The sequence below is a fragment of the Streptomyces inusitatus genome, from assembly GCF_014651115.1.
GTDB lineage: Bacteria > Actinomycetota > Actinomycetes > Streptomycetales > Streptomycetaceae > Streptomyces > Streptomyces amakusaensis.
In genome coordinates this window covers 30994-144654 of record NZ_BMWG01000020.1, presented here as the reverse complement: position 1 = coordinate 144654, position 113661 = coordinate 30994, and the positions used below count along the sequence as shown (strand labels likewise).

The 113661-nt window shown below is 72.1% G+C and carries 100 protein-coding genes and 1 pseudogene (1 of these 101 only partly in view); 63 read left to right on the top strand and 38 right to left on the bottom strand.

Annotation, left to right across the window (positions count from 1 at the left end; translation table 11 throughout):
- The 3 genes from IE247_RS25645 to IE247_RS25635 all read right to left on the bottom strand — a co-directional run.
- A protein-coding gene (locus IE247_RS25645; protein WP_229869348.1) for a helix-turn-helix domain-containing protein crosses the window boundary here: on the bottom strand, positions 1-717 show its 5' portion. The gene continues 303 nt to the left of window position 1, outside the view; the window shows 717 of its 1020 coding nt (coding positions 1-717); it begins with the start codon at positions 715-717; the stop codon falls past the left edge of the window.
- Between the two features lies 1 nt (position 718).
- Complete coding sequence (locus tag IE247_RS25640; RefSeq protein WP_190125637.1) at positions 719-1801, bottom strand: helix-turn-helix domain-containing protein; 1083 nt, start codon at positions 1799-1801, stop codon at positions 719-721.
- Between the two features lie 120 nt (positions 1802-1921).
- Complete coding sequence (locus tag IE247_RS25635) at positions 1922-4378, bottom strand: helix-turn-helix transcriptional regulator (protein ID WP_229869347.1); 2457 nt, start codon at positions 4376-4378, stop codon at positions 1922-1924.
- 157 nt (positions 4379-4535) lie between these two features.
- Between IE247_RS25635 and IE247_RS25630 the strand changes: the two genes are divergently transcribed.
- The 5 genes from IE247_RS25630 to IE247_RS25610 all read left to right on the top strand — a co-directional run bounded on the left by IE247_RS25630 (position 4536) and on the right by IE247_RS25610 (position 11454).
- Complete coding sequence (locus IE247_RS25630) at positions 4536-7340, top strand: AAA family ATPase (protein WP_190125635.1); 2805 nt, start codon at positions 4536-4538, stop codon at positions 7338-7340.
- Positions 7341-7543: 203 nt separating this feature from the next.
- On the top strand, positions 7544-9448 hold the full coding sequence (locus IE247_RS25625; protein ID WP_190125661.1) for an amidohydrolase: 1905 nt from the start codon (positions 7544-7546) through the stop codon (positions 9446-9448).
- A 63-nt stretch (positions 9449-9511) separates the two neighbouring features.
- The gene (locus tag IE247_RS25620) at positions 9512-10174 is read left to right on the top strand and encodes a hydrolase (protein WP_190125634.1); all 663 of its coding nucleotides are present in this window, start codon (positions 9512-9514) and stop codon (positions 10172-10174) included.
- 40 nt (positions 10175-10214) lie between these two features.
- The gene (locus IE247_RS25615; RefSeq protein WP_190125633.1) at positions 10215-10742 is read left to right on the top strand and encodes a DoxX family protein; all 528 of its coding nucleotides are present in this window, start codon (positions 10215-10217) and stop codon (positions 10740-10742) included.
- Entirely contained in the window at positions 10723-11454 is a 732-nt protein-coding gene (locus IE247_RS25610; protein WP_190125632.1) for a DUF1275 family protein, read from the top strand. The genes IE247_RS25615 and IE247_RS25610 overlap by 20 nt, the downstream gene beginning before the upstream one ends.
- 75 nt (positions 11455-11529) lie before the next feature.
- On the opposite strand, the gene IE247_RS25605 is transcribed toward IE247_RS25610, so the two are convergent.
- Positions 11530-12195 carry a TetR/AcrR family transcriptional regulator gene (locus IE247_RS25605; protein WP_190125631.1) on the bottom strand — a complete coding sequence of 222 codons (666 nt, stop codon included), beginning with the start codon at positions 12193-12195 and terminating at the stop codon, positions 11530-11532.
- 61 nt (positions 12196-12256) lie between these two features.
- Positions 12257-13399: an XdhC family protein gene (locus IE247_RS25600; RefSeq protein WP_190125630.1), complete on the bottom strand. Its 1143-nt coding sequence runs from the start codon at positions 13397-13399 to the stop codon at positions 12257-12259.
- A 431-nt stretch (positions 13400-13830) separates the two neighbouring features.
- Here IE247_RS25600 and IE247_RS25595 point away from each other — a divergent pair, with 431 nt between their 5' ends.
- The 4 genes from IE247_RS25595 to IE247_RS25580 are packed head-to-tail and all read left to right on the top strand — an operon-like array spanning position 13831 to position 18409.
- A complete protein-coding gene (locus tag IE247_RS25595) occupies positions 13831-14481 on the top strand; it encodes a (2Fe-2S)-binding protein (RefSeq protein ID WP_190125629.1) in 651 nt (216 codons plus the stop codon).
- Positions 14481-15452 (top strand): FAD binding domain-containing protein, encoded by a 972-nt coding sequence (locus tag IE247_RS25590; RefSeq protein WP_190125628.1) that lies wholly within the window; start codon positions 14481-14483, stop codon positions 15450-15452. The genes IE247_RS25595 and IE247_RS25590 overlap by 1 nt, the downstream gene beginning before the upstream one ends.
- Before the next feature lies 1 nt (position 15453).
- On the top strand, positions 15454-17658 hold the full coding sequence (locus IE247_RS25585) for a xanthine dehydrogenase family protein molybdopterin-binding subunit (RefSeq protein WP_190125627.1): 2205 nt from the start codon (positions 15454-15456) through the stop codon (positions 17656-17658).
- Between the two features lie 52 nt (positions 17659-17710).
- A complete protein-coding gene (locus IE247_RS25580; protein WP_229869346.1) occupies positions 17711-18409 on the top strand; it encodes a TetR/AcrR family transcriptional regulator in 699 nt (232 codons plus the stop codon).
- Positions 18410-18464: 55 nt separating this feature from the next.
- Here IE247_RS25580 and IE247_RS34830 read toward each other — a convergent pair whose 3' ends face one another.
- Together IE247_RS34830 and IE247_RS25570 are read right to left on the bottom strand one after the other, a co-directional pair.
- Positions 18465-19646 carry a PucR family transcriptional regulator gene (locus IE247_RS34830; protein WP_308433260.1) on the bottom strand — a complete coding sequence of 394 codons (1182 nt, stop codon included), beginning with the start codon at positions 19644-19646 and terminating at the stop codon, positions 18465-18467.
- Between the two features lie 107 nt (positions 19647-19753).
- Positions 19754-21148, bottom strand: a complete 1395-nt coding sequence (locus tag IE247_RS25570; protein ID WP_190125625.1) for a protoporphyrinogen/coproporphyrinogen oxidase — start codon at positions 21146-21148, stop codon at positions 19754-19756.
- A gap of 356 nt (positions 21149-21504) precedes the next feature.
- Between IE247_RS25570 and IE247_RS25565 the strand changes: the two genes are divergently transcribed.
- The 4 genes from IE247_RS25565 (at position 21505) to IE247_RS25550 (ending at position 26375) form a co-directional block, all read left to right on the top strand.
- A complete protein-coding gene (locus tag IE247_RS25565) occupies positions 21505-22377 on the top strand; it encodes a class I SAM-dependent methyltransferase (RefSeq protein ID WP_190125624.1) in 873 nt (290 codons plus the stop codon).
- Positions 22355-23353 carry a (-)-delta-cadinene synthase gene (locus tag IE247_RS25560; RefSeq protein ID WP_308433259.1) on the top strand — a complete coding sequence of 333 codons (999 nt, stop codon included), beginning with the start codon at positions 22355-22357 and terminating at the stop codon, positions 23351-23353. The genes IE247_RS25565 and IE247_RS25560 overlap by 23 nt, the downstream gene beginning before the upstream one ends.
- 1 nt (position 23354) lies before the next feature.
- Positions 23355-24695, top strand: coding sequence for a cytochrome P450 (locus IE247_RS25555; RefSeq protein ID WP_190125623.1), 1341 nt, complete (start codon positions 23355-23357; stop codon positions 24693-24695).
- Positions 24696-25061: 366 nt separating this feature from the next.
- A complete protein-coding gene (locus IE247_RS25550; protein WP_190125622.1) occupies positions 25062-26375 on the top strand; it encodes a tetratricopeptide repeat protein in 1314 nt (437 codons plus the stop codon).
- A gap of 7 nt (positions 26376-26382) precedes the next feature.
- Here the strand turns inward: IE247_RS25550 and IE247_RS34545 are convergent, their stop codons facing one another.
- On the bottom strand, positions 26383-28485 hold the full coding sequence (locus IE247_RS34545; RefSeq protein WP_229869345.1) for a PP2C family protein-serine/threonine phosphatase: 2103 nt from the start codon (positions 28483-28485) through the stop codon (positions 26383-26385).
- A 346-nt stretch (positions 28486-28831) separates the two neighbouring features.
- Between IE247_RS34545 and IE247_RS34910 the strand changes: the two genes are divergently transcribed.
- Positions 28832-29101 (top strand): M23 family metallopeptidase, encoded by a 270-nt coding sequence (locus IE247_RS34910; protein ID WP_308433258.1) that lies wholly within the window; start codon positions 28832-28834, stop codon positions 29099-29101.
- Between the two features lie 124 nt (positions 29102-29225).
- On the opposite strand, the gene prpB is transcribed toward IE247_RS34910, so the two are convergent.
- From prpB to IE247_RS25525, 3 genes are read right to left on the bottom strand one after another with little or no spacing between them, the layout of a single operon-like run.
- Positions 29226-30128 (bottom strand): methylisocitrate lyase, encoded by a 903-nt coding sequence (gene prpB / locus IE247_RS25535; RefSeq protein ID WP_190125620.1) that lies wholly within the window; start codon positions 30126-30128, stop codon positions 29226-29228.
- Positions 30129-30138: 10 nt separating this feature from the next.
- Positions 30139-31656 carry an MmgE/PrpD family protein gene (locus IE247_RS25530; RefSeq protein ID WP_190125619.1) on the bottom strand — a complete coding sequence of 506 codons (1518 nt, stop codon included), beginning with the start codon at positions 31654-31656 and terminating at the stop codon, positions 30139-30141.
- Positions 31653-32372 (bottom strand): GntR family transcriptional regulator, encoded by a 720-nt coding sequence (locus IE247_RS25525; RefSeq protein ID WP_190125618.1) that lies wholly within the window; start codon positions 32370-32372, stop codon positions 31653-31655. Before IE247_RS25525 ends, IE247_RS25530 begins: the two co-directional genes overlap by 4 nt.
- A gap of 136 nt (positions 32373-32508) precedes the next feature.
- On the opposite strand from IE247_RS25525, the gene IE247_RS25520 reads away from it, so the two are divergent.
- The 4 genes from IE247_RS25520 (at position 32509) to IE247_RS25505 (ending at position 36818) form a co-directional block, all read left to right on the top strand.
- Positions 32509-33507: a Bug family tripartite tricarboxylate transporter substrate binding protein gene (locus IE247_RS25520; protein WP_190125617.1), complete on the top strand. Its 999-nt coding sequence runs from the start codon at positions 32509-32511 to the stop codon at positions 33505-33507.
- Between the two features lie 67 nt (positions 33508-33574).
- Entirely contained in the window at positions 33575-34111 is a 537-nt protein-coding gene (locus IE247_RS25515) for a tripartite tricarboxylate transporter TctB family protein (RefSeq protein WP_190125616.1), read from the top strand.
- Positions 34111-35661 (top strand): tripartite tricarboxylate transporter permease, encoded by a 1551-nt coding sequence (locus IE247_RS25510; RefSeq protein ID WP_190125615.1) that lies wholly within the window; start codon positions 34111-34113, stop codon positions 35659-35661. Before IE247_RS25515 ends, IE247_RS25510 begins: the two co-directional genes overlap by 1 nt.
- Positions 35658-36818: an MFS transporter gene (locus tag IE247_RS25505; RefSeq protein ID WP_190125614.1), complete on the top strand. Its 1161-nt coding sequence runs from the start codon at positions 35658-35660 to the stop codon at positions 36816-36818. Before IE247_RS25510 ends, IE247_RS25505 begins: the two co-directional genes overlap by 4 nt.
- Before the next feature lie 75 nt (positions 36819-36893).
- Here IE247_RS25505 and IE247_RS25500 read toward each other — a convergent pair whose 3' ends face one another.
- Entirely contained in the window at positions 36894-37394 is a 501-nt protein-coding gene (locus IE247_RS25500; RefSeq protein ID WP_190125613.1) for a carboxymuconolactone decarboxylase family protein, read from the bottom strand.
- A 95-nt stretch (positions 37395-37489) separates the two neighbouring features.
- Between IE247_RS25500 and IE247_RS25495 the strand changes: the two genes are divergently transcribed.
- On the top strand, positions 37490-38425 hold the full coding sequence (locus IE247_RS25495) for a pirin family protein (RefSeq protein WP_190125612.1): 936 nt from the start codon (positions 37490-37492) through the stop codon (positions 38423-38425).
- Positions 38426-38450: 25 nt separating this feature from the next.
- Complete coding sequence (locus tag IE247_RS25490; RefSeq protein ID WP_190125611.1) at positions 38451-38795, top strand: GNAT family N-acetyltransferase; 345 nt, start codon at positions 38451-38453, stop codon at positions 38793-38795.
- A 52-nt stretch (positions 38796-38847) separates the two neighbouring features.
- On the opposite strand, the gene IE247_RS25485 is transcribed toward IE247_RS25490, so the two are convergent.
- Together IE247_RS25485 and IE247_RS25480 are read right to left on the bottom strand one after the other, a co-directional pair.
- Positions 38848-40179 (bottom strand): MFS transporter, encoded by a 1332-nt coding sequence (locus tag IE247_RS25485; protein ID WP_190125610.1) that lies wholly within the window; start codon positions 40177-40179, stop codon positions 38848-38850.
- Positions 40176-41444, bottom strand: a complete 1269-nt coding sequence (locus IE247_RS25480) for an aminotransferase class V-fold PLP-dependent enzyme (protein ID WP_190125609.1) — start codon at positions 41442-41444, stop codon at positions 40176-40178. The genes IE247_RS25485 and IE247_RS25480 overlap by 4 nt, the downstream gene beginning before the upstream one ends.
- On the opposite strand from IE247_RS25480, the gene IE247_RS25475 reads away from it, so the two are divergent.
- Together IE247_RS25475 and IE247_RS25470 are read left to right on the top strand one after the other, a co-directional pair.
- Complete coding sequence (locus IE247_RS25475) at positions 41443-42855, top strand: aminotransferase-like domain-containing protein (protein WP_190125608.1); 1413 nt, start codon at positions 41443-41445, stop codon at positions 42853-42855. The genes IE247_RS25480 and IE247_RS25475 overlap by 2 nt on opposite strands.
- A 71-nt stretch (positions 42856-42926) precedes the next feature.
- The gene (locus IE247_RS25470; RefSeq protein ID WP_190125607.1) at positions 42927-43832 is read left to right on the top strand and encodes a phosphotransferase family protein; all 906 of its coding nucleotides are present in this window, start codon (positions 42927-42929) and stop codon (positions 43830-43832) included.
- 32 nt (positions 43833-43864) lie between these two features.
- Here the strand turns inward: IE247_RS25470 and IE247_RS25465 are convergent, their stop codons facing one another.
- Positions 43865-44812, bottom strand: coding sequence for a helix-turn-helix transcriptional regulator (locus IE247_RS25465; protein ID WP_190125606.1), 948 nt, complete (start codon positions 44810-44812; stop codon positions 43865-43867).
- A 128-nt stretch (positions 44813-44940) separates the two neighbouring features.
- Here IE247_RS25465 and IE247_RS25460 point away from each other — a divergent pair, with 128 nt between their 5' ends.
- The gene (locus IE247_RS25460) at positions 44941-45885 is read left to right on the top strand and encodes an alpha/beta fold hydrolase (protein WP_190125605.1); all 945 of its coding nucleotides are present in this window, start codon (positions 44941-44943) and stop codon (positions 45883-45885) included.
- 237 nt (positions 45886-46122) lie between these two features.
- Here IE247_RS25460 and IE247_RS25455 read toward each other — a convergent pair whose 3' ends face one another.
- Positions 46123-46869: a phosphotransferase family protein gene (locus IE247_RS25455; protein ID WP_190125604.1), complete on the bottom strand. Its 747-nt coding sequence runs from the start codon at positions 46867-46869 to the stop codon at positions 46123-46125.
- Between the two features lie 82 nt (positions 46870-46951).
- Positions 46952-47395 carry a membrane protein insertion efficiency factor YidD gene (yidD, locus tag IE247_RS34535; RefSeq protein ID WP_229869344.1) on the bottom strand — a complete coding sequence of 148 codons (444 nt, stop codon included), beginning with the start codon at positions 47393-47395 and terminating at the stop codon, positions 46952-46954.
- 140 nt (positions 47396-47535) lie between these two features.
- Here yidD and IE247_RS25445 point away from each other — a divergent pair, with 140 nt between their 5' ends.
- The 3 genes from IE247_RS25445 to IE247_RS25435 all read left to right on the top strand — a co-directional run bounded on the left by IE247_RS25445 (position 47536) and on the right by IE247_RS25435 (position 49355).
- Entirely contained in the window at positions 47536-48000 is a 465-nt protein-coding gene (locus tag IE247_RS25445; protein WP_373305605.1) for a ribosomal maturation YjgA family protein, read from the top strand.
- A 20-nt stretch (positions 48001-48020) separates the two neighbouring features.
- Positions 48021-48554, top strand: coding sequence for an SMI1/KNR4 family protein (locus IE247_RS25440; RefSeq protein WP_190125603.1), 534 nt, complete (start codon positions 48021-48023; stop codon positions 48552-48554).
- A gap of 132 nt (positions 48555-48686) precedes the next feature.
- A complete protein-coding gene (locus tag IE247_RS25435) occupies positions 48687-49355 on the top strand; it encodes a lysophospholipid acyltransferase family protein (RefSeq protein WP_190125602.1) in 669 nt (222 codons plus the stop codon).
- 2 nt (positions 49356-49357) lie between these two features.
- Here the strand turns inward: IE247_RS25435 and IE247_RS25430 are convergent, their stop codons facing one another.
- Positions 49358-50581, bottom strand: a complete 1224-nt coding sequence (locus tag IE247_RS25430) for a cytochrome P450 (protein WP_190125601.1) — start codon at positions 50579-50581, stop codon at positions 49358-49360.
- A 189-nt stretch (positions 50582-50770) separates the two neighbouring features.
- On the opposite strand from IE247_RS25430, the gene IE247_RS25425 reads away from it, so the two are divergent.
- On the top strand, positions 50771-51628 hold the full coding sequence (locus tag IE247_RS25425) for an alpha/beta fold hydrolase (protein WP_190125600.1): 858 nt from the start codon (positions 50771-50773) through the stop codon (positions 51626-51628).
- Positions 51629-51689: 61 nt separating this feature from the next.
- On the opposite strand, the gene IE247_RS25420 is transcribed toward IE247_RS25425, so the two are convergent.
- The 4 genes from IE247_RS25420 to IE247_RS25405 all read right to left on the bottom strand — a co-directional run bounded on the left by IE247_RS25420 (position 51690) and on the right by IE247_RS25405 (position 55462).
- Positions 51690-52448: an iron ABC transporter ATP-binding protein gene (locus tag IE247_RS25420; protein WP_190125599.1), complete on the bottom strand. Its 759-nt coding sequence runs from the start codon at positions 52446-52448 to the stop codon at positions 51690-51692.
- Positions 52445-53449 (bottom strand): iron chelate uptake ABC transporter family permease subunit, encoded by a 1005-nt coding sequence (locus IE247_RS25415; RefSeq protein WP_190125598.1) that lies wholly within the window; start codon positions 53447-53449, stop codon positions 52445-52447. The genes IE247_RS25420 and IE247_RS25415 overlap by 4 nt, the downstream gene beginning before the upstream one ends.
- Positions 53442-54404: an ABC transporter permease gene (locus IE247_RS25410; RefSeq protein WP_190125597.1), complete on the bottom strand. Its 963-nt coding sequence runs from the start codon at positions 54402-54404 to the stop codon at positions 53442-53444. Before IE247_RS25410 ends, IE247_RS25415 begins: the two co-directional genes overlap by 8 nt.
- A 71-nt stretch (positions 54405-54475) precedes the next feature.
- Positions 54476-55462 carry a siderophore ABC transporter substrate-binding protein gene (locus IE247_RS25405; protein WP_190125596.1) on the bottom strand — a complete coding sequence of 329 codons (987 nt, stop codon included), beginning with the start codon at positions 55460-55462 and terminating at the stop codon, positions 54476-54478.
- Positions 55463-55889: 427 nt separating this feature from the next.
- Here IE247_RS25405 and IE247_RS25400 point away from each other — a divergent pair, with 427 nt between their 5' ends.
- Together IE247_RS25400 and IE247_RS25395 are read left to right on the top strand one after the other, a co-directional pair.
- Positions 55890-56336, top strand: a complete 447-nt coding sequence (locus IE247_RS25400; RefSeq protein WP_190125595.1) for a hypothetical protein — start codon at positions 55890-55892, stop codon at positions 56334-56336.
- 183 nt (positions 56337-56519) lie between these two features.
- Positions 56520-56780 (top strand): hypothetical protein, encoded by a 261-nt coding sequence (locus IE247_RS25395; RefSeq protein WP_190125594.1) that lies wholly within the window; start codon positions 56520-56522, stop codon positions 56778-56780.
- 27 nt (positions 56781-56807) lie between these two features.
- Here IE247_RS25395 and IE247_RS25390 read toward each other — a convergent pair whose 3' ends face one another.
- From IE247_RS25390 to benA, 5 genes are all read right to left on the bottom strand, one after another.
- A complete protein-coding gene (locus tag IE247_RS25390; protein WP_190125593.1) occupies positions 56808-59639 on the bottom strand; it encodes a helix-turn-helix transcriptional regulator in 2832 nt (943 codons plus the stop codon).
- A gap of 46 nt (positions 59640-59685) precedes the next feature.
- Positions 59686-60495 (bottom strand): 1,6-dihydroxycyclohexa-2,4-diene-1-carboxylate dehydrogenase, encoded by an 810-nt coding sequence (locus IE247_RS25385; protein ID WP_190125592.1) that lies wholly within the window; start codon positions 60493-60495, stop codon positions 59686-59688.
- Positions 60492-61517, bottom strand: coding sequence for a benzoate 1,2-dioxygenase electron transfer component BenC (benC, locus tag IE247_RS25380; RefSeq protein WP_190125591.1), 1026 nt, complete (start codon positions 61515-61517; stop codon positions 60492-60494). Before benC ends, IE247_RS25385 begins: the two co-directional genes overlap by 4 nt.
- A gap of 22 nt (positions 61518-61539) precedes the next feature.
- Entirely contained in the window at positions 61540-62070 is a 531-nt protein-coding gene (gene benB, locus IE247_RS25375; protein WP_190125590.1) for a benzoate 1,2-dioxygenase small subunit, read from the bottom strand.
- Positions 62071-62179: 109 nt separating this feature from the next.
- Positions 62180-63520, bottom strand: coding sequence for a benzoate 1,2-dioxygenase large subunit (benA, locus tag IE247_RS25370; RefSeq protein ID WP_190125589.1), 1341 nt, complete (start codon positions 63518-63520; stop codon positions 62180-62182).
- 219 nt (positions 63521-63739) lie between these two features.
- Between benA and IE247_RS25365 the strand changes: the two genes are divergently transcribed.
- From IE247_RS25365 to IE247_RS25305, 13 genes are all read left to right on the top strand, one after another.
- Positions 63740-64675 (top strand): LysR substrate-binding domain-containing protein, encoded by a 936-nt coding sequence (locus IE247_RS25365; RefSeq protein WP_190125588.1) that lies wholly within the window; start codon positions 63740-63742, stop codon positions 64673-64675.
- Complete coding sequence (locus IE247_RS25360; RefSeq protein WP_190125587.1) at positions 64656-65759, top strand: mandelate racemase/muconate lactonizing enzyme family protein; 1104 nt, start codon at positions 64656-64658, stop codon at positions 65757-65759. The genes IE247_RS25365 and IE247_RS25360 overlap by 20 nt, the downstream gene beginning before the upstream one ends.
- 87 nt (positions 65760-65846) lie before the next feature.
- Entirely contained in the window at positions 65847-66689 is an 843-nt protein-coding gene (gene catA / locus IE247_RS25355) for a catechol 1,2-dioxygenase (RefSeq protein WP_190125586.1), read from the top strand.
- A gap of 76 nt (positions 66690-66765) precedes the next feature.
- Entirely contained in the window at positions 66766-67050 is a 285-nt protein-coding gene (gene catC / locus IE247_RS25350) for a muconolactone Delta-isomerase (RefSeq protein ID WP_190125585.1), read from the top strand.
- A 5-nt stretch (positions 67051-67055) separates the two neighbouring features.
- Positions 67056-67811, top strand: a complete 756-nt coding sequence (locus IE247_RS25345) for a CoA transferase subunit A (protein ID WP_190125584.1) — start codon at positions 67056-67058, stop codon at positions 67809-67811.
- A complete protein-coding gene (locus IE247_RS25340; RefSeq protein ID WP_190125583.1) occupies positions 67811-68476 on the top strand; it encodes a CoA transferase subunit B in 666 nt (221 codons plus the stop codon). Before IE247_RS25345 ends, IE247_RS25340 begins: the two co-directional genes overlap by 1 nt.
- Positions 68473-69681 (top strand): thiolase family protein, encoded by a 1209-nt coding sequence (locus IE247_RS25335; protein WP_190125582.1) that lies wholly within the window; start codon positions 68473-68475, stop codon positions 69679-69681. The genes IE247_RS25340 and IE247_RS25335 overlap by 4 nt, the downstream gene beginning before the upstream one ends.
- Before the next feature lie 68 nt (positions 69682-69749).
- Entirely contained in the window at positions 69750-70550 is an 801-nt protein-coding gene (locus tag IE247_RS25330; protein ID WP_190125581.1) for an alpha/beta fold hydrolase, read from the top strand.
- Positions 70551-70622: 72 nt separating this feature from the next.
- Positions 70623-72290 carry a sigma-54-dependent Fis family transcriptional regulator gene (locus IE247_RS25325; protein ID WP_190125580.1) on the top strand — a complete coding sequence of 556 codons (1668 nt, stop codon included), beginning with the start codon at positions 70623-70625 and terminating at the stop codon, positions 72288-72290.
- Positions 72291-72456: 166 nt separating this feature from the next.
- A complete protein-coding gene (locus IE247_RS25320) occupies positions 72457-73332 on the top strand; it encodes an alpha/beta fold hydrolase (RefSeq protein WP_190125579.1) in 876 nt (291 codons plus the stop codon).
- On the top strand, positions 73332-74795 hold the full coding sequence (locus IE247_RS25315; protein WP_190125578.1) for an aldehyde dehydrogenase: 1464 nt from the start codon (positions 73332-73334) through the stop codon (positions 74793-74795). The genes IE247_RS25320 and IE247_RS25315 overlap by 1 nt, the downstream gene beginning before the upstream one ends.
- A gap of 118 nt (positions 74796-74913) precedes the next feature.
- Entirely contained in the window at positions 74914-75858 is a 945-nt protein-coding gene (locus IE247_RS25310) for an aldo/keto reductase (protein WP_190125577.1), read from the top strand.
- 17 nt (positions 75859-75875) lie between these two features.
- Entirely contained in the window at positions 75876-76205 is a 330-nt protein-coding gene (locus IE247_RS25305) for a hypothetical protein (protein WP_190125576.1), read from the top strand.
- A 4-nt stretch (positions 76206-76209) separates the two neighbouring features.
- On the opposite strand, the gene IE247_RS25300 is transcribed toward IE247_RS25305, so the two are convergent.
- The 5 genes from IE247_RS25300 to IE247_RS25280 form a co-directional block, all read right to left on the bottom strand.
- The gene (locus IE247_RS25300; protein ID WP_229869342.1) at positions 76210-76959 is read right to left on the bottom strand and encodes a rhomboid-like protein; all 750 of its coding nucleotides are present in this window, start codon (positions 76957-76959) and stop codon (positions 76210-76212) included.
- 197 nt (positions 76960-77156) lie between these two features.
- Complete coding sequence (locus IE247_RS25295) at positions 77157-78020, bottom strand: geranyl diphosphate 2-C-methyltransferase (RefSeq protein WP_190125575.1); 864 nt, start codon at positions 78018-78020, stop codon at positions 77157-77159.
- A 15-nt stretch (positions 78021-78035) separates the two neighbouring features.
- Positions 78036-79118, bottom strand: a complete 1083-nt coding sequence (locus IE247_RS25290) for an isoprenoid biosynthesis enzyme family protein (RefSeq protein ID WP_506005041.1) — start codon at positions 79116-79118, stop codon at positions 78036-78038.
- Between the two features lie 88 nt (positions 79119-79206).
- A complete protein-coding gene (locus tag IE247_RS25285) occupies positions 79207-80619 on the bottom strand; it encodes a family 2B encapsulin nanocompartment shell protein (RefSeq protein WP_190125574.1) in 1413 nt (470 codons plus the stop codon).
- A gap of 316 nt (positions 80620-80935) precedes the next feature.
- On the bottom strand, positions 80936-81526 hold the full coding sequence (locus IE247_RS25280) for a TetR/AcrR family transcriptional regulator (RefSeq protein WP_190125573.1): 591 nt from the start codon (positions 81524-81526) through the stop codon (positions 80936-80938).
- 307 nt (positions 81527-81833) lie between these two features.
- Between IE247_RS25280 and IE247_RS25275 the strand changes: the two genes are divergently transcribed.
- The 14 genes and pseudogenes from IE247_RS25275 to IE247_RS25210 all read left to right on the top strand — a co-directional run bounded on the left by IE247_RS25275 (position 81834) and on the right by IE247_RS25210 (position 99432).
- The gene (locus IE247_RS25275) at positions 81834-83024 is read left to right on the top strand and encodes an agmatine deiminase family protein (protein ID WP_190125572.1); all 1191 of its coding nucleotides are present in this window, start codon (positions 81834-81836) and stop codon (positions 83022-83024) included.
- Positions 83025-83085: 61 nt separating this feature from the next.
- A complete protein-coding gene (locus IE247_RS25270; RefSeq protein ID WP_190125571.1) occupies positions 83086-83541 on the top strand; it encodes a GNAT family N-acetyltransferase in 456 nt (151 codons plus the stop codon).
- A 170-nt stretch (positions 83542-83711) separates the two neighbouring features.
- Positions 83712-84453 (top strand): annotated as a pseudogene (locus IE247_RS25265) (Type 1 glutamine amidotransferase-like domain-containing protein).
- A 147-nt stretch (positions 84454-84600) separates the two neighbouring features.
- A complete protein-coding gene (locus tag IE247_RS25260; protein WP_190125570.1) occupies positions 84601-85782 on the top strand; it encodes a serine hydrolase domain-containing protein in 1182 nt (393 codons plus the stop codon).
- A gap of 102 nt (positions 85783-85884) precedes the next feature.
- Positions 85885-86313 (top strand): spore germination protein GerW family protein, encoded by a 429-nt coding sequence (locus IE247_RS25255; protein ID WP_190125569.1) that lies wholly within the window; start codon positions 85885-85887, stop codon positions 86311-86313.
- 96 nt (positions 86314-86409) lie between these two features.
- Positions 86410-87864, top strand: coding sequence for a hypothetical protein (locus tag IE247_RS25250; RefSeq protein WP_229869341.1), 1455 nt, complete (start codon positions 86410-86412; stop codon positions 87862-87864).
- Between the two features lie 137 nt (positions 87865-88001).
- A complete protein-coding gene (locus IE247_RS25245) occupies positions 88002-88745 on the top strand; it encodes a thiamine pyrophosphate-binding protein (protein ID WP_190125568.1) in 744 nt (247 codons plus the stop codon).
- Between the two features lie 50 nt (positions 88746-88795).
- Complete coding sequence (locus IE247_RS25240) at positions 88796-89695, top strand: transketolase family protein (protein WP_190125567.1); 900 nt, start codon at positions 88796-88798, stop codon at positions 89693-89695.
- Between the two features lie 353 nt (positions 89696-90048).
- Positions 90049-90249 (top strand): thiazolylpeptide-type bacteriocin, encoded by a 201-nt coding sequence (locus IE247_RS25235; protein ID WP_190125566.1) that lies wholly within the window; start codon positions 90049-90051, stop codon positions 90247-90249.
- A 108-nt stretch (positions 90250-90357) separates the two neighbouring features.
- On the top strand, positions 90358-93051 hold the full coding sequence (locus IE247_RS25230) for a lantibiotic dehydratase (protein WP_190125565.1): 2694 nt from the start codon (positions 90358-90360) through the stop codon (positions 93049-93051).
- Between the two features lie 49 nt (positions 93052-93100).
- A complete protein-coding gene (locus tag IE247_RS25225) occupies positions 93101-94990 on the top strand; it encodes a hypothetical protein (protein ID WP_190125564.1) in 1890 nt (629 codons plus the stop codon).
- Entirely contained in the window at positions 94987-96960 is a 1974-nt protein-coding gene (locus tag IE247_RS25220) for a TOMM precursor leader peptide-binding protein (RefSeq protein WP_190125563.1), read from the top strand. Before IE247_RS25225 ends, IE247_RS25220 begins: the two co-directional genes overlap by 4 nt.
- A 106-nt stretch (positions 96961-97066) precedes the next feature.
- Positions 97067-98809: a thiopeptide-type bacteriocin biosynthesis protein gene (locus IE247_RS25215; RefSeq protein WP_190125562.1), complete on the top strand. Its 1743-nt coding sequence runs from the start codon at positions 97067-97069 to the stop codon at positions 98807-98809.
- A 62-nt stretch (positions 98810-98871) separates the two neighbouring features.
- Positions 98872-99432: a GNAT family N-acetyltransferase gene (locus IE247_RS25210; protein ID WP_190125561.1), complete on the top strand. Its 561-nt coding sequence runs from the start codon at positions 98872-98874 to the stop codon at positions 99430-99432.
- Between the two features lie 18 nt (positions 99433-99450).
- Here the strand turns inward: IE247_RS25210 and IE247_RS25205 are convergent, their stop codons facing one another.
- Positions 99451-99975: a P-loop nucleotide/nucleoside kinase family protein gene (locus IE247_RS25205; RefSeq protein ID WP_190125560.1), complete on the bottom strand. Its 525-nt coding sequence runs from the start codon at positions 99973-99975 to the stop codon at positions 99451-99453.
- A 97-nt stretch (positions 99976-100072) separates the two neighbouring features.
- Between IE247_RS25205 and IE247_RS25200 the strand changes: the two genes are divergently transcribed.
- A complete protein-coding gene (locus tag IE247_RS25200; protein WP_190125559.1) occupies positions 100073-101647 on the top strand; it encodes a serine protease in 1575 nt (524 codons plus the stop codon).
- 46 nt (positions 101648-101693) lie between these two features.
- Here IE247_RS25200 and IE247_RS25195 read toward each other — a convergent pair whose 3' ends face one another.
- Both IE247_RS25195 and IE247_RS25190 read right to left on the bottom strand, forming a co-directional pair.
- Positions 101694-101999, bottom strand: coding sequence for a hypothetical protein (locus tag IE247_RS25195; RefSeq protein ID WP_190125558.1), 306 nt, complete (start codon positions 101997-101999; stop codon positions 101694-101696).
- A gap of 165 nt (positions 102000-102164) precedes the next feature.
- Positions 102165-103190 carry an endonuclease/exonuclease/phosphatase family protein gene (locus IE247_RS25190; protein WP_190125557.1) on the bottom strand — a complete coding sequence of 342 codons (1026 nt, stop codon included), beginning with the start codon at positions 103188-103190 and terminating at the stop codon, positions 102165-102167.
- A 197-nt stretch (positions 103191-103387) separates the two neighbouring features.
- Here IE247_RS25190 and IE247_RS25185 point away from each other — a divergent pair, with 197 nt between their 5' ends.
- A complete protein-coding gene (locus tag IE247_RS25185) occupies positions 103388-103819 on the top strand; it encodes a PPOX class F420-dependent oxidoreductase (RefSeq protein WP_190125556.1) in 432 nt (143 codons plus the stop codon).
- 67 nt (positions 103820-103886) lie between these two features.
- Here IE247_RS25185 and IE247_RS25180 read toward each other — a convergent pair whose 3' ends face one another.
- Complete coding sequence (locus IE247_RS25180; RefSeq protein WP_190125555.1) at positions 103887-105332, bottom strand: glyceraldehyde-3-phosphate dehydrogenase; 1446 nt, start codon at positions 105330-105332, stop codon at positions 103887-103889.
- 686 nt (positions 105333-106018) lie between these two features.
- Here IE247_RS25180 and IE247_RS25175 point away from each other — a divergent pair.
- Positions 106019-106222, top strand: coding sequence for a cold-shock protein (locus IE247_RS25175; protein WP_190125554.1), 204 nt, complete (start codon positions 106019-106021; stop codon positions 106220-106222).
- Positions 106223-106549: 327 nt separating this feature from the next.
- The gene (locus tag IE247_RS25170) at positions 106550-107065 is read left to right on the top strand and encodes a lytic polysaccharide monooxygenase auxiliary activity family 9 protein (protein WP_190125553.1); all 516 of its coding nucleotides are present in this window, start codon (positions 106550-106552) and stop codon (positions 107063-107065) included.
- Positions 107066-107246: 181 nt separating this feature from the next.
- Here the strand turns inward: IE247_RS25170 and IE247_RS25165 are convergent, their stop codons facing one another.
- Positions 107247-107825: a hypothetical protein gene (locus IE247_RS25165; protein ID WP_190125552.1), complete on the bottom strand. Its 579-nt coding sequence runs from the start codon at positions 107823-107825 to the stop codon at positions 107247-107249.
- 763 nt (positions 107826-108588) lie between these two features.
- Between IE247_RS25165 and IE247_RS25160 the strand changes: the two genes are divergently transcribed.
- Positions 108589-109692, top strand: coding sequence for a type III polyketide synthase (locus IE247_RS25160; protein WP_190125551.1), 1104 nt, complete (start codon positions 108589-108591; stop codon positions 109690-109692).
- A 58-nt stretch (positions 109693-109750) separates the two neighbouring features.
- Here the strand turns inward: IE247_RS25160 and IE247_RS25155 are convergent, their stop codons facing one another.
- Complete coding sequence (locus IE247_RS25155; protein WP_190125550.1) at positions 109751-110902, bottom strand: serine hydrolase domain-containing protein; 1152 nt, start codon at positions 110900-110902, stop codon at positions 109751-109753.
- Between the two features lie 255 nt (positions 110903-111157).
- On the opposite strand from IE247_RS25155, the gene IE247_RS25150 reads away from it, so the two are divergent.
- Positions 111158-112657, top strand: a complete 1500-nt coding sequence (locus IE247_RS25150) for a S41 family peptidase (RefSeq protein ID WP_190125549.1) — start codon at positions 111158-111160, stop codon at positions 112655-112657.
- A 221-nt stretch (positions 112658-112878) separates the two neighbouring features.
- Positions 112879-113529 carry a fasciclin domain-containing protein gene (locus tag IE247_RS25145; protein WP_190125548.1) on the top strand — a complete coding sequence of 217 codons (651 nt, stop codon included), beginning with the start codon at positions 112879-112881 and terminating at the stop codon, positions 113527-113529.
- Positions 113530-113661: the final 132 nt, after the last annotated feature.

The window sequence follows — 113661 nt, the reverse complement described above, 5'->3', positions numbered from 1 at the left end:
GCCGAGCCGGGCCCCCGCGGCGGTCTTGATCCGTTCGAGCAGGGAGACCTGGCCCCACCCGGCCCCCGGGCGGTCGGCCTCGGCCGCCAGGTGCGCCGCCAGCGCGGCGAGGAGACCCACGACGGTACGGGACAGCTCCTCGCTCCCGTACGGCGAATCGGCGTCGGCGGCCTCCCGCACGAGGCCGTGCACGAGCGGCAGCAGCAGTGCGGCCGACGCGCCGGACGTCTCCGTGACGGGGATCGCGGTGATGTCGCGGAGCGTCGCGTCGTCCACACGGAGCAGTTGTCGAGGCACCGTCAGGACGTGTGCCCGCTGGGGCTCCGGCAGTGCCAGGGCGAACGGCCGGGCCGCGTCGTGGAAGGCCAGGGCGCCCGGCGTCAGATGCGCGGTCCGGCCGTCCTGGACGAGGCGGACCGATCCCTCCAGCTGCGTTCGGGCGAAGACGTACGTCCGGCCGTCCGCCGCCACGCTGTCGGGTGTGCGTCGGACGCGGGCCGGTCCGGACATGTCGGCAGTGATCCGGAGTGTGCCCGTCCAGTGTGCGGTGAGTGAGCCGGACCACGCCTCAGGAGCCGCGCCGATGGCCGCTTCCACCGTGACGTAACACTGCGACAGGGCTCGCTGCCAGGCGGCGGCCCGCTCCTTGGGCGGCATCGTCCCGGTCGAGAAGGCCAGGTGCGGCGGCCCGGGCGGCGGGTGGGGATGTCCGGCCATGTCACCGGGGTCCCGGGAACGAGTACCGGACCCGTTCGCCCCGCAGCCATGCGGTGGGTGACATGCCGTACTCCCTTCGGAAGGCCCGCGTGAAGTGGGCCGCGCCGGTGAAGCCCCAGCGGCGCGCGACCGCCCCCAGGGTCGTGCGGGCGTCCGGGGTCGCTCCTGGGCCCAGGGCGGCGGCGGCCAGTTCGCGTCGGCACTCCTGGAGGCGGAGTTCGCGGATCCAGCGGCCCATCGAGGTGCCTTCCGCCTGGAACAGACGGTGCAGGTAACGGACCGAGATGCCGTGGGCCCGGGCGACGGTCCCGGGGGTGAGGTCGGGGGACGCGAGGTGCCAGCGGATGAACCGCCGCACGCGCAGCAGCAGGACCCGCTCGGCGCCGGGCGGTTCCTCCGCTCTCCCGCCCAGTCGCCAGGCCGCCACGGCGGACAGCAGGTCCACGGCGCTGTCGGCGAGTTGTCCGGCGATCGGCTGCCGGTATGTCTGCGGGGAGTTCGCGAGGCGGGCCAGAAAGGGCGAGAGGAGGGCGGCGGGTCCCCGCTCCGGTCGCAGGGGCCGGGCCGTGATCCGGTGGAGCTCGGCCTCGGACAGGCCCAGCCGGTCGCGGGACACGGCGAAGACATCCAGCCGGAAGCGGTAAGGGAAGTGGGTCCGGAACGGGCGGGCGGTCTCGAAGAACGCGACGTCGCCGGGGCGCATCTCCAGGGTGCGGCCGTCCTGTTCCGCATGGGCGCGGCCACTGGCGAGCACGGCGGCGAAGACCTCCCGGCCGTCGCCCCGGGCGATGCGCTCGGGCGACCGGTGGGCCGTGCCGGGGCCGCACTCGACCGTGGTGATCCGTAAGGCCCCGAGCCGGTCGACGCGCATCTCGGCGTCGCAGGTGCCGTCGTCCGTGACGAGGTCCATGCCCACGAGCTGCGCGAGGACGGTCTCGTGCCAGTGGTCGAGACTCTTGTGAAGGGGGACGGTCCGGGTCGACAGCACGCGTCCCTCCGGCGGTACGCGTCCCTCCGGCGGTACGGCGGCCGTGCCCCACCGATGGCCCTCGCTCCCGGGAGGCAGCCTGATTTCGCTCGACATGGCGTCAGCCTGCCGTCGTCCCCCGGGCCCACGCATCAGTCGGTCGACTGGTCCGCCGCCGGGCCGACGGCCGGCGGCCGGCGGGCCGCCCGGCGTTCGCGCGGTCGTTCCGCTCACGCGTCAGGTCCCGCTCAGCACGTCCCGCAGTTGGCGGCGGCTGCTGATGCCCAGCTTGGGATAGACCTGGTAGAGATGCGAGCCCACGGTGCGCGGCGACAGGAAGAGCCGCTCGCCGATCTCCCGGTTCGTGAGTCCGCCCGCGGCGAGGCGGGCGATCCGCTCCTGCTGGGGGGTCAGTTCGTCCAGCCGGGGCACCGGGGCGAGGACCCCGGCGGCCTCCGCCGCGCCCGCCGCCCGCAGTTCGCCCCGTGCCGTCCCGGCCAGACCCCGGGCGCCGAGGCGTACGGCGGCCTCCAGGGCGGCGGCGAGCTGGGTACGAGCCTCCAGGGGGCGTCGCCGCCGCCGCAGCCACACCGCGTAGTGGAGCCGGGTCCGGGCGCGCTCCAGCGGCCAGGTCTCCCCCGCCGTGCCGGCCAGAGCAAGGCGGAAGTGGGCTTCCGGGTCGCCCCGTTCCTCGACGAGCGCGGCCGCGTGGTGCGTCAGGAGGGACATCCGGGAGGTCGGCCGGTCCCCGAGTCCTTCGCGTACCCCGGCAAGCACCCGCGCCGCCGCCGCGCGGCGGCCGGCCCGCGCGGCGGACTCGGCCAGCTCGGCGATCGCCCGGGGGGCCACAGAGGCGTCGAGCGGCGCGCCGTCCTCTCCGTACAGGGCACGAAAATGCCGGTAAGCACCGTCGGAGTCCCCCAGGGACAGTGCGGACAGACCGCAGGCGCGCAGCATCCTGGCCCTGGTCGCCCGGTTCTCGTCCAGGCTGACGGAACGCCAGTGGGGCCCTGTGAACAGCACACGGGAGGCAGTCGGCCGCTGCGGCGGCCGCGGATCGTACGTGAGCGCGGCCGGGACCGGGTCTGGGTCCGGGTCGCCGCGCAGCGCTCGCAGGGTCACCGTGAGCGCCTCCAGGTCCATGTCGAGGCGGGGCAGCCGGTGCACGGCGGCGACGGAGCGGCCGTCCGCGGCGAGCGCCTCGGCCTCCGCCCAACGGCCCAGGGCGATCAGGGTGTCCACCTGGGCGGGGAGTTCCCACAGCGTCGGGCCGAGCGCTCCTCGCGCCCCGCGCGGGCCGCTCGCCCGCCGGTACAGTTCCGCGCACAGCTCCGACCGGTCGGTGTGGTACGCCACCGAGGCGGCGGTCAGCAACCGGGCGGCCTCCCGGGTGGCAGCGTGGCCGGACGACTCCGTACCGGTGCCGGAGAGCGCTCCCGAGGGTCCCGTCGGCGGGGCGCACAGGGCGACGAGGGCTCCGGACCCCGCGAGTTCGGGGTTCCGCTCTTCCGCCGGTCCGGTGACGGCGGTGTCCGCGCCGTCCGCCGTCGGACCGGCCGCCGCCGGGCGTCCCTTCCGCGGGCCGGCCTTCCGCGACATCCGGTCGGCGTGGGCGAGCAGCCGCGGCAGCGCTCGGCGGTGGTCGGCCAGACCCGATTGCCGTGAGACCGAAGCGGCCAGCGCGGCCAGCGCGAAGGAGGTGGCGGCCGTGCTCGGCGGCGACTGCCGAAAGGCGTCGAGCAGAAGACCGAACGCCTCGCGCTGGAAGGAGAGCAGGGAGAGCGCGCCCGCCATGGCGCAGGCGGCGACGCAGCGCTGCTCCGGGTCGTGGTTCACCCCGCTGAAGCGCTCGTACAGGTCGCGTACCCACTCCGGGTTCCCCAGACAGCTCGCGGCGGCCAGCGCGCCGGCGAGCCGGCGGGCCCGGTCCGGGTCGCGGACACTGAGCCGTGCCGCCTGCTCCAGGGCCCTCGCGGCAGCGAAGAGGTCACCGGTCAGGCGGTGTCCGGCCGCGGCGGCGTCGAGGGCTTCCGCCACTGTCTCGTCCGGCCCGATCGACGCCTCCGCCAGATGCCGGGCGCGGCTCGCCGGGCTCTGGTCCGATGCCGCCGCCAGGTCGCGATGAGCTCGCTGACGCGCCCCGGCCGACGGACCGTGGAACGCCGCCGCACGGATCAGCGGACGGCCGAACGCCAGGCGGCCGTCGGCGACGGTGATCAGGCCGCTCTCCTCCGCCGGATCCCACACCGAGAGGTCGTCGGAGTCCAGCGCGGCCATCACCGTGCGGAGTTCGTCGTCGGGCCAGGCCGCGGCGGCGTACAGCAGAGCTCGCCGGGTCGCCTCCGGCAGGGCCCCCAGATGCTCCCGGTACGCGCCTCGGACACGCGGCGTGGACCGGAGGGAGGGTCCCCTCCCGGACATGCTCCCGCTCACGAGGGCCGCGTCCGCCAGGACGGGGGGACACGTCCGGGAGAGCTCGACGATCGTCAGTGGATCGCCCTCCGCCTGCCGGAGCACGTCGAGCCGGGCACGTCCCGAAGGGCCGCCGCCCGGCTGGGCGTCGAGGAGCAGCGCGGCGACGCCGAGGGACACCGGCCCGGGCGGGAGCCCGGGCGGGCGGGCCGAGGACTCGGCCGCCGCCGGAACGTCGCGGGGCACGGCCGGTGCCGGACGAGGCTGCTCGAACGCTGACATCGCACTCCGGCTTCCAGGGGGTTCGGTGCCTCCGCGCTCCGGGGGGCTCTCCGCACTGACGAGCAGGCTGTCAGCCGGCCGTGGGCGCCCGCTTCTGTCACATGACCGGTCAAGGAGCCCGGCAGGGCTGACATCATGGGTTCCGGGAGGGGCGATCATGGAAACCGGTGCGCACACCGCTCACCAGGACGAGGAGTTGCGGGGCAGGGACCGCGAGCTGGAGGCGATCCGCCGGCTCCTCGCCGCCGCCGGGGCGGGGAGTGGAAAATCCGTCGTCACCGGTCCGAATGTTCTCGTCCTGACCGGAGACCCCGGGGTGGGAAAGACCGCCCTCGTGACGCGCTCCGGGGCCGAGGCCGGGGCACGCGGCTGGAGAGTGCTGCGGGCGCGGGGCTCGGAGCGCGAACACGATCTGGCCTTCGCCGGGGTCCACCAGCTGTTGCGCCCGGTCCTCACCGCTGTCGACGGCCTGCCCCCTCGACAGCGTGACGCCCTGCGGAGCGCGTTCGGCACGGCCGCCGACGACGGGCGGGAGCCGCCCGATCCGCTGATGATCAGGATGGGCGTGCTCACGATGCTCTCGGACGTGGCGGCCGTACGGCCCCTGTTCGTCACCGTGGACGACGCCCAGTGGCTGGATGTCGGCTCGCTCGATGTGCTCGCGTTCGTCGCCCGCCGCCTGGAGGGCGAACGGATCGCCCTGCTGATCACGGCGCGGGAGGAGGCGGTGCCGACTCGCTTCGACCGTGACTTCGCGCATCTGACGGTCGGCCCGCTGGACCGGGTCGCGGCCGGACTGCTGCTGGACGCTCAGCCGTACCGCCCGCGGGGCAGGGTCCGGACCCTCGTTCTGGAGCAGGCCGCCGGCAATCCGCTGGCCCTTGTCGAACTGGCCCGTGTCTCCGCCGCGTCCACGGCCGGCGGCGGCTTCGAATCCCTCGGCGTGCTGCCTCTCACCGAGCGGCTGGAGCGGCTCTTCGCCGCCGGTCTGCCCCTCCTTCCCGAGGCGACCCGGCGCGCACTGCTCCTGGCGGCGGCGGCCGGTACGGACACCCCGGTGGAGGCATGGCAGGCCACTCGGCTCGCGGACGACGACGCCCGGGTGTGGCTGCCCGCGGAAGAGGCCGGACTGGTACGGGTGGAGAGCGGCCGGGTCCGCGTCCGCCATCCTCTCGTCCGCTCCGCGGTCTACCAGAGCGCCTCGTTCACCGACCGGCGCACGGCCCATCTGGCCCTCGCGAAGGCCCACGCCGGTGAACCCGACCGGCGCGCCTGGCATCTGGCCGCGGCCGCGCCCGGGCCGGACGAGGATGTCGCGGCGGCCCTCGCGGAGAGCGCCGAACGCCATCGGCGCCGGGGAGGATACGGGGCCGCCGCCAAGGCCCTGGAACGGGCCGCCGACCTCACCCCCGACACCGGGCGACGCGCCGGGCGGCTGCTCTCCGCGGCCTCGTACGCCATGCTGGCCGGGCATCCCCAGTGGGTCGGCGAGATCACCGGCCGGGTCGGCCGTCTCACGGACGACGCCCGGACGCGCTCCGAGGCGGAGCTGCTCGGCGGCTGGTCACTGGCGGTCACCCTGCGGCACGACGACTCGCTCGGCCTGCTGCTGCGTGTGGCGGAGACGATGGCCGCGGTCGAGCCGGAGCTGGCGCTGAACGCCCTGAGCACCGGCGCGACCCCGGCGTACGGCTCCGGCGACCCGTTCCACCGCGCCGAGCTGCGCCGGATCGGCCGGCTGATACCGCCGCAACCGGATCACAGCGGGGGTCTGTGGTCGCGGCTGGTCGCGGATCCGTTCGCGGAGCGGGAGGCGGCCGTCGGGCGGCTGAACGGTCTGGTGGACGCCCTGCGGGAGGACTCCCTTCCCGATGCGGTCGTCCTCGGCCTCTGCGCCTGGATCCTGGACGAGACCGGGACCGCCGTTCGCCTCCTGGGCCGGGCCCGGGACCACCATCGCCGCGCCGCCACGGCCGGCACCAACTGCGGCGTCGCACAGAGCCTCGCCCTGGCCCTGTTCGAGAGCGGGGCGTGGACGGCGGCCGAGACCGCCGCCGCGGACGCCCTGTGCATGGCCAGGGAGGCCGGCGCGGACAACGTCGCCGTGGGCGCCCCGGTCCTCCAGGCCACCCTGCGGGCCGTTCGCGGCGACCACGCCGGGGCCCGGTCCCGCGCCGCCGACGCCGTGCGCGGCGTCGACCTGCGCGGCTCCCGCGGCCTCTATGTGCGGCACTGCCACGCCCTCGGCCTCGCGGCCGTCGCGTCAGGCGACCACCGGGCGGCGTACGAGCATCTGCGCAGGGTGTTCACCCGGGACTTCCGCCCCGCCCCCGTCCATCACCATGCTTCGTACTACTGCCTCGCGGACCTGGCCGCGGCCGCCGTCCGAGCCGGCCGCCAGGATGACGCCCGGGCCGTACTCGACGCCGCGAGGGCCTCCCTGGGCCGCCCCGGATCGGCCCGGCTCACCTCCGTCGTACACCGGGCCGCGGCGCTGCTGAGCGGCTCCGGTGAGGCGGAGCCGCACTTCCGCGCATCGCTCGCCGACCCGAAGGCGTCCCGGTGGCCCTTCGAGCACGCTCTCGCCCAGCTCGACTTCGGCGAGTGGCTGCGACGGCACCGCAGATCCGCCGAGGCCCGCCCCTTCCTCGCCACGGCTCTGGAGATCTTCGAACGGCTCGATGCCCGTCCGTGGACGGAGCGCGCGACCTCCGAACTCCGGGCGGCGGGCGTGTCCGTCGCCGATGCCGTCCCGCTCCCGGCCGCCGCCGAGCTGACCCCGCAGGAACTGCGCATCGCGCGGTTGGCGGCGGAGGGGCTGACCAACCGGGACATCGCCGTCCGGCTGTATCTGTCCCCGCGAACCGTCGGATTCCACCTGGGCAAGGTCTTCCCCAAGCTCGGTGTCACGGGCCGCGCCCAACTGCGCGACGTACTGGACCGGTTGCCCCGGCGGAGCTGAGGACGCCTGCCGGGCGGCGGGCACCGTGGGCGGTGAGGGCGGCGAGGGGCCGTGCGCTGCCGGGCCGGTGCCGGTGCGCTGTCGGGGAAGTCCGGTGCCGAGTACCGGCCTAGCGTGGCGGTGAAGCGGATCGAGGGCCCTTCGCCGAGGCCCTTGGTGCGCGCCGCATCCATGTCGCAGGAGGTTCGCGGAAGGTGTCCACGATGCCGGTCGGTGGTCTGGTGCCCCGGCCCACCAGCGAGAACGCGGCGGACCTCGTCGTCCGCAACGCGAAGATCCATACGGGGGACACGCGCCGCCCCGTCGCCCAGGCGGTCGCCGTCCGCGCCGGGCGCGTCCTCGCCGTCGGCGACGACCACGACATGGCCGATCACGTCGGCCCCGTGACCCGAGTCGTCGACGCGCTCGGCCGCCGCATGGTGCCAGGCCTCAACGACTCCCATCTCCACGTCATCCGCGGCGGCCTCAACTACGTCCTCGAACTGCGCTGGGACGGGGTGCGCGGTCTGCGCGAGGGCCTCGCCATGCTGCGGGAACAGGCCGCCCGGACACCCAAGGGGCAGTGGGTGCGCGTGGTGGGCGGCTGGTCGGCCGAGCAGTTCGCGGAAGGCCGGCTGCCGACCGTCGCCGAGCTGAACGCCGCCGCCCCGGACACCCCGGTGTTCGTGCTGCACCTGTACCAGTCGGCGGTGCTCAACCGGGCCGCGCTGAAGGCCGCCGGCATCGCCCGGGACACTCCCGATCCCCAGGGCGGTCAGATCGTGCGGGGCCGGGACGGCGAGCCGACCGGCATGCTCCTCGCGGCGCCCAGCGCCCTGATCCTCTACTCGACCCTGGCGAAGGCTCCGGCCCTCGAAGGCAAGGACAAGAAGACGTCGACCCGGCACTTCCTGCGCGAACTCAACCGCTTCGGGCTGACCTCGGCGATCGACGCGGCCGGCGGCTTCCAGAACTTCCCCGAGAACTACGCCGCGGTCGTGGACCTCGCCCGTGCCGGACAGCTGACGGTACGCATCGCCTACCACCTCTTCCCGCAGACGGCGGGCCAGGAGCTCGCCGACCTCACGCGCTGGATCGAGACCACCCGCCCGGGGGACGGCGACGAGTGGCTACGGCTCAACGGCGCGGGTGAGAATCTGACCTGGGCCGCGGCGGACTTCGAGAACTTCGCCCAGCCCCGCCCCGAACTCAGCCCCGGCTACGAGCGGGAGTTCGAGAAGGCCGTGCGTCTCCTCATGGAGAACGGCTGGGGATTCCGGCTGCACGCCACCTACGACGAGACCATCCGCCGCGATCTCGCCGTCTTCGAACGGCTGGCCACCGAGGGCCTGTTCCCCGCGGGCAACCGCTGGCTCTTCGACCACGCCGAGACCGTCACCGCGCGGAGCCTCGACCGCATCGCCGCCCTCGGCGGCGCCGTGTCCGTACAGAACAGGCTGTCGTTCCAGGGTGGGGCCTTCGTACGCCGTTACGGCGTCGGCGCCGCCGCCGACGCGCCTCCCGTCCGGGCCATGCTGGAGCGGGGCCTGACCGTCGGCGCGGGCACCGACGCCACCCGCGTCTCCACGTACAACCCCTGGGTCGCACTCCACTGGCTGGTGTCCGGCCGCACCGTCGGCGATCTTCTCCTCCGCCCGCCGTCCAACCTGGTCGACCGCGACACCGCGCTCGCGATGTTCACCACCGCGGGTGCGGAGCTCACCGGCGAACAAGGCCTGAAGGGCATTCTGCGCGCGGGATTCCTCGGCGACTTCGCCCTCCTCTCCGAGGACTATTTCACCGTGCCGGAGAACGAGATCCCGCACATCGAGTCCCTGCTCACCGTCGTCGGCGGGCGCATCGTGTACGCCACCGGCGAGTACGAGGGCCTCGACGAGGAACTGCCGCCCGTGAGCCCCGTCTGGAGCCCGGTCGCGCACTTCGGCGGATACCGGTCGGCCGAGCCGGCGCTTCACGGTGGCGTACGCCAGGCCGAGGCGATCGGCGAGGCCTGCGGCGAGTCCGGCGAACACCTGCGATGGCGGGTCAGCCGAGACCTCGCCCGCCGGCCCGGGGACGCGGGGGACGCCTATGGAGGCGGGGGCTTCGACGCCTGCGCCTCCTTCTGAAACCACCGCACCGAAGCCACACCGACGCCCGTCCGTGTCAACCGATGAAAGGCAGTCACTCCGATGGTCGACATCGCCCAGGTCACCGCAGCGCCCAGCCCTGACCTGCTCACCCCCGACAACTGCGCCGTCCTCTTCGTGGACCACCAGCCGCAGATGTTCTTCGGCACCGGCAGCGGCGACCGCACCGCCATCATCAACTCCACCGTGGGTCTGGCGAAGGCCGCCCGGGTCTTCAACGTGCCGGTCGTACTGAGCACCGTCGCCGCCGAGTCCTTCTCCGGGCCGATCCTGCCGCAGCTCGCCGCCGTCTTCCCCGGGCAGAGCATCGTCGACCGCACCTCGATGAACGCCTGGGAGGACACGGCCTTCGTCGAGGCCGTGAAGGCGACCGGCCGCGAGAAGCTCGTCATCGCCGGCCTGTGGACCGAGGTCTGCGTGGTCCTGCCCGCGCTGTCCGCCATCGCCCAGGGCTACGAGGTGTACGTGGTGACCGACGCGTCCGGCGGCGTCAGCCCGCAGGCGCACGAGCACGCCGTGCAGCGCATGCTCCTGGGCGGCGCGATCCCGGTGACCTGGATCCAGGTGCTCCTGGAGCTCCAGCGCGACTGGGCCCGCACCGGGACGTACGCCGCCACCTCCGAGGTGGTCAAGGAGCACGCCGGCGCCTACGGCCTCGGTGTCGTGTACGCGCAGGCCGTCATCGGCGCCCACGCGGCCGGCTGACAGCCCGAAGACGGACGGGGACGGAGCGGACGGGAATGTGATGGACACCGGGCTGTTGGTCCTCCGGCTGGTGGCGGGACTCCTCGTCGCCGGGCACGGAGTGCAGAAGGTCAGCTTCCGGCTGGGCGGCGAGGGCCTGGCCGGAGGAGTCGAGGAATTCCGGCGGGACGGGTTCCGCGGCGGCAGGCTCACCGCGCTCGCGGCGGGCGGCGGCCAGATCGGCGCCGGCCTGTTCCTGGCCGCGGGGCTGCTCACTCCCCCGGCGGCGGCGGTCGCCGCGGGAGTGATGACGGTGGCCGTCACCGTCAAGTGGCGCAACGGGCTGTGGGTGCGGCACGACGGGTACGAGTACCCCCTCTTCCTCGTCGTCGTGGCCGGGGTGCTCGCGCTCACCGGCCCCGGCCGCTGGTCGGCGGACCACGCGCTCGGGCTGACCCCCTGGCCCGGGTGGATCCCCGTCACCGCCCTCGTCGTCGGCCCCGTCAGCGGGCTGCTCACACGGGCGGTGCTGCACCGCGTCCCCTCAGCCGCGGAAGGAGCGGCCGGGAATGCGCGCACTGCTGGTTGACGCGGCTCGCACACTGGTCCCCCCGAAGGGGGACCGGCACGGCCCGCTGCCGCCGCTGCTGCTCGTCCTCACCGTCGTGACGGGACTGGTGGACGCGGTGAGCTATCTGGCGCTCGGGCACGTCTTCGTCGCCAATATGACGGGCAACGTGGTGTTCCTCGCCTTCGCCCTCGCGGGCGCGGACGGCCTGTCGGCCCTCGCCTCCGCCGTCTCCCTCGCGGCCTTCCTCGCCGGAGCGCTGGCCGGCGGCCGCTTCGGTGTCCGCTTCGCCGCGCACCGGGGCCGGCTGCTCGCCCGGGCCATGACCGTACAGACAGTGCTGTTCGCGGCGGCCCTGGGCACGACCGCCGCGGCCCACGACTCGGCGGGCGGCGGCGTCCGGTACGCCCTGATCGTGCTCCTCGGCCTCGCGATGGGGCTGCAGAACGCGGTAGCCCGGCGGCTCGGCGTCCCGGACCTGACGACGACCGTGCTCACCCTCACCCTGACCGGGCTCGCCGCCGACTCCGGCCCGGCCGGCGGGGCGGCGCCCAGCCCCGGCCGGCGGATCCTGTCCGTGCTGGCGATGTTCCTCGGCGCCCTGGCCGGAGCCGCCCTCTTGAAGGCCGGGCTCTCCCTCGTCCTGGGCGTGGCGCTGAGCCTGCTCGCCGGGGGCGTGCTGGTGCTGTGGCGGCTCTCGTCCCCGGGCGCGAACTGGGCGGCGGCCCCATAAAGATGAGTTCCCCGCCCGCGCGCCCTCCGCGGCAGACCTGCGGCACCCCGGCACCCCGGTGCCCGGGCCGCCCCGCTACGCCTCTCCTCGCGACGTCGCCGAGGCTCCGGTCAGCAGCAGGGTCACGAGCCGCGCGAGCCGGGGGACGAATTCGGAGGCCATGTGGGCGAGGAGCGGGTCTTCGGCATAGAGGCGGGCGAGGGTTTCCGGGGGGTTCGAGGTCTGCCACTGCTGGGCCGCCATCGCGGTCGTCGCCGCGATCATGTCGACCGCCTGCCCTCGGTCCATCCAGGGCAGGGCTGTGGTCAGGGCCCGGGCGACACGGTCGACGGCGTCGAGGGTCGTGACCTTGAAGTCGCGGACCTGCTGCCGGGTCACCCCGCGTTCGAGGTTGAGCTGTGCGTGTCCCAGCAGGTCGCAGAAGAGGGGGCGGTCCCCGAGCGTGGCGGCGAGGGCGGTCGCGACCGTGCGGGGGTCCTCGGGTCCCCGCAGCGCCTCGCCGACCGCGTCGGCCCAGTCCTGCCAGCCCTCCGCGGTCAGCAGAAGGAAGACGGCCTCCCGGGACGCGAAGTACCTCAGCACGGCCGACTTGTGGACGCCTGCCCCGGCGGCGATGTCGGTGAGGGTGACCGGCCGAACGCCGTCACGCCGCCCCAGCTCGGCGGCGGCCCGCAGGATGTCCTGCCGTCGCCGCTCCTTGTGCTCCGGGCTGCGGGCGCGCAGGAACGGCGGAGTGGTCATGCGGGCACTGTAACGCGGCGGGCCGTACCGGATGACGGAGCCGGTGAACTGACGCCCCGGGTCAGGAGGACCGGGTCGAGGCGGTCCGGCGGGGCTGCGGGTGGATGGGGGTGCGGGCCCCGGTGAGGGGGCGGCCGCCGCCGCCCCGCCCATGGGCGATGATCTCCGAAGCGATCGACACGGCCACCTCCTCCGGCGTGCGCGCGCCCAGATCCAGCCCGATGGGTGACCGCAGCCGTGCCAGTTCCCGCTCCGGGACGCCCGCCTCGCGCAACCGGCGGTTCCGCTCCTCGTGGGTCCGCCGCGACCCCATCGCCCCCACATAGGCGACCGGCAGCCGCAGGGCCAGCCGCAGCAGCGGCACGTCGAACTTCGCGTCATGGGTCAGCACGCACAGCACGGTCCGGCTGTCCACGTCCGTACGTTCCAGATAGCGGTGCGGCCACTCCACCACCACGTCGTCCGCCGCCGGGAACCGGGCTCTCGTCGCGAACACCGGCCGGGCGTCGCACACCGTCACGCGGTAGCCGAGGAACTTCCCCATCCGCACCAGCGCCGCCGCGAAGTCGATCGCGCCGAACACCACCATCCGGGGCGCGGGCACCGACGTCTCCACCAGCAGGGTCAGCGGCTCGCCGCACCGCGACCCGCCCGCACCCACCTCGGCCGTTCCCGTCCGCCCCGCGCCGAGGAACGCCAGCGCCTCCCCCACGACCGTGCGCTCCAGCTCCTCGTCCCCCGCGAAACCGCCCACCCTGGCCCCGTCCGACCACACCGTCATCACGCTGCCGATCAGTGGGGCGGGCCCGTCGACGACCCGGACAAGCGCGGCCGGCTCGCCCTCGGCCGCGGCCCGCAGCGCCGCCGCGAACGCCTCCCGGCCCGGGGTGTCGGCGCGGACCGGGGTGATCAGGATGTCGATCACGCCTCCGCAGGTCAGACCTACCGCGAACGCGTCCTCGTCGCTGTGTCCGAATCGCTCCAGAAGCGGTCGCCCCTCGTCCAGCGCCTGTCGGCACAGTTCGTAGACCGCACCCTCCACGCACCCGCCCGACACCGAACCGACGGCGGTCCCTTCGGTGTCCACGGCCAGGGCCGCGCCCGGCTGCCGGGGCGCGCTGCCGCCCACGGCCACCACCGTCGCCACGGCGAAGTCGCGGCCCCGGCCGACCCATCGGTGCAACTCGTCGGCGATGTCCAGCATCTCGGTCTCCTGACACGGACGGGAGGGCGAGCGAACAGACCGCCCATGAGGACGCGGGGCCGAGCGGCGGCCACGAGAGCATGCTAGCGAAACAGTGTTGCATTATCCGCGGAGGCCGATGGCCGCGCGACTCCGTGCGAACGCCGCCGCCCCCGGCTCCGAAAGGCCGTGCCCGAGCGCGTTCACCCGTTCGGGGGCCACGATCCGTACGAAGAGCCGCCGGCCGCCAGGAGGGCGGGACGAGCCGCCGACCCGGCCGGGACCGACATCCTTGGCCCCCGGCACAGACCGGGGACGTCAGCGCGCGCCCCGCGCACATGGAGCCCCTACGGGCGCGACCGTGACACTGAGTACGTCGGTGAGCGGGCGCGCCGCCCGGCGAACGTCGGCGCGGCCCGTCGCTCCCTGCCCCGGAGAGAGGCGGATCCACGATGTCCCCCGAGCCCGAACGCCCGCCCCGCCCCGCCCGGGTGTCGAGGCGAGGCTTCATCGGCCGTACCACCGCGGCGAGCCTCGGTGCCGGAGCGCTGCCGCGGCCGGACCAGGCGACCGCCGCTGCCGCTGCCGCGGCCGCGGCCGGGGCGCCCGGGCAGCCTCTCCCGGGGCCGCCCGGGACCGAGGTCACCCTGCGGGTGAACGGCGCCGAGCACCGGGTGGGCGTCGACAACCGCGCCACGCTCCTGGACACCCTGCGCGAGAGACTGCGGATCACCGGCCCCAAGAAGGGGTGCGACCGCGGTCAGTGCGGGGCCTGCACGGTGCACATCGACGGCAGGACCGCGCTGTCCTGTCTGACGCTCGCCGTCGCGGCCCACGAGCGCGAGGTCACCACGGTGGAAGGGCTCGCGGACGGCGACGTACCGCACCCGGTGCAGCGGGCGTTCATAAAGGCCGACGCCTTCCAGTGCGGCTTCTGCACCCCGGGCCAGATCATGTCCGCGGTGGCGCTCGTCGAGCACGGGCCGGTGGGGTCGGACGACGCCATCCGCGAGTTCATGTCGGGCAACCTCTGCCGCTGCGCGGCCTATCCCCACATCGTGCGAGCCGTCCGGCAGGCCGGCTCCACCGGGAGGAAGCGGTAATGCGCGGCTTCGAGTGGACCGAGCCCGACACCATCACCGGCGCTCTCGACGCGGCCGGTGGGCAGGCCGCCTTCCTCGCCGGCGGTACGACTCTGATCGACCTGATGAAACTCCAGGTCATGCGGCCCTCACGAGTGGTGGGCATCAACCGGCTGCCGCTGACCGGGATCCGCGTAGACGCCAAGGGCCTGCACATCGGCGCGCTGACCCGGATGAGTGACGTCGCCGAACACCCCGAGGTCGCACACGCCTACCCGGTCATCGCGCAGGCACTGCTCCTGAGCGCCTCACAGCAGCTCAGGAATATGGCGAGCATGGGCGGGAACCTCCTCCAGCGCACCCGCTGCACCTATTTCCGGGACATCGCCGAACCCTGCGACAAGCGGGACCCCGGCAGCGGATGCGCGGCCGTCGGGGGATTCAACCGCGCCCACGCCGTACTCGGCACCAGCCCCCACTGCTCGGCGACGCACGCCAGTGACGTGGCCGTCGCCCTGGTCGCCCTCGGCGCCACGGTGGATCTGCGCGATGCGAGCGGAACCCGGACCGTGGACCTCGACTCCTTCTACCGGCTGCCCGGCGGGACCCCGCACATCGAGAACGCGCTGCGCCCCGGCGAGCTGATCACCCGGATCAGCGTTCCGCGGCTGCCCTGGGCCCGGAACTCCGCCTATCTGAAGATCCGCGACCGGCAGTCGTACGAGTTCGCGCTCGCCTCCGCCGCCGTGGCACTCCAGGTGCGCGGCCGGCGCATCGAGGACGCCCGGGTGGCCGTCGGCGGCGTCGCCACCGTGCCCTGGCGGCTGCCCGGGGTGGAGGCCGCGCTGAGGGGCCGCCCCCCGGGGCTGCGGACCTTCGAACACGCGACCGCCGACGCGGCGGACGGCGCCCGCCCGCTGACCCACAACGCCTTCAAGATCCCCCTGCTGCGCCGGACCCTGGTCCGGGCCCTCATGAGCCTGGAGCCATGACATGGCCGAGCCCGTCGTCGGCCGCCCCCACAACCGGGTGGACGGCCCCCTCAAGGTGAGCGGCCGTGCCGCGTACGGCGCGGACCACTCGTACCCCCGTCTGGTCCACGGGTACGCGGTGACCAGCACCATCGCCCACGGCGTCATCCGGGCCATGGACACCTCCACCGCCGAGCGCTCGCCCGGGGTGATCGCCGTCTACACCCCGTTCAACGCCTTCACGATCCATCCGGTGGAGGGCCTCAGGGCGCCGCTCCAGGACACCGCGGTCGCCCATCACGGGCAGATCGTCGCGCTCGTGGTCGCCGAGAGCTTCGAGCAGGCGCGTGCCGCGGCGTTCACCGTCGAGGTCGACTACGACGAACGGCGGCCCGCCGTTTCGCTGGCCGAGGAGGAGGGCAACGCCCGCCCGATCCCGCCGGTCATGGGCATTCCCCCGGTGGTCACCCGGCTCGCCGACGGCGTACCGTCCATCACGGCGGCGCTGGCGGACAGCCATATCACCGTCTCCGCCGCCTACACCACCGCGCCCCAGGCCCACGCCGCGATGGAGCCCTACTCCGCCGTGGTCACCTGGGACGACGGCCGGTTCACCGTCCACAACGGAACCCAGGGCGTCGGGCTCCAGGTCCAGACCCTCGCCCAGGCCCTGGGCGTGACCACCGACGACATCCACGCCGTCAACCCCTTCGTCGGCGGATCCTTCGGCGGCAAATACCGCCCCAACGCCGAGGTGCAGCTCGCCGCCGCGGCGGCACGCGCCCTGCGCCGCCCGGTGAAGGTGGTCCTGACCAGGGAGCAGTCCTTCACCGGGACCGTGATCCGCTCCGGCACCCGGCAGCGGGTGTCCCTCGGCGCCGCGGCCGACGGGACCCTCACGGCGCTCTCGCACCGGGCGCTGGCGGGCGCGGTCGCGGACCGGGAATCCGCCGAACTGAGCGCCCAGCGCACCAGCCTCGCCTGGTACGCCGTCCCCAATCTGGAGGTCCGCCAGACCTCCGTACCGCTGAACACCCCGGACCCCACCATCATGCGGGCCCCCGGCGAGGCCAGCGGCTCCTTCGCCCTGGAGTCGGCGATGGACGAACTGGCCGTCGCGCTGCGCATGGATCCGGTACGGCTGAGGATCAAGAACAACGCGACCGTCCATCCGTACTCCGGACTCCCCTTCTCCGGTAAACATCTGGTCGAGTGCTACCGCCTCGGTGCCGAGCGCTTCGGCTGGCGCCGCCGCGGCACGCGCCCCCGCTCACGGCTCGACGGCGAGTGGTACACGGGTATGGGAATGGCGACCTCGGTGTACCCCGGCTTCCGCAACCCGGCCACGGTCAAGGTGGGACTGCGCGCGGACGGCACGGCCCTCGTCTCCTGCGACACCGCCGACCTGGGCACCGGGATGTGGACCGTCCTTCCCGTCGTCGCGGCGCACTCGCTCGGACTGCCCGTCCGCCGTGTCGAACCCCGTCTCGGCGACTCCGAACTCAGCCCGGCGGGCAGCGTCGGCGGATCCTGCGGCGTGGTCACGGTCGGGCCCGCCATCATGGCCGCCGCGCACAACGCCGTGGCCGCGCTGCTGTCGCTGGCCGTCGGCGAACCGAGCTCGCCCTTCCACGGCCTGGACCCCGCGGACCTGCGGTACGACAGCGGCAGGGTGAGCGGTCCGGGCCGGTCGATGGATTTCGACGATCTGCTGGAGGCCATGGGGCGCTCGGGAGTCGAGGCCCTCGGCACCGCGGCTCCCGGCGACGAGAGCGAGCGGTACGTCTTTGACTCGTTCGGCGCGCAGTTCGTGGAGGTACGGGTCAATCGGTGGACCGGCGAGATCCGGGTCTCCCGGGCGCTCGGAGTCATGGACGCCGGCCGTATCGTCAATCCCAAGACCGCACGCAGCCAGATCGTCGGCGGCATGATCTGGGGCATCTCGGCAGCCCTGCACGAAGGGCTGCATCTGGACGCCTCCGGTCACCTCGTCAACGCGGACCTCGCCAACTACCTCATCCCCGTCAACGCCGACGTGCCCGAGGTCGACGTCCACTTCCTCGACCACCCCGACACCCGGTTCAATCCCCTGGGCAGCCGGGGCATCGGCGAGCTGGGCATCGTCGGCACAGCGGCGGCCGTCGCCAACGCCGTCCACAACGCCACCGGCATCCGCCTCCGCGAGCTGCCCATGACCCTGGAACACGTCCTGGCCGGCCTCGACTGACGGGCCGGGACCGGAGGCCGGGAGGGAAGGCCGGGTCTCTATCATGGGTCCTGTGCCGGACAGACGAGCCACCTTCCAACGCGCCCGCCGCCCGGGCGAGATCGAGGCCCGTCAAACGGCGATCCTGAACACCGCTCGCGGCATGCTGCTCGACCGCCCCGTGGCCGACATCAGCCTGCGTGAGCTGGCCACCGAGGTCGGACTGGCCAAGTCGAACGTGCTGGGGTACTTCGAGAGCCGCGAGGCGATCTTCCTCGAACTGCTGAACACCGAGTGGCAGTCGTGGCTGGACGATCTCGACACACTGCTTCCGAAGCCCCTCCCGGGCGACGGACGTCCTCGTACGAAGGAGTCCGCGCTCGCCACGATCGTCGCCGACAGCCTGGTCGCCCGGCCGATGCTCTGCGAACTGCTGAGCGCCATGGCCGCCGTGCTGGAACGCAACATATCGCTGGAGTTCGCCCGCGAGTTCAAGCGGAAGGCGTCGGCGAACAACGACAGACTGGCGGCAGCGGTGGCCGCGCGGCTGCCCCATCTCCCACAGGCCACGCCCCACGAGTTCGCCGGCGCCGTCATCGTGCTCGTCGCCGGTATGTGGCCGTTCGCCAACCCGACGGACACCGTCGCGACCGTGAGCCGGGAGATGGGCTTCCCTCCGCCCAAGGAGAAATTCGCCGTCGGTCTGCGCGGAGGGCTCGCCGCACATCTGATCGGAATGGCCGTGCGGGACGCGGCGACCGAAGGCGACTGAAGGTGACCGAAGCGCCGTCACCGGCCGGCGGCCGGTCCGGTCCGGTCCGGTCCGGTCAGCGTGTGAGACGGGCGTGCAAGGCCATCAGCAGCTGGGCCGAGGCGCGGGGGTCGGACACGGAGAGTCCGGTCAGCTCCTCGATCCGGCGCAGGCGGTAACGGACCGTGTTGCGATGGCAGAAGAGCGCGCGAGCGGCCTCGGCAGTCGACCCGCCCGCCGTGAACCAGCCGTCCAAGGTGGACAGCAGGGTGTCGCGCTCAGTCTCCGGCAGGATCAGAACGCCGTGCAACAGCTCCTCGGCCACCTCGATCGCGGTGTCGGGCGCGCTGGCGACCAGGGTGGCGAGCGGATCCTCACCGTACAGCGCGACCCCGGGCGCCCCGGCGGACACCGTACCGAGGGCGATCAGGGCCTGGCGGCGGGCGGCGGACGCCTGGACGACGTCCCGGAAGCAGCGGCTCACCCCGATGCGCCACCCCGACGCCGGACGCAGGATCTCCCGCAGCCCCCGGACGTGCCGCACCGCCGCGACCTCGGCCAGACAGAGCGACACCGGCCGGTCGAACCGCCACAGCGACCGGACCTCCCGGGTGTCGCCGAGGAGGGTCCAGTCGGCCGGGAGCGCCTGGCCGTGCTCGACGACGGCGATCTGGAAACGTCCGTACCGGGGTAATCCCAGGCTCTGGGCCGCCGTCGCCTGCAAGCCCACGTCCGGCGGACCGAGCAGGACATCGAGCAGTTCGTCGCGCTTCTCCCGCGAGCCGCGGGCACTGGCGGTCAGCGAGTCGGCGTATCCGGCGCGCAGTTCGCCGGAGACCGCGCTCAGCGCGGACCACAGACGGGGCGCCTCCGCCAGGAGGACACCGGCGCCTTCGCCGTCCCCGGGCGGGATGCGGGCGGTGAGCTCCTCCCACGCGTACTGGCCGCCGATACGGACCGCGTCCAGCAGAGCGATCAGCGACACCCCCTGCTCGGCCCTGCGGCGTCCCAGGGCGCGCAAGGCGTCGAGGTCGAGTGGCACCTCGCCGGCCAGATGCAGCAGAAAGTTCCCCAGCCGGCCGGTCACGGCTTCCCGCCGGTCGTACGCGCTCACGGCCGACGCCCCCGACAGTTCGGTCTCTGCGGCGGTGACCCGCGCGGCCAGCTCGGCCGCCATGGCATCCAGATCGGCGAGAGCCGACCTCACCGCCGCGGCGACCACGCCTGACGGGGCTTCGGCGGACAGGTGGGGAACCATGCGATACCTCCGGCGTCCAACCGACCTTAACAGACCGGTGGTTCGATAACCGAAGTGATCTGCCAACCACGTTCCGGCACGCTGTCGCACGGAGGCGGACGCGCCGGTTACGGTGCCGGTGCCGGTGCCGGAGAGAGCGCGGCGATGACCCGCCGGGCGGCCTGCTCACCGGTCGCCAGGGAGGCGTTGGTGGTGCTGTACGCGAAGTAGTCCCCGGCGAGCTGGATCGGCGATCGCGGGTCGAGGCCGCCGGTGAAACGGGCGAGGTCGCGGTATCCACCCGCCGGGCGGGCGAGGACGGCTCTTTCCCAGCGCTGAACGGCGGCCATCTCCCGGTGCTCGGCGATATGGGCGGCGAGTTCGGGCAGTGCCTCCGTCACGGCGGCGAGGGAGTCCTCGATGACACCCGCATCGTCAAGGGTGAGGCGCTGGGCGCTCCAGTGGTGCCGGAACACGAGGGACACCAGCCCCCGGCCGGCGGGGGCCCGGCCCGGGCCGAGGTTGTGCTCGTAGAGCACAACGCACAGGTCGGGGTGGTCACGGCGGGGAACGGCGACGCCGAGGGCCGTCTCGCTGGGCGGCTCGCGCAGTCCGAAGGTGACGTGGACGTCGTTGGTGTAGCGCAGACCGGTGAGGTACGTACGCTGATCGTCGGTGAGCGAGGGGACGATGCCCGCCGCGATCGGCCCGGGGACCGCCACGACGCACGCGTGACCGTGCTCGGCGCGGCTCGTCCCGTCGCGCTCCCAGGTGACCCGCACACCGTCTCCGTCCGGCCTCACCTCCTTCACCCGGGCGTTCAGCTCGACACGCGTCCGCTCACGCATGAGGGGAAGACCGATGAGGAGGGAGGGCAGTTGGCCGACACCGCCGTCGAAGGTGAAGCTCGCCGCTCCGAAGGTCCCCCGCATGATGCTGAAGACCCCGACAGCGGCGATCTCGTCGGCGGGGGCGAGGAACTGGGTGCCGCACAGGGGCTCCACCAGATAGTCCAGCAGGGGCTGGTCGAGCCGGCGCAGAGCGTAGTCCCGCGCGCTCTCGGTGTCGATCCCGGCCGCGGTGGACATGTCGCTCCAGCTCAGCGACCGGCGCGCCGCGGCGAGATCCCGCAGGAGACGCAGCGCTTTCAGCTTGGATCGCCACCCCAGCAGCCCCGTGCGGAGCAGGTCCGAGTTCCGGACGAACGACAGCCGGTGGACCCTGCCGTCGCGGAGCACGCCCAGCTCGTTGGAGCAGGGGAGCATGTGTGAGGCGAGCCCGGCCTCTCGCAGCAGTTCGATCATGGAGTGGTAGTTGTGCGAGAGCCAACTCGCGCCCCGGTCGATCCTGTACAAGCCTCCCTCGCCGGCCTTCTCGTACGAGGACATGCGGCCGCCGACATGATCCCCCCGTTCGAGAATCGTCACGTCGTGCCCCGCCTGCCGCAGACGGAAAGCGGCGGCCATTCCCGCGATCCCGGAGCCGACGACAATCACATTTTTTCTGATGGTCCGCTCCGCCATGCGGCGCCCCCTCGGGAGGTCCCGGAATTCCTGACGCTCATTCACCGGCTCGCGCTGCAATGACCTTCCACCCGGCCCGGTTTGCTGTCAATCCCTCCCCTGTGGGGATTGTGCCGAGGCGGGCGCGAAGGAGGGTTCCGCGCCTCGACTCGGCGCGGGTTCCGCAACGGTGCGCCGCTCTCCCCGCGCTTCGCCTCTGCCGTATACGGGCATGTTGAAGCGAACACCCGCCGATGGCGGGAATCCTTTCCGTCGAATCACCTCCCCGTCCGACAGTGAATCGCATGTCGAACTGGTGAACTAAATCCATCACAGAACATCATCCGACATTTCCTCCGAGGGGAGCGAGGCGGCAGATGCGGAAGGAACCGCCGGTCGGCGAAAATCGGCTGGATTACGGAGAACCGGATTACGGGGAGGAGGTATTCGCCTTCGAGAACCCTGAACAGATCGACCGGCTCAAGGCTCTGGCCGCCGTGTGCGATCCCGCGACCGAGGCGGCTCTTTCACAGTGGGAGTTGCGGCCGGGGGCACGGTGCCTGGAGGTGGGAGCGGGGGCCGGGACGGTGGCGCTCTGGCTCGCCGGACAGTGCCCGGCGGCGGAGGTCACGGCCACGGACACCGACGTCCGGTTCCTGGCAGGGCTTCGGCGGTCCGCCGTGCGCGTACTCCGGCACGATGTGCGGACCGATGAGTTCCCGCCCGGAGAGTTCGACCTCGTCGTCGCCCGTAGCGTCCTGTGTCATCTGCGCGAGCGGGAAGCCGTGCTGGCCAAGATGGTGTCCTGGCTGGCGCCGGGAGGACGGATCTATGTCGAGGACCCCTCCTTCTTCCCCGCCGCGTCCTCCGCCGATCCCGTCGTACGGCGTCTCGGCGGCGCGATCAGTGCCACCCTCGCGGCGACCCTCGGAAGCGATGTGGAGGACTGGGCGCGCTCGTTCCCGGCACCGCTGCTCGGGCAGGGCCTCGTCGAGGTCGGGGTACGCGTCCACTGCTCCACCCTGACCTCCGGCAACGCCGCGGGAACCGCGTGGCGGCTCTCGGTGGCCGAGCTGATGCCGGTCATGGATCAGTGGGGGATTCTGCCGGAGGCCGAGACCTCCGCCGCCCTGGCGCATCTGGGACGGCCCGAGTTCGTCGATGTGGCGCACGCGATGATCGCGATGTGGGGTGTTCTGCCGTCGGACCACGGGAGAGGACGCGGACATGCTGTCGACCAGACCGATTGAGGGGTCGGCGATCTGGAGCGGCCCCGCCCCGCACAGCCCGCACGCCGCGGCCGCCGACGCCAGGACATTCGTCTGGGTGGACGCGGGCGGACTCTGCGACGACACGGCGGAGCAGGGGAATCTGACGCGGATCCGGCCCGGCCTGCTGGCCGCCTACTGCCACCCGGAGGCCGGCGAAGCCGATCTCACGCTCACGGCCAAGTGGATGGCATGGCTCTTCCTTCTCGACGACCGGATCGACGAGAGCGTTCTGGGGCGGGACGCCGATCTGCTGGAGGAGCACCTTCACGATCTCCAGGCCACCGCCCTGGGCACACCCACCGCCCCCACCGCCGCCGCCCGGCCGATGGCCCGGGCGCTGGAGGAGATCATCGCGGAAGCGTCGGCAGGGATGAGCGGGGCCTGGCGGCTCCGGTTCCGCCGGCATGTGAGCGACTATCTGTCCGCCGGTGTCTGGCAGGCCGCTCACCGGCAGGCCGCCCAGATCCCCGGCCCCGACGTCTTCCCCCACTGGCGGCGCGCGTTCGGAGCGATCATGCCCACGTTCGATCTGGTCGAGAGGGCTCACGGCGGCGCGTTGCCGTCGAGCGTCTACTACTCACGCCCCTACCAGGATCTTCTGATCGCGGCGGCGGACCTGGTGTGCTGGACCAACGACTTGATGACCGTGGACAAGGAAGCCGCGCACGGCGACCTCCACAACCTCGTCCTCGTCGTCGCGCACGACCGGCTCCAGGACCGGCCGACGGCGGCCGCCGAAGTGTCGGCCGCCTGCGAACGACGGCTTCACGCCTACACGGCCGGCTGTCGGGACCTCACCGCGCTCACCGCCGCGCTGCGTCTGCCCGATGCCGTCCGGCACCACGCCGACCACTGCGCCGCCGCCCTCCGCGTCTGGACCCGCGGCCATCTGGAGTGGGGCCTGCGGACACCGCGCTACCGCATCGGAACCGCCCGAGAAGAAGGAAGGGACTGACATGACGGTGCCCTCCGAACACGGGGAACGCCGGGCCCCCCGCGCCCCCGGGGGTCTTCCCCTGCTGGGCCATGCCATGAGCCTGGTCAAGGACCCTCTGACCTTCCTCGACCGGCAGCGCCGCCATGGGGACGTCGTCGAGTTCCGCATCGGCCGCCGGACCGCCTACCTGCTCAACCACCCGGACCTCGTCCACGCCCTGCTGACCGGGCCCGGCGGACGCTTCGACCGCGGCGACATCTTCACCAGGGCGCGCCCCCTGTTCGGGAGCGGGGTGGCCATCGCCGACGGCAAGCACCATCGCGACCGCAGGCGCGTGATCCAGCCCCTGCTGAACACCACGCGCCTGGCGGCCTATCTCGACTCGATGGCCGATCTCGCCGCCGCCAGGGCGGACGGCTGGAGCGACGGCCAGAACATCGACCTGAACGCCGAGATGGCCGATCTCAGCCTGAACGTCGTGGCCACCACCGTCTTCGGACAGCACCTCCCGGCCGGAGTCGGCGCGGTCGTCCACCACAACCTGCCCGTCGTCGTCGCCGGCCTGGCCCGCCGGGCCTACGGACCGGCGGCCGCGCTCCTCGACCGTCTGCCGAGTCCCGAACGCGGAAAGTACCGAACCGCCCTCAGCGCCATTCACCGCGTGGTGGACGAGCTCATCTCGGCCAACCCGGACAGCCCCGCCTTGGCCCGTCTGTCCGTCGGCACCGACGAACGACAGCTCCACGACGACGCGACCTCCCTCCTCATCGGCGGTTCCCACACCAGTGCGGCGGCGGCCGCGTGGCTGTTCATCCTCCTCAGTGGGCACCCGCACATCCGTCGAGAGCTCCAAGAGGAAGTCGACCGCGTTCTGGGCGGCCGTCCCGCCGCCCCCGCGGACCTTCCCGAACTCGTCCACACCCGTCGCGTCGTCCAGGAGACCCTGCGGCTCTACCCGCCCATCTGGCTGTTCCCCCGGCGCGCCGCCACCGACCTCCAGCTCGGCGGTCACACCGTCAAACAGGGAACCCAGGTCTTCTACAGCCCATACGCCATGCACCGCGACTCCCGATGGCACCCCCGGCCCGAGACCTTCGACCCCGGCCGGTGGAACCCGGACCGTCACCCCCAGCCGCCGCGCGGTGCCTACATCCCCTTCGCCGCGGGAGTCCACGGCTGCCCTGGCGGAGACTTCGCCCTGGCGGAACTCACCCTGCTCACCGCCACCGTCGCCACGCGATGGCAACTGGACCCGGTACCCGGCAGCGACCCCAGACCCGTCGCGGGCGCCACACTCGGCCCCTCGCCCGTCACCATGACCATCACCGCCCGCCCCCTTCCGCCGGACCGCGTCGGGTGAGCCGTGGAGGGGCCGGGCACTCGACCCATCCCTCATCCCCACCCGCACGAAAAGAACCGATTTACCCCGAATTAATTTCCCTCGAATTCGCACCCGCCGAATTCATTTACCATAAATTTGGAGCACCTCTTCCGGCGCGAATCCACATCCCGCCGAGCTAATATGAATCTGTCCTGTCCTCTGGGGCGGACATTCCTTGTCTCTCGCCGCCCCGTCAGCGAAAGGTGACGCCATGAAGGTGGTTCCGTACCGCACCCTGACGTCCGACCGCCCGTCCCGAGAAGCCCTGTAGCCGGACGCCGTCCGGGGAAGATCAGGGGCGCGGCCGGCCATCGACCGCGCCCCTCCGGCCGAGGAAAGAAAAAGATGCCGCGCATCGATGTGCCGTCGACCTTCATCGGCTGGCTGTACCGCCCTTATTTTGATTTCGGCGAATGGGGAGCGGACGGCAATTCCGCTGTCGAAGGGCTGGCGCTGGCGATCCGATCGCTGGTCGAGGAGAGCGACGCGTACCCCCGGGTCCACGGATTCTCCCCGTCATCGGTGCGCCGCGAGATCGTGCGGCACGCGATGCTCCCGGAATACCTCCTCGACGACCCCGCCGAACTCGCTCCGGACCTGCGCACCCCCGCTTGGCGAACCCTCTGCGAACAGCTCGCCCGCTACACCTCCCTCAACGGCCGAGCCCGGCTCCGGGTGCTGTGGGCGCTGCACCGGGCGGGGCTGCACACATCGATCCTCCGCCATGAGCGCGGACCCGCCCCCGACTCCGGCACCAGGCTGGACGACGACACCGCCGCACTCGCCTTCATGCGAGGTCAGGCGCTGTACGCCCAGGCCATCGACGGCGGCCCGGCAAGCGCCGCGGTGGCGGAGCTGCGCGAGGTGCGGGAGCGGGCCAGGCCCGGCTCCTGGGCCCATGTGGAGGCGACCTACCTGCTCTGCAGCATCTGCGTGAAGATGCTGGACGACGTACCGGGTTTCCACCGCCACCTGGAGCTGCACGCCCAGTCCGTCGACGCCTCCGGCTCGGTCGGCCACGAGCGGAACAAACTCCTGAGCCGCTATCACCGGATCGCCGCGCTGGCGCCCCAGCTGGCGGGCGATCACACGGCCATGTCCCGGGAGATGGACCGGGCCGAGCACTTCTGCGCTCTCATGCGGCGGGACGACCCCGCGACCCGAGCGGAATGGGGCCTGCTGCGCTATGCCCTGCTGGAGAGCAGGACCAAGGAGATGTTCGTCCTGGGAGACTTCGAGCGGGCCGAGCGATACGCGCAGAGCCTCACAGAACACATGCCGGCCGAGCCGCGCGCCCTTCTCACACTCGGCCAGGTCTACATCGAGCGGGAGAAAATCCCAGAAGCCGTGAAGGCCTACCGAAAAGCCACACTCCTGGGCCCTCAAGTCACCCACTTGGCCCAGTTCATGCTGGGTCAGTGCCTGGAACACCTCGGCGACATGGACGCGGCCCGCCTCGCCTATGCGCAGGCCGCCGCTTCCGACCCGCTGGGCGTTTCCACCTTGCAGTTGCTGGACCGCGACGAGGTCGCCGGGAAGAAGAGCCCACTGCGCCGCTGGGCCGACCGGCGCACCGCGTCTCTGCGCGAGGAGCGGGACGCCGTCGACGAGGCGCGCGGGTACCAGAAGTACGACGGGAAGATGGGGGCCGCCCGCTAGGGCCTGTCTATGGGCCGGGGGCAGGAGCCTCCTCGGCCGGGGCACCGCCGGGGACATCGCTTGTGGTGAGCCCCTCGAAGTGCGCGGCGAGCAGGGCGATGTCGTCGTCGCGGCTGCCCGGTCCGAGCATCTCCAGCGCATCGTCGCAGAGCGCTTCCAGCGGGGGCGGGAGGCCCGGACCGGTGCGCTGCGCGGTGGCGGCGAGCCGCCCTCGTAACTGTTCGATACCGGCCCATACGTCCTGTAGCCGGGACTCGACCAGTCCGTTCGTGTACAGCAGAAGGGTCGCGCCCGCGGGGGCTGCCAGCTCCACGGTCTGGAATTCGGGGCCGCCCACGCCGATGGGTGGCCCCGGCGGTATGTGGAGCACCTCGGCACGGCCGTCCGGGTGGAGCAGGATCGGCGGCGGATGTCCGGCGTTGGCGAGGACGACTCGGTGTGTGATGGGGTCGTAGACCGCGTACATGCAGGTCGCCATGTGGTCATGGCCGAGCCGCTGGGCCTGTTCGTCCAGGTGACGGAGTACTTCCTGCGGTGACAGATCGAGTCCGGCCAGGGTGAGCACGGTGGTTCTGAACTGGCCCATGATCGTGGCTGAGGCCATGGAGTGGCCCATGACATCACCGACGACCAGCGCGACCCTGCTGCCGGGCAGAGGGACGGCGTCGTACCAGTCGCTGCCGACCCTGGCCGTCTCGGAGGCCGGGAGATAACGGGAGGCGAGCCGCACACCGGCCGCCGGGGGCAGCCCTTCGGGCAGCATGATGCGCTGGAGTTCGTCGGCGATGTACGCCTCCCGCCCGTACAGAATCGCCTTGTCGATGCCGAGCGCTGTCTGCGCTGTCAGCTGGGCGGCGGCCAGCAGATCGCCGGGCTCGAAAGGGCGCCGGTCGGGCCTGCGCAGGAAGACGGCTGTGCCGATGATGCGATGGCGACCCCGAAGCGGTGCCAGAATCACTCGCCCCGTTTGAGGTGACTCAAAGTTCTCGCCGAGCAGTTCGTGAAGCGCCGCGCTCGCTTCGGCGGAGTCGCCGAAGACCGGCCGCACTCTTCTCAGCACCTCGGACAGCGCGCCGCTCGAACGCACTTCACTGACAGCCGTGCACCGGGTCAGATCGACGGCCGTCGTACCGCCGGATCGGGTTACGTCAAGGGTCGCGTACCGTTGGCGCAGTCGGAGCACGAACGGCGAGACCGGACGTTCGTCGCCCACGGGCAGCGGGTGGCGCAGATGGACCAGGATCGCGTCGGCGAAGGTCGGCACGGTCGCCCGGCAGAGCCCCTGCACGATCTCGTCCGGGTCGATACCCCGTGAGATGCGGCGGGTGGCCGCCCCCACGAACCGCATACGGTCGTCGTCGCGGCGCGGAACGAGGCTGGTCGCCGTGCGCTCGGCGTTGTGCGGAATTGTTTCGAACAACTCCTCGTCGAGGTCGGCCGGGCCACTACCGGGCACGTTGACAGGGAGTGGGCGCTCGGAAGGCACCGTGTCGGTGTCTCCCCGAGGTGCGTCGTCGGCACGGAGTTCACTCGCGATCTCCGCGACGGTTCGGTGTTCGCGGTCGAGGACCTCCCGTACCTTGCGGAGCGTCGCGTCCACATGGTCGAGTTCGCCGTCCTCGTCAGTGGGCCCGGTGGACTGCTGGGGCAGCGCGATGGCGCCCGTCGCGCCGGTCACCGTCGAGTTGTCCACACCGCGGTATTTGCGCAGCTCGGACTCCAGGGCCTGGATGCGCCGGGCGGCCAGATCCGCCACGGCCTGGGCCCGTTCTCGTTCGCTCTCCGCCCGGTTGAGCTGTACACGGAGATCGCCCTCCTGTGTGGTGGCGCGCATCAGCCGCATATGTATCGATTCGATGTCCACGCTCAGCACATCGGGGGCCGCCTGGAGGGACTCAAGGCGGCGGGACAGCCCGGCGACCTGAGCCTGGGTCTGCCCCAGAAGCGCGAACAGCACCGTCGCCACCTGAAGCGACTGGTTACGGGCCCGCTCGCTCGCCTCGTACGCCTGGCGCACCCGGTTGAGTTCTTCGAGAGCGCCGATGGCGCGCTCCTGCGCCTGCAACAGCTCCCGGGCGGGGACGGCGGGCTCGCCGTCCGGACCGGTCACCGTGGGGGATTCCCGGCGGCCTTCCACAGCGCCCTTGCCCGTTCCAGACGCCGGCTCGTGACCGCCTGGGACTCGTCACGGAAGCAGATGTCCGCGACGGCCTCGACGGTGTCCCATGTCAGGCCTACGCCGGCGAGGCGCTCACGCAGCTTCCGCTCGTCCGGCACATACTCATCGGCGAAGTGGTCCCGGGTGAGCAGCCCATGAAGTCCTCTGACATTCCAGAGTTGTCCCGGACAACCGGGCGTTGTCGGCTGAACAACATTCAACCGCTACCGGGAACCCCGCCGCGGCAGGATCCTTGAATGGTCCGACTTCGTTCTTGTGGAATCCCCACCGGAACTGGTTGGGCAGCCGTGAACACCCGAAATGGACCCGGCGCGCAGGGCTTTCAGAAAAGCCCCGCGGCGGGAGCAGGAGCGGCCATGACAACAACGGCCGCGACTACATCTACTGCCACCTCTCCAAGCTCGAAGTGAAGACCGGCACCAAGGTCAGGGCCGGCCAGCGCATCGGCCGCGTCGGCGCCACCGGCAACGTCACCGGCCCCCACCTCCACTTCGAGGACCGCCCCCGCGGCGGCCGCTACGGCCAGGACCGCAAACCCCGCTGGTAGCAGCCGCGGCGGACGCCAGAGAACAGGCCGGGTGGTCCCGCACGGGGGACAGGACCACCCGGCCCCACGCACCGCGACACCGCTCGGCCCGGTACGCCCCGCGAGGGCGGGCCGGGCGGGGCGGTCAGTCGGCCTCCAGACGGAAGTTGAAGACGGAGGAGTCGAAACCGCTGTAGCTCTCGTAGTCCAGGAGGTCGTACAGGTCGCGGCGGTGCTGCATCTCGTCGAGGCGGTCCGTCAGGGAGCCCTGGTCCAGCAGTGTGCTCAGGCCGCGGTCCGCGGCGCCCATGGCCATGCGGAGCAGGGACACGGGCCAGATCACGATGTTGACCCCGGCGTCGCTGAGCTGGTCGGCGGTGAAGAGGTCGCTCTTGCCGAACTCGGTCATGTTCGCGAGGAGTGGCACGTCGATCGCGGCGCGCACACGGGCGAATTCGTCCAGGGTGCGCAGTGCCTCGGGGAAGATGGCGTCCGCTCCGGCGTCCACCAGTCGCCCGGCCCGGTCGATCGTCGCTTCCAGTCCTTCGGAGGCGCGGATGTCGGTGCGGGCGACGATGAGGAAGTCGGGGTCGCGCCGGGCGTCGACGGCCGCCCGGATCCGTCGTACCGCCGTTTCGGCGTCGACGACCTGTTTGCCGTCGAGGTGGCCGCAGCGTTTGGGGTTCACCTGGTCTTCGATGTGCAGCCCGGCGAGGCCGGCGTCCTCGAATTCCTGGACGGTGCGGGCGACGTTCATCGGCTCGCCGAATCCCGTGTCGGCGTCGGCGAGCGTGGGGAGGTCGGTGACGCGGGTGATCTGGCGGGTGCGGCCGGCGACCTCGGTGAGTGTCGTCAGTCCGATGTCGGGGAGGCCGAGGTCGGCGCTGAGGACCGCTCCCGAGACATAGACGCCGTCGAAGCCGCGGCGCTCGATGAGCCGTGCCGAGAGCGGGTTGAAGGCGCCCGGCATGCGCAGCAGTTCGCCGGATTCCAGACGCCGGCGGAAGGCCCGGCGTTTGTCCGTGTCGGTTCGTGTGGTGTAGAGCACCTGCGGCTCCTCAGAAGATTCCGGGGCGGGCGGCGGGCGGCAGCTGTCCCGCGCGGGCGGCGAAGGTGAGGTCGCGGACCTCGTGCGCCGTGAGTTCCGGGAGCCGCAGCGCCAGGTCGAGGAATCGCCGCACCTCGGTCTCCCCCAGTACGGGCGTCGCGAGCGTGTGGAACTTCTCGACGTAGTTCTCGCGGGTGAAGGGGCGGGCGCCCGCGGGGTGCGCGTCCGCGACGGCGATCTCGTCCTCGACGGTCCGGCCGTCGAGGAGTGTCACGACGATACGGCCGCCGTACGACTGGCGGTCGCCGCCCGCGTGGTACCGGTCCGTCCACGCCGGGTCCTCGACGGTGGTGATCTTCTGCCACAGCGCGACGGTGTCGGGCCGGGACGCGCGCTCGGGGGCGTAGGAGTCGACGTGGTGCCAGCGGCCGTCCTGGAGTGCGACGGCGAGGATGTAGGGGAGCGAGTGGTCGAGGGTTTCGCGCGAGGCGTCGGGGTCGTACTTCTGGGGGTCGTTCGCGCCCGAGCCGATGACATGGTGCGTGTGGTGGGAGGTGTGGACCACGATGCTGGCGACCTTGGCCGGGTCCGCCGTGTCGGGGTGTTCGCGCAGGAGCTTGCGCGCCAGGTCGATCCACGCCTGTGCCTGGTACTCCGCGGAGTGCTCCTTGGTGTAGCTGAGGAGGATCGCCTCCTTGGGCTCGCCGGAGCCGGGGAGCGGCACCTCGTACCGGCCTTCCGGGCCGTCGAGCAGCCAGGCGATGACGCCGTCCTCGCCCTCGTAGATCGGGGCCGGGCTGGTCTCTCCGCGCATCGCCCGGTCCACGGCCTCGACCGCGAGCTTGCCTGCGAAGCCGGGCGCGTACGCCTTCCAGGACGAGATCTCGCCCTTGCGGGACTGGCGGGTCGTGGTCGTGGTGTGCAGTGCCTGGCCGATGGCCTGGTGGATCACCTCGGTGGACAGGCCGAGCAGGGTTCCGATGCCCGCCGCGGCCGAGGGACCGAGGTGGGCGATGTGGTCGATCTTGTGCTTGTGCAGGCTGATGGCGCGCACCAGGTCGATCTGGAGCTCGTAGCCTGTCGCGATGCCGCGTATGAGCGCGTGCCCGTCCTTGCCCGTGTGCTGGGCGACGGCGAGGACCGGCGGGATGTTGTCGCCGGGGTGCGAGTAGTCGGCGGCGAGGAAGGTGTCGTGGTAGTCGAGTTCGCGGACGGCGACCCCGTTGGCGTAGGCGGCCCACTCGGGGCTGGTTCGGGTGTCCGGTCCCAGTCCGAAGAGCGTCGAGCCCGCGCCGCCGCGGCTCGGCGCGTGCGACAGCGCCTGCGCGCGGGCCGACGACGGGGCGGCGCGGCCGACGGAGGCCGCGGCGACGGCCGCGTTGTCGATGAAGCGGTTGACGATCATCTCGACGGCGGAGTCGGTGACCTCGACCGGGTCCGTGGCCACCTGTGCCATCTTCCAGGCCAGCTGCTCCTCGCGGGGGAGGTTCTCCTCGCTGCGGTGGGACCGGACGGGGTGGTTCTTCATCGGGGCGTCTCCGTTGCTGTGGTGGTGCGTTGTCCTTCGGGCGCGTCTCTCTCGGCGGGGCGCCAGGAGTGGCGGAAGTGTTCGACGCTGTTGTGCAGATGCACGTGTGTGGCGTGGAGGGCGAGCGCGGCGTCGCGGCGGGAGATGGCCCGCGCGATGAGCGCGTGCTCCGAGGCGGAGGCTTCGAGCCTGCTCTGGGAGTGGCCGGCCATGCGGCGCACACGGGCGACGTGGACCCGCAGGTTCTCCATCGCGTCGACGAGGAAGGAGTTGTCCGTGGCCTTGTTGACGGCCTCGTCGAAGCGCCGGATGAGCGCGAAGTAGTCGCTCACCTGCTCGTCGGAGACCGCGGGGCCCCGTAAGAGATCGTGCCATCGCGTGAAGTGGTCCTCGAACTCCGCGAAGACGGCGGGCTCGCCCCGTACGGCGGCGAGTTGGGACGCCTGGGCCTCCAGGCAGGAACGCAGTTCGAAGAGGCTGCGCACATCGCGGTCGTCGACCTGTGTGACCACGACACCCCGCTTCCCCGACGGCTCGGCGAGGCCCTCCGCGACAAGCCGGCTCAGGGCCTCGCGCACCGGTGTGCGGGAGACCCCCAGACGGTCGGACTGCTCCACCTCCAAGAGGGGTGCGCCCGCCGGCAGGACACCGTCGAGGATCTCCGACCGCAGTTGCGCGTATGCACGTCCCGCGGCAGTGGGGGGAGTGGTCAGCATGGGCGCAGTGTATACACGAGCTGGATCGTTGGTCACGAGTGAGCCGCTAAATGTGCGTTGACCCTTGTGGGCTCCCCTCCGTCTGTATACATTCCGGTTCTCCAGACACCCCCGTCGGAGAGACAAGGAAGTCTCCATGAAGATCACCCGCATCACCGCCGCGGCGGCGGTCGCTGTCCTTGCCCTCAGCGCATGCGGCAGTGGCAGCGACACATCCTCGGGCACCGGGGCCAAGGCGAAGGCGCTCGAACGTCTGGAGATCATCGCGCCCGCGGCACCCGGCAGCGGCTGGGACCAGGCGGCCCGCGCGGTCCAGGACTCGCTGAGGTCCGCCAATCTGGCGAAGGCCGCGGAGGTCAAGAACGTCCCCGGCGCCTCCGGCACCGTCGCCCTCGCGCAGGTCGCTCCCCAGAAGGGCAAGGAGGGCCTCTGGGTCGCCTCCGGCCTGGCCATGATGAGCGGCGTCATCAGCAACGGGACCGACGTCACTCTCGACGACCTGACTCCTCTCGCCCGTCTCATGGGCGAGTACGAGGTCATCGTCACGCCCAAGGACTCGCCCTACAAGACGGTCGGCGACCTCTTCGCGGCGATCAAGAAGAACCCCAAGTCGGTCTCCATAGCCGGCGGTTCCGCCGGAAGCGCCGACCACATCTTCATCGGACTGCTCGCCAGGCACTACGGAGTGAAGCCCTCCGACGTCAACTACGTGCCCTACAGCGGTGGCGGCGAGGCGACCACGGCGATCCTCGGCGGCAAGGTCCAGGCGGGCGTCTCGGGTCTCAGCGAGTTCTCCGCCCAGGTCAAGGACGGCACGATGAACGGCCTCCTCGTGTCGTCGGCCAAGCCCGTCGAAGGGGCCGAGTTCGCCCAGACCGCCGCCGACGTCGACTCGTCCCTCGAATTCCAGAACTGGCGCTCGATGATGGCCCCGAGCGGTGTGAACGACGCGCTCAAGACCCAGTACACCGAGGCGCTCAAGAAGATGCACGACTCTCAGGGCTGGAAGGACACCCTGAAGAAGAACGCCTGGAACGACAACTTCCTCACCGGTGACGAGTTCACGGCATGGCTCAAGGTGGAGAACACCCGGGTCCAGGGAGTTCTCGACGAGCTCGGCCTCTCCAAGAAGTGAACTGAGAACAGTTGTGGGCGCCCGCCTCGCACGGGCGCCCGCCACCCCGGCATGAGAAAGGCCTCCCATGAGCACCTCCCCTACAACGCCGGAACACGCCCCGGCCCCGCCCCGCGACCAACGAGGTGTGTCGCTCGGCGAATGGGGCGTGACAGCCGGAATCCTCGCCATCGGGATCGTCACGCTGCTCGACGGCCTCGGGCAGGCGACCTCGACATCCGCCTCGGGCGTCGGAGCCGGCTTCATGCCCAAAGTGGTCGGAGTGCTGCTCATAGCGCTCTCCGTGGCACTCGGCATTCAAGTGGCGCGAGGCAAGCGCGGTGAGGCGGACGCGGCCGAGGGCGACGTCGACGTCCGCAGCACCAAGTGGGTCCCCCTCGCCGTCTGCACGGGCTCCGTGCTGATCTTCATCGCCGGTGTCGACACCCTCGGATACATCATCGTCTCCGCGCTGGCGTTCTGGCTCACCGCGTGGGCCCTCGGGGCTCGAAGCCATCTCAAATCGGCCGTCATCGCGATCGTCCTCTCCGTCGTGGTGTATCTCGTCTTCACCCACGCCCTGGGCATCTCCCTGGCCGCCGGTGTCCTGGAAGGGGTCCTCTGATGTCGGGCTGGGAAGGACTTCTCCACGGGCTCTCGGTCGCCGTCACCCCCGAGAATCTGCTCTTCGCGCTGATCGGCACCATCGTCGGGACGCTGATCGGCGTCCTGCCGGGCATCGGCCCCGCGCTGACCATCGCCCTGCTCCTGCCGATGACCTACGGGCTGGAGCCGGCCGCCGCGTTCATCATGTTCGCCGGCATCTACTACGGCGCCATGTACGGCGGATCGACCACGGCGATCCTGCTGAAGACCCCCGGCGAGTCCGGTTCGGTCATCACCGCGATCGACGGCAACAAGATGGCGCGCAAGGGCCGCGGTGCGGCGGCCCTGGCCACCGCCGCCATCGGGTCGTTCATCGCGGGCACCATCGCCACGCTCCTGCTGGCGTTCTTCGCGCCGTGGATGGTCGAGGTGGCGATCAAGCTGGGCGCCCAGGACTACTTCGCGCTCATGGTGGTCGCGTTCCTCACCGTCAGCGCGCTCGTCGGCAGCTCGCCCGTCCGCGGACTCGTCTCGATGGCGCTCGGTCTGACCGTCGGACTCGTCGGACTGGACTTCCAGAGCGGTCAGCAGCGCCTGACCTTCGGCCAGGTGTCCCTGCTCGACGGCATCGACACGGTCGTCCTCATCGTCGCGCTCTTCGCGATGGGCGAGGTGCTCTATGTGGCGGCGCACCAGACGACGAGCCGCTTCGACATCATGCCGGTGAGGAAGGGCAAGCGGTGGATGTCCCGCGAGGACTGGCGGCGCGCCTGGCGGCCGTGGCTGCGCGGCACGTCCATAGGCTTCCCGCTCGGGGTCATCCCCGCGGGAGGGTCCGAGATCCCGACCTTCCTCTCGTACACCCTTGAGCGCAAGCTGTCCAAGCGCCGGGAGGAGTTCGGACACGGCGCGATCGAGGGAGTGGCGGGACCGGAGGCGGCGAACAACGCCAACGCCGCGGGCACCCTCGTCCCCCTGCTGACCCTCGGCATCCCGACCTCCGCCACCGCGGCCGTCATCCTCGTCGCCTTCCAGCAGTACGGCATCCAGCCCGGCCCGCAGCTACTGGACACCCAGTCGGCGCTCGTCTGGGGCCTCATAGCCAGCCTCCTCATCGCCAATGTCATCCTGCTCGGCCTGAACCTGCCGCTCATCGGCCTCTGGGTGAAGATCCTCAAGATCCCCAAGCCCTATCTCTTCGCCGGCATCATGGTCTTCGCCCTTCTCGGCACCTACGCCGTGAACGGCAGCGCGTTCGATGTGGGAGTCCTGCTCTTCTTCGGCGTCGCCGGCTATCTGATGCGCCGGTTCGGCTTCCCCGTCTCACCGATGATCGTGGGCGCGATCCTCGGCCCCCTCGCGGAGGTCCAGCTCCGGCGGGCACTCGACATCGCGGGCGGCGACGTCACCACACTCGTGTCGACGCCGTTCACCATCGTCGTGTACCTCACGCTGGCCGCCGTACTGCTCGGAGGGTTCCTTATGCGCAGGTCGGCACGGAACGACACCCTCCCCGCAGCCGCCCACGACGACGAGGTTCCCGACGTCCGGGAGTCCTCGCACCGTTGAGAGCCCCCGCCGCCCTTCTCTGTCACTCCTTCCTTCTCCAGCTGGCCGCCTACATCGTCCGGCCGACATCGGCCTACCGCGCGATCGAGCTGGGCGTCGACCCGAGCCTGGTGGGTCTCATCGCGGCGAGCTTCGCTCTCATACCGCTCGTCGTGGCCGTGGCCATCGGACGCTGGAACGACCGCGGCCATGTCGGGCCCAGCCTGGCCATCGGCGGCGCGCTGATGGCCGGGGCGGGGCTGGGGATCCATCTGTGGTCCAAGGGTCTGACGAGCCTGCTGATATGGAACGCCGTCGTCGGCCTGGGGCATCTCCTGGCCGTCGTCGGCCAGCAGACGCTGGTGGCCCAGCTCGGGCGGGAGAGGCTGGACTCCGCCTTCGGCACGTACACCTTCGCCGCCTCCCTGGGCCAGGCGGCGGCCCCGCTGGTGCTCGCGGCCGTCGGGGGGAGCGCGGTGCTCCCCGACACCCGGCTCCTCTTCGCCATCTACACCGGCACCTGTGTGGTCCTGCTCGTGGTGACCCCTCTGCTGTCGCACGCGGGGAAAGAGGACCGGGGGCCCGGCGGCGATCAGTCCCTGCGATCCGCCCTACGGGTCCCCCGGGCGACCCGGCGCACCATGACGGGGGCGATGCTGCTCAGCATGCTCGTGCTCGCGGCGATCGACCTGATACAGGTCTATCTGCCCGCCCTCGGGGTGGAACGCGAGATCCCGTCGGCGACCATCGGCGTCCTGCTGGCCGTGCGCGCCGCCGCGACGATGGCCTCACGGCTGGGCCTCGCACGGCTGGCGGCCCGGGTCGGCCGGACCCGGCTCACCTACATCTCCACGATCGCCGCCGGCGCGGCGGTGGGCGCTCTCGCCGCCCCCGCGCCGGTCGTGGTCTCGGGGGCCCTCCTCGCCGTCGCCGGGTTCGCCCTCGGGATCGGTCAGCCGCTGTCGATGGCGATCGTGACCGCCGCCGCCCCGCCCGGCACCACATCGACCTGGCTCGCCCTGCGCCTCAGCGGCAACCGCGTCGGCCAGTCCCTGGTCCCCGCCGCGCTCAGTGCCTTCACGGCGGGCATCGGCACGGGCGGGATCTTCGTGATCACGGGGATCGGGCTCCTCGGCACGGCGGCCACGGCACGGATCCTCATCGCCGACGATCCCTGACCGGCCGAGGCGTCGGCCCCGCAAGGGTCCAAGGGCTCAAGGGCTCAGGCCTCAAGGGCTCAAGGGTCCAAGGGCTCAGCGGGCGGGGGTCTCCCGTACCGGGTGTTTGCTCAGGATCGAGACCCGGTTGAAGGCGTTGATCGTGATCGCCGCCCAGACCACGGCGGAGATCTCGTCGTCGTTCAGCACCTCCCGCGCCTCCGTGTACGCCCGCTCCTGGGCCAGGGCGTCGGCGGGGTGGGTGGTGGCCTCGGCCAGGGCGAGGGACGCGCGCTCGCGGGCGGTGAAGAGCCCGGTGTCGCGCCAGGCGGCGAGTACGCCGAGGCGACGAGCCGTCTCCCCGAGACGCAGCGCGGTCCGGGTGTGGACGTCGAGGCAGAAGGCGCAGCCGTTGAGCTGGGACACGCGGAGGTTGACCAGCTCGACCAGGATCCGGTCCAGGCCTGCCTCGGCGGCCGTCGCGCGGACGGCTTCGGCGGTCTTGACCAGCGCCTGGTACGCGGCGGGGCTCCGCTTGTCGATGTAGATCCGGCCGTTGGCCCGGTGGGTCTCCGCGGTCTGTGCCGTCTCGGTCACCTGTGCTCCTTCGTCTGTTGTCCCGGGTTGCCTTCGGGACTATGATCACCCATGATAGTTGAATTCACAACTACTTATGGGAGAAGGGGCCGGAGATGGATCACGCGGAGACCGGGGCCGAGGTCGAGGTCCTCACCGCCCGGGACGTCCCGCTGGGCGGACCGCGGGCGATGACCGTACGGCGCACCCTGCCGCAGCGGGCCCGGACGCTCATCGGGGCCTGGTGCTTCGCCGACCACTACGGTCCCGACCGGGTCGCCGACTCCGGCGGCATGGACGTCGCGCCCCACCCCCACACCGGGCTCCAGACCGTGAGCTGGCTCTTCGACGGGGAGATCGAGCACCGCGACAGCCTGGGCACGCACGCCTACGTACGACCCGGCGAGATCAATCTGATGACCGGGGGCCACGGCATCAGCCACACCGAGGTCTCCACCCCCGGCACCACCGTGCTCCACGGCGTCCAGCTCTGGGTGGCCCTCCCCGGCGAACACCGCCACGCGCCCCGCGAGTTCCAGCACCACGCGCCCCGGCCGATCCACGTCGACGGCGCGGAACTGCGGGTCTTCCTGGGCACCCTCGCCGGCGACACCTCCCCCGTGCGCACCTTCACCCCGCTCCTCGGCGCCGAGGTCCTGATCGACGCCGGTGCCACCGTCACCCTCGACGTCGACCCGGGCTTCGAACACGGACTCCTCGTCGACGAGGGCGACGTCCGCCTCGACGGAGCCCCCCTGCGCCCCGCGGAACTCGGCTACACCTCCCCCGGCCGCACCGCCCTGACCCTCACCAACGACTCCGACCGGCCGGCCAGGACGATCCTCCTGGGCGGCCCGCCCTTCGAGGAGCGGATCGTGATGTGGTGGAACTTCATCGGCCGCAGCCATCAGGACATCGTCGAGGCACGGGACGCGTGGGAGAGCGCCTCCGACCGCTTCGGCGCCGTCGACGGCTACCCCGGTGAACGACTGCCCGCCCCCGCCCTGCCCAACGCCGTCATCACCCCCCGCGAGAACCCCTCCCACCGCTGACCCCGCGCCAAAAAGGACCTTCGCCATGAGCGAGCAGAGCGCCACCGCCACCACCGTCCGCCGCGTCGACGCGCGCCATCGCTACGAGATCCTCGTCGACGACGAGCGCGCCGGGCTGACCGCCTACCGCGACCGCGACGGCCAGCGGGTCTTCTTCCACACCGAGATCGACGACGCCCATGCGGGCCGGGGACTCGCCTCGATCCTCGTCGAGCGGGCCCTGACCGACGTCCGCGCCTCCGGGATGCGGATCGTGCCCGTCTGCCCCTACGTGGCCAAATTCCTCACCCGGAACCACCAGTTCGCGGACATCACCGACCCCGTCACCCCCGAGGTCCTCACCTGGCTCGCCGCTCGGCGAGGGCGCTGAGTTCCCCCGTCCCCGCGCACTCCGCCGCCGCCGGGCGGCGTTCCGGTCGCCGTCAGGCCGTGCTCGGCTCCGCGGTGGCCGAGGGCATCGTGGTCAGTCGGGTGACGGGTGACCGGAAGAGCGTGATCACGACGACGGCCGAGGCGATCGCCGCGGCCGTCAGCGCGTTGTCGGCGCCGATCCCGCCGGAGAGGAGGCCGGCGGTGAGGCCGCCGAGGGCGCCGCCGCCGAAGAGCAGGGTGCGGAAGGACGCGTTCATCCGCCCCATCAGCCGCTGTGGGGTGGTGATCTGCCGCAGGCTCACGATGATGACGCCCGCGACGCCGAGTCCGAGGTAGGTGATGAGGAACGAGAGGACGAAGAGCGCCACCATCACCGGCCGGGGTCCGGCGGCCACGGCGATCAGGGCGGGGCCGAGCAGCAGCGCCGACTGGGACACGAGGTAGACGCGGCCGAGCGGGAAGCGCCGGATGACCCCGCGGGAGATCGCGGCTCCGGCCAGGCCGCCGAGAGAGGCCGCCGCGAAGATACCGCCGATGGTCGCCGGGCTGAGCCCGAGGTCGTTCGTCCCGTACAGCAGGAACATGGTCCAGACGGAGATCATCGAGAAGTTGCAGCAGAAGCCGATCAGCGCGAGGGACCGGAGGACGGGGTCGCGGAAGACCCAGCGCAGGCCGTCCCGCAGTTCGGTCGGCAGATGCCGCCGGTCCGCGGGCCGCTCGGAGGACTGCTCGGAGGAGCGCTCGGCCCGTGGCCCGGGTCGTGGCTCGCGGGTCCGGATGAGCAGCAGCGAGACGATCGACACCAGATAGGAGAGGGCGTCCACGATCAGCGCCACGGGTGCGGTCAGCGCCGCGACGAGCAGACCGGCGAGCCCGGGCCCGGCCACATCGGCCGCCGAGGAGCCCGCGCCGAGTTTCGCACCGGCCTCCACGTACTGCTTGGGGTCGCGCACCAGACTGGGCACATACGACATCCAGCTGACGTCGAAGAGCACGGACGCGGTGCCGACGGCGCAGGCGATCACCATCAGCGTCACCATGTCGAGCGCGCCCAGCCAGTGGAGAACCGGCACCAGCGCGAGGAGGACCATACGGATCGTGTTGGCGCCGAGCATCAGCCGCCGTCGGCGGGTCCGGTCCACCCAGACCCCGAAGAGCAGGGCGAGTCCGAGATAGGGCACGAGCTGGAGGAAGCGCAGCACACCCACCTGCTCGTCGGTCGCGTTGAAGGCGCTGATCGCGGTCAGCGGCAGGGCGAGATGGGTGACATGGGCGCCGAGCAGCGAGAGGGTCTCGCCGAGCCAGAGCTTGAGGAAGTCGCCGTTGCGCCAGAGGCTTCCACCGGCGGAAGCCTCTGGCGGGCGGGACGCGACGGCCGTCAACGCGGCCCCCGCCGCGCGTCCCGGGAGTGGCGCATGATGTCGGCGACAGCGGCGGCGACCTCGTCCACTTCCCACTCGGTGTTGTAGTAGTGGGGGGACAGCCGCAGGCACCAGTCGACGTTCTTGGCGGTGAAGTCGAACTGCGCGAACTCGCGGAAACTCAGGGCGGAGTTGATGGAGCGGGCGTCCATGGCGGCTTTGAACGGCTGCGGTTCCCAGCCCTCGACGGCGAAGGTCACCAGGGCGGCCAGCCGCGGCCCCCGGTCTAGGAGGCGCACACCGGGAATCGGTTCGAGCGCCTCGCGGAGCCGGGCCGCCAGCGCGGGGGTGCGGTGCGCGACGGCCTCCACGCCGATACCGCGGGCATAGCGGACCGCGGCGGCGCTGCCGAGCACGGTGGCGTAGGGGAACTCCCATTCCTCGAACCGGGCGGCGGAGTCCACGGCCTCGTAGCGGTCCGGCGCTGTCCAGCGGGCGCCGTGCATGTCGATGAAGAGCGGCTCGTACCCCGCGCGCAGGAAGGAGTCGGAGGCGTAGAGGAATCCGGAGGCCCGGGGGCCGCGCAGGAATTTCCGGCAGGTGGCGGTGAGCAGATCGCAGCCGATCTCCGCCACGTCGATCGGGTACTGGCCGACCGACTGGCAGGCGTCGACGAGATAGAGCAGGTCCAGTTCGCGGCAGTGGCGGCCGATCTCGGCGATGGGCGAGACCAGACCGGAATTGGTCGGGATGTGGGTGGCCGACACCAGCCGGGGGCGGAGGGATCTCATCAGCGCGGCCATCGCCTCCACGTCCACCCCGCCCTCCGGGGTGTCCGGGGCGTGCACGACGGTCACGCCGAACCTCTTGCGCAGGGACAGGAAGGCGATCTGGTTGGAGACGAAGTCGTCGCGGGTGGTCAGGATGGTGTCGCCGGGCTCGAACGGGATCGCGGAGAGGGCGTTGGCGTAGGCGTGCGTGGCGCTGCCCGCGAAGGCGATGTTGCGGGGGGCCGCGTTGATCAACGCGGCGACCTCGGTGTGGAATTCGCCGATGTCGGCGGCGCGGGCGGCCGACGCCTCGTAGCCGCCGATCCGCGCCTCCAGCCGCAGATGGTCGAGGACCGCGTCCAGCACGGGGGTCGCCATCAGCCCGCAGCCCGCGTTGTTGAAGTGGATGACATTCCGGCAGCCGGGAGTGTCGGCCCGCAGGGCCTCGATGTCCCAGTGGGATGTCCCGGGAAGCGGTTCCGAGGAAGGGTTAATAGCGCTACCATGATCTTTCATGTCTGACAGTAGCACTTCCCAAGAGTTGGCGGCCAGGATTCGTGAACTGCTCACCGGACTCGCTCCCGGTGACCGGCTGCCCAGCAGCCGGGAGCTGATCCAGCGTTACCGGGTCGGCCCCGCCACCGTCGCGCGCGCCATCGCCCTGCTCGCCGCGGAGGGCGCGGTGGTGACCCGGCCCGGCAGCGGCACCTACGCCGCACAGCGCGCCCGGCCCCGGACCCGGGTCGCCGACACCGCCTGGCAGACGGTCGCGCTGACCGACCGCACCGTCGACACCCGGCTGATCGCCGACGCCCCGCCGGCACCGGCGGGGACTATCACGATGGACGGCGGCTATGTGCACCGGTCCCTCCAGCCCGGCCGGGCGCTGAGTGCCGCACTGGCGCGCGCCGCCCGCCGCCCGGACGCCTGGGACCGCGCCCCCGCGAGCGGCCTGGCGGCGCTGCGCGCCGTGTTCGCCGGCATCGCGGGCGGCGGGGTGACACCCGAGGACGTCCTGATCACCGCGGGCGGCCAGAGCGCCCTGTCCATCGCCTTCCGCGCGATCGCCGGGCCGGGAGCCCCCGTACTGGTGGACTCGCCCGGCTATCCGGGCGCCCTCGCCGCCGCCCGCGCCGCCGGGCTCCGCCCGGTTCCCGTACCGGTCGACGAGGACGGCGTCCGGCCCGACCTGCTCGCCGACGCCTTCGCGATGACAGGGGCACGGCTGTTCTACTGCCAGCCCGCCTTCCAGAATCCGACCGGCGCCGTACTCGCACCGGAACGCCGCCGCCAGGTCCTCGATGTGGCGCGGGCGACGGGCGCCTTCGTCGTCGAGGACGACTTCGCGCGCCATCTGGGACACGGCGGTACGGTGCCGAGGCCCCTGGTGACCGATGACGGCGACGGCACCGTCGTCCACATCACCTCGCTCACCAAGCCGGCGGCTCCGAGCCTGCGGATCGGCGCCCTGATCGCCCGGGGCCCGGTGATGGAACGGCTGCGGGCGGTTCGCCAGGTCGACGACTTCTTCATCACCCGGCCCCTCCAGGAAGCCGCCCTGGAACTGCTCAGCTCCCCGTCCTGGGAACGGCACGTCCGGACCCTCGCCGAAGAACTGCGCGGACGCTGCGCCCTGCTGGCCGCCGCGATCGCCCACGAGGTCCCGGAGTGGAGTCCCGCCCGCCCGCCCGCGGGCGGCCTGCACCTCTGGTACCGCCTGCCGGCCGGCACGGACGACCTCGCGTTCACCGCCGCCGCCCGCCGGGTCGGTGTCGCCGTCAGCCCGGGCGCCCGCTACTTCGCCACCGAGCCGCCGGCCCCCCATCTCCGCCTTGGCTTCGCCGCCACGGGCGACCGCGCCGAGCTGACCGAGGCGGCACGGAGGCTGGGCGCCCTCGTACGGGGCGAGGCCCCGCCCGGGGACTGACCGCTCGCCGACGACCGCAGCGCCGCGAATAATCCGGGACCGTCCTCGCTCGTCCATGCCAGGATCCGAGGATGGAGACGACCGGTATCACGCGCGCGATCAGGGCTGCGACTTCGGTCGCCGCATCGCTCGGCCTGCCGGCCGACGACGCGATCGTCCTTCACGACTCGAACAGGCTGGCACTGCGGCTGACGCCGTGCGACACCCTCGCCCGGGTCGCCCCTTCGGGGCACGAGGCCGCACAGTACGAAGTCGAGCTCGCTCAACGGCTCGCCCGGGCCGGCTGTCCGACAGGTCTCCTGGAGCCTCGGGTGGACCCGCTCGTGTACGCGCGCGACGGCTTCACGGTGACGCTGTGGACCTACTACGAACCCGTGGCGCCTCACACCTCACCGGTCGACTACGCCAAGGCGCTGGAGCGGTTGCACGCCGGTATGCGCGAGGTCGATGTGCCGAGCCCGCGGTTCACGGATCGCGTCGCGGAGGCGGAAGCCGTCGTCGCCGACCCGGATCGCTCGCCGGAACTCGCCGACGCGGACCGCGCGTTCCTCGGCGGCAGACTGGGAAGCCTGCGACGGGCGATCGAGGACCGCGGCGCCGTGGAGCAGTTGCTCCACGGCGAGCCGCATCCGGGCAATGTGCTCAGCACGGGGAACGGCCCGTTGTTCATCGACCTTGAGACATGCTGCCGCGGACCCGTCGAGTTCGATCTCGCCCATGTCACCGAGGCGGTCGGAGAGCACTATTCGAACGTTGACCGAGAGCTGTTGGACGAGTGCCGAGAGCTCGTTCTCGCGATGGTCGCGGCCTGGCGCTGGGAACGCGGCGACCAGCTTCCGAACCGGAGGCGATTCCAGCAGGAGTTCCTGCGCTCGCTGCGTGCGGGCCCTCCTTGGCCGACGCTCGACACGGTCGCCGGGCGATGCGACCGGTCCTCGGGCACGCTCCATGAGCCGGGAGAGCACGATCGCCTCTGACGGCGAGCGCGCTTCGACACCGTGGGACGGTCTCAGCCGTACCGCTCGACGAGCGCCTTGCCGATCGAGGCCAGCTGGTCCCGCACCCCCGGAGGGCCGGTCACCTCAAGGTATTCGACCAGCCCGGCGAGCTCGCCTGCGAGCAGGTACTCGCTGTGGCCGCGGATCACGACCTCGACGCGGCCGTCGGCCGTGGGGCCTCCCACCTCAAGCCGATCGCCGAGCGCCATCCGGAGCAGGCCCACCCTGTGCGGCGGGCATACCGCCCGGAGCTGGAGGGGTGTTCGCTCGCGGTCGATCTCGTCGGCGATCTCGCGCCAGCTCTCGGCAAGGTCGAAGTCCTCGGGCCGGTGCACGGGATCGCCGGTCGGGTCGGCGGACGACACCCGGTCGATGCGGAAGGTCCGCCGCCCGGCCTCGGTGTTGGAGACGAGGTACCACGACGGGCCTTTGGCGACGATGCCCAGCGGATGGACGGTTCGCTCGGTTTCGGCGCCTTCGCGGTCGGCGTAGCCCAGCCGCACCTGGACGCCGCGGATCACCGCGTCCTGGAGTTCGTCGAGGAAGCGAGGCGGCCGGGGCTCGACCCGGCTCGTCCCCCACCTTCGCGGGTCGACGACCAACGACGACGCGGCCGCCTCGGCCTCCGTCCGGAAGGGCTCCGGCAGGGCATGAACGAGCTTGCGCAGGGCCGCTTTCACGGCCGGTGTCGCGGCCGAGGCCGGGCCCGCGACCAGGAACAGGGCGCGGGCCTCACTCGCGGTCAGCCCGGACAGGTCGGTGCGGGCCCCGCCCACGAGGCGCCAGCCGCCGCCTCGGCCCTGCATGGAGTACACGGGCACCCCGGCCGTGGCCAGGGCGTCGAGGTCGCGGCGGGCGGTGCGTTCGGAGACCTCCAGCTCTTGGGCGACCTCTGCCGCTGTCACCTGTTCGCGCCGTTGCAGCAGGAGGAGGACGGCCACCAGCCGGTCGGTTCTCATACCGATAAAACTCTCATATGAAACCGGTCATGGGGTGACCGGTTTGGGTCGCCAGGATGGCGACACGACCTCACCGGCGGGGCCCACCGCCGTATCGACCCCAGGTCGTTCGAAAGAGAGGAAACATCATGTTCGATCCAGCAGATTTCCCCGAGCCCACCCTTGTTTCAGTGAACGGTGTGGAACTTGAGGTCTTCGAAGCGGGCAGGCAGAACGCGGGGAACCCCATTGTGCTCTGCCACGGCTGGCCGGAGCACGCCTTTTCCTGGCGTCATCAGATGCCCGCCCTCGCCGCGGCGGGCTACCATGTCATCGTTCCGAACCAGCGGGGTTACGGGAATTCGTCCCGTCCGGCCGAAGTGACGGGCTACGACATTGAACACCTGTCGGGTGATCTCGTCGCACTTCTCGATCACTACGGATACGAGGATGCCGCCTTCATCGGCCACGACTGGGGTGCGATGGTCGTCTGGGGACTGGCCCTGCTGCATCCGAACCGTGTGAACAAAGTGATCAACCTGAGCCTGCCTTACCAGGAGCGCGGAGAGAAGCCCTGGGTCGAGTCCATGGAGGATGTGCTCGGCGGCGACTTCTATTTCGTCCACTTCAATCGGCAGCCGGGCGTCGCGGACGCCGTGTTCGAAGAGAATACCTTCCAGTTCCTCCGCAATATCTACCGGAAGAACGAGCCCCCCAGGGAGCCTCGGCCGGGTATGGCGCTGATCGATCTCGCCAGAGCGGAAACGCCACTCGGCGATCCCGTCATGAGCGACGGCGAACTGGCCGTTTTCGTCTCCGCCTTCGAGTCGGCAGGGTTCACCGGCAGCGTGAATTGGTACAGGAACCTCGACCGCAACTGGCACTTGCTGGCGGACGTGGATCCGATCGTCCAGCAGCCCACGCTCATGATCTACGGCGACCGGGACGCGGTCCAGAAGTCCGAGAGACTGGCGGAGTTCGTGCCCCAGGTGGAAGTGGTCGATCTGGATTGCGGTCATTGGATCCAGCAGGAGAAGCCGGAAGAGACCAACCGGGTGATTACCGAGTGGCTGGAACAGCGGGACGCCGACTAGGGAGTGTCTTCAAAGTAGCGTCGTCCTCCCGTAGGGAGGGTCTGGCGGGGTCTGGTGCGTGCGATCGCAAGGCGGAGGAGGGAGTCGACGCGGAGCGTCGGCGACCGACGACAACGCGGCGAGCGTGCGTGCCAGGGCACGACAGGCAGACGGGACTTTGAAGACACGACCTAGCGTCTTGTGATCCGGCTCGTGCCTCGCGGCACTCGGGGCTCGGGGTTCGGGGCTCGCGCGGCCTCACATGCGGGATCTCAGCACATCGATCTCACAGCCCGGCGCGGACGGGTCGAAGCCGTGCTCGATGAGCCAGCGGACCGCCAGCAGGCTTCGCAACGACCACCACGCGCGGATCACATCGAGGTCGACGTCGGTGCCATAGCCGGCGATGACGTCGCCGAGGTGCTCCTCGTGTCCGAGTGTGAAGGTCGCGAGGTCGTACAGGGCGTCGCCCCGGCCCGCCTCGGACCAGTCGATGATGCCGGTGACCTCGTCGCCGTCGACGAAGACGTGCGCGATCTGGAGGTCGCCGTGGGTGAACGCCGGGGTCCACGGCCGGAGCGCGGCCTCGGCGACCTGCCGGTTACGGGTGACCAGGTCGGCGGGGAGGACGCCGTTCGCCACGAGCGACTCGCACTCGTCGTCGAGTTCCGCCGCCAGCGCGCCGCTGCTCCGCCCGGCCCTGCCCGGCCGGGGCGGCAGCGGCGCGTCGTGCAGCTTCCGGATGGCCGCGCCCGCCGCGGCCCAGGCCTTCGGCGACCCGGTCGACGGCCCGCCGAGGCGCCCGAGCGTCGTCCCCGGGAGCGCGGCGATCGCGAGCACGGGCGGCTCGCGCCACAGGACTTCCGGGGTCGGGACCGGTGCGAGGGACATCGCCTCGACCTCGGCGTCGACGCGCGCCTGATCGGCGTCCACCTTCAGAAACACATCGCCGACGCGCAGGGTCGCCCGCTCGGAATGGGCGACGACGACTTTCACTTCATCCATGGGCGCAGTATCCCGGGGACGACCGCCGACGTCCCCGGGTTTATCGCGTGGGGAGTCGGGAACAGCGGGCACCGATGGGTCGTCAGCGACGGGCCGGAGGCACCGGGTCGCGGAAACCCCGGCGGCGGGCGGCGGCGGGCCGGCAGCGCAGAAGGCGCGCCAGGATCAGCCGGCCGCCGCGAAGGGCGCCGTGGCGGTGGAGCGCCTTCACCGCGTAGGTGGAGCAGCTCGGGGTGTAGGGGCAGCATGCGGGGCGGGTCGGGCTGACGGTGACGCGGTAGCGCCGGACGGACCGGTACATCGCGGCGGCCACCCGGCCCGCCGGAGGAGGTGCGGCAGGGTCGGTGCTGTGGCCGACGGCCGTGAGCGAGGGGCGGAGGACGAAGAGGAGCGAGGCTATCTGCCCCGATATCCCGCCGCCGCAGCAGCACGGATGGGTGAGGGTGTCGAGGGTGCCCACGCAGCAGCCCTCTTCCTCCTCGCCGTCCGCGTTCCTCTTGCGGTCACGCTTCCTGTTCAGCGCCATGTGGCCGCCCCTCCCCGTCACATTGGAACGATCATACGAAGAATCGTGGCCGGACCTGACCGCCGGTCGGACGGATCACCGTGTGGAGGGCGGAACTCGCCCGGGCCGGTGAGCGGCGTGGCATACGGCAGGATGGCCCCGTGCTCCTCATACCCGGAACCCCTGACCGCGCCGCCGCGAGCCCCTTACGGATCCGCCTCGTCGCGGCCGCGGCGGCGGTGGTGACCGTGGGGGCGGGGTTGGGGCTGCGGGCCGCGGCGGGCGGGGATGTCGCCAAGTACGGCGGGGACGCGCTGTACACGGTTCTGCTGCTCACGCTGGTCGTCGTGATCGCGCCGCGGACGAGGCCGTCGAGGGCGGCCGTGATCGCGCTGGCGACCAGTTGGGCGATCGAGTTTCTCCAGCTCAGCCCGGTGCCGGCGGAACTGGCGCGGCAGAGCCTCGTGGCCCGTCTCGTGCTCGGTTCCACCTTCAACGCGCCCGATCTGCCCTGGTACGCGGTCGGCGCGGCGGCGGGATGGCTCGTCCACACTTCGGTACTTCGGTGCGGCGTCGGCGGACGGTGTCCGGGAGGAAAGGGATCGTCGTTCTCCGCCAAGTTGTGACCAATGGCTAGCCTGTTGGCGTGATATTGAACGAAGACCGTCAGTTTCCCGCTCCGCTCGCCGCCGCCATGGCGATCAGGCTCGACCTCGTCGGTGAGGACGGCGTCGACTTTGACCCCTTCACGGCCTTCCTGTCCGCCGAGGAGACAACGGACTGGTTTCGGGCGTGGACCGGCAACAGAGAGGTGAGTGGCGACGAGTTCCGCGTATTCGGTAAGGACGGCACCGGCGGGTACGCCTCGTTCTGGCTGGCCCGGCCGGGACGGACGCTGGTCGAGCAGCCTGTCGTCTTTCTCGGCTCCGAGGGAGAGATCTCCGTCGTCGCGGGTGACCTGGGTGCGTTCCTGTGGCTGTTGGCCGACGGTTTCGGCCCGGGGGAAGCGGCTGCCTGGTGCGACGGGGACCCGGTGCAGCGCCCCCATCGTGAACTGACGGCCGTCGCGGAGCGATGCGCGCCGGACCGTCGGGCGTCGGCTGTGGCCGTGATGGAGCGGGCCGCCGGGGAGTTCCCCGGCTTCGAGGCGATGATCATGAGGCTCTGCCGTGACGAGTGACACGACCACCCGGGTCTCCGTACCCCGGGGCCGGGTACGGCGGGGCGGGGAAGATGAGTACGGCGACTCACGCCGCGGCAACGCCGGCGGCCGACGATGGAGATCATTCACCGTCGAGACCGGGAGCCCCTCATGCTCAGCCGCATCGCCGAGATCCTGGTGCCCGCCGTCGGCCGTCTGTCGGTGACCACCGACGCCGGAGCCGCGCTCGCACCGGGCAGCATCATCGCCGCGAACCACACCTCGCTCGCGGACCCGGCCGTCGTGCTCGCCGCGCTGCGCCGCCTCGGTGCCGAGCCGGTCGTCCTGGCGACCGCCGGGCTGTGGCGGGTGCCCTTCCTCGGTGGCGCGCTCGCCCGCGAGGGGCACATCCCGGTGTTCCGCGGGGACCGGCGAGCCGCGGCCGCGCTCGACAGGGCCGCGGCGGCCCTTGAACAGGGCCGGCTGGTCCTCATCTACGCCGAGGGCGGCCTGCCGCGCCGCGAGGACGCCGCCGAGGCCGCGCCCGGCGTCTTCCGCAGCGGCCTCGCGCGGCTCGCCGGGCGCACCGGCGCCCCCGTCGTCCCGGTGGGCCAGGCCGGGGCCCGCCGTGTCACCTCGGGAAGCACCGCCAAGCAGCTCGCGGGGCTGGCGACCGCGCCGCTGCGCCGCCCGGATCTGCATGTGCACGTGGGTGCGCCGCTGCTGCTGACCGGCGACAGCGAAGTACGCACGGCGCGGGCCCGGGCGGCGGTGACCTCCGCGTGGCGGACGGCGGCGGGCCGCTTGGGCGAGCCCGCCGCGCTCGCCGCGCGGGCCTGAGCTCACCAGACCAGGTGCAGCGCCTCGGGCGAGCGGTGGATGAAGGTCGGGCGCATCTCGGGCGGCGGCTTCTCGCCGTCGATCCGCAGGCCCGGCAGTCTGCGGATGAGCAGACCGAGCGTCAGCCGGAGCTGTTCGCGGGCGAGCCGGGAGCCGGGGCAGCCGTGGACGCCGTGGCCGAAGGCGAGATGCCGCCGGGAGAGCGGGCGGGTGATGTCGAAGACGTCGGGGCGGTCGTGGCGGAGGCCGTCCCGGTTGGCGGATCCGTAGGCCACCAGGACCGTCGCTCCGGCGGGCAGCGCGGTTCCGCCCAGGGTGAGCGGCCGGGTGACCGTACGCCGGAACGCCTGTATGGCGGTGTCGTACCGGGCGGCCTCCTCCACGGCGGCCGGGATCAGCGCGGGGTCGGCGAGGAGCAGTTCCCACTGCCGCCGGTCGGTGAGGAGATGGAGCAGGGTCGTGCCGATGAGGGCCGTGGTCGTCAGGTGTCCGGCGATCAGGAAGTTCTGGAGGCCCGCCACCAGTTCGTGGCACTGTTCCAGGGTGAGGGGGCCGTCGCCGGGCGCGAGGGCGGTGACCATCCGCGTACAGAGGTCGTCGCGCGGATTCTCGCGCCGGGCGCGGACATAGCCGTCGAGCAGATGTTGCAGGGCGACGACATCCTCGGCGGCGGCGAGCTGTTCCTCCTCCGCCAGCGGTCTGAACAGCAGTTCCTCGGCGCGGTATCCGCCGTGCGCCACGGCGGGGACATCGTGGGGGTCGAGGCCGACGAGCCGCCCGACGACCTGTGCCGGGAGCTGTCGGGCGTAGGCGCCCATGAACTCCGCGCGCCCGTCGGCCGCGAATCCGTCGACGAGGGCCTCGGCGCGTTCGGCGGCGTACGGTACGAGCCCGGCGACCTCGGCGGCGGAGAGTCCGCCGTTGAGCGGGGCGCGGTGACGCCGGTGGTCGGCGCCGTCGGTGGTGAGCACGGTGGGCCGGCCGCCGAGTCCCCGGGCCAGGACGCCGAGGGCGGAGGGCGCGGGCATCACATCGGGCAGCAGGGCGCGCTGGGAGGAGAAGTCCTGGTCGCGGCGGAGGACTTCCCGTACGTCCGCGTCCCGTGCGACCAGCCAGGCGTCGACGGCGGGGACGTACAGCAGGCCCGGTGTGCGGCGCGCCCTGGCGTAGAGGGGGTATGGATCGCGGTACAGCTCATCGAGCCCGGCATGGTCTGCGCTCCGCACGCGACGCCTCCGTGGGGTCGGGGTAGGGGTCTCCGATTACGTCCGGCCATGGTGCACCGGTCCTGGCCCGCCGTGCCAGAAAAGGCGCGCCGCGGTGTCCGGCCGGGTGCTTCACCGGGTATCACCGGCTCGGATGGCCCGTCGGCGGACGCTGGATTACATTGGAGCGAGCCGTCGCATGGGGGTGTGATGCCGCAGATCGTGCTGTCGTCCGGACCGATCGACTACCAGGACACCGGCGGTGACGGGCCGGTGCTGGTGTTCTGTCACGGTCTGCCGATGAATGAGAAGCAGTGGCGGAAAGTGGTGCCGCTGTTGAAGGGTTACCGCTGTGTCCTGCCCACACTGCCCCTCGGCGGACATCGCCTGCCGATGGCCCCGGACGCCGATCTGTCCCATCGTGGTGTCGCGCGGCTCCTGGGCGAGTTCATCGAACGGCTCGGCCTCGACGAGGTGACCGTCGTCCTCAACGACTGGGGCGGTGGCCAGTTCCTGGTGCTGGAGAGGGATACCCGGCGGGTCGCGCGCCTGGTGCTGGTGGCCTGCGAGGCGTTCGACAATTTTCCTCCCGGGCCCGCCAAGGCGGCGGCGATGGTGTGCGGGGTGCCCGGTGGCGTCTGGCTTCTGACGCGCCTGATGCGTATCCCCTCGTTCCGGAACAACCGCAAGGGGTACGGCGGGATGAGCCTGCGCGGGGTTCCGGACGAGATCATGGACGAGTGGTTCGCCCCCGCGACCCGGAGCAGGGCGATCCGCAGGGACTTCGCGAAGTTCGCCACCTCGGCGCCCAAGCGGGAGACCCTGCTGGCCTGGAGCGAGGGGCTGCGTGGGTTCGACCGCCCGGTCCTGGTCGTCTGGGCGACCGAGGACAGACTGATGCCGCGTGAGCACGGCCGCCGGCTGGCCGAGCTGTATCCGCGGGGCCGCTTGATCGAGATCGCCGACTCGTCGACCCTCGTCCCGGAGGACCAGCCCGAGCGGCTCGCCGAAGCGCTCGTCGACTTCCTGGAGCAGACCGGGGCGGAGCCGGGGCGGCACTCCGGGTGAACCGGCGGTACGCGGCCGCCGGGACCCTCGTACGCCGCGACGGATCAGGGAAGGAGCCGGCTCACCGGTAGTAGACGGCGGTCCGCTTCCCGTCGACTTCGTGGATCTGGACCGGGGTGTCGAACACCTCGCTGAGCACCTCGGCCCGCATCATCGCGTCGACGGTGTCGGAGGCCGCGATGCGGCCGTCCCGGAGGGCGATGATCCGGTCGGAGTAGGTGGCGGCGAAGTTGATGTCGTGGACGATCAGGACGACGGTCTTGCCGAGTTCGTCGGCGGCCCGGCGCAGCTGGCTCATCATCCGTACGGAGTGCTTCATGTCGAGGTTGTTGAGGGGCTCGTCGAGCAGGACGTAACGGGTGTCCTGGGCGAGCACCATCGCCACATAGGCGCGCTGCCGCTGGCCGCCGGAGAGCTGGTCGAGATAGCGGTGCTGGAGGTCGCCGAGGTGGAGGAAGTCGAGGGCGTCGTCGATGTGGGCGAGGTCCTGCTTGGTCAGCCGTCCCCGGCTGTGCGGGAAGCGTCCGAAGGAGACCAGTTCCCGTACCGTCACCCGGGCGGTGAAGTGGTTCTCCTGGCGGAGTATGGACAGCGTCCGCGCCACGTCCTGCGACTTGGCCCGGTGCACATCGAGGCCGTCGACGGTGACGGTGCCCGAGGTGGGCTCGGCGAGCCGGCCGATGATGGTCAGCAGGGTGGACTTCCCGGCGCCGTTGGGGCCGACGAGCGAGGTGACCCCGCCCGCCGGGATCCGCCCGGACACCGGGCCGAGCACGACGTCCTCGCCGTACGCCTTGCGGATGTCGGTGAACTCGATCACAGGGTGCCCTTCCGGAGGAGATGGGCGAGGAAGATCGCCCCGCCGAGGAACTCGATGACGACGGTGAGCATGCCGGAGGCGTAGAAGACGTGCTCCATGACGAACTGGCCGCCCGCCAGGGTGATCAGCCCGATGAGGAACGCCATCGGCAGTACGACGATGTGCCGGTGGGTGCCCGACATCTGGTAGGCGAGCATCGCGGTGACGAACCCGAAGAAGGTCATGGGGCCCGCGAGCGCGGTCGACATCGCGATCAGCAGGGAGATCAGCAGGAGCATCACCGTCAGCTCGCGCTTGTGGGCGACGCCGAGGTTCGTGGCGGCGTCGCGGCCGAGGAGCAGGGTGTCGAGCCGGTAGCGGCGCTGCCAGACGACGACGCCGACGATCAGGCACACCGCGCCCGCCAGGGGCAGATATCCCGGCTCGGCGCTGCTGAGCCGTCCGAACAGCCGTGCCGAGAGGACGTCGTACTCGGAGGGTGAGAGCAGCCGCTGGAGGAAGTCGGAGAGGCTGCGGAAGGCGAGCCCCAGGACCACTCCGACCAGGAGGAGCACATGGATGCTGCCCTTGCGGCCGGAGAACAGCCAGCCGAACAGCAGCATCGTGAAGCCGACCATCAGCAGTGTCTGGGTGATGAGCTTCGGCATCCCGTCGGTCACGGCGAGCACGCCGCCGCCGAAGACGGCCACCAGGAGGGTCTGCATCAGGATGTAGACGGAGTCGAACCCCATGATGGACGGGGTGAGGATCCGGTTGTGGGTGATGGTCTGGAAGACCACCGTGCCGACCGCCTGGGCGAAGGCGACCACGGTCATGGTGCCCAGCATGGTCAGCCGTCGCTCGAAGGCGAACTCGAAGGACCCCTCGATGAAGAGGAAGAGGAAGGCGAGCGCCGAGGCGGCGGCGAGCCCGCCCGCGATGGCGAGCCGCGCGGCGACGGGGAGTCCCTTGCGGATGGGAGCGGTCGCCGTCGCGGCGGCCGGAAGTCGCTTCTCAGACATGGGCCTTACCTCGCTGACGCAGGATCATCGCGACGAACACGACCGCTCCGACGGCCCCGAGTACCACCGTCGCCGGGATCTCCAGTGGGAAGACGACGAGCCGTCCGACGAGGTCGCAGGCGATCATCAGGGCCACGCTGCTGAGCACGACCCAGGGGAGATTCCTGCGGATGTCGTCGCCGCGTGCCATCGAGACCAGGTTCGGCACGATCAGTCCAAGGAAGGGGATGAATCCGACGACGACGGTGGTCACGCCCGTGGCCAGGGCGACCATGACGAGCCCGGTGAACATGATGCGGCGGTAGGGCAGCCCCAGGCTGGTGGCGGTGTCGCGGCCGAGCCCGGCGATGGTGAAGCGGTCGGCCGCCAGATACAGACCGACGACGATGGCTCCCACCACCCACAGCGGCTCGTAGTTTCCGCGCACCACCGAGCTGAAGCCGCCCGAGCGCCAGGTGGCGAGCATCTGGAGCAGATTCGTGGACGAGGCGATGTACAGCGTCACCGCGCTCACCAGGGCGCCGAGCATGATGCCCACGATCGGCACGATGACCTGTGATTTGAGCGCGATCCGGCCGAGGACGAAAAGGAAGAGGAGCGCGCCGACGAAGGCGAAGGCGCTGGCGGCGCCCATCTTCACCATGGGGGACGCGGCCGGCATGAGGAGGGTGAGCAGCAGTACGCCCAGGGCCGCCCACTCGCTGGTGCCCGTGGTGGTCGGCTCGACGAATCGATTCTGTACGAGCATCTGCATGATCACGCCGGAGACGGCCATCGCGGCGGCGGCGAGGACCAGGGCGAGCGTGCGCGGCACCCGGGAGATGAGGAACATGCGCCGGGCCTCGGGGTCCGTGACCAGGGCGCGCAGGTCGATGTCGTATCCGCCGATGAACAGCGAGGCGGTGACCAGGGCCAGCACACAGAGTGCGGCCAGCAGGAGCGGGAGTCGGCGCATATGGCTTCCGGGGCGGGTGAAGGTGTGCGGCCCCCCGGCCGAGCCGGGGGGCCGCATCAGCGTGGGAGTGTTCAGCCGGCCGCGTTGAACGCGGTCGCCACGGAGTCGAAGGCGTCCGTGTAGGCCTGGATGCCCTCGGTCAGGTAGAAGTCGCCCGACAGGTAGACGACCTGGTCCTTCTCGCGGAAGGTGGTCTTGTCCCACGCCTCCATGCCGTCCACGACCTTCTTCGCCGCGATGGCCTCGCCGGACTCGGCGCCCACGGCCGCGTCCCGGTCCAGCATGATCATCCAGTCGGGGTTGAGCTTGGCGATCGTCTCGGGGGCGAGCCCGGAGTTGTCGTGGACCGAGGTGCTCTCCTCGCCCTCGGAGCTGAGCACGTTCTTCAGGTTCAGCGGCTCGGCGAGACGGCCGATCCGGCTGGCGCCGTTGTCGACCTTGCCGGCGCTGGCGACCGCGAGGAACACGCTCTCGCCCTTGGTGGCGTCGGCGGCCGACTTCTCGGCCTTGTCCAGGGCGGCGACGATCTCCTTGGCCTTGGCCTCCTGGCCGAAGATCTTCCCGAGCTCCTGGGTCTGCGTCTTCAGCGCGTTGACGTATCCGCCCTTGGCCTCGTCGGACGGGGCGACGTCGACCGTCTTGGCGATCTTGGCCAGCTTGTCGTGGTGGTCGGCGAAGCGGTAGCCGCCGATGATGAGGTCAGGCTCACTCGCATTGAGCGCCTCGAACTTGGGCTCGCGGTGGGTGCCGATGTCCTTGATGGACGAGTCGCCCTTCCAGTCCTCGAAGCCCTGCGGGGGCAGCAGGCCCTTCGGAACGGCGACCGGCTTGATGCCGAAGGCCTTGAGCGTCGCGAACGAGGTGTTGTCCAGCGCGGCGACCTTGGCGGGCTTCAGGGGCACTTCGAGCTTGCCCTTGGCGGTCGTGACAGTGACCTCACCCTGGCTCTTTCCCGATTCCGACTCCTTGCCGGACTCGCCGCAGGCGCTCAGCACCATGCCCGCGCAGAGGGCGGCACCGGTGACGACGATGGACTTACGCAAACGGGCGGAACGCACGGCGGATGACTCCCAGGACCGACAGGCAGCCCCTCACCGCATGGTGAAGGGGCCGCGAAGAACTTGCGACTGAACTTAGCCTAACCTAACTCCAAATCGACCCTTCGCGGGGGTCTCCTTAGGTCGGCTTCCGCCCTGTTCACGGCTTTCCACGAGAGGGATCCGGCGGTGTGCCGGCCGGTCCGGAACGCACGGTTTCGGCGCGCCGTCGGTCATGGTGTCCGTCACCCGCTCTCCGCCGCGGCTGTTCTCCACAGCTCCTTCCAGTCTCCCGTGACCGGGCGGCCGGGCGACCGGACCGTCCAGCTCTCCGGCACGGCGGGGCGGCTTGCGGGAGGCCCTTCCACCCTGGAAGCTCTCCCCGGACCGGGCGTCGGAGACGGGCCCGGCCGCCCTCGCCCCCGTACTCGAAGGAGGTCCGGCCGCCATGGATTCGGAACGCGCCGGCCGTATCGTGTCAGCGCTCCGCGCGCGCGAGGTGATGGCCCACCTCGTGGAGGCGGGGGTCTACGAATTCGGTGTCCGTGTGGTTCTCGACGAGGGGATCGAGGCGCTCTGGGACGTCGACGGAGCGGCAGGGCTCGACGCGGAGATCGTCAGCGACGGTGTTCTCATCGGCTTCGTCCCCCATGTCCCCGGCTCCGAGAGCTTCACGGAACAGCAGCTGGTGGACGTCATCGCGACGACGGTCTACTCCGCCGAAGGGCTCCGGCCACCGGCGGACGGCACCGTCGGCGCGCCTGCCGGGGAAGCCGTCACCCCGGGCGCCGCCCCGGGCGCCGCCGCCCCTGACCGTCCGCGCGGGGAAGGAGGGCCGCCGCCCGTCGCCCGGTATCAGCGCCGTGCGCACTGGGTACGGCGCGGCAGGCGGTGATACGGGGCGACGGGCGGGGAACGCCTCTCCGTCCATCGGCCCGGTAAGCGGAAGCCCAACTCCCGGCCAAGGACCGCTCAATCCTTCGGCAACTCCCGCCGGGCTCGTAGGCGAGGGAGCGGCCCGGGTGGAGAGTGGTCCGGTGGGGACCGGAACCGTGGGGACCGTGGAGGGGAGTCGCCCATGAAGGGAACAGAGGGCCGGGGAATGAATCGCCTGACGGGGCTCGCCGTCGTCGCGGTGCTGTCCGGGGCCGCGTTGACCGCCACCGTCCAGGCCGGTCACATCGAGTCGACGGGCCGCCCGCCCGGCAGTACCGCGGGGTCGACGGCCGGACCGGCCCTGGAGCCGTGGCCGGGCGGGTGGGGCGGCCATCTCGCGCACGGGCGGGACGCCCAGGACAGTCGAGCGCCCGTCCTCCCCTCCTCCATCGGCCGAGGGTGAGGGAACGCGCCCCCGGCCGGGCCGCCGTCACCGCTCGGCCCCGGCCCCGGCCCCGGTCGCGGTCCCGGGCACCGTCCCGTGGAAGCTCGCGGCCAGTTCGCCCCGGGAGCGGATGCCGAGCTTGGCGTAGATCCTCGTCAGGTGGTACTGCACGGTCTTGACCGAGATGAACAGTTCCGAGGCCGTCCGCTGATTGCTGGCCCCGGCCGCGACCAGCCCGGCGACGGCCCGCTCCTGCGCGGTGAGCCGGTCGGCCCCGGCGGCGGCCCGGCCGCCGTTCAGACCGCCCGCGTTGAGTTCCCGGTCGCACCGCTCGACATAGGTGTGGGCCCCCAGCGCGCTGTAGGCGTCGCGGGCGTTCCGCAGGACGGTGTCGGCGTCCCGGCGCTTTCCGGCGCGGCGCAGGGTCTGTCCGTACGCGAAGTTCACCCGGGCCAGGTCGTACGGCAGCGGCAGCCGGTCCAGCCGGGCGAGGGCCGTCTCGAAGGTGTGCCGGGCGGCGTCGATGTCGCCGCGGGCGGCGGTGATCCGGCCTCGGACCAGGCCGAGTCTTGCCCGGGTGGAGCGATGGCCGCGCCGGGCGGCGAGTTCTTCGTGGGGGGTGAGGAAGGCGTCGGCCTCCTCGACGCGATGGGTCATCACCAGGGCGTTGGCGTAGACGTCCGGCCAGGGCCAGAAGCCGGGTTCGTCGACGCCCGCCCGGGACGGCAGCCGGACGACGGGCGCGAGGGCGTCGACGGCCCGGGCGTAGTCGCCGCGCGCTTCGGCGACCTGGGCGCGCGCCAGGGCGGCCGGGACCATCATGACCTCGTAGTGGTGTCCGCCCGCGGCGGCCCGGGCGAGATGGTCCTCGGCGCTCTCCCAGTCGCCCCGGAGCGCGTGGAGCTGGGCCCCGGTCCAGTGGACCAGGGGGCGGACGAGTTCGATTCTGACCTCGGTGAGACGGGCGGCGGCCCGCTCCACCGTTTCCAGCGCCTCCGGCCAGGCCCCCAGCGCGAACTGGGTGCGGGCCAGCCAGCCCTGGGCCCAGAGGGAGATCCGGGTGGAGCCCAGCCGGTACCCGGTGGGGACGGCCTCCTCGAACGCCCGGCGGGCGGCCTCGGGGGCGTCCAGGGCGAGATCCACCCAGCCCCGGCCCAGTTGGAACCGCTGGGACTGGGCCCCGCCGGAGACCTTGGCCGCGGCCGACTCGTACACGGACACGGCCTCCTCGGCCCGGCCCATGGCGGCGAGGCCCAGCCCCAGCACGGCCTCGGACTCGATCGCGGCGGGATCGGCGGGGTCCGCGAGCTCCAGGGCGCGGCGGGCCCAGGTGACCAGTCCCGGGGCGTCCCAGCGTCCGAGTGCGTGGAGCACCCGGCGCTGGCAGATCTTCGCCGTGAGGTCGGGCCGGGTCGCGGCGTCGCAGCGGGCCCAGGCGCGGGTGAGGAAGGTCTCCGCCTCGGCCGAGCGGCCCCGCATGATGGCCAGATAGCCGAGCACGACGTCGCGCGGGGCGGCGGTGGGGAAGCTCTCCAGTTCCGCGGCGAACGCCACGGCCTGGGGGATGTCCCCCGCGCCGATCATCGCGTCGACGGCGCGCAGCAGCCGGTCCTCGCGGACGGCCCGGACCGGGCTGAGCCGGCCCGCTCTGACCAGGGTGGCGGCGACGGTGGCCCACTCCCCCGCGCCTGCGCGCTCGGCGGCGTACCGGTCCAGCTCGTCGGCGAGCCCGGCGTCCGTGGTGGTGGCCGCCGCCCGGTGCGCCAGCCGCCGTCCCGGGTCGTCGGCGACCTCGGCGGCGCGGAGGTGGAGCAGACGGCGGCGGGTCAGGCCGAGGGTGGTGAGGACGGCGGCGCGGGTCAGCGGATGGGGGAAGGCCAGCAGGGCGCGACCGGGTTCGACGGTCGCGATCAGCAGCCCCGCCTCGGCCGCCTCGTCCGCCGCGGGCAGCGGGTCGGGGAGACCGGCGAGGCGGGCGGCTTCGTCGAGGGGCGCGTCGCCGTCGATGACCGAGCAGGCCTCGACCAGGGCGCGGGCGGCTTCGCCGCAGCTCGCGAGGGAGTGCCGGACCACCGACGTATAGCGGGAGGGAGCGGGCAGCGCGGGCCGCCAGTCCTGCCAGATGTCGCGGGGCAGCTCCTGGAGCAGCCGGGTGATGTGCCGGGGGTTGCCGCGGGTGTGTCGGCACAGATGCCGGGCGGCGGGGAGGGAGAGGTCGACTCCGTCCCGGTGGCGGGCGAGTTCCCTGACGTCCTCGGGGTCGAGCGGGCCGAGCCGTATCGTTTCGCCCTGTCGGCCGTCGAGGTGTTCCAGGGTCTCCACCGGCGGGTTCCGCCGCGGCCCCGGTCCTGTCGTGTCGTCCCGTGCCAGCAGGATCACGAGAAGCCGCTCCGTCGTCAGGGCGCGTACGGCGGACTCGATCGCCCGCAGGCTCTCGACGTCGGCCCAGTGGGCGTCGTCGACGACCACCACGAGCGGTTCACCGTGGGGCGGGGCCGTCCAGAGCCGGTGGAGCCGCCGGGCGGTGCCGAGGATCGTGCGGCCGTCGGATTCGCGGGGGTCACCGGGGTCTCCGGGGTCGCCGGGGTCTCGGGGGTCGCCGGGGCCGTCCGGCGGGGTGGTCCGCAGCAGCCGGCCTGCCACGCCGAGCGCGATTCCGGACTCCCAGGGCACCCCGGTCGCGCGCAGGACGCGCAGGGGGTGTGCGCGGTCGATGAGGACATGGTCGACGAGAGTGGTCTTCCCGCTGCCCGCGGGCCCTTCCACCAGCACTGTCGAGGGGTGGCCGGTGTGGGCGGCACTGAGCGCGCGGCTGAGGGCCATACGCTCACCCGCCCGTCCGATCAGGCTTCGCCGCTGGTCAGGAGGGGTGTCCATGCTCCGGCACGGTAGCACTGCCCGCCGGGGATGGGGCCGGGTCGGGTCAGCCGAGGTCGCCTCCCGCGACGGGCAGAACCGTGCCCGTGATGTAGGAGGCCTCGTCGGAGGCGAGGAAGACGATGGCCGCGGCCTGCTCCGCCAGCGAGCCGTACCGTTTCATCAGCGACGATTCGACGGTCTGCGCCACGATCTGCCGGTACCACTCCCGTTCCTGATCGTCCTCGGCCGCGGGCCCCCGGGCGACCCGCCGGGCGGGGGCGTCCGTGCCGCCGGGTGCGGTGGCCACGACCCGGATTCCGTACGGGGCGGCCTCCAGCGCCAGCGCCGCGGTGATGGCGTTGACCCCGCCCTTGGCCGCCGCGTAGGGGACCCGGTTGACGCCCCGGGTCGCGACGGAGGAGACGTTGACGATGGTGCCCGAGCGCTGGGCGATGAGGTGGGGAAGGACCGCCCGGCAGCTCCAGAGGGTGGGGAAGAGCGAGCGGTGGATCTCGGCCCGGATCTGGTCGGGGGTGTAGTGCTCGTAGGGTTTGGCCCAGATGGTGCCGCCCACATTGTTGACGAGGCAGTCGATCCGGCCGTGGTGGCGATGGGCTTCGCCGATGGCGGCCTCGGCCTCCTCGTACCGCTCCAGATCGGCGATGACGGCGTGGCCGCCCAGCTCCTCGGCGGCCTCCCGGACGGTCTCGGCCCGGTCGACCAGGACGACATCGGCGGACTCGGCGGCGAGACGGCGGGCGACGGCGAGGCCGATGCCCTGTGCCGCGCCGGTGACCACGGCCTTCTTCCCGGCGAACCGCCCCGGGTGCGCCCAGGGGGAAGCCGGCCCGCCCGGTTCCCGCGGCGGCCTCATCGAAGCGCCCCCGGCGTCGCCGTCGCGGTGAACTTCTCGTAGTGGAAGCTCGCCGGGGTGACGCCGAGCGCGGCGATGTGGCCCCGTACCGCCTCGACCATGGCGGGCGGCCCGCAGAGATAGACGTCGGCGTTCCCCCGGTGCAGGGTCGCGGAGTCGATCAGCCCGGTGACGTACCCCTTGTTCCGCGCGCCGCTGGACGGGTCGGCGACCGTGTGGTCGAAGGTGAATCCGGGGACGGTGGCGGCGTGGTCGGCGAGGGTGTCCAGATGGACCAGGTCCTGATCCGTTGTGACCCCGTAGAGGAGGTGGACGGGGTGGGCGGGCGGCTTGTGCGCGAGCTGTTCCAGCATGGAGAGCAGGGGGGCCAGCCCGGTGCCGCCGGCGAGGAGGAGCGCGGGCCGGGCCAGGTCGCGGAGGTAGAAGCTGCCCATCGGGCCGGTGAAGTCGATACGGTCCCCCGCCTTCGCCCGTTCGGTGAGATAGCCCGACATCAGGCCGCCCTCGGCGATGCGGACGAGGAAGGAGACCCGGCGCTGCCCGGGCCCGGAGCTGAAGGAGTACGAGCGGTGCCGGTCGGTGCCGGGAACGGTGACATTGACGTACTGGCCGGGCAGGAAGTCCAGTGCCGCGCGGTCGTCGACCTCCAGGGTGAAGCCGACGGTGGTGGCGGAGTGCCGTTCGACGGCGGTGAGGGTGGCGCGGTGGACGGCCGCGGCGGTCCGGGCCGAGGCGGAGGTCGCGGGGATGCTCAGTACGAGATCGCTCCGCGGGGTCATCTGGCAGGGCAGGCAGTGGCCGAGGGCCGCCTCGTCCTCGGTGAGGGCCTCGTCGATGTAGTCGCCGCCGTCGTACGTCCCTGATTCGCAGAGCGACTTGCAGGTGCCGCAGGCTCCGTCGCGGCAGTCGAGCGGGATGTTGATGCGTGCCCGGTAGGAGGCGTCGGCGACGGTCTCGTCCGCCCGGCAGTCGATGAACCGGGTGATGCCGTCCTCAAAGTTCAGGGCGACCTGGAATGCCATGGGTGCGCTCATTTCGGGCCGGTCAGACGTGGTAGACGTCGACCACGTGGTGGATGTAGTCGTTCTTGAGCACGACCTTCTTGCTGGTGATCAGCGGGTCGGCGGCGGTGAAGTCGATGCGGTAGAACGAGGTGCCGAAGTAGGTGTCGACGCTCTGGTAGCGGTAGTAGAGCGTGAACCAGTTGAAGCGGACCTCCACCAGACCGCCGTCCGCCGCGGTGATCTCGACATTGGTGATGTTGTGGCTGGTGCGCGGCTCCGGAAGGCTGGTCGCGCTGGAGCGGTCGGTGCGGATGCGGAAGACCCGGTCCTCCAGACCGCCCCGGTTCGCGTAGTAGATCAGCGAGATCTCGCTCTGCGGGTCCCGGGTCAGCTCGTCGTCGTCGGCCCAGGCGGGCATCCAGAACTCGGCGTCCGGGTGGTAGCACTCCAGCCACTTCTCGAACTCGCGGTCGTCGAGGTGGCGGGCCTCGCGGTAGAGGAATCGGCGGACCGTCTCCGGGGTGACGGTGTGGCCCGCGGCGGGGGTCGCGGTGATCGCGTCGGTGGTCATCGGGTGGCTCCCTCGGGGTGCTGTCCGAACTCGGGCGTTCGGCTCGTCGGGCGGTCGCTCGTCGGGGCTCCGGCCGGTCGAGTGTCCGGCTCGTCAGGCGTCAGGCTCGTCAGGCGTCGAGTGCGCGCCGGAGGGTCCGCTGCCAGTAGCCGTGCTGGATCGGGTAGAGGCCCTCGTCCTCGGTGCGCACTCCGCTGGCGATCGGGTTGATGCCCATCGCCCTGGCGTCCTCGTCGGGCCCGTCGATCTGGTGCACGGCGCCCCGGCTGAGGTCGTTCCAGGGGGAGGCCCCGGCCAGATAGGTCTTCTGGCAGGAGCGGAACTCCTCCAGATCGTCGGGGGTGGCCATGCCGGTGGCGTTGAAGAAGTCCTCGTACTGCCGGATCCGCCGGGCCCTGGCCTCGGGGCTCTCCCCCTTGGGGGCGATGCAGTAGATGGTGACCTCGGTGCGGTCGACCGAGAGGGGGCGGAAGTGCCTGATCTGGGAGCTGAACTGGTCCATCAGATAGACGTTCGGGTAGAGGCAGAGATTGCGGGAGACACCGATCATCCAGTCGGCCTTCGCCTCCCCGAACGTGGCGACGAGCTCCTCGCGCCGGTCGCTCAACGGCCGGTTGGCGGGGTCGAGCCAGGTGGTCCACAGCAGCAGATGCCCGTGCTCGAAGGAGTAGAAGCCGCCGCGCTGCTTGGACCAGCCGCCGGCGTCCATGGTCTTGGTGTCATTGGCCGACTCTCCCGAGGTGCGGCGCGCCTGGGTCGCGGCGTAGTTCCAGTGGGTGGCCGAGACGTGGTAGCCGTCCGCGCCGTTCTCCGTCTGGAGCTTCCAGTTGCCGTCGTAGGTGTACGTCGACGATCCGCGCAGCACCTCCAGCCCCTCCGGGGACTGGTCGACGATCATGTCGATGAGGACGGCGGCGTCACCCAGGTGTTCGGTCAGGGGCAGCACATCCGGGTTCAGGCTGCCGAAGAGGAAGCCCCGGTAGCTCTCGAACCGGGCGACCTTGGTGAGGTCGTGCGAGCCGTCGGTGTTGAACTGCTCGGGATAGCCCGCGCCGCGCGGGTCCTTGACCTTGAGGAGCTTGCCGGTGTTGTTGAAGGTCCAGCCGTGGAACGGGCAGGTGAAGGTGGTGCGGTTGTCGGTCTTGCGGCGGCAGAGCATCGCCCCGCGGTGGCTGCACGCGTTGACGAGGGCGTGCAGCTCACCCTGTTTGTCACGGGAGATGACGATGGGCTGCCGGCCGATGTGGGTGGTGAAGTAGTCCCCGGCGGACGGGATCTGGCTCTCGTGGGCGAGATAGATCCAGTTGCCCTCGAAGATGTGCTTCATCTCCAGTTCAAAGAGTTCCTCGTCGGTGAAGACGCTCCGGCGGACGCGGTAGACGCCCGTCCGCTCGTCTTCCACCAGGGCGTCTTCGAGGATGGTCCGCGCACTGCTCGCTGTATCGGCCACGGCTCTTGCCTCCGACTCGTTGCGGCTGCCTGTCGCAGCCGCTCGTTACGGCTGCTTTTCAGCACCATGTCATCGGGGTGAAGTCCCGGGCCCCAGGGATTTTCCCAGGGTTGACCCAGGGGGGTATTGATATCCCCCGCATATCAATACGCTGCGATCAAGTATTTGTTGCGTATGGGATCCGCTCCCTACGATGAGGCGCAATCGAGGGAGATTCCGATGGAACTCAGACACCTCCGGTATTTCGCCGCGGTCGCCGCCACCCGCCATTTCGGGCGGGCCGCGGAACAGCTGCACATGGCGCAGCCCCCGCTCTCCCAGGCGATACGCCGGCTGGAGACGGAACTCGGGGTGGAGCTGTTCGCCCGCACCACCCGGCAGGTCTCCCTGACCGGCGCGGGCGAGGTGTTCCACACCGATGTGCGGCGCATCCTCGAATCCGTGGAGGAGGCGGTGGCGCGGGCAGGGCGCTTCGCGGCGGGGGTGGAGGGGGTGATCCGGGTGGGTCTGACGGGATCCGCCGCGTACCGCCGGCTGCCGGCCCTGGCGCGGCTGGTCAAACGCGAACTGCCCGGGGTGGCGCTGGAGGTGCACACCGAGATGCTCACTCCCGCCCAGGAGTCGGGGCTGATCGGACGGCGTCTCGATGTGGGGGTGCTCCGGCCGCCGGTCCGGGAGGCGGGGCTCGCGCACCGGGCCCTCGCCGACGAACCGCTGATCCTCGCGGTGCCGGCGGAGCACTGGCTGGCCGACGCGCCGCGGGTGCGTATCGAGCGGCTGCGGCACGAGAACTTCATCATGTACGGGCCCGCCATGGGCTCGGTCGTCCATGACGCGGTCGTACGCGCCTGTCTGGCGGCCGGATTCACCCCGCGCCGCGCCCATGAGGTCTCCGAGACCTCCACCGCGCTCGCCCTAGTGGCGGCGGGCCTCGGCATCGCCGTACTGCCGGATTCGATCCGTTCGGCGCCCCGCGAGGGCGTGGTGCACAAGGAGCTGGAGGACGCGCCCTCGGTCGGCCTGGTGATGGCCTGGCGCGAGGACGACGCATCTCCCCTGCTGAAAAGACTGCTGGAGACATTGGAAAAGGACGGCATGTTCATTCCACCCGAATCGACCGGGAGCACGGAACTCCATGAAAATCACCGGAATTGAATCAATTCCTTTCTCCATTCCTTACCGAAAACCGCTGAGGTTCGCCAGCGGAGAGGTGCACACGGCCGAACACGTCCTTGTGCGGGTCCATACCGACGAGGGTCTGACCGGGACCGCCGAGGCGCCGCCGAGGCCCTACACCTATGGGGAGACCCAGGAGTCGATCGTCGCGGTGATCGACCGCGTCTTCGCTCCGAAGCTGCTGGGTCTGTCGCCGCTGGAGCGGGAGAGGGTCCATGAGCGGCTGGACCGGACCGTCGGCAATCCCACCGCGAAGGCGGCCGTGGACATGGCCCTGTGGGACATCCTGGGCCGGGCGGCCGGCCAGTCGGTGTCCGGGCTGCTCGGCGGATACACGGACCGGATGCGGGTCAGCCACATGGTGGGGTTCGCGCCCGCCGCGCGGATGGTCGCCGAGGCCGAGCGGATCCGTGACACGTACGGCATCACCACGTTCAAGGTGAAGGTCGGGCGGCTGCCCTACACCGACGATGTCGAGGCCTGCCGGGCGCTGCGGCAGGCGCTCGGCCCCGGGGTGGAGCTGTACATCGACGGCAACCGGGGCTGGAGCGCGGCCGAATCGTCCCGCGCGCTGCGGGAGATGGACGATCTGGGGCTGACGTTCGCCGAGGAGCTCTGCCCGGCCGACGATGTGCTGGGGCGGCGCTGGCTGGTCGCCCGGAGTCCCATCCCCTTCATCGCCGACGAGAGCGCCACCCGGGCCGCCGAGGTGACCCGGGAGCTGCTCGGCGGGTCCGCCACCGCGATCAGCGTCAAGACGGCCCGGACCGGCTTCACCGCCTCCCAGCGGGTGCTGCACCAGTGCGAGGGGCTGGGCGTCGAGATCGTGATGGGCAATCAGATCGACGGCCAGCTCGGCACGGCCTGCTCGGTCGCCTTCGGCGCGGCGCACCGCTCGTCCGCCCGGCGGGCCGGTGAACTCTCCAACTTCCTCGACATGACCGACGATCTGCTCGCCGAGCCGCTGCGGATCGAGAACGGCGCGCTGCGGGTGCCCGAGGGCCCGGGCCTCGGTGTCCGTGTCGATCCCGAGAAGCTCGCCCGCTACCGCCAGGACCGCTGAGCGACGCGGCCGACGCGGCCGACACGACCGACACGACCGCCGCGACCACACACACCGAACACCGAACGTCGAACAGAGGAGAAGCAGATGACCGAGACCGCCACCGCCGCCGCGTCCGGGGCCGCCGCCACCGAGCGGTTCCGCAGCAGGCAGCGGACCGGGAGCGGCGACGCGGGAACCGAGCGCGTCGACACGCTGGTGACCGAGGTGCTGGCCGCCGTGCACGACGTCATACGCCGTCACCGGGTCGGTTACGCGGAGTACGACGCGCTCAAGTCCTGGATGATCCAGGTCGGGCTGGACGGCGAGTGGCCGCTCTTCCTCGATGTGTGGCTGGAGCATGTTGTCGAGGAGGTGGCGAGCGAGCACCGGCTGGGCAGCAAGGGCACCATCGAGGGCCCGTACTACGTCCCCGGTTCGCCGCTCTTCACCGGGGAGGCCACCTTGCCCATGCGGGAGGGCGAGCCCGGCGTCCCGCTGCTCTTCCGGGGCCGGGTGACCGCCGTGGACGGCACCCCGCTGGCCGGTGCCAGGGTCGAGATGTGGCACGCGGACGCGGAGGGCTTCTACTCGCGATACGCCCCCGGGCTCCCCGAGTGGAATCTGCGCGGCACGGTCGCCACCGACGAGCGGGGCGGCTTCGCGGTCCGCACCGTGGAGCCGGCCCCGTACCAGATCCCCACCGACGGCTCCTGCGGCAGGCTGATCGCGGCGGCCGGCTGGCACGCGTGGCGGCCGGCCCATCTGCATCTGAAGGTCTCCGCCCCGGGCCATCAGCCGATCACCACCCAGCTGTACTTCCGGGGCACCAGCCATGTCGAGGACGACATCGCCTCCGCCGTGAAGCCGGAGCTGATCCTCTCCCCCGTCGCCGCGGCGAACGGCACCGGCCGTGAGGTCGCGTACGACTTCGTCCTCGACCCGGCCTGACCCTGACCCTGACCCTGGCCTTCGGCCTCACCCCCGACACGCCACCGCCCCCGATTCATCGGCGAAGGAAGCCACCATGCTGTTCGCAGTGACGATGGACGTCGCGATCCCCCACGACCTGGATCCCGGCGTCCGCGAGGATCTGATCGCCCGTGAGAAGAGCTACTGCCAAGAACTCCAGGAGGCCGGCGTCTGGCGGCACATCTGGCGGTGCGCGGGGCAGTACGCCAATCTCAGCGTCTTCGACGTCCCCGGCAACGACGAACTCCACCACCTCCTGTGGAATCTGCCGCTCTTCCCCTACATGACCGTCTCCGTCACTCCCCTGGCGGCCCATCCCTCAGCCCTGACGGCCCGGTGAGCGCCATGGACAAGGTATGGGAGTCGGCTGCGGACGCCGTGGCGGACCTCCGCGACGGGGCCTCGCTCGCCGTCGGCGGCTTCGGGCTGAGCGGTGTGCCGAACACCCTGATCGCGGCCGTCCTGGAGCAGGGATCCGACGGGCTCAGCGTGGTCTCCAACAACTGCGGGGCCATGGAATCGGGTCTGGCGGTACTGCTCTCCGCCGGGCGGATCTCCCGGGTCACCGGCTCCTACATCGGGGCCAACAAGGAGTTCGCCCGCCAGTATCTCGCCGGTGAGCTGGAGGTCGAGCTGATCCCCCAGGGCACCCTGGCGGAGCGGCTGCGCGCGGGCGGGTGCGGCATTCCCGCCTTCTACACCCCCGCCGGGGTCGGCACCCAGGTGGCGGACGGCGGACTGCCCTGGCGGTACGACGGCGACGGCGGGGTGGCCCTGGCCTCGCCGCCGAAGGAGATCCGGGAGTTCGACGGCGTCGGCCATGTCCTGGAGCACGGGATCCGCACCGACTTCGCCCTGGTGCGCGCGGCCCGCGGCGACCGTCACGGCAATCTGGTCTTCAACAAGTCCGCCCGCAACTTCAACCCCCTGGCCGCGATGGCGGGCCGGATCACCGTCGCCGAGGTCGAGGAGCTGGTCGAACCCGGCGTACTGGACCCGGACTCCGTGCATCTGCCCGGGATCTTCGTACAGCGCGTGGTGGCGCTCACGCCCGAACAGGCCGCCGACAAGAAGATCGAACAGAGGACGGTACGAGTCTGATGCCCTGGACACGGGATGAGATCGCCGCCCGCGCGGCGCGGGAGCTGCACGACGGGGAGTACGTCAATCTGGGCATCGGGCTGCCGACCCTGATTCCCGGGCAGTTGCCCGAGGGGGTCCGGGTCGTCCTGGAGTCGGAGAACGGCATCCTCGGCACCGGCCCCTACCCGTACCGGGAGCGGATCGACCCGGATCTGATCAACGCGGGCAAGGAGACCGTCACCGTCCTGCCGGGGGCCTCGTTCTTCGACTCGGCGCTCTCCTTCGGGATGATCCGGGGCGGCCACATCGACACCGCCGTCCTCGGCGCGATGCAGGTCTCCGCCCGGGGCGATCTGGCCAACTGGGCGGTCCCCGGCAAGCTGATCACCGGTATCGGCGGGGCGATGGATCTGGTGCACGGGGCCCGCAGGGTCGTGGTGACGATGACCCACACCGCGCGGGACGGCAGCCCGAAGATCGTCGAGGAGTGCTCCCTGCCGCTCACCGGACGGTCGTGCGTGAACCGGATCGTCACCGACCTCGGTGTGCTGGACGTCGGCGGCGACGGCCTGGTCCTGGTCGAACTGGCTCCCGGCGTCACCGCGGACGAGCTGCGCGCCAGGACCGCCGCCCCGGTGCGGATCACGGCGGCGGCGACGACGGCGACGGGCGGTGTCCGGTGAACGGGCGCGCGGTCTACATCGTCGACGCGGTGCGCACCCCGGTCGGCAAGTACGGCGGCGCGCTGGCCGGGGTGCGCCCCGACGATCTGGCGGCGCGGGCCGTACGGGCCCTGCTGGACCGCACGCCGGAGCTGAACCCGGCGCGCATCGGCGATGTCTTCCTGGGCAACGCCAACGGCGCGGGCGAGGAGAACCGCGATGTCGCCCGGATGGCGGCCCTGCTGGCCGGACTCCCCGTCACCGTGCCCGGCGTCACCGTCAACCGGCTCTGCGCCTCCGGTCTGGAGGCGGTCGTCCAGGCGGCGCGCGCCATCGCCGTCGGCGACGTCTCCATCGCCGTCGCAGGCGGGGTGGAGTCCATGAGCCGCGCCCCCTGGGTCCTCCCCAAACCGGAACGGGCCTTTCCGGTCGGGCATCAGGAGCTGTACTCGACCACTCTCGGCTGGCGCATGGTCAACCCGCGGATGGATCCGCAGTGGACGGTTCCGCTGGGGATGAGCGCCGAACTCATCGCCGGGAAGCACGGCATCACCCGGGAGCGGCAGGACGCCTTCGCCCTCGACAGCCACCGCAAGGCGGCCCGGGCCTGGCGCGAAGGGCTGTACGACGCCGAGGTCGTACCGGTCGAGATCGAGCCGCGCCGGGGGGAGTCCGCGCTCTTCGCCCGCGACGAGTGCGTACGAAAGGACGCGTCCCTGGAGGCGATGGCCCGGCTGAAGCCGTCCTTCCGCCCGGACGGCGGCACGGTCACCCCGGGGAACGCCTCGCCCCTGAACGACGGCGCGTCGGCGCTGCTGCTGACCGACGAGGCCGGGCTGCGCGCCGTCGGCCGGGAGCCGCTGGCGCGGGTGCGGGCAGGCGCGGTCACCGGCATCGAGCCGCAGTGGTTCGGGCTGGGGCCGGTGGAAGCCGTGCGCACGGCGCTGGCCAGGGCCGGGCGGACCTTCGCGGAGCTGACCACGCTGGAGCTGAACGAGGCGTTCGCGGCGCAGGCGCTGGGCTGCGCCGCCGAGTGGCCGGAGCTGGATCCGGCGGTCCTCAATCCGCGGGGAGGGGCCATCGCCATCGGTCACCCGCTGGGGGCGTCCGGGGCGCGGCTGGCGGGCGCGGTGGCGCACCAGCTGGCGGCGGCGGGGTCCGGGGTCGGGGTGGCGGCGCTCTGCGTCGGCGTGGGGCAGGGGCTGGCTCTCGTCCTGGAGCGCTGACGGCCGCAGCGCGCCGCCCCTGTACCCGGTCGCCGCTTCCCCCTCCTCTCCGAGAAAGGCAGTCCGTCATGTCCGTCTCCGCCCCTGTGCCGCATCACGACCTCACCGGCCCGCCGGACGCGCCGCTGCTGGTCCTCGGCCCCTCCCTGGGGACCTCGACGACCGTCTGGGAACCGCTGCTGCCCGCGCTGGCCAGGACCTTCCGGGTGGCGCGGTTCGATCTGCCGGGGCACGGCGGCTCCCCCGCCGCTCCCGGGGCCGTCTCGGTGGCCGATCTCGCGGCGCTGGTCCTCGCACTCGTCGACAGGCTCGGCCACCGCCGCTTCCACTACGCGGGCATCTCGCTGGGAGGAGCCGTCGGAACCCGGCTGGCGGCCCGTCACCCGCACCGCGTCGACTCCCTCGCCCTGGTCTGCACCTCGGCCTGGTTCGGCCCGGCGGGGCCCTGGCGGGAGCGGGCCGCGCTCGTCCGGGAGCAGGGCACCCGGCCGCTGCTGGCGACCGGCCCGGGCCGCTGGTTCGCCGATCCGGCGATCGCCTCGACGGCCTACGGGCGCGCCCTGCTCAGAGATCTCGCCACCGCCGACCCCTCTTCCTACGCGGCCTGCTGCGACGCCCTCGCCGACTGCGACCTGCGGCGGGATCTGGCCCGTATCACCGCCCCCACCCTGGTCGTCGGCGGCACCCTGGACATCGCCACCCCGCTGCCCCACGCCCGGGAGCTCGCGGCCGGCATCGCCGGGGCCACGCTGGCGACGATCCCCACCGGCCATCTCGGCGCGGAGGACCATCCGGCGCTGGAAGCCCTGCTCAGCGCCCATCTGGGACGGAATCGGCACCCTGCCTTCCGCTCCGTGCCGGGCTGCTGATTGAGTGCGGGGAGCACGCGCCGTCAGCGCGTACGTACGGGCTCAGCCAGCACCACCTTGCCGGAGGCCGCCGTGCATCCCAGCGACACCGCCGACACCGCACCGCGTCCGGAGATCGCCCTGTCCTGGCGGCGGTCCGAGCTGAGCGGGCTCACCCCCGCCGCCCCCGAGATACGGGTGGACCCCGACGCCGTCGACCGGCGCGGCCGGCTCGCCACCGCCGCCGGGCCCGTCCTCACGGAGCTGGCGGACCAGCTCGGCGACGCCTCGTTCTGCGTCGTGCTCGCCGACCGGGCCTCGCGCATCGTCGCCCCGACGGTCGGCCCCCGGGGGCTCCGCGACCGGCTCGAAGGGCTGGGGGTGGTGGCGGGCGGGGTGTTCCTGGAGGAGACGACCGGGACGAACTCGATCGCCACGGTGTACGAGGTGCGGCGCGGTCTCGCGGTGCACGGCGACGAGCACTATCTGGAGCCGTTCAAGCGCTTCAGCTGCTACGGGCATCCGATCATCCATCCGGTGACCCGCAGGCTGGAGGGCGTCCTCGACATCACCTGCCTCACCGGGGACGGCTCCCCCCTGCTCGGTCCGTTCCTGGCCCGGGCGGCGCACGACATCGAGGAACGGCTGCTGCGCACGACGCGCGCCGCCGAGCAGCGCCTGCTGGCCGCCTTCCAGGTCGCGGCGGCCGGCCGGACCCTGCCGCTGCTGGTGCTCGGCGAGGGGGTGGTGCTGGCCAATCCGGCGGCCGTGGAACTCCTCGATCCGCTGGATCACCTCCTGCTCCGGGAGCTGGCGGCCGGGCTTCGCTCGCGGGACGGTACGGGTCCGGCCCGGCGGGTGGAGCTGGTGTCGGGAAGGTCGGTGGAGGTACGGCCCCGGTCACTCGGCCCCGGAGCCGGCGGGGTCCTCTTCGAATTCACCGTCCCGGCCGAGACGCGGTCCACGCCCGCCCCCGCGCTCGCCCTCGCCCTCGCCCTCGCGCGACCGGGCGCGCGTTCGCGCTCCGACACCCCGGTGTACATCGGCGGGGCTCCGGGAACCGGCCGGACGACGAAGGCCCGTTCGCTGGCCGGGACGGACCCCCGGCCGCCGGTCGTACTGGACTCGTCGGAGGCGGCCGTGCGGGGCGAGGCCGCGTGGCTCCGCGATCTCGGCGCGGCGGCCGGGGCCCGGAGCCCGCTGCTGGTCGAGGAGGTGCAGCTGCTGCCCGAGGCGTGCGCCGTCCGGCTGCGGCATCTCCTCGAACGGCCGGACGCGCCCCGGATCGTCCTGACCGGCGCCCCGGCCGGCGATCTCGACGGCCCGGGCGCGGCGCTCGCCGCCGCGTGCGCCGGGCGGATCGAGCTGGCGCCCCTGCGGGACCGTACGGAGGAGCTGCCGGGGCTGGTGCGGGCCGTGCTCGACGAGCTGGGGGCCGACCCCGGGCCGCGTTTCACCCCGGCCGCACTGGCCGCGCTGGCGGGCCATCCCTGGCCGGGCAATCTCCGCGAACTGCGGGCCGTGGTCCGGGCCGTGCTGGAACGGCGTTCCGCGGGGGACGTGACACCCGGCGATCTCCCCGAGGGGTATCGGGTCAGCCCCCGGCTGCGCCGGATGACTCCGCTGGAACGGGCCGAGCACGACACCATCGCGGCGGCGCTGCGGGCCTGCGGCGGCAATAAGCTCCGCGCCGCGCGACGCCTCGGCATCAGCCGGACCACGCTCTACAACCGAATGCGTGCCCTGCACATCATCTTCTGAGCCTTCTGAGAAGTGTCCAGAAATTGAACAGTTCGCGGTCGGCGACCGACTCTAGCCTCCGAGGAGTCCCTTCGGCAAAGGAGCCGTACCGTGCGTCATACCGCCGTGCTGAGAACCTCCCCGGGCGGCACCCCGGGCTCCCCCTCGCCCCGGCCGGGCGGCTGAGGTGCGCGATCCACTCCTTCTGCGTATCGACGGAGTCGACCTCGCGTACGAGGAGCGGGGGCACGGGCCGCCGCTCCTGCTGATCCACGGCAGCGGCGCGCAGGCCGCCACCTGGGACGGGGTCGTGGACGGCCTCGTGGCCGCCGGACACCGGGTGATCGTCTACGACCGGCGTGGTTACGGCGCGTCCGCGCATCCGCCGGTCCGCGACCACCGGCGTCATGTGGCCGACGCGGCGGCCCTGCTGAAGCGGGTGGCCGAAGGCCCGGCGACGGTCGTCGGCTGGAGCGCGGGCGGCAACATCGCCCTCGGGCTGACCGCGGGCCACCCCGAACTGGTCCGGCGGCTGATCGTGGCGGAGCCTCCGTTCCACGGCACCCGGCTGGCGACGCCCTCGATGCTCCGCGCGCTCGCCCGCGTCACCCTGGCACGGCTGCGCGGACGCCGGGAGGAGGCGGCCGGAGCCTTCTTCCGCTGGGCCGCCGGGCCCGCCTTCGACACGGCTCCGCGCCGGGAGCGGGAGCGGTTGCTGTCCCATGCCCGCAATGTCCTGGCGGAGCTGGACCCGCATCCGTACGGAGTGATGTTCGAGCATCTGCCGCTGAGCCGGATCCGGGACATCCGCGTCCCCGTCACCTTTCTGCTCGGCGCGGAGAGCAATCCCTTCTTCCACAAGGTGCACCGGCGGCTGGTGCGCGCGGTGCCCGCGATCCGCTCCGAGGTGATCGACGGGGCGAGTCATCTGCTGCACATCGACGCGCCGGAGGCGTTCGTCGCCGCCGTCCGCAGAGCGACGACAGCCGACACCGACACTGACACCGACCCAGCCCCGACCCCGGGCACAGACCCCGCACAGAACGATCAGGGAGCCGTCTGATGGAGACCCGCCAGGAGACCCGTACCGCCTACGACACCTTCTACATCGGCGGATCATGGGTCGGTCCCAGCACCGACCGGGTGATCGTCCCGATCGACCCCAGCACGGAACAGCCGCTCGGCGGGGTGCCGGAGGGCGCCGAGGCCGATATCGACAGGGCGGTACTGGCCGCCCGGCGGGCCTTCGAGGACCCCGCAGGCTGGTCGGGCTGGGACCCCGCCCGACGGGCCGAGGTGATGGAGCGGTTCGCCGTGGAGATCGACGCCCGGGCCGATGGATTCGTGGAGCGGGTGAGCTCCCAGAACGGCATGCCGGTGGCGGTCGCCGCACAGCTGGAGACCGGCTACCCGAGCGCCGTGCTGCGCTACTACGCGGGGCTCGCCCGTACGTCGGCCTTCGAGGAGGTACGCCCCGGGCTGCTCGGCGGCTCGGTCGAGGTCCGCAGACTGCCGGTCGGGGTGGTGGCCGCCATCGTGCCGTGGAACTTCCCCCAGGCCCTCTCCATGTTCAAGATCGCGCCCGCCATGGCGGCCGGCTGCACCCTGGTCGTGAAGCCCTCGCCGGAGACCGTTCTGGACTCCTATCTGCTCGCCGAGGCGGCGGAGGCGGCCGGGGTACCGGCCGGAGTGATCAACATCGTCCCGGCCGGCCGAGAGGTGGGCGCCTACCTCGTCTCCCACCCCGGGGTCGACAAAGTCGCCTTCACCGGCTCCACCCCCGCCGGCCGGTCCATCGCCGAGGCCTGCGGACGGCTGCTGCGCCCGGTGACGCTCGAACTCGGCGGCAAGTCGGCCGCGATCGTGCTGGACGACATCGAACTGGATCTGGCCTCCATCGGCGAGGGCCTGTTCAGCAGCACCCTCCTCAACAACGGCCAGACATGCTTCCTCGGCACCCGGGTACTGGCTCCCCGCCATCGCTACGCCGAGGTCGTCGACGCCTTCACCGCACTCGCCGAGTCCCTGCCCGTGGGACCCGCCCTCGACCCCGCCACCCGGATCGGCCCGCTGGCCACCGCACGGCAGCGCGACCGTGTCGAGTCGTACATCGCCCGGGGGATCGCCTCGGACGCCAGACTCACCACCGGCGGCCGCCGTCCCCAGCACCAGGACCGCGGCTGGTTCGTCGAGCCGACCGTCTTCGCCGATGTCGACAACGGCTCCGCCATCGCCCAGGAGGAGATCTTCGGCCCGGTGCTGTCGCTGATCCCCTACGACGGCGTCGACGAGGCGGTCCGCATCGCCAACGACTCCGAATTCGGCCTCGGCGGCACCGTATGGACCTCCGACCCCGAGCGCGGCGCGGCGGTGGCACGCCGCGTAGCCACCGGATCCATCGGTGTGAACCGCTATGTCCCGGACCCGGCGGCCCCCTTCGGCGGGATCAAGTCGAGCGGCCTCGGCCGGGAGCTGGGGCCGGAGGGGCTGATGGCGTACCAGCAGTCGCAGACCGTCTACCGCTGAACCGACCGGGACCGGGGGCGGGGGCGGGGGCGGGGGCGGGGGCGGGCGGTCATTGCGAGCTGATGTCGTCACCGCGGTTTTCCAAGATCCGCTGCGCGGAACGGTGTTGAATAACCGCATGACATCGCTGCGCTCCCTCGCCTCCTCCGGTCTCCAAGTCTCCCCGCTCGCCCTCGGGGGCAATGTCTTCGGCTGGACCGCCGACCGGTCCGGCACCTTCGCCGTCCTCGACGCCTACACCGCCGGGGGCGGCAACTTCATCGACACGGCCGACTCCTACTCCGCCTGGGCGGAGGGCAATCGGGGCGGTGAGTCGGAGACCCTGATCGGCGAGTGGCTCACCGCGCGCGGCAACCGCTCCGACATCGTCGTCGCCACCAAGGTCGGCGCCCACCCCGAGTTCAAGGGGCTGTCCCCGGCCACCGTCAAGGCGGCGGCCGAGGCCTCCCTGAAGCGGCTGAACACCGATTACATCGACCTCTACTACACCCACTTCGACGACCCGTCCGTCCCCGTCGAGGAGATCGTGACCGCCCTCGACGAGCTGGTGCGCTCGGGCCGGGTCCGGGCCGTCGGGGCGTCCAACATCACCCCCGAGCGTCTTCAGGAGTCCATCGACTTCTCCGAACGTGAGGGCCTGGCCCGCTACTCCGTCCTCCAGCCCCACTACAACCTGGTCTCCCGCGACACCTACGAGGGCGCTCTCCAGGACACCGCCGCCCGCGCCGGCATCGCCGCCGTCCCCTACTTCGGGCTCGCCTCGGGGTTCCTCACCGGCAAGTACCGGCCCGGGACCACCGTCGACAGCGGCCGCTCCGGCACGGCCGCGGCACATCTGGAGACCGAGCGCGGCCGGCGGGTCCTCGCCGCTCTCGACACGGTGGCCGCGGACCTGGACACTGAGATCGCGACGGTCGCCCTGGGCTGGCTCGCCTCCCGCCCCACGGTCGCCGCCCCGCTCGCCAGCGCCCGCACCCCCGAACAGCTCTCCGCGCTCCTCGCCATCGACGGCCTGGAGCTGACCGAGGCCCATCTCTCCCTCCTGACCGAAGCCTCCGCCTGAAGAAGCGAGGACGTTCAGTGGTCGCGTTCCAAGCAGCTTTCCTCCTGCTCCTGGCCGCTCAGGCCGTGCTGGTCGTACGGAACAGCCGCGGCTGGAAGCTGGAGTCGGCGGTCACCGCGGGATTCGTCCTCGCCCTTCTTCTCGCGCCGCCCGACGGCGACTGGGAGCTGATGGAGACGGCGGTCAGGGTGTACGTGGCGGTGGGCGTCGCCCCGCTCGCGGAGAGGGCGCTGCTGAGGACCGGAGCGTCTCGGGAGACGCTGGAGGACGTCCGCGCCCCGCGCTTCTGGGCGGCGGCGGCAGCCTGTGCGCTGCTGGCCGCCCTGATCGCGCGCGTTCCGCTGTAGGCAGTCAGTCGCGTGCCGTGCCGTCGCCACCCCGCCGGCGGCGGCGGAAGCTCTCCCGTACCCGTCCGAGCGTTTCCCCCGGGTTCCAGGCGGGGCCCCGGTGGCGTACGAGCGGATAACAGGCCAGGCCGATGAGGACGGAGGTGAAGTGGCCGAGGTCCGTGAAGGTGCGGCCGACGATGAGCGGGGGGCCGTAGACGGCCAGGACCCCCACCAGATAGCCGTATCGCCAGGGTGCCGCGATGCGGTACGTGAGCACGGCGACCACACCCGCGAGCGCGTAGCTCACTCCGACGTCGAGGGTGTTGACGGCCGAGTGCGGCGCGAGGCCGTGGCGGATCGCCCACAGCAGGGCGCCCTCGCTGACGAGGGTGGCCAGCACATGGGCGGCGACGGCGACCGTGAGCCAGCGGAGGGTGCCGAGCCAGCGTTCGGCCTGCGCGTGGAAGACGGAGTACAGGACCGCGTAGGACAGCCAGCCGCCGCCGTCGATCCAGAAGGCGCTGGAGATCAGGACCCGTACCGGGTGGGTCGACAGCTCGTGGATATTGGTCGAGCGCTGCCGGAGGAAGGCGGTCTCGAACTCTTGCGACATATGGTGCATGAGGACGGTGGTGACGAGCAGGGCCGCCAGCCAGACATAGGCGCCCGGCGCACCGCGCACATAGCGCCGGGCGCGGGCGGTGTATCCGCGGACGGCCGCGGCCAGGGTGCCGGCCCGGCGGGTCAGGGCCGGGCGGGAGAAAAGGCGCATGGACAGATTTCCGCATGCTCCCGGCCCGGACGACGCGATTGAGACGGCATGTCAGACGGCATGTCATCCGAAGCTCTCCGCCCTCGGCACCCGGGCCCCGCCCTGGACACAAGGCCGCCCGGTGCCCCACGAGGGACACCGGGCACTGTTGCGGAGCCGCAGACGGTCCGAACTCGACCAAAAGAGAAACAGTCTGATCAGATACGGTCGGCCGCGATCAGAAGGTACTGGAAGGAGCCGTCCTTGTAGGAGTTGAGGAACGCTTCCTCGATCCCCGTGACCAGGGACGAGGTGGCCCGCAGCTCCCAGTAGGGCAGGGTCGCGGCCGTGAGGTCTATGACGGCCTGCGGTACGAGACGGTTGTCCGACATGGCCCGCAGATACTCACGGCGGGAGTGAATGTTGCATTCGAAGTGCGCGTTGATCTGCGAAACCCACTTCGAGGGCTGGCCGTAGACCGGGTTCCAGCAGCCCGTGATGGTGACGTACCGGCCGCCGGGGGCGAGGATGCGGGAGTGCTCGGCGAAGAGGTCGTGCAGGTCGACGTACATGCTCGACTCGTTGTTCCAGGAGGCGGCCGCCTGCCCGGTCGTGAAGGGCATGTCGAGCATGTTGTGGACATGGGCCTGGACGGACTTCTCGATGCCGAGTTCACGGGCGCGCCCGTTGGCGAAGTCGGCCTGTTTGGCGGAGAGGGTGACGCCCGCGACATCGCTGCCGAATCGCTGATGGGCCATCACCATGGAGCCGCCGCGACCGCAGCCGGCGTCGACGAGCAGCTCGTCGGGGCGCCTGGGGCCGAGGTGGTCGAGGAGGAGTTCGGCCTGCGCGGACTCCAGCCGGTGCAATTCGGCGACCAGCTTCTTCTCCCGGTCGGCGGCGTCGGGGGCCCCCAGGGCGGCGTGGTCGACGTCGCCGATGCCGTAGTGGTGGTGGTAGAGGCCGTCGACATCGCCGAGACGCAGATTGACGGGTCTGGCCTCATGGTCCCAGTAGCGGGCGATATCGCCCTGGTAGGGCGTGGCGGGGGCGGGGACGGTGGTGATGTCTTGCACGGACACGGGTGTTTCCTTCCCCTACCAGAAGTCTGGCAGGCTGTAGCGGTAGGTGTTGTTCTGGTGCCAGTGGTGATTGCCGTCGACCCAGACGGCCACCCCGCGCAGAAAGCGCGCCACGGCCGGGTGGGGACAGGCCGCGAGCAGGGCGGCGGCCTCGGCCTCGAAGCCGTGCATGAGCTCGTTGTGGATCTCGACCGCCTTCAGATACGCCTCGCGTTCGGTGCGCTCCTCGCGTTCGGCGATCACCACCGGCAGGTTGAGATGCCGGTCGGGACCGGCGAGTTCCTTGGTGTACGAGTACAGGTCGTTGACGATGGTGGTGGCGTTCGAGGCGAGCGCGATGACCCGCTGCATGGCGGGCTGGGCGTGGAGGTCGGCGGGGAGTTCGTACCCTCCGACGGTGTCGGTGATCGTGGGGCAGGGGCGGAAGTTGTTGTGCTGACGCATCGCCAGGTACTCCCACACCTCGGGGGTGTGCTCCGTCTGGTCCCAGGCGGCCTCGGCGAGATATCCCAGATGCAGCCGGGCGATGTCGTGCCGGAACCGGTCCCGCTGGGAGGCCGTGGCCGCCTGGAGGAAGTGGTCCATGGCGGAGCTGTAGGCCCGCCGGGGAGCGTCCGCCCGGAGCGACTCGGTCCACGGCTGCGCGTACTCCCGTACGGTGTGCAGCGGGTCGATGGCCGTGTGGGCCAGCAGCAGCCGCCCGCCGAGGCCGATGGGCGAGCCGCCGTGGTCCTCGCAGTAGTAGTCGTCGACCGCGTTCTCGGCGACCATCAGCCGGGCGGCGATCATGAGATGGTCGACGGTGGGGGCGTCGGGATGGCAGATGGCCATGTAGCGGCCCACACCGAACCCGTCGAACTGCTCCTCCCATTCGGGGGGATACAGCTCGATCTCGTCGATCGCCCAGGTCTTCGCCCTGCGATCGACCTCGGCCACCCGCTCGGGGTCGGGCTCCGCCACCGGGTGGTGGTAGAGGCCCGGGACCGGGCTGCCCGTCCGCGGGGACGCGGGGGCCTCCTCGCGTCGCGCCAGATGCAGGCTTGCCGTGCCCAGACCGCTCGGGCCGCGCAGAATCCGTCGCATGGCTTCGGTACTCATGACCGCACCACTGCTCCTTGGGTGAGGTGGTCCTACGGGCGCACCGGGCGGGCCCCGGAGGGCCGTGCCGGTGCCGCCGCGCTTCCGGTCAGCCGCTGGTACGGGCGATCTGTACGTTCTCCAGTACGCCGAGCGCGTCGGGGACCAGCACGGCCGCGGAGTAGTAGGTGGTGACCAGGTAGGAGATGAGGGCCTTGTCGTCGATGCCCATGAAGCGCACCGACACCCCCGGCTCGTACTCGTCCGGAAGGCCGGTCTGGTTGAGGCCGATCACTCCCTGGTTGTCCTCGCCGGTCCGCATCACCAGGATGGAGCTGGTGTTCTCCTTGGTGATCGGGATCTTGTTGCACGGCAGGATCGGGACGCCGCGCCAGGCGGGCACCTGCTGTCCGCCGACGTCGACATGGTCCGGGTAGAGACCGCGGGAGTTGAACTCACGGCCGATCGCCCCGATGGTCCTGGGGTGGGCGAAGAAGTACTTGGAGCCACGGCGGCGGGTGAGCAGCTCGTCGAGGTCGTCCGGGGTGGGCGGGCCCGAGTGGGTCTGGATCCGCTGGTTGAAGGCGGCGTTGTGCAGCAGGCCGAACTCACGGTTGTTGACCAGCTCGTACTCCTGGCGCTCCCGCAGTGCCTCGATGGTGAGCCGGAGCTGCTGCTCGGTCTGGTTCATCGGCTTGTTGTAGAGGTCGGCGACGCGGGTGTGGACCCGCAGCACCGTCTGCGCGAGGGAGAGTTCGTACTCCCTGGGCTTCAGTTCGTAGTCGACGAAGGCGCCGGGCAGCTCGGCCTCGCCGGTGTGTCCCGCCGACAGGGCGATCTCGGCCTCGCCCAGCCGGTTCTGGCGCTGCTCGGGGAGTGCGCTGAACTCCCGTACATGCGCCTGGAGACCGGGCGAACCGGCCGCCACGGCGGCGAAGTCGGCCCGGGAGAGGGTGAGCAGGGTGCCGGAGGTCTGTGCGACGGCCGTGTACTCCCAGGTCGCGTCGGGGTCCAGCAGCGCGCTCTGGCCGAACCGGTCGCCGTCGGCGAGTACGGCGGTCACGGTCTCGTTGTCGTACTGGCCGACGGAGATCTGGCTGATCCGGCCGTGCGCGATCAGATGGATCCGGTCGGCGGGGGTGCCGCGCTCCACCAGCGTCTCACCGGCGCGGAAGTCGTGCTGGGCACACCGGCCGGCGAGGGCGGTCAGCACATCGGGATCGTCGAAGCCGCGCAGCAGCGACAGTTCGCCGAGTTCCCCGGGGATCACCCGGACCTCCGCGCCCTCCTGCACGAAATCGATCCGGCCGTCGCCGACTGTGAAGGTCAGCCTGCGGTTGACCCGGTAGGTGCCGCCCGACACCTCCACCCACGGCAGCATTCTGAGCAGCCACCGTGAGGTGATCTCCTGCATCTGCGGGACGGACTTGGTCGTGGTGGCGAGGTTGCGGGCAGCGGCTGTGCTGAGGCTGCTCTGCGAGTGCTGCGGCTCTGGGCTGGTGTGGCTGGTGTCCACGGTCATGGGCAGAGCTCTCCTTCAAAAGGGCGGCGTTCGGCGCGAGGCGCGCGTCGGCCGGGTGAGGAAGGGGGAGGAGGAGGCACCTGGGAGATCCCTTGGGTTCCCCTGCAGGTACCCGAGAACCGTAGGCTCTGGCGCGCCCGTTCAGCCATTGGAACGCAGCGATCATCCCTCGATACGGTGAACTTGATCCACTTCTCGGGATTTACCTCTTGACCTGGTGGTATAGGGCTCTCAGCTGCTTATGCCGATGCTTCGGCCCACCGCCGTCGGCGCGGCAGGGGCCACGGTGACGGGCGGGGCCGGACGTATGGGACGGTCAGTTCTTCCGGGGTGTGGCGAGCCCGGCGAGTTCGGCGTCGATCGCGCCGCGCATCAGCTCCCGGGCGTGAGTGATCTCAACGCCACCGCTGAGCCAGCGCATGCTGAGCCCCTCCAGCAGGGCGGTGAGGCGTTCGGCGGCGGCCGCGAGCGAGGGGGCCGGAGCCGTCGGCCGGACCTGGCCCAGCAGGGCGGCGACCTCCTGGACCCACACCAGGGTGGATCTGGCGAGATCTTCGCGCAGCACTTCGTCGAAGACGGCGCTCGCGCGCAGCTCGCCCCAGGCCGAGCTGTTCTCCCGCACTTCCGCGGTGTCCTGGAGTTCGAGCAGGAGGGACTCCTCCAGCTCCTCCCGGGGAGCGAGCGGCGGGGCGTCCGGGTCGCGGTCGGCGGTGTAGCGCTCGGCCCGGCCGCTGATGAACTCAAGGGTCTGGCGCAGTACGCCGGTGCGGTCCTTGAAGTGGTAGTAGATCAGGGCGGTGGAGACACCGGCCTCCGCGGCGAGCTCCTCCACGCGCAGCCCTCGGACCCCGCGCCGGGCGATCACCCGGGCGGCCGCTTCGAGGATCTGAGTGCTGCGAGACGCCATGACCCGCACCTTACCGGGGCGTAGCGGGGCGGACGCATGCGGCCCGTCACAGGGCGTACGGGCCGGTGACGGGCGGCTCGGCCGGGCCTTCCATGGTTTGACTGAATTTTCAGTCAGTGTCAGAGTGGCGGCACATGGCCGCGCCGCTCCGCCCTCCGTACCGCCCATTCGCGGGGGTGAGCGCGCACCCTTGTCCCAGGCGCCCGGGCCGCCGCGGCTCACGCCGCGCTCCCGCGCCCGTTCCGGGCGGATGCGCTCGCTTCTGGGCGGATGCGCTCGTTCCGCCAGTTCCACGATCGGAGTCCCCGTGTCGAAACCCTCCCCCACCCGCCGGACCACCCTCCGCGCGCTCGCCGGGCTCGCCGGATTCGGCGCGGCGGCCTTCGGTACCGCGGCCTGCGGCTCGTCCTCGTCCTCGCCCTCGTCGGGCACCGCCGCGCGGTCCAGCGCCGCTGTCGACTCCCCCCGGCAGGTCTCGGCGGGACCGGCCCGCCGGCTCGGGGCCGAGTGGGAGAGCCACACCCGTACGTTCATGTCCTGGCCGGCCCTGTCCTCGGTCTGGGAGGAGGACCTGCCCTATGTGCGCGAGGACATCGCGCGGGTGGCCCGGGCCGTCGGCGAGTACGAGGCGGTCGTGATGATGGCCCGGCCCTCCCAGGTGAGCGCGGCCCGGCGGGCCTGCGGCTCCCAGGTCGAGGTCGTACCGCTGGCCGTCGACGATCTATGGGCGCGCGACACCGTCCCGGTGTTCGTCGAGGAGGCCGGCGAGGTGATCGGCGTCGACTTCAATTTCAACGGCTGGGGCGACAAGCAGGAGCACAGGAATGACGCCCTGGTCGGCCGAAAGGTGCTGGAGGAGTACCGGATCCCCCGGGAGCGGGCCCCGCTGGTGTCCGAGGGCGGCTCCTTTGAACCGGACGGGGAGGGCACCCTGCTGATCACCGAGAGTTCGATCGTCAATGTCAACCGCAACCCGGGGAAGAGCCGGGACGCCATCGAGGCGGAGCTGAAGCGGACCCTGGGCGTCGAGAAGGTGATCTGGCTGGCGGGCGTGCGCGGGGAGGACATCACCGACGCCCATGTGGACAGCCTGGTGCGCTTCACCGAGCCCGGTGTGGTCCTGCTGGACCGCGCCCACCCCGGCACCCCGCCGGACTCCTGGTCGCGCTCCGCCGACCAGGCGAAGTCCGTCCTGTCGAAGGCGACCGACGCCCGGGGCCGACGCTTCGAGGTCATCGACCTCCCCCAGCCCGACCTGCGGAGAATCACCGGCGAGGGGGACGACTTCCTGGCGAGCTACGCCAACTTCTACATCGCCAACGACGCCGTCTTCATGCCCCGGTTCGGCGACCGCAAGGCCGACAAGCGCGCCCGCTCCATCCTCCAGGAGCACTTCCCCGACCGGGACATCGTGTGGGTCGAGATCGACACGATCGCCTCGGGCGGCGGCGGCATCCACTGCGCGACCCACGACCAGCCCGGCAGGCCCGCCGCCTGAGCCGCCCGCCCCGCACACCGGTTCACCCGCCTGAAACATATTTTCGACAGAATCCCCCGACATGAAACTGAAACAGGTCGAATGGGCCCACCCGGACGCCGTCGCGCTGCGCGCGCGCCAGCGCGCCGAGATCGCCGAAAGATACGGCACCACGGACAGCGAGCCCGGGGTGGCGCCCTCGGCCGCGGACATGGTCGCGTTCTTCGTGGCGTACGAGGACGACGGCACCGCCGTCGGGTGCGGCGGGCTTCGCTATCTGGGCGAGGGGATCGGCGAGGTCAAGCGCATGTACGTCACCCCGCCCCGACGCGGCTCCGGCGCGGCCCTGCGGATTCTGCGCGGGCTGGAGCGCTGGGCCGCCGAACGGGACTGGGTCCGCCTCCGTCTGGAGACCGGCGACGCCCAGCCCGACGCCGTCCGCTTCTACACCCGCTCCGGTTACGAGCGGATCCCGAACTTCGGCGCCTACGCCGGCGTGGAGAGCTCCTGGTGCTTCGAGCGTCCCCTTCCGACCTGACCGGGGTTCCGCCGGTCCGGGGGTACGGGGGGGGTGCCGAGCAGGTCCTCGTGGTGAGGGCCCGGTGGAGGGCGTCACCGCCCGGCGGGCCGGACGAGCACGGCTCCGTGCGGGGAACGCACCGGTGGGCGGGGGATTCTCCGTGGGCGTGCGTCGATAGGATCGTGACCATGACAGCTGCGGAACCGACCATCGTCGCGACCTCCGGAGGGCACCGGGTCGGGGACCGTACCAGGGTGGTGTTCGACGCCCTGGTGCATCATGCGGTCGACCTCTCCGGAGTACATGGCCGACGCCCGCGCATCATGTATGTCGGTACCGCCATCGGGGATGCCGAGCACTTCACATCCCGTATGACCGAGGCCGCGCGGACGGCGGGGTTCGATCTGACGCCTCTTCACCTGTTTCCCATGCCCAACCTGGAGGATGTCGAGGGCTCGGTCCTCGACCACGATGTGGTCTGGGTCATGGGGGGGCTCGGTGGTCAATCTGCTGGCGGTGTGGAGGGCGCACGGCCTCGACCGCGTCATGCGCCGTGCCTGGCAGTCCGGCGTCGTGCTCAGCGGGGTCAGCGCGGGTTCCCTCTGCTGGTTCCGGGGAGGTGCCACCGACTCGTTCGGGCCCGAGCTGCGCCCGGTCACGAATGGGCTCGGGTTTCTGCCGTACGGCAACGGTGTGCACTACGACTCGGACCAGGGCCGGCGTCCGCTGATTCACCGGCTGGTGGCGGAAGGCACTCTGCCGACGGCTCACTGCACGGATGACGGAGTCGGTCTGGTCTACCGCGGAACGGAGTTGGTGGAGGCGGTGGCGGAAGTGCCGGGACGAGCGGCCTATTCGGTGAGACGCGACGGGAACAGAGCCGTGGAAGAGCGCATCGAGCCTCGCAGGCTGCCCGCTCCCAGGCTTTGAACCTCGCCGGGGAAAGGGGCGCGGGAGGGGCTCCGGCCCTGGCGGCCGGGTTCCGCTTCGGTCGGTCGAGTGAACCGGGGCCCGGTCGGGGGGCCGTCCCGGCGTATCGGCGGACAGCCATCGGAGGCTCGCGGTACAGCTGGCGGTATGTCGATTCTTGCCGCCGTCGCGACCGTCGCGCTGCTTGTCTCCGGGCTGCCGACCGAGGCCACGGTGCCGGTGCCGGTGCCGGTGGTGAGCGAACTGGACGGGACGCTCCGGGCCGTCCATGAGGCGGGCGCGTTCGGCGCCTACTCCGCCGTCCGTGACCGCGGCGGGCTCTGGAGGGGCGCGGTTGGTGTCGCCGATGTCCGGACCGGTCGGCCGACCCACCCCGGTATGCATCATCGTGTCGGCAGCGTCACCAAGACGTTCACCGCTGTCGCCGTGCTCCAGCTCGTCGGGGACGGCCGTATCGGCCTGGACGCGGCCGTCGCGGATCATCTTCCCGGCCTCGTGGCCGACGGCCTCGATCCGGCGGTCACCGTCCGCATGCTGCTCAATCACACCAGCGGCATCGCGGACTACTACCGGATCGTGTTCCCGGGCGACTCCCCGACCGCTCTCGACGAGAACCGGTTCCGCGGGTTCCGCCCCGGGGAACTGGCCGGGCTGGGTCTGGCGGCCCCCGCGACCGGCGCCCCCGGCGAGCGCTACCGCTACTCCAACACCAACTACATCCTCGCCGGGCTGCTGCTGGAGCGGGTGACGGGGAAGGACGCGGAGCGGCACATCACCGACCGGGTCATCCGCCCCGCCGGTCTGGAGAACACCTACTTCCCCCGCACACCGTTCATCGAGGGGCCGCACTCGCGGATGTACGACTCGCTGTTCGGCCTGATCGACCCGCCCCGCGACTACTCCGTGTACAACATGTCCTGGGCCTGGACCGCCGGTGCGCTGATCTCCACGACGGACGATCTGACACGCTTTCACGCCGCCCTCTTCGGCGGCGAGCTGCTGGCCCCCGCCGAACTCGCCGAGATGCTGACGGCCGTCCCCATCGGGGATGCGCCGCCGTATCTGCCGAGCAGCGGCCTCGGCGTCCAGACCAGAAAACTGAGCTGCGGCGCTTTCTGGGGGCACGACGGCGGCACCACCGGTGCCTACACCCTGGCGTACGCCAGTGCCGACGGCGAACGCCAGGCGTCCGTCGGCATCAACCGGCTGGGCTACCAGACCCTCGACGAGGAGGGCTGGATCGAGCCGCACCCCATCGACACCGCGCTCCTGCGCCATCTGGACCGTGCCCTGTGCGGCGGCGACGGGCCGAGAGGGCAGACAGGCTGAACCGCTCGTCCGTCGACGGCCGTTGCCGATACCGGCCGGAGGTGGGCAGGATGGCGGGCACGGCCGTGTCACCCGCCTGACACAGCACCTCAGGAGGAACCGATGACCGCACCGGACGACACGCCCCGGCCCACCCCGCCCGCGAGGACGACAGCCCCCCACACCTCGGCCGGCCAGCTGGATCGGCTGGCCGACGAGATCAGCGGCCGGGCCTCGGTGACCATCGTCTACGGCGAGCCCGTCACCACCGGGGGCGTCACCGTCATCCCCGTCGCCGAGATCGGCTTCGGTTTCGGCTACGGCGGCGGTTCCGGGCACACCGCCGGAGCGGCCAGGACCGGCGAAGGCGGCGGCGGGGGCGGCGGAGTCAGGGCCCGGCCCTGCGGATTCATCGAGATCAAGAACGGCACCGCTGCCTACCGTCCGATCCGGAGCCCCTGGCTGAAGGTCGTCGTACCGGTCGCCGCTCTCCTGGCCGGTGCCGCCGTACCGGGAATCGTGCGCCGTCTCACCGGGCGCCGCCCGGGGTGAGCGGCCCGTCCCGCTGCCGCCGGACATCTCGCGCGACCCGCGCACCCCTCTCACCCTACGATCGCCCGGTACGGCCGGACGGAGCAAGGGGCGGGAATGCGTGAGGACGTACGTGAGGACGTGCGCGAGGACAGCGGTGACGGGACAGCAGCGGCGGTACGGCGGCTCGCGCAAGGCGCGCCGCTGAAGAGCGCGCTGGTCGCCGACGGTCCGGAAGGCTGGCTCGCGCTGGACGCGGGGGTACGGGAGGCGGCCTGGCACCGGCGGGGGTCCCGGCGGGAGTGGGGACTCGCCCTCCCGCTCCCCGCCGATCCGGCCCGGCTCGGCGAGTCCCGGCTCGCGCTCGCCCTCTGCCACCCCGACGGGCGGATCCGCGAGGCGGCGGTGCGTGGGGCGCGGGAATACCCCGGTCTGCTGCCGCTGGTCGTGATCCGCTGCGCCGACTGGGCCGAACCGGTGCGCGAGTACGCCCGGGAGCTGCTGCGCGAGGCTCTGGACGCGGAGACCGCCGTCGCCCTCGCGCCGCTGGTTCTGCGTGTCGGCCTCCGGGACAAGGGCGGCTTCGGCGTCGATCTGCTCGGGGAGGTCCTGCGCCGGGCGCCACGCGAACGGCTCGCCGCCCTCTTCGCCGACCCCGACCGCACCGTACGGCGGTTCGCTTACCGGTCGGCCGTCGAGCGCCGGCTGCTGGGCCCCGTCGAACTGGCCGGGGCGGCCGCACGGGACGAGGACACCGTGGTGCAGGACCTGTGCGCCACGGCGGCGCTCGCGGCCCCGGGCGACGCGTACGAGTACGAGTACGAAGAGGTGCTCGCACCGCTGCTGACGGCGCGGAACCCGCGTGTCCGTTCGGCCGGTGTCACCGCGCTGCGGCGGGCGGGGCGGCCGGAGCGGGCGGAGTCCTTCCTCGACGACCGGTCCGCGCTGGTGCGCGCCTGCGCCCGGTATGTCGTACGGCAGGGCGGCGGGGATCCGGCCGTCTGGTACCGGGAGCGGTGCACGGACCCGGACGGACCCGGGCTGTCGCCGGGGGCGGTCATCGGGCTGGCCGAGTGCGGAGACCGCGCGGAGGCCGGGCCACTGTGGCCGCTGCTGACGCACCCGGTGGCCGGGGTCCGGGCGCGGGCGGTGGGCGGACTGCGGGCGCTGGGCCTCGTGGACAGGGAGCGGCTGTGGCCGCTGCTCGGCGATCCGGCTCCCGGTGTCGTGCGCGAGACGGCCCTCGCGCTGCTGCCGTCGGCACGGGAACTGCCCGTCGGCCGGCTGCTGGAGCACACCGGGTCCGAGCGGCCCCGGCACATTCGGATCGCGGCGTTCCGGCTGCTTGACGCGTACGGCGGGGTGGTGGCGCTGCGAGCGGCGGTCGGGCTGCTGGCGGACCCGGACGAGGAGCTGCGCGTCCGGGTCGAGCGGTCGGTGCGGCGCTGGCGGGCTCCGGCGGGCGGAGCGGGCGGGGACGCGGAGGTGGGCGAGCTGCTCGACCGGTGCCGGGGACTCCTCGGGGAGCAGGTGCTGCGGCGGCGCAAGTGGGAGGCCGGACTGGGGCGGTGAGTCCCGCTCGGGGCCGACCGTGTGAGCCTCTCGGCGCACTCACGGCTGAGCCCGCCCTGCGGCGATTTCCGGGCAGGTTCCGGGCAGCACCGGAATCACCTTGACCTCAAGCGCACTTGAGGTTGGATCGTGGGGTCATGACGCAGACGACAGCGAACACGCGCCGCGGCGGAGGCACCGACCGCGGCTTCGACGACCTCGGCCGGCTGATGTCCCTGATGACCGGGGCGGAGAAGCACGGGCCCGCCGCGACCTCCACCCTGGACGCGCTGTGGGTGCTCTACGACCGGGTGCTGAGGGTGACCCCCGAGACGGCGGACGACCCGGACCGCGATCGGTTCCTGCTCTCCAAGGGGCACGGGCCGATGGCGTACTACGCCGTGCTGGCCGCGAAGGGATTCTTCCCCGAGGAGCTGCTGACCGGCTTCGGCGGCTACGACTCCCCGCTCGGCCACCACCCGGACCGGGTGCTGGTGCCGGGGGCGGAGATCGGCAGCGGGTCGCTGGGGCACGGGCTGCCGCTCGCCGTGGGCACGGCCCTGGGGCTGCGTCTCCAGGGGCGCGCCGACTCCCGGGTGTGGGTGCTGGTCGGGGACGCGGAGCTGGACGAGGGCAGCAATCACGAGGCGATCGCCCACGCGGGCCCGGCCGGGCTGGAGGCGCTGCACGCCCTGGTCATCGACAACGACTCGGCCACCCACGGCTGGCCCGGCGGAATCGCCTCCCGGTTCGAGGCGGCGGGCTGGTCCGCGGTGACCGTGGACGGGCGGGACCACGAGGCGCTGCACGCGGCGTACACCATGGCGCACCCCGGACGTCCGCACGCCGTGGTCGCCCGGGTCGAGCCCAAGCCCGACGAGGGCGAGCCGAAAGTCTCCTGAGCGCCTCACCGACCGACTGACCGACTGACCGACCGAGGGGGAAACCCACCATGGACACCATGCGCGACCGCTTCATCTCCACCACCTCCCAGCTGCTCGACGAGGACCCCCGGCTGGCCGTCGTGCTCGCGGACATCAGCTCCGACGGCTTCAGGCCCGCCCAACAGGCCCATCCGGACCGGGTGATCAATGTGGGCATCCGGGAGCAGCTGCTGATCGGCGTGGGAGGCGGCCTGGCGCTCACCGGGGTGCGGCCCGTCGTCCACACCTTCGCCAGCTTCCTGGTCGAGCGGCCCTTCGAGCAGGTCAAACTCGATTTCGGCCATCAGGGCACCGGAGCGGTACTGGTCAGCGCGGGCGCCTCGTACGACTGGCCGGCCGGCGGCTTCACCCATATGGCACCGGGCGATGTCGCCCTGATGGACACCCTGGACGGCTGGACCATCCACGTCCCGGGCCATCCGGACGAGGCCGAGGCCCTGCTCCGCGAGGCGGTCAAGGGCGACGACCGGGTGTACGTCCGGCTGTCGCTCCAGCAGAACGACCGCGCCCTCCCGGTGACGGGCGAGGAGTTCCTCACCCTGCGCGAGGGCCGCTCGGGGGTCGTGATCGCGGTGGGCCCGATGCTGGGAGCCGTGGAGGAGGCGGTGGAGGGGCTGGACGTCACCCTGCTGTACGCGACGACCGTACGGCCCTTCGACAGCGCCGCCCTGCGCCGGGCGGCCGGGCACGCCTCGGCGGACGTGGTGATCGTCGAACCGTATCTGGCGGGCACGTCCACCGCCGCCGCGAACGACGCGCTGCGCGATGTCCCCCACCGGATCCTCGGACTGGGAGTGGGGCGCGCGGAGCTGCGCCGCTACGGGCAGATGACGGAACATCTGACGGCCCATCGGCTGGACCCGGCCTCCCTGCGCCAGGACATCACCGGCTTCCTCGGCGGCCGCTAGGACCACCTGTCTGACTTTCGGACGCCGGGGGCGTTTTCGCGCCGTCAAACCGTAAGAAACATCTCGTGCGCGGTTCCGCGCGGCGAAAAACATTCGCCTCCGAGGCGGCGCGGAGGCCGAGTTTGCTTCCGGAACCGGGGAGGGAACGGGGCTCTGTCGGAAATGCGCCCGCCGACCGTCCTCACCTCGTGACGGGCAAATGGACAGTGCGACGACCGGCCATGTCCGGAAGACGTCAGCACTATGTCAAGTCCCCTCCCTGCCATCGGAGTCGGGGCCCTGGAGCTGATCTACGCTGCGAAAGCGGCGCACAGAGCCCGCGCTGTTCACTCTCACTCATCCGGGAGAAACACATGGCGCTTCGAGACACGGCCAGCTCCTTCGACCTCAATGGATTGGATCTCGGCGACATCACCGTCACCGCGATGCGCGACACAGCAGGAACAGGTGAATCCACTTATTCCCTGTCGTCGTCCTCCTCCACGTCCTGTATGGGATGCAGCGGCTGCGGCGGTTGCAGCGTGCAGAACCCGATGACGGCCGAGACCTACTGACACAGGCACGGTGAGGGCTTCCGCGGCACCGGGTCCCCCCTCGGGCGCCGCGGGAGCCACGCACCACGTCGGATTCGCCCTCCTCACGCGCCGTCGACTGGATCGATAGTGAAGCCGCTCCTCCCGGAACGTCAGAAGCCCGCGGCCCGAGCCGGCACCGGGCACACCGCCCCTGCTCCCGCCCCCGCCCCCCGGCTCGCGCCCGGCGCTCTGATCCGTACGAATCTGCTGAGCCTGCCCGCCGAGCCCCGGCCCGCCGGGGCGTTCCGCGCGGCTCTCGCGGAACTGGCGGCGCTGGAGCGGGAGTCGACGGCGCTCGCTCCCGCTCTCGGCGAGGCGCTGTACGCGAGCCGTGCGGGCCATGGGGAGGAGTTCCACCGCGAGGTGGTGCTGCCGCTGCGCCGCGCGGTGCACAACGGGCGGGATCCGAGGCCCGCCGTCCTCGGCGGGCTGGGGGATCTGCCCGACCGGGTGCCCGGGCTGAGCCGCTGGCTCGCCGCGCGGAGGCGGCGGGACGAGCTGCTCACGGCCCTGGAGGCCGGGACCGCGCCCGCGCTGGCCGCCGGGCGGGAGGCGCTCGCCGCGCTGTGCCGGGAGCCCGCTTTCACCCGGGCCGTCTCGTTCACCAGCGCCGATCTGCTGCGTGCGGTGGTGCGCGCGGGACAGGGCGGCCCGGACGACCGCAGGGCCCGGAAGGAGGAGGCGGGCGTGTTGCGGCACGCGATGCGCGCCGCCGCCCGGACGACCCCGCTCTCCTGGTTCACCACCGTCGGCTGGGGCGAGCTGCCGCCCCCGGCCGGGGAACCGCGCCGGTCCTGGAGCGGCACGGAGCCGCCGCTCGCCTCGGCCGGATCCGTGGTCCGGGTGAACCGGACCCTGGTGGAGACCCTGACGGCGGCGCTGACGGCGGATCCGGTCCGCCGCGCCACCCTGCCCCACCGCATGTGCAGCAGCCTGCGGCTCTCGGAGGGCCGCGCCGCCTTCGCGCGCTCCCGCACCGCCTTCACCTCGGCGCGCTTCCTCTCCGTCGAGGACGACGAGGTCGCCCTCGCCGCCGGGGAGCCGCTGCGCCGCCTCGCCGCCCTGTGCGAGACCCCCGCCACCCCCGGCGCGCTGGCCGGGGCGCTCGCCGGAGACGGGGAGCACGACGCGGCGCTCTCCTTCCTCGGGCGGGTGTACGACGCGGGGCTGCTCGTCCCCGTGCCGCCCGTCGGCCCCCAGGACCCGGACCCGCTGTCGCGGCTGGCGCACTGGCTCCGGGAGACGACCGGTTCGCCGCGGGACCGGGAACTGGCCGCCCGTATCGAGGAGATCGCGGAGGCCACCCGCGCCTTCGGGGCGGCCGAACCCCACCGCCGTACCGCCCTCCTCACCGGTCTCCGGGAGCGCTGGGGAGCCCTGCTCGACGAGGTGGGCCGTCCGGTGGGCGGCCCGGCGGGCAAGGACGCGGCGGCCGGACTCACCGTGCTGAGCGAGGACGTCGTCCTCAAGGAGCCGGTCCGGCTGGACGGCTTCCTCGGCGGCGCGGACCACGAGGCGCTGGGCGAACTGTCCGCGCTGACCGAACTCTTCGACCTCGGCCCTGTCGTACGCCGCTGCGTCCGGGACGGCTTCGTCGCCCGCTACGGCCCCGGCGGCGTCTGCCCCCATGTCTGGGACTTCGGCGCGGACGCGTACGAGGCCTGGCAGCGGGCCACCCGGATCGTCGGCAGCGGATCCCCGGACGCGCCGCCCGAGAGCGGTGCCGGACAGCTCTCCGCGCTCCGCTCCGAACTGGTGCGCGCCGTGCACCGGGCCCATGCCGACGGCGGCGGCGACCCCGGCGAGGACGTCGTCCTGCCGGCCGCCCTGGTCGCGGACCTCGTCCGCCGGACACCGCCCTGGGCGACCCGCCGCCCGGTGTCGTACTCCCTCTTCCTCCAGCGCGGGCACGGCGGACTGCTCTGTGTGAATCAGGTGTACGGCGGGTGGGGGCGCTTCACCAGCCGATTCCTGGACTCCCTGCCCCCGGCGGCGGTACGGGGGACGGCGAAGGCGGTGCTCGGGGCGCTCCCTCCCGGCGCGCGGGCCGCCCAGATCCGGCCGGTCGCCGGTTTCAACGCGAATCTGCATCCGCTCTTCGTCCCGGAGGAGATCGGGCCCGACCGCTCGTACACCTCGCTCGGCGCGGCCGATGTGGAGCTGTTCCACGAGATGAGCACCGATGAGGTACGAGTGCGGCTCAAGGACGGCGGCGAGCCGGTCGACGTGCTCTACGCGGGCGTGTTCACGCCGCTGCTGCTCCAGCCCAGGCTAGCGCCGCTGCTGACCGACCATCCGCACGGCACCACCGACTTCTCCGCCCTGGCCCCCCGGCGGATCACCCCCGTGCCCGGTGGCGATCTGGTGAGCACGCCCCGGGTGCGCCACCGCCATCTGGTGCTGCGCCGACGCCGGTGGCAGCTCGCGGGCGGCAGCGTCGCGGCGCTGCGGGCGGAACTCGCGGCCGAGGGCGGGGTGCCGGTGGCGACCGTCGCACGGTGGCGGGCGCTCCTCGGCGTACCCGATCGGATCTATCTGCACGCGGGGCCGCCCGCGCGGGGCGAGCGCGTGACGGAGGACGTCCTGCACGCTCTCGACCGGCCCAAGCCGCAGTTCGTCGATCTGGGGGACGCGCTCCATCTGCGCTGTCTGGGGAAGTGGCTGGCCCGGCACCCGGACGGCGCGGTGCTGGAGGAGGCGCTGCCCGCCCCCGGACCGGCCGGGGCCGGACCGGCGGTCGAGCTGGTGGTGGAGACCTATCGCGCCGGGCGGCCCGAGTGAACGCCGAGTCGCCGGGCACATCCGGCGGGACGAACCCGAGAGGACACATATGAGCGGCCGTCAGTCGGCGACGAGCGCCCCCGCGCCGCCGGACGCACCGGACGCACCGGACGCGCTGGACTCCCTGCGGCACCGGCGGCTGCGGCCCGGGGTCACGGCGACCGTGCTCAGGGACGGGGTGCATCTGCGGGGCTGGATCACGAGCGTCTCGCTGGAGGGCAGCCCCGCGCTCCCCGCGCTGTGGGAGCACCTGGCCGAGGCGCTCGCGACGGACGGCGGTAGGGCCCTGGCGGGCGCGGTCCCGGCCGGTTCACCGCTGCGGGCGGCCCTGGTCTCCCTGATCGACCGGCTGAGTGAGCACGATCTGCTGGTCGAGCGGGGCGGGCACGACGGCGGCGGACTCGCCGGCGGACTCGCGGGGCAGTGGCTGGACACGGTCGCCGACCGGCCCGCACAGGCGGCGGCCCGCCTCGCCGGGACCCGGGCGCGGGTGCTCGGCACCCGGCCCGACGGGGCGTTCGCCCGCGCCGCCGGGCGGGCTCTGGACCACGGCGGCACCGGGGCCGAGCGGGCCCGGGAGGAGCTGCCGGACGGCCGGCTCCTGCTGGTCGCGTCCCTGCCCGACGGCGAACTCGCCGTGTCCGCCGGGGTGTACGCGGGCTTCGGGTTCGTCACCCCCGTGGGCAGCCCGCGGCAGGCGCGGGCGGATGCGGCGGCTCTCGCCGAACGGCTTGGCCGGGTCTCGCGGACCGGAGGGCTCGGGGAGCCCGGGGAGCACCCGGCGCTGACCGCGCTCGTGGCCGCCTCGGCGGCGCAGCGTCTGCTGTGCGCCGCCGCCGGGCTGCCCGATCCGTCCGCCGAGGCGGGCGGCGCCCGGCTGCTGCCGGACCGGCCCGCCGCGCTCGTCGCGGGCGAACGGCCGCTGCGGGGCGAGTACCGGACCTGGCTGGGGCCGGACCTCGTGGACGCGGACCGGGCCCTCCCCGGCGCGGTCCCCCGGACCCTGGCCGATGCGCTGGCCCGGATCCCGGTGCTCGGCGACGGCGAGCTGGGCGTGCTGGACGCGCCCTCCCCCGGCGCGCTGCCGCAGCTCCCCGTGGCCCTGGTCCGCTGCGCGACGCCGGAGGGCGGACTGCTCTCCGGAGCGGCGCGGGCGGACCTCGCCCGGCTCGACGCGGTGTGCCGCGCCGCCGAACTGCGCCTGGGGGGCGCGGGCCTGGATCTCGTCGTCGGAGCCGGCCCCGGGCACGCGCGCGGCCGGGCCCTGCGCCGGGCCGCGGGCCATCGGGACGCGGCGGGCCGGACACCCGTCGAAGCCCCGGCCGGACCGCCCGGCCGTCCGGTGGCGTGGCGACCGCGGGGCACGGTCCATCCGCAGGCGCGGCACTGGTGGTCCGTGCTGGTCCGGCGGCTCGGCGTGGACGCGGAGGCGGAGGTGTCCCGTATCGCCGTGGACCCCGGCGCGTTCCGTGCCGTGGTGCGCGGGCGTACGGTCGCGGGCGGTCCGCCGCGTGTCCTCGGCACGGCCGTGGAGGCGACGGCGGACGACGCGGTGGCCTATGCCGCGCTGTCGGCGGCGGTCCGGATCCAGTCGGAGGCGAACGCCCCGGACCTCCGGTTCCTCACGCTGCCCAGCGGCGCCTCGGCCATGCTCGGCGCGGCCTCGGAGCGGGCCCCGTGGGAGGACGCGGGCTGGACGACGGCCTGGCTCGGGGAGACGGCCGGCCGGGAGGGATACCTCCAGGACGCGCTGGCCGGGGCGACCGGGCGCTCCCCGCGCCCGTGGGAGCCCGCGCCCGGCACGCCCGCGCGCCCGGTGTGGTCCGCGCTGCGGCAGTGCGGCTTCTCGGTTCTCTCCCTGGCCCCGGCCCCCGGCCGGGACCGGACCGGCGGCACGTCACGGCCCATGCCCAACACCCCCGTGGAAGGACCCCGGTGACCTCAGCGGATCTGCTCCGGCACGCCCTGGCCGAACGGCATCCGGTCGTTCTCGGCGCACCGGAGGCCCTGCGCCTGACCGGGGGAAGCGCCCTCGTGCTCCTCGACGAGTGGAGTCTCGGCACGGCGGCGGAGCTGTCCCGCCACGCGCTGCGGCACCCGGTGACCCTCGTCCCCGTCCGGAGCGACGGGGCGATCACCGTGGTGGGGCCCGTGCTGCGGCCCGGCGCGCGCGGGTGCCTGTCCTGCGGCGAGTACCGGCGGCTGGCGACCATCGGCGGCCGGGCCCCCTGGAACAGCCCGGGACTCCGGCTCGCGGGCCGGCCGTCGCCCGCCTTCCTCGACGCCGTCGGTGTGCTGGCCGCCGAACTGCTCGCGGACGGAACGCCGTCGGAACCGCACGCGGGGCCGGACACGGGGCCGGAATCGGACGCGGGCGCGGGAGCGGTGGTGCATGTCGTCCACAGCGGCCGGGCCACCTGGTCGACCCATGAGTTCCGGCCCGTGGGCGGCTGTCCGGTGTGCCTGCCGCTGCCGCCCGACGGGGCCGAGGCCGCCGAGGCCGCCATCGGCCCGGAGGCACGCCGTCTGCCGAGGCCCCCGCACGACCCCGCGACACTGCGCGAGCCCAACGCGCGCACGGGCGCGGCGGGTCTGCGCGCCGAGCTGTTCGACGAGCGGTTCGGGCCGGTCAACCAGATTCTGCGGACCGAGGAGTCCGTGCACAGCCTGACGAGCGCGTACGTCACCTTCGGCCGCCACGGGCGCGACGGCGGCTACGGGCGGAGCCTCGACTTCGACGGCAGCGAGCGCGTCGCGCTCTTCGAGGCGGCCGAACGCCTCGCGTCGATGAGCCCGACCGGCCTGCGGACCGTGCTGCGCGCGCCCTACGCCGAGCTGGGGCCCGAGCGGGCGGTGGATCCGGTACGGCTCGGTCTGCCGGACCCCGTGCACCACGGCCATCCGGCGTCCGCGACCGTCCCGTACACCCCGGAACTCCCCCTGGAGTGGGTGCACGGCTGGTCCCTGACCCACGATCGGCCCATGGCGGTGCCCGAGCACGTCGCCTACTGGGACCCGAGCCCGGGCAGACCCCGGGTGGTGTACGAGTGCTCCAACGGCTGCGGTCTGGGCAACAGCCCCCAGGAGGCGGCGCTGTACGGCCTGTTCGAGGTCGCCGAGCGGGACGCGTTCCTGATGGCCTGGTACGCGCGCACCCCGCTGCGCCGACTCGCCCCGCCCGCCGACGACCCGGAAGTGGCCCATCTGACCGACCGCGCGGCGCTCGCGGGGTACCGGGTGACCCTGTTCGACGCCACCAACGACCTGGGCGTGCCCGTGGTGCTGGCCGTCGCCCTGCACCGGGGCGAACCCCCCACGGCCCCGCAGGCGTTCGTCGCCGCCGGAGGGCATCATGATCCGCGCGCGGCGATCCGCTCCGCCGTCGCCGAGGTCGTGACCAATGTGATCAACGCCGTGCACCGGCACCGCGCCGAACCGGAGCTGTACGACCGGCGGCGGCTGCTGCCCATGCTGGAGCGGCCCGAGCTGGTCCTGACGCTGTCGGACCATGTGGCCGTGAACACCCTGCCCGAGGCGCGGTCCCGGCTGGACTTCCTCCACGGGGACGGCGACCGGGGCGGTCCGGCGGCCGACTGGCGCGAGATCTGGCCCGGCGCGCCCGAACCGGTGCCGGATCTCACCTCGCTCCTGGAGCGGACGGTGGACCGGCTGGCCGGACTGGGGCTGGAGGTCGTCGTCGTCCCCCAGGACGAGCCCGGCGTCCGGGACCGGCTCGGTCTGCGTACCGTCAAGGTCGTCGTCCCCGGGTCCCTGCCCATGACCTTCGGGCACGTCAACCGGCGCACCCTGGGGCTCCCCCGGCTCCTTGAGACGCCGTACCGGCTGGGCCGGGCGGACCGGGTGCTCCGCCACGACGAACTCTCCCCGCACCCGCACCCGTTCCCCTGAGCCACCGGCTCCCCGTACCCCGTACCCCCCCGTACTCCCGACTCCCGTGCCCCCCCTTCCGTGACGCGCCGAGCGACCAGGACACTCAGTGACGGACCCCATCGTTGTGACGACAGAACCCCCGGCGCGGCCCGGGGACGGCCCGGCGGGCGGCCCGGACGGCTGGCTGAGCCTCCACTGCTTCCTGCGGTCCGCCCCCGAGGACAACGACGCCTTCCTCCACGAGGAGCTGGCCCCGCTGCTCGACGGGCTCGTCGCCCGGGGCGGGGCCACCGGCTGGTTCTACATCCGCTACGACGAGGGCGGACCCCATCTGCGCGTCCGGGTGCGGGGAGCCGACCCGGCCGAGGCCGCGGCGCTGCCGGGGACGCTGACGCGGATGGCGGGACGACTGGCGGTCGCCGACGGCCCGCCGCCGCCGGAGCGGGCGGACGGGAGCCTTCCGGAGCGGCGCGCGCGGCATGCCGAGGTCCGCCCGGAGCCGTACGTCCCGGAGACCGCGCGGTACGGCGGGCCGGACGCCCTGCCGGTGGCGGAGGAGGTGTTCATGCTCTCCAGCCGGGTGGCGGTGCGAGCCCTGGCCGGAGCGCCGCGCGGCAGTGCGCGGCTCGCCCTCGCCGTCGATCTCGCCCACACCACGGCCCTCGCCTGCGGCATGGACCCGCTGGCGGCGGCGCGGTGGCTGCGGCGGCACGCGGCGGGCTGGCGATGGGCCGAGGATGTCCCGCTGCTCGCCCCCCATCACATCCACACCAAGGTCAACCTCGTCTACACGCTCCAGCGCGAGGCCCTCGCCGCCCGCGCGGAGTCGGTACGGCGGGGGCTGGACGAGGGCACGGCCCCCGCCCCGCTGCTGGACTGGTACCACGGCGTCCGGGCCGCCGACGAGACGCTGAGGTCCCTCGCGCCCTCCGCGGACCGTCCCCGGGTGTGGGCCTCCCAGCTGCACATGCTGTTCAACCGGCTGGGAACCGCGCCCGACGAGGAGCGGGCCGTGTGCCGTCTCGCCGCGCGGACGCTCCTCGACCGGGGCGAGGACGCCTCGTACTTCCCCGCCGGGCATCTCTCCCCCGACCGGCAGTATCTGGAGCGGAGCAAGTTCCACCTCGGACGCGAACAGGACTCGGCGGCCCGCGAGCTGCCGCCCTCCCTCTTCGGGCCCGCACCCGGCGACGACGTCCAGGACCGGACCGAGATCCCCCTCGCCGCCGATCCGCTCCCCGACACGGGTCTGCGTACGGTGATGACGGGCCGGGTCTCCCGGCGCGGCGCGCTGTCGGGCCCGCTGGACGCGAGGACGCTCGGCACCCTGCTGTGGGGGGCGCACTCCTCCGGGCACACCTCGGTGCAGCGGCTCGCGGACGGGAGCGAGCGGCTGATGCGCCACCGCCCGTATCCGAGCGCCGGGGCCCTCTACACCGCCGGCATCCGGCTGATCGCCCTGGACGTCGACGGTCTGCCCCCGGGCACCTACCAGTGTCTGCCGGACCGGCGGTCCCTGCGGCTCATCGGCCCCGCGCCCACCTCCCAGGAGGTCGGCTCGCTCTCCTCCTATCTCTCCCGACCCCCCGGCGACCCCGACGGCATCACCCCCGACGGGCTCCCGGTGCTCCTCGGGCTGTACGCGAACCTCGGCCTGCTCCGGGAGCGCTACGGTCTGCGCGCCCTGCGCCTCGGCCTCCTGGAGACGGGCCATCTCGCGCAGTCCCTCCTCCTCGCGGCCACCGCGCTGGACCTCGCCACCACCCCGCTCGGCGGCTTCCGCGACGACCTGGCCCACGAGGTGTTCGGACTGGACGACCTGGACCGGCCCCTTCAGTACCTGCTGCCGATGGGCCGCGCCCGGTAGGCCGTGCGCGAGCACTCGATTATTCGGTGGAGGTATCCGGCTCCGGTGGCGAGGATCGCGGCATGACCGTCTTCCTGGAGACCGAACGTCTCGTACTGCGCCCGTTCACCGAGGCCGACGCCGACCGCCTTCTCGCCCTGGACAACGACCCCGACGTCATGCGCTTCATCAACGGGGGCCGGCCGACGACCCCGGCCGAGATCCGGACGCACACCCTGCCCCGGCTCCTCCTCGACCACCCCCGCACCGGGTCCCGCGGCTACTGGGCCGCCCTGGAGAAGGCCACCGGAACCTTCCTGGGCTGGTTCGAATTCCGCCCCCTGGACGACCCCGGCCCCGCCGCCGTCGAACTCGGCTACCGGCTCAACAAAGCCGCCTGGGGCCGCGGATACGCCACCGAGGGTTCGCGGGCCCTGATCCACAAGGGATTCACCGACCTCGGGGTGGAGCGGGTGACGGCGAACACCATGGCGGTCAACGCGGGGTCCCGCCGGGTGATGGAGAAGTCGGGCCTGTCGTTCCTCCGGAACTTCACCGGCGACTGGCCCGACGTGATCGAGGGCTCCGAACACGGCGAGGTCGAGTACGAACTCACCCGGGAGCGGTGGGAGCGATGCCGGTAGGCGGCCAGGCGCCGACGGCTACGCGCTCCCGACCCTCGTCATGATGATCTCCGCGACCCCGGACGGGGGGATCCCGGTGGTGTCGACGACTTCGGCCTCCCGGCGGAGCCAGGGCAGGGATCGCTGATACTCCGGCAGATGGTCGAGACGCCACTGGCGGGCGCTGACGCTCTCCGGCACCGTGTCGGTCTCGATGCGGTTCACCAGCGTGTCCCGGTCGGTGTCCAGCAGGAAGTGGTGCACCGGGATGCCGGCCGCCGCCAGGCCCGTACGGATCTCCTGCCAGTACCGCTCGACCAGAACGGTCTGGGTGACCACCAGGGTGCCGCCGACATGGTCGAGCACCTGCCGCGCGGTCTCCACCACCAGGCCCCGCCAGGGCGGGAAGTCCTGGAAGTCCCGCTCGGGCACGCCCAGTACATGCCACAGCATCTCCCCGACCTTCTCGGCGTCGAAGAGTCTGGAGTCCGGGATCCGGGAGGTCAGCTCTTTCGCGGTGGTGGTCTTGCCCGCGCCGAAAGTTCCGTTCAGCCAAATGATCACGTCTCCGACCCTACGCGGACCGCCCGCTCCCCGGCTGGCGTTCGGCCGGTGTGATCCAGTTCACGGAACTCGGGTGCTCCTGAGGGCAGTGCACATCATGACCATTCCTTCCGCACCCCGCCGGAGCGTCCTGCGCGCCCTGGCCGTCAGCGTCGCCCTCGTCGGCGGCGCGATCCCCGCCTCGGGCACGGCGGCCTCCGCCTCCGCCGAGCGGCCCGAGACGTACACCCTGACGATCAACCATCTCGACCGCACCGGCCGCGCCACGGCGGACTACATCACCGGCGTCCACGGCCTCTCGGGGCCGAACGCGGGCACGTCCGTCAAACCGCACGACGCGTCCGGCACCACCGTGGTCCGGCTGCCCCGGGGGCGGTACGCCCTGGACAGCACGCTCCACAAGAGCGAGCCGGTGGACGGCATCGACTGGATCGTCCAGCCGCGCCTCGACCTCGACCGCGACACCACGGTCACCGTCGACGCGCGGACCACCGCCGCCGTCGACGTCCGCCCTCCCGACCGTGCCGCGAAGCTCTATGTCGGCATGATGGTGGCCGAGATCACCCACAACGGCGTCACCCACCACCCCAATGTCTCCACCGGCGGCGCGGAACTGCGCGTCGCCCACCTCGGCCCCGCGGCGGAACCGGGTTCGGTGCGGCAGTGGTTCGACGGCCACTGGGAGGCCGGGAACGGCGTCTACTCCCTCGGCTACACCTTCACCGGCGACCGCGCACTGACCGGCCTCACCCGGCGCCCCGCCCGGCGGGACCTGGCCACCGTCCGCGTGGACGCGGCCGCCACGCCGGGCACGAGCGGGTACGCCAATGTCTTCGTGACACCGAGCGGCGGACCGACCGTCGGATACGGCGGCACCGTCAAGACCCCTGGCACATCGACCCACTTCGTGACACCGGAGCGCGGCACCTGGGACTTCATGTACGTGACCCGGGACGCGTCCGGCGCGACGGCCAGGAGCTACCACGCCGACGGGGTCCGTGTGCGCGCGGGCGAGACCACCAAACTCACCTTCGACAACGCCGTCTTCGGCCCCGACCTCACCGGCCGCCCCGGCGCGGTGCGCGAAGGCCGCCGGATCGCGGTGGACCTCCCACTGCTCGCCGACGGCGAGGGCCGCGCCTCCACCGATCAGGCCCCGGACGAGACCGCCTCGTTCACCCTGCACCGCGACGGTGTGCCCGTCGCACCGGAGGCGAGCACTCCGGGGCGGGCCGCCTTCACCGTGCCCCCGGGGCGCGCCGCCTATCGCCTGACCGGCACGGCCCGGCGCACCGGTGCTCCCGGCACCGCCACCCGGGTGACCTCGGCATGGACCTTCGCCTCCGCCGCCACGGCCGGCCCGACGCCGCTTCCGCTGAGCGCGGTCCGCTTCTCCCCCGGGCTGAGCCTGACCGGGACCGCTCCCGCCGGCGCGGCCCTGCGGATCCCGGTCACCGTCCAGGGCGCCGCCGCAAACGGCCGCACCCGCTCCCTCACGGTCTCCGCGTCCACGGACGGCGGTGCCACCTGGACCCGGCTCCCTGTCACCCGGGGTGCCGTCACCTTCCGCAACCCGCGCGCGGACACCGGTGTCTCGCTGCGCGCCGAGCTGACCGACACCGACGGGAACACCCTCACCCAGACCATCGTCGACGCCTACCGCACCCGATGACCGCCGCCGCTTCCCGCCCGTGCGGCGGGAAGCGGCGCCGACGGCGCTACTCCCCGGCGTCCTCGGCGGGGCCCCCGGCGGCGCGCTGTTCCCTGCGGGCCCGGGTGCGGGCGATCCGGGCCGCGGCCACGATCCGCAGGCCCTCCTCACGCTCCCGGGCGTATCCCATCGGTTCCACGACATGGGAGCAGAGACCGCACACATAGCCCCCGTTCGGTCCGGTGAGCGCCCGGACCTGCAAGCATCTGTCGCACCGGACGTACTGGTACGCCTGGTGCTTGACGGCCGGTTCGGGGTCCCGGCCCGTCGCACAGGTCCCGCAGACCCAGTCCCCGCCGGGGCCCTGTCGCATCGCCCCACCGCAGCGCGGGCAATTCGTGACCATGAAACACCGCATCCCGTCGCCGTTCGCCGTCGCCCTCGGGCACGTTCTACGGACGAGACGGTACCGACTGCGGTCTCCGACCACCATGGCCGACGCGGTCGGCTCCGGCGGTTCGGAGAGCGTCAGAGAGCGTCAGAGGGCGAAGGAGGCGGTCACGGGGAGGTGGTCGCTGGCGGTGGCGGGCAGGGTCCGCGCGGAGACCGGGCGAAGTCCGCGGGCGAGGATGTGGTCGATGCGCGCCAGGGGCATCCGCGCGGGCCAGGTGAAGCCGAAGCCGTCGCCCGCCGTCTCCTGGGCCGCCTTCATCCCGCGCAGCACGGGCGCGAGCCCCCGGTCCGCCGCCGTTCCGTTGAAATCGCCGACGAGAAGGGTCCGTTCCGACCGTTCCCGGTCGACGGCTCGCGCGAGAAGCCGGGCCGCGGCGTCACGGCGGTCGGTGGTGAAGCCGGACATCGGGGTGACCCGGACCGATGCCAGATGGGCGACAAAGACGGTGACATCGCCCTTCGGCGTGCTGAGCGTCGCTCTCAGGGCGCGGGGCCACGGCATGATGTCCACGGGTTCCGCGCCGGTCATCGCGTAGGTGCTCCAGAGACCGACCCCGCCCTGGACCGTGTGATGGCGGTAGCGGGGAGGGAGGGCCTCGTGGAACGTCTCCCGGGCCTCGGGGGAGAGTTCCTGCACCGCGATCACCTGGGCGCCCGTGTCCGCGAGCCTGCGGGCGGCGCCCGCCGGGTCGGGGTTGTCCGCGCCGATGTTGTGGCTGACCACGATCAGCTCCCCGCCCTTCTCCCCTTTGTCGACGAGTGAGCCGCCGAACAGATACAGCCAGGCCAGCGCGGGAAGAGTGACGGCGGCGAGCGCGACCTTGGAGCGCCGGAACAGCGCGAGCAGGAGCAGCGGCGGGATCGCCAGGCCGGACCAGGGCAGAAACGTCTCGACGAGACTGCCGGACCGGTGGCTCCCATTGGGGATCAGGGGATGGGCGATCAGGGCGGCCGCGTACAGCGCGGCCAGTACCGCCGTGCGTACGCCCCTGCGCCGGCCTGTCCCCGGCGGCGCGTCGGGGCCGTCCGCGCCGGTGGGCGGTACGGGGTGCTCGTCCTGGATCACGGAGGGACCGGCGGCGGGCGGATCGTGGTCGTGCTGGGCGTGCATGGCTGTGCCTCCGGAAGGGAACGAGCGTGCGGGAACGCACACATCGGTCACCCTCCGGGAGCGGTGTGTCGGCGTCGCGGAGGCCGTTCGTCGGATGCCGCTCGGCCGGGTATCCGTCGTGTATCGGGGCGGTCCCGGCGGCTCCCCCGTATGGCGGCACCCGGAATACGCGGCGGGGGAGGCGGGTTGGGGCCGACATGGCAGACACAGATTTCGATCCGCACGCGCTGCTCGCGCGCAGCCGACTCGGTGTGCTCGCGACGATCAAGTCCGACGGCCGGCCCCAGCTCTCTCCGGTCATGCCCTCGTACGACCGGGGCGCGGGCGTCATCCGGGTGTCCATGAGCGAGGGGACCGCGAAGGTCGCCAATCTGCGCCGGGACGCACGGGCCTCGCTGGAGGCGACCAGCGAGGACGGCAAATCGTGGGCGACCGCCGAGGGGACGGCCACACTCGTGGGGCCGGGGACCGATCCGCGGGGCCCCGAGGTCCAGGCGCTGGTGGACTACTACCGCGCCGCCGCCGGCGAGCATCCGGACTGGGAGGAGTACCGCTCGGTCATGGTGTCCGACCGCCGGGTGCTGCTGACCATGACGGTGGACAAGGTGTACGGCGCGAAGATCGGCTGAAGGGGCTGAAAAGGCTGTGGGGCGGGCCGGCCGGGGAGCGCCCGGCCGGCCCGCCTGCCCTATGGGATCAGGCCACCGGGGCCGGGTAGGTCGGGTACTCCACCCCGGACACGTGCTGGACGACACGGATGACCTGGCAGGAGTAGCCGAACTCGTTGTCGTACCAGAGGTAGAGGATCGCGTCGTCGCCCTCGACCTTGGTCGCTCCCGCGTCGACGATCGAGGCGTGGCGCGAGCCGATGAAGTCGCTGGAGACCGCGTCGGGGGCGCTGATGAAGTCGATCTGGCGCTTGAGCGGGGAGGTCAGCGAGACATCGCGGAGGTGGTCGAGGACTTCCTCACGGGTGGTCTCGCGGGCGAGCCGCAGGCTGAGGATCGCGATCGAGACGTCGGGCACGGGGACGCGGATCGAGCTGCCGGTGATCCTCGCGTCGAGGTCGGGGAGCGCCTTGGCGACGGCGGAGGCCGCGCCGGTCTCGGTGATGACCATGTTGAGCGGCGCGGAGCGGCCCCGGCGGTCGGACGGGTGGTAGTTGTCCAGCAGGTTCTGGTCGTTGGTGAACGAGTGGACGGTCTCCACATGGCCGCGCAGCACGCCGAACTCGTCCGCCATCGCCTTCAGCGGCGGGACGATCGCGTTGGTGGTGCAGGAGGCGCAGGAGAGGATCTGCTCGTCCGGCTTGATCATGTCGTGGTTGACGCCGTGGACGACATTGGGGACGTCGCCCTTGCCGGGCGCGGTCAGGACGACCTTGTCGATGCCGGGGCGGAGGTGCTTGGAGAGCCCCTCGCGGTCGCGCCACCTGCCGGTGTTGTCGATGAGGATGGCGTTCTTGATGCCGTACTCGGTGTAGTCCACCGCCGTGGGGTCGTCGGAGTAGATCACCGTGATCTCGTGACCATTGGCGATGATCCTGTTGTTCGCCTCGTCGACGGTGATCGTGCCCTGGAACTGCCCGTGGATGGAGTCCCGGCGCAGCAGTGAGGCGCGCTTGACGAGATCCTGGCCGGCGCCCTTGCGGACGACGATGGCGCGCAGCCGCAGGCCGTTGCCGGAGCCGGCCTTCTCGATGAGCAGACGGGCGAGGAGGCGGCCGATGCGGCCGAAGCCGTAGAGGACGACATCGCGGGACTCGCGGCGCTCGATCTTGTTGTCGCCCGTGGCGCCGGCGACGGTCTCGGCGGTGAACTCCTCGACCGGCAGACCCCGGTCGTCGGTCTTGTACAGCGCGGCGAGCATGCCGATGTCGATCTGGGAGGGGCCGAGATCGAGCGTGGTGAGGGCCTTCAGGAACGGCATCGTGTCGGTGACCGAGAGTTCCTCGCCGGCGATCTGCCGGGCGAACCGGTGGGTCTTGAGGATGCTGACCACTGACTTGTTCACCAGGGAGCGGCTGTGCAGCAGGACCGTGACGTCCCGCTCCCGGTGGAGCTTCCCGATGATCGGGATCATCGACTCCGCGATCTCTTCGCGGTTCTTCCAGTTGGTGAACGAGTCCTCGTTGACAGTCACAGGATTCTCTTTCGAGCTAGGCGGCGCTCATATGCTAACCCCACGCTACTTCGGCCATTCAAACGGTGTGCCACCACCCCCTCGCACACCGCGCCCGAGAGGTGCTCAACACCTTGAAACAGCAGGTCAAAGAGGGTTTCCCAGAATCGCGGGCGTCGGCCAACCCGCCTTGCGGGCATGACCGATGAACTCTTTCCAGACAACCGAACGGCGGGTTCCGCAGGACATCGAGCCCGGCGGACCCGCCCGTCTTCACCGCCCGCCCTCGCCACCGGCCCCGCCGTTCGACCGGGTTCGCGCGACCGCACTCGGCGTACGAACTCTGCGTGAGCGCCGGGACACACGCGATCAGCGGCGATTTCCGGCCGGTGCCACCCGGGGGGAACCCGGTGAGCTGGACGAATACCGGCCGAGCCGGCCCATCGGCGGCGGGCGGCGCGGGCGGCCCATGATCACTGTCGGCAGCCGGTCCCCCGCCCCCGGCGGCCGACCCGTGTCCGCCGCCCCGGGAGCCGAGCGCCCACTCGATCGACAGGAGGTCGAATTTCGGCCATGAGATGCGTTCGGGTGTCCGAGTTCCCCGTATCGCCATCGGTGGCCGAACTCGTACCTTCCGTGATGTGCGCTGATCAGGAGCGGTCCCGTACCCGCTTCGAGGCGTCCGGCACCTCCGAAAGGGAAGCAGCATGGCTACAGGCACAGTGAAGTGGTTCAACGCGGACAAGGGCTTCGGCTTCATCCAGCAGGACGACGGCGGCCCGGACGTCTTCGTGCACTTCTCCGCCATCCAGGCCCAGGGCTACAAGTCCCTCAACGAGGCCGATCAGGTCTCGTACGAGGTCGCACAGGGCCCGAAGGGCCCCCAGGCGGAGAACGTCACCGTGCGATAGCCCGGCGTTCCCGCGCTTCCGGTCCGGCCCGGCGTGATCCTCGGCGATCGCACCGGGCCGGACCGGTTTTTCATGACGGCACCCACCCCTTCGGGCGGGGTGACCGGCGTTCGGCGACCGGCACCCCGAAGGAATGGCGGCTTCCGATCTATTTGACCGTGACCTGACAAGGGTATGGTCCAGACCAAGGGTCGATACGACTTCGCCGTCACACCCACGGCCGCCGGTACCCCCAGAACGCCGGCCGCCGCTCGGCGAAGCGCGTGTCACCGCCCTCGGCGAGGCCCGGCAGGAGCCGCGGGGCCTCCACAGCTGAAGGAGCTGGACATGAACGGGAAGAAAAAGCTGGCCTTCGTCATCGGCGCGGGAATCGCACCCCTTCTCGCCGTGAGCCTGCCGGCAAGCTCGGCCAGTGCTCACGGCTATATCTCCTCCCCTCCCAGCCGACAGGCCCAGTGCGCCGCCGGCACCGTCCCCTGCGGACCCATCAAGTACGAACCCCAGAGCGTGGAAGGACCCAAGGGCCTGCGCAGCTGTAGCGGCGGGCAGTCCCTCTTCTCCGAGCTCGACAACGACGGCAAGGGATGGAAGGTGACCCCCGTCAGCGGTACGACCACCTTCAACTGGCGTCTGACCGCGCGGCACGCCACCAGCACCTGGCAGTACTACGCCGGCGGCCAGAAGATCGCGGAGTTCAACGACGGGGGCGCCCGGCCCGGTGCGACCGTGTCGCACCAGGTCGACTTCGGCGGCCTCAGCGGCCGGCAGAAGGTGCTCGCCGTGTGGAACATCGCCGACACTCCCAACGCCTTCTACGCCTGCGTGGACGTCGACGTCCGCTGATCCGGCGGCAGTAGGGCGAGCAGGCCGGCACGGAAACGTGTGACGACCGCGGTGGGCGTGCCGTCGCCCACCGCGGTTCCGTGCTTTCGGGGGCTCCGGCACCGGCCGTTCAGGCCGTCCGGCCGTTCAGGCTGTTCCCGCCGTTCCCGCCGGACGGGCGCGCGGGTGGAGTGAGGCGGCCTCAGCGCCGGATGCTGTAGTGGGTGATGCGGGACCGGGCGTCCTCCTCGGCGAGGCCGAGGGCCTTGCCGACGACGCTCCAGGGGATCTCGTCGGCCTCCGCGGCGTAGGCGGCGACCCGGCCGACGCGGTGGGTGGTGCGCTCCAGCGCGGCGACGGCCTTCAGCGCGGCCAGCGGCGCGTCGTCCGCGAGGGCGCTCAGCTGCTGCTCCAGCCGCTCCAGGAGATCGGCGAGCCCGACGGGCAGCGGCACCGAGCGGGACTCGACATCGGCGAGGTGCAGCCGCCAGTCGCGGTGCGGGCCCGAGAGGTCGAAGTCGTCCGGGTCGGCGTCGTCCACCTGGGACCAGTCGAGCGGATAGAGGGATGTGCCGCGCCAGCCGCACGAGCACGAGCCGCGCACCCGGTCCGCCTTCGGCGCTCCCAGCGTGCCGTCGTAGGCCCACCACTCGCTGGTGCTGTGCGCATTGGCGCCGCTGCCGCTGTCGATGTACACCGGTTTGGGCTCGCTGCCGTCGGGCAGGACCGCGCCCGCCCGGCCCTCGTGGGACGACCCGTACTCCTCCAACTGCCACCCCATGGCTTCTCCTTGTCTCCGGTCGGGTGCGGGCAGGACGCGACAGGGACCGCCGCGGACGCCGCGCCTGAGCGAGAGAATGCCCGATTCCACCGGCCGCGAGCCGGCGCATGCGCAGACCGGTCATGACTCTGGCGCGATCCGCGGCCCTCCTCCTCTCCCCCCCCGGGGGGGGGCGGTCGGCGCGTACGGCCGCCCTTCGAGCATCCGGTGCGGCGGAGAGCGCCGCGGTGCGTACGAGGCCGAGAGCCGCCGACTGGCCGGAACCAGGAGCGAAGGCGGACGGCGCGCGGTGGCCCTCTTCACCGTCCTACACACGGCGCGAGACGGAGAGCGCCTACGGTTCCAAGGCGAGGCGGCGCACCAGGCACGGTCTGCTGTGTTTTCTCATCCGCTGACGCCGATATTCACCATTCGGCCCGCCCGGCGGGAAGCTCGTTCCACACACCGAAGAGCCGGACCGCGCCTCTTCGAGGGCTGTTCGGAGGGCAAGAGCCGATCAGTTTGAGACATTCGTTGATCGTTCATCAAGCGCGATGATCCGCCCCCGGGCCTCGGCCGGGGCATGACGCCGGGGCCGCGTCCGAAAGTTGATCTTGTCGCGAAACCGTCCGGGTACTCATGATTCCCCGTAAAGGTATTGACAGGCGCATGACCGTTCACACGGTCGTGCGCCCGCGCTTGGAGTCACGTCGCGGGCCCGCCCCCTCCGGTCCCGCGATCCCCCCACACTCATCACGCCAAGCCCCTGGAAGGGAAGATCACCTTGTCAGCGACACACCCCCCGGCGCGCGGAACGAGCACGCATGTCGCGATCACCCGCCCCGCCGTCGTCGTACCCGAGCATGTGGTGACACAGGACGAGATCGTCACCGCGCTCGGCGAACTCTTCGCCGACGTTCCCCATGTCGAACGCGGACTGAGCCTGATACGCAGCACCACGGTGGAGACCCGGCGGCTGGTGGCCGGGCTTGAGGAGATCTTCTCCGAGCGCTCCTTCGGCGTCCGCAACGCGTCCTACGCCGAGGAGGTCGTCCGGCTCGGCTCGGAGGCCGCCCGGCGGGCGCTCGACGCGGCGGGCGTCGCGGCGGCGGAGGTGGATCATCTGGTGTTCGTCTCCTGCACGGGCTACGCGCTGCCCGGGCCCGACGCCTACATCGCCCAGGAGATCGGCTGCCGGCCGACGATGCGCCGGACGCCGATCCAGCAGCTGGGCTGCGCGGCCGGGGTGTCCGCCATGGCGGAGGCGTTCAACTTCCTCCAGGCCTACCCGGACGCGACCGTCCTCGCCGTCGCCGCCGAGCTGAGTTCCCTCTCGTTCCAGCCGGACGAGTCCACCCTGAGCGACTTCATCTCCAACGGGATCTTCGGCGACGGCGCGGCGGCCGCCGTGTTCCGCCGTGCCGACGCCGCTTCCACCGGATTCCATATGTGGGGCGTCAGACAGCATCTCCTCCCCGCGTCGCAGTCGGTGATAGCCGGGCAGACCACTGAGCGGGGGTTCCACTTCAAGACCGATCCGCGCGTTCGCAACACCGTGCCGAAGGTGATACCCGAAATAGAGTCCTTCCTCGCGGAGTTCGGCACAAAACCCGGTGACCTGGGGTTCTGCGTCTCCCACACGGGCGGCCCGCTGATCATGGACGGTGTGGAGAAGGGCCTCTCCCTTCCGGACGGCGCGCTGCGGCACAGCCGGGAGAGCATGGCGCGGATCGGCAACACGTCGAGCGTCTCCGTGTTCGACGTCCTCAGACGTCACCATGACGACGGATCGCCCGAGCACGCGTCGCCCGGCCTCGTCGTCGCGTTCGGCCCCGGCTTCACGACCGAGATGGTCGTGGGCGCGTGGAACGAGGGAACCGGGGTGTGACACACCCCCCGCCGGGGCGGGGCCGCGTCACGCGGCCCCGCCCCGGCGCCTGTCCGGCTCACGCGGTGGCCGAGGGGACCGGCTCGGGCCGGAGGAGCGCGGGGAAGCCGAAGCGCAGACCGACGCGCTCTCCCTGGGCGTGCGCGTCGGTGCCGGTGACCGAGTAGACGACCGTACGGGAGAGGTCCCGGGTGGCGACGAAGGCGGAGTTGTAGCCGGGGCGGGCCCCGGTCTTGCCCCAGGCCTCGACGCCGCCGACCATGAAACGCTGCATTCCGGCGGTCCGGCTCGCGCCCGGGATGCCCGGGGGGACCGTGAACATCTCGCTCAGCTGCTTCCGCGGCACGACCCTGGCGCGGAAGAGCGCCGTCATCAGCCGTTCCAGATCGTCGACGGTCGAGATCATGTCCCCCGCCGCCCAGCGGTCCGCCACATTCCACTCGGTCACATCCACATGCTCCCCGCCGACCAGCTGATATCCCCGGTTGTGCGGGCCGCGCAGCCTCGGATCGCCGCCGGGGAACGAGGTGTGCCGCATACCGGCCGGCCCGAGGACGTACCGGGCCGCCCCCTCCTCGTACGACCGTCCGGTCACTTCCTCGACCAGCATGGCGAGGATCGTGTAGTTGACGTTCAGATAGTGCTGTCGGGCGCCGGGGCGGAACTCCGGCCCCTTCGCCACTCCGGAGGCAACCACCTCCCGCGGGTCGAGCGTGTCGAAGCGGTGGGCGTACCGCTCCTCCCAGGATTCGCCGAAGCCGACGTCGCCGGGCTGGATGCCGCTGGTGTGGTTGAGCAACTGCCGTACGGATACGGGCTCGAAGGCCGGTGTGAGCAGATCCGGCAGATAGTGCTTCACCGGCCGGCCGAGGTCGATCGCGCCGTCGGCGGCGAGGCGCAGCACCAGGGCGGCCGTCACGACCTTGGTCACCGAGCCGGCGCGGAACCGGCCGTGGGCGAGGGCCGGGCCCGGCCGTCGGACGTCCCGTACTCCGGCGCTCCCCTCCCAGCGGCCGTCCCGGCCGCCGGCCCGTACCACCGCGCTCGTCGCCTCCCCGTCCGGGAGTCCGGCCAGCGCCGCCCGCAGCGCCTCGGCCTGCGGATGTCCGCCGCCGGGTGCGCTCCCCCGCCGGGGCACGGCCGCCGCGGGTGCGGCGGAGAGCGCGAGAGCGGCGGCCGCGGACGCCGCGAGCACCGTTCGGCGGTTCATCGGGTTGACGTTCATCGGGGGCTGGCCTTTCTGCCGGGTGAGGCGGACCACCTCATCCTCACGCTCCCCCGGCCGCCCCGAATCCTCATCGAGGAGGGCCTCGCCCCCGAACTCCGGCGGCCGGGTCCCAGGCGAACCCTTAAGGGTGCCAACTCGATCCGTACGGCTACCGGTTGACGCTTCGCGCACCGCTGGGAGGACGCGGCGGGCGGGCCGTGCCGGGGACGATGAGGGCCGACCGATCGAGGGAGAGACATGGTGACATCAGTGACGCCGGCCGGGCGCGGCGGGCCCGGCCGCCGCAGATCCGGCCGCCGGGCCGGGCGGGGCGTGTTCATGGCGGCGGGGACCGCTCTCGCGCTGGCCGGCTCGGTGGGCACGGCCGCCGCCGCGCCGCCGGTCCCGGAGACCCGGTCGGCGGGCCGGGCGGGCGGCCCCGCCGACGGGGTGTGGGAGGTGGACGGCTACGGCATGAGCGTCGTGATCGCGGACGGGGTGCTGCGCGGCTGGGACACCACGGCCATCAGCTGTCTCCCCGGCACGACCGCCCGCCAGACGGGCCGTCCGGGCCCCGGCGGCACGGTCCGGTTCGAGGTGGACGGCATCGTTCTGACCGTACGGCCCGGGCCGGGCGACCGCGCGTCCCTGAGCCTGGACGCCGCGGTGGACACCCGGCGGATGCGCCGTGTCGAGGCCCTGCCGGAGCGGTGCGGCCGGGCGCCGGAGAAGGATCCGGTGGCCACGTTCGACGTCTTCTGGCAGACCTTCGAGGAGAATTACGCGTTCTTCGCCGCCCGGGGGGTCGACTGGGACGCGGCCCGGGCGAAGTACCGGCCCAGGGTCCACGCCGGGACGTCTCCCGGCGAACTGTTCGACATTCTCAGCGAGATGGTCACCCCGCTGCGGGACGGGCATGTCGCGCTGGCCGCGAACACCCCCGAGCTGACCCGCTTCTTCCAGACCGGACGGCCCGGGACGGCCGATCCCAGCAAGGAGTACGACGATCTGGTCAAGGAGTTCGTCGAGCGCCGCGATCTGGGCGGGAAGCCGCTGCGCGAGTACGCCAACGGCGCGATCGGCTACGCGGACCTGCCCGGCGGCATCGGCTATCTGCGGATCAGCCGCTTCGTCGCGTACACCGCCGGGGCCCCCGCGTACGCCGCCGACTCCCCCGAACTCGCTCGGGTCCTGGACCGGATCATCACCCGGGCGCGCACCTCGGGGCCGGGGGCGTGGCGCGGGCTGATCGTGGACGTACGGGTCAACGGAGGCGGGTTCGACGGGCTCGGGCTCCAGATCGCGTCCCGGCTGACGGACCGTCCGTACGCGGCCTTCGCCAAGCAGGCGCGGAACGATCCGCACGACGACACGCGGTTCACCCGGCGGCAGACCCTGCGGGTGAAGCCGGCCGCGGGCGTGCCCCGGTACACCGGTCCGGTGGCGCTGCTCACCGGTGGGGCGACGGTCAGCGCCGGGGAGACCTTCACCCAGGCGCTGTCCGAGCGGCCCTCGCCGACGACTCGTATCGGGGAGAACACCCAGGGGATCTTCTCCGACACCCTGGGGCGCTCGCTGCCCAACGGCTGGCAGTTCGCGCTCTCCAACGAGAAGTACACCAACCCTCGCGGGTTCTCCTTCGAGGGGCCGGGCATTCCTCCGCATCTGGCCACCCCGGTCTTCACCAAGGAGGAGTTCGCCGCCGACCGCGACAGCGCCTTCGACCGGGCGAGGAAGCTGCTCGGCCGACGGCCCTGACCCGGAGGGGCGGGGGCGTCAACGCGGGGGCGTCAACGCGGGGCCGGTCGCCACCTGATCGGACGATCGACCAATCCGTCCGGGCGGCGGCTCCGAATGCCGGGTGAAAGCAGGTTCCGCTCGTCCGGGATCCACGGCCCGAGAGGTCGGGGGTCCCTCCCGGCCCGGTGCCGGGGCGTGCGGTCCCGCCGTTGAGCCCGATCACCCTCATGGAGTCTTCGATGAATGCCCTTCGCTTCCGCCGCACCGCCGCAGCCGTCGCCGCCGCGGCCGTTCTGCCGTTCACCCTGGCGGCCTGCTCAGACTCGGGGAAGGACACGGCCGCCTCCGAGTCCGCCTCGGACGACGCGGGGGCGCGGGAGTCGAAGGCGGTGGAGGAGGACGCCGCGGTGGCCGCGGACAAGCCGTTCGGGACGGCGTGCCAGTCCGTCCCGAAGGAGGGCTCCGGTTCGTTCGACGGCATGGCCAAGGACCCCGTCGCCACCGCCGCCTCGAACAACCCGGCGCTGTCCACCCTGGTCACGGCGGTCAAGAAGGCCGGGCTCGTGGACACCCTCAACAACGCCGAGGGCATCACCGTCTTCGCGCCCACCAACGACGCGTTCGCGAAGATCCCGAAGGCCGACCTGGACAAGGTCCTCGCGGACAAGGACCTGCTGACGAAGGTTCTCACCTACCACGTGGTGGGCGAGACCCTCGCGCCCGAGCAGCTGAGGAGCGGTTCCTTCGAGACGCTCCAGAAGGGGATGATCACCACGGCCGGCGCGGACGAGGCGTACACGGTGAACGAGAGCGCGAAGGTCGTCTGCGGCAATGTCACGACGGCCAACGCCACGGTCCACATCGTCGACACCGTCCTGATGCCCAAGTAGGCGCGCCGAGGGGCGAAGAGCCCCGGGGCGGGGAGCCCGTAGAGCGCACCGGAGGGCGGGCACCCCGGGGGGGGCGGCCCCCCCCGGGGCCCGGCCTCGCCCCCCTGCTCGGGGGGCGCGGGGGCGGAGTCG

What these genes read in the sequence shown, in the direction of transcription:
- IE247_RS25240 (WP_190125567.1), top strand. Translation starts at nt 88,796, where the DNA reads ATGGACACCATGCGCGACCGCTTCATCTCCACCACCTCCCAGCTGCTC.
- IE247_RS25590 (WP_190125628.1), top strand. Translation starts at nt 14,481, where the DNA reads ATGCGCGGCTTCGAGTGGACCGAGCCCGACACCATCACCGGCGCTCTC.
- IE247_RS25270 (WP_190125571.1), top strand. Translation starts at nt 83,086, where the DNA reads ATGAAACTGAAACAGGTCGAATGGGCCCACCCGGACGCCGTCGCGCTG.
- IE247_RS25200 (WP_190125559.1), top strand. Translation starts at nt 100,073, where the DNA reads ATGACCATTCCTTCCGCACCCCGCCGGAGCGTCCTGCGCGCCCTGGCC.
- IE247_RS25605 (WP_190125631.1), bottom strand. Translation starts at nt 12,195, where the DNA reads ATGACCACTCCGCCGTTCCTGCGCGCCCGCAGCCCGGAGCACAAGGAG.
- catA (WP_190125586.1), top strand. Translation starts at nt 65,847, where the DNA reads ATGACCGAGACCGCCACCGCCGCCGCGTCCGGGGCCGCCGCCACCGAG.
- IE247_RS25175 (WP_190125554.1), top strand. Translation starts at nt 106,019, where the DNA reads ATGGCTACAGGCACAGTGAAGTGGTTCAACGCGGACAAGGGCTTCGGC.
- IE247_RS25595 (WP_190125629.1), top strand. Translation starts at nt 13,831, where the DNA reads ATGTCCCCCGAGCCCGAACGCCCGCCCCGCCCCGCCCGGGTGTCGAGG.
- benC (WP_190125591.1), bottom strand. Translation starts at nt 61,517, where the DNA reads ATGGCATTCCAGGTCGCCCTGAACTTTGAGGACGGCATCACCCGGTTC.
- IE247_RS25495 (WP_190125612.1), top strand. Translation starts at nt 37,490, where the DNA reads ATGGATCACGCGGAGACCGGGGCCGAGGTCGAGGTCCTCACCGCCCGG.
- IE247_RS25615 (WP_190125633.1), top strand. Translation starts at nt 10,215, where the DNA reads ATGGACACCGGGCTGTTGGTCCTCCGGCTGGTGGCGGGACTCCTCGTC.
- IE247_RS25365 (WP_190125588.1), top strand. Translation starts at nt 63,740, where the DNA reads ATGGAACTCAGACACCTCCGGTATTTCGCCGCGGTCGCCGCCACCCGC.
- IE247_RS25425 (WP_190125600.1), top strand. Translation starts at nt 50,771, where the DNA reads ATGCCGCAGATCGTGCTGTCGTCCGGACCGATCGACTACCAGGACACC.
- IE247_RS25245 (WP_190125568.1), top strand. Translation starts at nt 88,002, where the DNA reads ATGACGCAGACGACAGCGAACACGCGCCGCGGCGGAGGCACCGACCGC.
- IE247_RS25340 (WP_190125583.1), top strand. Translation starts at nt 67,811, where the DNA reads ATGCCCTGGACACGGGATGAGATCGCCGCCCGCGCGGCGCGGGAGCTG.
- IE247_RS25190 (WP_190125557.1), bottom strand. Translation starts at nt 103,190, where the DNA reads ATGCACGCCCAGCACGACCACGATCCGCCCGCCGCCGGTCCCTCCGTG.
- IE247_RS25530 (WP_190125619.1), bottom strand. Translation starts at nt 31,656, where the DNA reads ATGAAGAACCACCCCGTCCGGTCCCACCGCAGCGAGGAGAACCTCCCC.
- IE247_RS25640 (WP_190125637.1), bottom strand. Translation starts at nt 1,801, where the DNA reads ATGTCGAGCGAAATCAGGCTGCCTCCCGGGAGCGAGGGCCATCGGTGG.
- IE247_RS25475 (WP_190125608.1), top strand. Translation starts at nt 41,443, where the DNA reads ATGTCTGACAGTAGCACTTCCCAAGAGTTGGCGGCCAGGATTCGTGAA.
- IE247_RS25510 (WP_190125615.1), top strand. Translation starts at nt 34,111, where the DNA reads ATGTCGGGCTGGGAAGGACTTCTCCACGGGCTCTCGGTCGCCGTCACC.
- IE247_RS25630 (WP_190125635.1), top strand. Translation starts at nt 4,536, where the DNA reads ATGGAAACCGGTGCGCACACCGCTCACCAGGACGAGGAGTTGCGGGGC.
- IE247_RS25155 (WP_190125550.1), bottom strand. Translation starts at nt 110,902, where the DNA reads ATGAACCGCCGAACGGTGCTCGCGGCGTCCGCGGCCGCCGCTCTCGCG.
- IE247_RS25315 (WP_190125578.1), top strand. Translation starts at nt 73,332, where the DNA reads ATGGAGACCCGCCAGGAGACCCGTACCGCCTACGACACCTTCTACATC.
- IE247_RS25345 (WP_190125584.1), top strand. Translation starts at nt 67,056, where the DNA reads ATGGACAAGGTATGGGAGTCGGCTGCGGACGCCGTGGCGGACCTCCGC.
- IE247_RS25415 (WP_190125598.1), bottom strand. Translation starts at nt 53,449, where the DNA reads ATGTCTGAGAAGCGACTTCCGGCCGCCGCGACGGCGACCGCTCCCATC.
- IE247_RS25225 (WP_190125564.1), top strand. Translation starts at nt 93,101, where the DNA reads ATGAGCGGCCGTCAGTCGGCGACGAGCGCCCCCGCGCCGCCGGACGCA.
- IE247_RS25470 (WP_190125607.1), top strand. Translation starts at nt 42,927, where the DNA reads ATGGAGACGACCGGTATCACGCGCGCGATCAGGGCTGCGACTTCGGTC.
- IE247_RS25360 (WP_190125587.1), top strand. Translation starts at nt 64,656, where the DNA reads ATGAAAATCACCGGAATTGAATCAATTCCTTTCTCCATTCCTTACCGA.
- IE247_RS25515 (WP_190125616.1), top strand. Translation starts at nt 33,575, where the DNA reads ATGAGCACCTCCCCTACAACGCCGGAACACGCCCCGGCCCCGCCCCGC.
- IE247_RS25300 (WP_229869342.1), bottom strand. Translation starts at nt 76,959, where the DNA reads ATGCGCCTTTTCTCCCGCCCGGCCCTGACCCGCCGGGCCGGCACCCTG.
- IE247_RS25435 (WP_190125602.1), top strand. Translation starts at nt 48,687, where the DNA reads ATGCTCAGCCGCATCGCCGAGATCCTGGTGCCCGCCGTCGGCCGTCTG.
- IE247_RS25570 (WP_190125625.1), bottom strand. Translation starts at nt 21,148, where the DNA reads ATGGCGGAGCGGACCATCAGAAAAAATGTGATTGTCGTCGGCTCCGGG.
- IE247_RS25555 (WP_190125623.1), top strand. Translation starts at nt 23,355, where the DNA reads ATGACGGTGCCCTCCGAACACGGGGAACGCCGGGCCCCCCGCGCCCCC.
- IE247_RS25525 (WP_190125618.1), bottom strand. Translation starts at nt 32,372, where the DNA reads ATGCTGACCACTCCCCCCACTGCCGCGGGACGTGCATACGCGCAACTG.
- IE247_RS25185 (WP_190125556.1), top strand. Translation starts at nt 103,388, where the DNA reads ATGGCAGACACAGATTTCGATCCGCACGCGCTGCTCGCGCGCAGCCGA.
- IE247_RS25550 (WP_190125622.1), top strand. Translation starts at nt 25,062, where the DNA reads ATGCCGCGCATCGATGTGCCGTCGACCTTCATCGGCTGGCTGTACCGC.
- IE247_RS25250 (WP_229869341.1), top strand. Translation starts at nt 86,410, where the DNA reads ATGCGTGAGGACGTACGTGAGGACGTGCGCGAGGACAGCGGTGACGGG.
- IE247_RS25165 (WP_190125552.1), bottom strand. Translation starts at nt 107,825, where the DNA reads ATGGGGTGGCAGTTGGAGGAGTACGGGTCGTCCCACGAGGGCCGGGCG.
- IE247_RS25610 (WP_190125632.1), top strand. Translation starts at nt 10,723, where the DNA reads ATGCGCGCACTGCTGGTTGACGCGGCTCGCACACTGGTCCCCCCGAAG.
- IE247_RS25145 (WP_190125548.1), top strand. Translation starts at nt 112,879, where the DNA reads ATGAATGCCCTTCGCTTCCGCCGCACCGCCGCAGCCGTCGCCGCCGCG.
- IE247_RS25255 (WP_190125569.1), top strand. Translation starts at nt 85,885, where the DNA reads ATGACCGCACCGGACGACACGCCCCGGCCCACCCCGCCCGCGAGGACG.
- IE247_RS25625 (WP_190125661.1), top strand. Translation starts at nt 7,544, where the DNA reads ATGCCGGTCGGTGGTCTGGTGCCCCGGCCCACCAGCGAGAACGCGGCG.
- IE247_RS25310 (WP_190125577.1), top strand. Translation starts at nt 74,914, where the DNA reads ATGACATCGCTGCGCTCCCTCGCCTCCTCCGGTCTCCAAGTCTCCCCG.
- IE247_RS25385 (WP_190125592.1), bottom strand. Translation starts at nt 60,495, where the DNA reads ATGAGGCCGCCGCGGGAACCGGGCGGGCCGGCTTCCCCCTGGGCGCAC.
- IE247_RS25195 (WP_190125558.1), bottom strand. Translation starts at nt 101,999, where the DNA reads ATGCGACAGGGCCCCGGCGGGGACTGGGTCTGCGGGACCTGTGCGACG.
- IE247_RS25565 (WP_190125624.1), top strand. Translation starts at nt 21,505, where the DNA reads ATGCGGAAGGAACCGCCGGTCGGCGAAAATCGGCTGGATTACGGAGAA.
- IE247_RS34830 (WP_308433260.1), bottom strand. Translation starts at nt 19,646, where the DNA reads ATGGTTCCCCACCTGTCCGCCGAAGCCCCGTCAGGCGTGGTCGCCGCG.
- IE247_RS25410 (WP_190125597.1), bottom strand. Translation starts at nt 54,404, where the DNA reads ATGCGCCGACTCCCGCTCCTGCTGGCCGCACTCTGTGTGCTGGCCCTG.
- IE247_RS25400 (WP_190125595.1), top strand. Translation starts at nt 55,890, where the DNA reads ATGGATTCGGAACGCGCCGGCCGTATCGTGTCAGCGCTCCGCGCGCGC.
- IE247_RS25330 (WP_190125581.1), top strand. Translation starts at nt 69,750, where the DNA reads ATGTCCGTCTCCGCCCCTGTGCCGCATCACGACCTCACCGGCCCGCCG.
- IE247_RS25210 (WP_190125561.1), top strand. Translation starts at nt 98,872, where the DNA reads ATGACCGTCTTCCTGGAGACCGAACGTCTCGTACTGCGCCCGTTCACC.
- IE247_RS25285 (WP_190125574.1), bottom strand. Translation starts at nt 80,619, where the DNA reads ATGACCGTGGACACCAGCCACACCAGCCCAGAGCCGCAGCACTCGCAG.
- IE247_RS25620 (WP_190125634.1), top strand. Translation starts at nt 9,512, where the DNA reads ATGGTCGACATCGCCCAGGTCACCGCAGCGCCCAGCCCTGACCTGCTC.
- IE247_RS25260 (WP_190125570.1), top strand. Translation starts at nt 84,601, where the DNA reads ATGTCGATTCTTGCCGCCGTCGCGACCGTCGCGCTGCTTGTCTCCGGG.
- benB (WP_190125590.1), bottom strand. Translation starts at nt 62,070, where the DNA reads ATGACCACCGACGCGATCACCGCGACCCCCGCCGCGGGCCACACCGTC.
- IE247_RS25560 (WP_308433259.1), top strand. Translation starts at nt 22,355, where the DNA reads ATGCTGTCGACCAGACCGATTGAGGGGTCGGCGATCTGGAGCGGCCCC.
- IE247_RS25635 (WP_229869347.1), bottom strand. Translation starts at nt 4,378, where the DNA reads ATGTCAGCGTTCGAGCAGCCTCGTCCGGCACCGGCCGTGCCCCGCGAC.
- yidD (WP_229869344.1), bottom strand. Translation starts at nt 47,395, where the DNA reads ATGGCGCTGAACAGGAAGCGTGACCGCAAGAGGAACGCGGACGGCGAG.
- IE247_RS25585 (WP_190125627.1), top strand. Translation starts at nt 15,454, where the DNA reads ATGGCCGAGCCCGTCGTCGGCCGCCCCCACAACCGGGTGGACGGCCCC.
- IE247_RS25390 (WP_190125593.1), bottom strand. Translation starts at nt 59,639, where the DNA reads ATGGACACCCCTCCTGACCAGCGGCGAAGCCTGATCGGACGGGCGGGT.
- IE247_RS25460 (WP_190125605.1), top strand. Translation starts at nt 44,941, where the DNA reads ATGTTCGATCCAGCAGATTTCCCCGAGCCCACCCTTGTTTCAGTGAAC.
- IE247_RS25520 (WP_190125617.1), top strand. Translation starts at nt 32,509, where the DNA reads ATGAAGATCACCCGCATCACCGCCGCGGCGGCGGTCGCTGTCCTTGCC.
- IE247_RS25150 (WP_190125549.1), top strand. Translation starts at nt 111,158, where the DNA reads ATGGTGACATCAGTGACGCCGGCCGGGCGCGGCGGGCCCGGCCGCCGC.
- catC (WP_190125585.1), top strand. Translation starts at nt 66,766, where the DNA reads ATGCTGTTCGCAGTGACGATGGACGTCGCGATCCCCCACGACCTGGAT.
- IE247_RS25395 (WP_190125594.1), top strand. Translation starts at nt 56,520, where the DNA reads ATGAAGGGAACAGAGGGCCGGGGAATGAATCGCCTGACGGGGCTCGCC.
- IE247_RS25170 (WP_190125553.1), top strand. Translation starts at nt 106,550, where the DNA reads ATGAACGGGAAGAAAAAGCTGGCCTTCGTCATCGGCGCGGGAATCGCA.
- IE247_RS25235 (WP_190125566.1), top strand. Translation starts at nt 90,049, where the DNA reads ATGGCGCTTCGAGACACGGCCAGCTCCTTCGACCTCAATGGATTGGAT.
- IE247_RS25290 (WP_506005041.1), bottom strand. Translation starts at nt 79,118, where the DNA reads ATGAGTACCGAAGCCATGCGACGGATTCTGCGCGGCCCGAGCGGTCTG.
- IE247_RS25455 (WP_190125604.1), bottom strand. Translation starts at nt 46,869, where the DNA reads ATGGATGAAGTGAAAGTCGTCGTCGCCCATTCCGAGCGGGCGACCCTG.
- IE247_RS25480 (WP_190125609.1), bottom strand. Translation starts at nt 41,444, where the DNA reads ATGAAAGATCATGGTAGCGCTATTAACCCTTCCTCGGAACCGCTTCCC.
- IE247_RS25490 (WP_190125611.1), top strand. Translation starts at nt 38,451, where the DNA reads ATGAGCGAGCAGAGCGCCACCGCCACCACCGTCCGCCGCGTCGACGCG.
- IE247_RS25600 (WP_190125630.1), bottom strand. Translation starts at nt 13,399, where the DNA reads ATGCTGGACATCGCCGACGAGTTGCACCGATGGGTCGGCCGGGGCCGC.
- IE247_RS25280 (WP_190125573.1), bottom strand. Translation starts at nt 81,526, where the DNA reads ATGGCGTCTCGCAGCACTCAGATCCTCGAAGCGGCCGCCCGGGTGATC.
- IE247_RS25465 (WP_190125606.1), bottom strand. Translation starts at nt 44,812, where the DNA reads ATGAGAACCGACCGGCTGGTGGCCGTCCTCCTCCTGCTGCAACGGCGC.